This window comes from Variovorax multivorans (genome assembly GCF_051216835.1).
Classification (GTDB): domain Bacteria; phylum Pseudomonadota; class Gammaproteobacteria; order Burkholderiales; family Burkholderiaceae_C; genus Variovorax.
On the sequence record NZ_JBPJZL010000021.1, the window covers coordinates 1 to 82,771 of the forward strand.

Here is an 82,771-nt window from a genome sequence, read left to right on the forward strand (position 1 = left end):
ATCGCCAAGGCTGTGAAGCCAAGCGCGCGTGGCGAGCTGGAGATCACCGCGGTGAACCAGGCCTACCTGGACCGCGATCAGCTGAACGTGCAGATCATGCAGCGTGGCTATGCATGGCTCGACACGGGCACGCACGACAGCCTGCTGGAAGCGGGGCAGTTCATTGCGACGCTGGAGCATCGGCAGGGGTTGAAGATTGCCTGTCCTGAAGAGATCGCTTGGCGCAATGGGTTCATTACAAGTGAACAACTCGAGAAGCTGGCAACGCCGCTGGCCAAGAGCGGGTATGGCAAGTACCTGAAGCATCTGCTGAGCGAAGAGGTCCGCTCTTAATGTCGGGGTACCCGATACGTGCCACTCCCCGGTTCAGCATCGTCGTACCGACGCGCAACCGTCCCGAGACCCTGCGCCATTCACTGGCGACCTGTCTCGATCAGGATTTCGATGACTACGAGATTCTGGTCTGCGACAACAGCGATCCGGCCGCAGCGGCGCAGGTGGCCGAGATCGTCGCCGTGGCAGCGTCTTCGCGCATCCGGTATTTGCCGCCCGAACGTCCTTTGGCGATGAGCGCCAACTGGGAGCGCGGTCTGAGTGAGGTTCGCGGCGAGTACGTCACGGTGCTCGGCGATGACGATGGGCTCATGCCCTACGCGTTGCGCGAACTGGATCGCCTGGCTTCGTACACGGGGGCCAAAGCCATGCGTTGGCAACGTGGAATTTACACGTGGCCGACGATCGGGATCGAAGGCGAAGCGAACCTCCTCGCCATCACGCTGTCCCGAACAATCACCGAGATCGACGGGCGAGCGCAGATTGCCAAAGTGATACGGTTCGAGGACGGCACCGACTCGCTGCCAATGATCTATTGTTCGGCCATTCACCGCGATCTGATTGCGCAGCATCGAGAGGCAACAGGGCGCGTTTTTCTGAACGTCTATCCCGACATCTACTCCGGCTTCGGCTTCGGGTATCTGGTGGGGTCCTATCTGTCGATCAGCACGCCTATGAATATCGCGGGTCTCTCGCATGCCAGCAATGGTGTGGCGACGCTGATGAAGGAAAAGAAGACCGCGATAGCGAGCGATTTCTCGCGACTGAATGAGGCCTTCGGCTATCGGAGGCATCCACTCGTACCGGACAAGATGATCCTCGCCCCCGTTCATGTTGCCGACTCCTTTCTCCATGCGAAGGACGCGCTCTTTCCCAATGACGACACGCTGGTGCTGGATCGAAAGGCAATCACCGAGCGTTATCTGGGAGCGATACTGGAAACAGCTCCCCAGGAGCGTGCCGAGGTGCGGCAGATCATCCGGGCCTCGATTGCCGACTGTGCCGAGTTGCTGCAATGGTTCGACACTCAGGCACCGGACTTGCCGCCCGCGTCTGCCCACACGTTCCGCCCTCGCCGGTTTGGATTTGACGGCGTCACGCTGAGCCTGGATGCAGCGCCGTTTGGCGTCAAGGATGTTTCGGGTGCGGTCAGCTTGACGACGTCGCTGCTCGGTATCGACAGGCAGGCTATTCCGTTCGATCTCCCATCCCTGCCCGACATGCGTGCACAGGTCGAGGCGGAAAGACAGAGCGCGCTGCGTGCGCATCACGAGGCGGCTGAAACCCGCCGTCAGACGCACGTCGACCTCACCGCTGCAGCTGCCAACACAGCCGACCTTGTGTCACAGGCACAAGCTTGGCGAGAAGCATGCGCGCAGTTGGAGCACAGCCTCGGCGAGGCCCAACGTATGGGTTCGTTGCGCTATGTTCCGAAACGGTTGGCGCGCAAAGCGCTCAGTTTGTTCAGAAAGCCTCCCACTGCTGCATAACGCCCCGAGCGAGGACTCGGGGCTTGGGTGCTTTCATCGCGTGCTGACAGCTATAGCGCCGTCAGGACCTTTTCCTTTTTTGAATTACGAAGTCAAAACGATGAAAGCAGTCATTCTTGCCGGCGGGTTGGGCACACGCATCTCGGAAGAGACCCACCTCAAACCCAAGCCGATGGTTGAAATCGGTGCGAAGCCCGTGCTTTGGCACATCATGAAGCTCTACTCGGCCTACGGCATCAATGATTTCATCATCTGCTGCGGCTACAAGGGTTATGTGATCAAGGAGTACTTTGCGAACTACTTCCTCCACATGTCCGACGTGACTTTCGACATGCGCAGCAACGAGATGAATGTGCATCAGCGCAAGGCCGAACCCTGGAAAGTCACGCTGGTCGATACTGGCGACGAAACCCTCACCGGCGGGCGCTTGAAGCGGGTGGGTGCTTACCTGAAGGACGAAGAGGCGTTCTGCTTCACTTACGGAGACGGTGTTGCGGACCTGCGAATCGATCAGCTGATCGACTTCCACCGCGCGCACAGTCGTCTGGCGACGGTGACGGCAGTCCAGCCCGCAGGGCGCTATGGCGCTCTCGAAAGGGATGGCGATGTGGTGCGGGGATTCATCGAGAAGCCCCGCGGCGACGGTGGCTGGATCAATGGCGGCTTCTTCGTCCTCTCTCCGAAATGCCTCGACTACATCGAGGGGGATCAATCCAGTTGGGAGGGACAACCGCTCGCCCAGATCGCGCGAGACGGCCAGTTGATGGCATTCGAGCACGGAGGTTTCTGGCAGCCGATGGACACGCTGCGCGACAGGACGCACCTCGAGCAGTTGTGGGCCAGCAATGCTGCGCCCTGGAAGGTGTGGTCGTGAACCGCGCATTCTGGCAAGGCAAGCGGGTGCTTGTGACGGGGCACACCGGATTCAAGGGCAGTTGGCTGGTACTGTGGCTGCGCAGTCTGGGCGCTGAAGTCCACGGTTATGCGTTGGCGCCGCCGACGCCGACCAACCTGTTCTCGGTGGCACGTGTCTCCGATTTACTGCAGAGTCACGTCGTGGCCGATGTTCGCGATGGCGAGGCCGTGCTGCAAGCCTTGCGAGCGGCTGACCCGGAAATCGTTTTCCACTTGGCAGCGCAGCCTCTGGTTCGCCAGTCTTACCATGCGCCGGTGGAGACATATGCCACCAACGTCATGGGAGCGGTCAACCTGCTGGAGGCTGTGCGCTCGTGCAAGGATGTACGGGCCGTCGTGAATGTCACAACGGACAAGTGCTATGACAACCGGGAGTGGGTCTGGGGTTATCGCGAAGGCGAAGCACTGGGTGGCTCCGACCCCTATGCCAGTAGCAAGGCCTGTGCTGAGCTTGTCACGGCCGCATACCGGGCTTCCTTTCTGGCGCAGGCCGGCATAGCGGTTGCCACCGCTCGGGCGGGAAACGTGATTGGTGGCGGGGATTGGGCCGATGATCGACTGGTGCCTGACTTCTTTCGTGCGGCCCATGCCCGTCGTCCGCTCGAGGTGCGCTATGCGGGCGCGACGCGGCCTTGGCAACACGTGCTGGAGCCTTTGTCGGGCTACCTGTTGCTTGCCGAGCGGCTGACGGAAGAAGATCCGCAGTTCGCAGCTGCGTGGAATTTTGGCCCGGCCGACGAGGATGCCGTGCCCGTGCGACAACTGCTGGATCGGCTGGTGAGCAAAGTCGAAGGAGCGCAGTGGCGGGAAACCCATGAGTCGGCCCTGCATGAAGCAGGCTATCTAAAGCTTGACAGCAGCAAAGCGAAGAGCGTGCTCGGGTGGCAACCGCGCTGGGGGCTCGAAGAGGCACTCGACAAGACTGTGGCATGGGACCGTGCCTGGCGCGGGGACGACGACATGCAGAAGGTCTGCCTTTCGCAAATCGAGACACATGAAGGCGCGGCGGCGCATGGCTAGATTCGTCGTTGACTCCACGGCGCTGGATGGCCTGAAGCTGATCCATCGGCGGAAGCTTGAGGACTCGCGCGGATTCTTCAGCCGCTTCTTCTGTGCCGAGGAACTGGCGCATGCCGGTTTCACGCAGCCAGTTGCACAGATGAACCACACCATGACGCGGCGCTGCGGCTCCGTGCGAGGATTGCATTTCCAGTACCCGCCCCATACCGAAGACAAGTTGGTCAGTTGCCTGCGCGGCGAGATCTTCGACGTTGCGGTCGATATACGCAGAGGCTCACCGACCTTTCTTCACTGGCATGCGGAAAGGCTCAGCGCTGAGAACGGTCGCAGCCTGTTCATTCCCAAGGGATTCGCACATGGATTCCAGACCCTCACTGATGACGCAGAATTGTTGTACCTTCACTCGACGCCCTACGTTCAAAGCGCGGAAGGCGGTTTGAACCCTGCCGATCCGATGCTTGCTATTGCATGGCCGCTGCCTTTTGCAGACGTGTCGCAACGCGATGCCGCGCATGCTCGCCTCACCCCTGAATTCGGCGGTATCTGATATGAAATGTCGCCATTGCCATGCGGAGCTCTCACTGCAATTGATGGACCTGGGGGCCTCGCCTCCTTCGAACGCATACTTGAATGCGGCGCAGCTTGCCGCGCCGGAGAAGTGGTATCCGCTGCGTGTGTTCACGTGCATGCAATGCTGGCTGGTACAGACGGAAGACTATGCGCACTATGCCGAGCTCTTCTCCAGCGACTATGCCTACTTCAGCTCGTTCTCGACGAGCTGGCTGGCCCACAGCAAACGCTATGTAGACGAAGTTGTGCAACGCTTCGGGCTGTCGTCGGCATCGCACGTCGTCGAAGTGGCAGCCAACGACGGCTATCTGCTTCAGTACGTGCAGCAGGCTGGCATCCCGTGCACCGGTATCGAACCGACGGCGAGCACCGCGCGGGCGGCGCGGGCCAAAGGGTTGGAGATCGTCGAATCGTTCTTCGGTGTCGCATTGGCCGAGCAATTCGTTGCCGAGGGAAAAGCGGCCGACCTCGTCGCCGCCAACAACGTGCTTGCGCACGTGCCGGACGTCAACGATTTCGTTTCCGGCTTTGCCAGGCTGCTAAAGTCCCACGGTGTGGCCACCTTCGAGTTTCCGCATCTGATGCAACTGGTGTCCGGCTGCCAGTTCGACACCATCTACCACGAGCATTTTTCCTACCTGTCCCTGGCTGCGGTGCGCCGATTGTTCGAAGCCAATGGGCTGAGAATTTTCGACGTGGAGGAACTTGCCACGCACGGAGGAAGCCTGCGGGTCTACGCACAGCGCAGCGATCGGGGCTTGCGTTCGATCGAGCCTCGTGTGGAAAGACTGCTGAACACCGAAGCCGAAGCAGGCGTCGAAACGGCGGCGTACTACGCGGGCTTTCAGGCACGCGCAGACGACATACGGGACGGTATCGTGACTTTCCTGATCGAAGCACGCAAGACCGGTAAACGCGTGGCTGCCTACGGCGCGGCTGCCAAGGGAAACACTTTGCTGAACTATGCCGGTATACGGCCTGGTCTGCTTCCCTGGGTCGTCGACCGCAATCCCGCCAAGCAGGGCCAATACATGCCGGGCAGCCGGATTCCAATCGTGGACGAAGCCCGCTTGCAGCGTGAGCAACCTGACTACGTGCTTGTCCTGCCTTGGAATCTCAAGGCGGAAGTGATGAATCAGCTTGCCTACATTCGCGAATGGGGCGGCCAATTCGTCTGTGCGGTTCCACGGCTCGAGGTTCTGTGACCATGAAAATCGCAGTTACCGGAGCAAGCGGTTTTGTGGGGCGCCATGTGTTGCGGGTGCTGGCCGATGCCGGCGATGCCGAGGTCGTGGCCGTGTCACGCCAGACACCCGGCTCGTGGATGCAGCCGGGTGTCCGTCATGTGAGCATCGACCTGGCAGCGGCACCCGCTGACGCATTCATCATGCTCGGGCGCCCCGATGTACTGATCCACCTGGCCTGGAGCGGACTGCCGAACTACCAGTCGAGGCATCATTTCGAAACGCACCTGTCTGAGCAATACCGGTTTCTCGAGCGACTCATGACCTCCGGCCTTTCGACGCTGGTGTGCGCGGGCACCTGCTTCGAGTACGGCATGCAATCCGGCGAATTGGTTGAATCGCTGCTGCCCGATCCCCGCAACCCCTATGGCTTCGCCAAGGATGCCTTGAGGCGGGAACTCGAGTTCCTTGCCGCAGATATAGGGGTCAAGTTGACCTGGGCTCGTCTGTTCTATATGTATGGCGAGGGACAGGCGGCAGGGGCGCTGTACAGCCAGTTCATGGCCGCTCAGGCGCGCGGCGATGCTGAATTCCGGATGTCCGGCGGAGAGCAATTGCGTGACTATCTTCCAGCGGAAGATGTCGCGCGCTATTTGTCTCTGCTGGCTCGCACAGCGTCGGGCAACGGCATCGTGAATGTCTGCTCGGGCCGGCCGACGTCGGTGCGATCACTTGTCGAGGGTTGGCGAGAGGCGCTGGGCGTGCCGATGAAGCTTGCCCTGGGGCACTTTCCCTATCCGAGCTATGAGCCGATGGCGTTCTGGGGCAGCAATGCCAAGTTGCTGCAGTTGACGGAGGCGCGCTGATGCAGCACGAACTCTTGCGCATCGAGGGCTTGCCGGTCTTGCAAAACCGGGTGTTTGACAGAGCCTCCTCAGGAATGGCTTCGCCGCAAGGCAACATGGTCCTCGTCCAGGACCTGAGCAGCGGCCTGGTCTTCAACCGGGAGTTCGACCCGGACCTGCTGACCTACGACGCCGACTACCAGAACGAGCAGGCGTGCTCATCGGTTTTTCGGGAGCATCTGGATGCGGTCTTGTCTATCATCCGGCGCCATTTTCAGACTCCATCGCTGATCGAGGTCGGCTGCGGCAAAGGCTATTTCCTGAATCATCTGAGAGCGGCAGGCTACGACGCAACGGGAATCGACCCCGCTTACGAAGGAGACAGCCCGCACGCCATCAAGGCCCCGTTCTCCCCGTCGCTGGGCTTGTCTGCAGATGCACTCGTGCTTCGGCATGTGCTGGAGCACATTCAGGAGCCAGTGCGTTTTCTGCAGGACATTGCGCGAGCCAATGCGGGCCAAGGCAAGATCTACATCGAGGTGCCGTGCTTCGATTGGATCTGCGAGCGGCGCGCGTGGTTCGACATCTTCTATGAGCATGTGAACTACTTCCGGGCTGCCGATTTCCGGCGCATGTTCACGCGCATCGATGAATTGGGCCACGTGTTTGGCGGACAGTATCTTTACGTGGTGGCCGATCTCGCGTCGTTGCGGCAGCCGGCTGGGGAGTTGCAGGACCAGGTCGAGTTGCCGGGGAGCTTCTTCTCGGGCATCGAACAGAGCAAGGCTCTCGCGCGGGCGACCCCGGGCCCGAAGGCCATCTGGGGCGCCTCCTCCAAGGGCGTCATTTTTTCTCACCATCTGCGGGCCGCAGGCATCGAGTTCGATGTGGCGGTGGACATCAACCCCATCAAGCAAAACAGATACATGGCGGGCACTGGGCTGAGGATCGTGTCGCCGGAAGACGCGTTGCAGATGCTGCCGTCGGATTCCCTCGTGTTTGTGATGAACTCCAACTATTTCGACGAGATCGCGAATCAGTCTCGCGGCAGGTTTCGTCTTGTTAAGGTAGACCAGAATGACATTTGAAGCTGAAGTAACGGCGCGCGTAGCAGCCAACGAAACCAACGAGACCTTGCAGGGCGATGCAAAGGCCTTGATGAAGTCTTCCATTCAGGCTGGCTATTCCTACAACTTCTCCTGGTTGGGCCGCCCGATCATCCAGTATCCGCAGGACATCGTGGCAATGCAGGAGATCATCTGGTGCGTACAGCCGGACCTGATCATCGAAACCGGAATTGCACACGGCGGGTCGCTCATCTTCTCCGCGGCCATGCTCGAGCTGAATGCCGCATGCGGAGGCCCTGCCGATGCGCAGGTGCTCGGAATCGATATCGACATCCGTGCGCACAACCGCAAGGCCATCGAGACGCATCCGATGGTCAAGCGCATCTCGATGATCGAGGGTTCCAGCATCGCGACGGACGTGATCGAGAAGGTTCGCACAGTCGCATCCGGAAAGCGCAGCGTGCTGGTGTGCCTCGACAGCAACCACACCCATGCCCACGTTCTCGACGAGTTGCGGGCCTATGCGCCGATGGTGACCGTCGGCAGCTATTGCGTCGTGTTCGACACCGTCGTGGAAGATCTGCCTGAGAGCATGTTCCCGGACCGGCCCTGGGGCCCTGGCGATAACCCCAAGACGGCGGTTCACGAATTCCTCAAGACCCATGCAGCCTCTTTCGAGATCGACCGCGCCATGGACAACAAGTTGCTCGTCAGCGTGGCGCCGGACGGTTACCTCAAGCGCGTGGCTTGATCCATCACTCTCTGATTCCCCAATCATGAAAGCAACATCTACATCCATTCCCGACGTTCTGGTGATCGAACCCAAGGTCTTCGGCGACGCACGCGGCTTCTTCTTCGAGAGCTTCAACCAGAAGGCTTTCGACGAGGCCGTTGGCCGGCATGTCGACTTCGTGCAGGACAACCATTCCCGCTCGGTGAGGAGTGTGCTGCGTGGATTGCACTACCAAGTTCAGCAGCCACAGGGGAAGCTCGTACGCGTGGTCAGCGGCGCGGTGTTCGACGTGGCGGTAGATATTCGCCGCTCATCGCCGACCTTCGGTCAATGGGTTGGTGTCGAGCTCTCGGAAAGCAACCACAAGCAGCTGTGGGTGCCGGCGGGATTTGCCCATGGCTTCCTGGTGCTGAGCGAAACCGCCGATTTTCTCTACAAGACGACTGACTACTACGCGCCGGCGCATGAGCGATGCATTCGCTGGGACGATGCGTCGATCGGCATCGAGTGGCCGGATACTGGGGCTGTCCCTGCGTTGTCCGCGAAGGATGCGGCAGGGCTGAGCTTCGATGCCGCTGAAATATTTCAGTGAATTTTTGGTGGAGCGTCGTGAATCAATTTCGGCATGCCGAGCCTGAATCGATAGGTTGAAGCCTTCATCGTCAGTTCACCGGCGGGCAGGTTCACGCCCTTGTCGGGTGTGAGCACGAATTCCTTGGCACGCACCCGTTTATTGAAGAAGACTCGCACGCCCCATGGCGCGGGCAGCAGCCGGAACTCCTTGACGCGGTTCAGCGGCTTTCCGTCCGCGAGCATATGGTGATCGCCAAGGTAAATTTCATTGAAGCCGCCGGCCATGCCATAGAAATCGATGAAGTCGATACCGTCTCCGTTGGTCGAGAAGACGACCCGGTTGTCTGGCCCGATCTTCTCGAGCGCAATCGGTGACGCTGGCTTGACCTTGTACTGTGGCGACAGCAGAGCAGCAACTGCGATCAGGACCACCAGTGTCCGAACCGTCAGGCCCTTCGGACGAGAGCTTGCCGGACTCTGGAAAATCCATCGCACGACAAGCCATCCAAAGAATGCCAGGTACGGGAACATCCACTTGAAGTAGTGGATGTTGTAGTAGCGGTAGACGCCGTTCGGAAGCAGGTCTCCATAGGGGGCGTACAGGCAGAACTGCAGACAGAGGGCTGCAGCCATCACCCGAAGCATTGCGGATCCGCGCACCAGCGCTGCGGTCACTCCGATGATGCTCAAGACCAACCACGGAAAGTGTGTGATCAGCGCCCCGTTCGGCTCGAGAAAGACGGTATTGGAGTCGAAGACGAGCGAGAAGATTTTTCTGGGCAGTTCCAGCGGGAAGTAGCCGGACGCCGTAGCCGTCGACTGGAAGTAGCCCCCCAGTACATGGCCATGGACTTTCAGGTTGAACAGGAAGAAGAGCCCCATCCCGACGAGCAGGCCAGCACCGAGTGAGACGGCCTGAGCGAGCAAGAGTGCTGTGCGTCTAGGCGCTGCGGTCCCGCTCAGGCTCTTGAACGAGAAATACAGGTAGGCCGGATAGAAGACCGCTGCCGCCCCTGCGTCCACAGGTCGAAGAATGGCCAGCAGGCTGAACGCACTCGAAAAGAGAAAGGCCTTGGCGCTCTGCAGCGCCATGCCGTCACTCGGCTTCTCTTGTTTAGACTTTTGAAGCAGTTGATAGATGGTGACCGCGTAGATCAGCGTCGTACCCGTGGTGGTCCAGGGGATGGCGAAGTTGAGGATGATGATTTCGTTGAAGTACAGCGAAATCGCCAGCAGCGCGAACGCCTCCAACTGCGACATGTAGCGCGTTGCGAACGCTACAAAAACGTACGCAAACGCCAGCAGGCTCAGCAGGTTGAAGAAGAAGAACGGATGCACCGGCAAGACCGGCATGAAGATCGATCCGATCGCCGGGTACAGCGGTGGGTAGGCGTGCTTGGCGTGAGAAAAATCGCCAATCCTGATGGCCGCTGCCGCCTTGATGTACTCGCCTTGATCGAACCAGCCCCACCATCCGCGCGGGTACTCGAGGTTGTTGCCTGGCAGCGCCGGGTGGTTCAGGTAGAAGTAGCAGTAGACCAGCGTGCCCAGACCCAGGACCAACCAGATCGGAATTCTTGTTTCTCTTAGGTACCTCATCGCGTCAGTGCTCGGTGGCATCAGCGCGCGTGGCTGGAATTCCCAGGAAGGCCAGGCACTTCATTTCATGCCGGCCTTGAGTGATATTCTGCAGAATCAACCCGCACGTCAGCGCAAGCATGGCCATGAGCATGAGAGAGGCGGACAGCACTGCTGTCGGCAGGCGCGGGACATTGCCGGCCTCGAGATACTGAACGAGAAGAGGAAAGGCCAGCACCAGCGCCGCAATGCAGAACGCGGCAGCCCAGCCGCCGAAGAATGCGATCGGGCGCTCGCTGGCGTGAAGCCGAATGATCGTCTTGAGAATGCGCCAGCCGTCGCGGTAAGTCGACAACTTGCTGGCCGATCCCTCGGGGCGCGATCCGTACGGAGTCATTAGTTCCCCGTAGGGCATGCGCAGTTCGAGCGCGTGCACTGTCAGTTCGGTTTCGATCTCGAATCCCCGCGACAGTGCGGGAAAAGACTTGGCGTACCGGCGCGAAAACACCCGATACCCTGACAGCATGTCATTGAAGTCGCCGCCGAAAATGCCTTTCACACTCCCGGTGAGCATCTTGTTGCCCCATTGGTGCCCGCGCCGGTAGGCGGCCTGAGCATCTTCGGCACTGGTCTCCCGGCATCCCACGACCATGTCTAGGCCCTCGTCGAGAAGCTTGTCCACCATCCGGCAAACCGAGGATGCATCGTAGGTCCCGTCGCCATCCACCATCACGTAGACGTCCGCCTCGGTGTCCGCGAACATGCGCCGCACGACATTGCCCTTGCCGCGCAGGGTGACTGTTCTCACGTGCGCATTTTCCGCCCTGGCGAAATCCGCGGTCCTGTCGCTCGACATGTTGTCATAGACGTAGGCGTCGATGCATGGCATGGCCGCGCGGAAGTCCCTGACCACACCGGCGATGGTGGGATCTTCGTTGTAGCAGGGAACGATCAGCGCAACGCGCTGCCCTCGATAGAGAGTCGTCGACATGGACTGGCTCATGATGTTGTTATGGTTGATCAAAACGGGAATTGGGAGGTTCGAACGTTATCTCGTTGCGGTCTTGGCGGCCGCATCAGAGCATGCGCGCCAAGGTGTCTTGAAGCGTCGGCGGTGCAAAAGCCACACCACAGTCGCGCAGCAAGGCATTCAGCTTGTCGGGGCTGCCGCAGAGGCGGTGCACCTCGTTCTTGCGAACGAAAGCAGGATTGACCTCGACATCCATGCGATGGCCGGTGACCTTTTCGAAACATGCAATCACCTCTCGCAGCGTATGGGGTTGACCCGAGCACACGTTGTAGGCTTCACCGGGACGGCCGTGCTCCATGAGGCAGAGGTAAGCGTCGCACACCATTTGCACGTCGTTGAACTCGCGTTCCACATCCAGGTTGCCGAGCGAGATGGAACTGGCCCTCTCGGCGAAATGCTTGGCGAGCTTGGGGATTACGAAGTTGATGTCCTGGCCGTGGCCCGTGTAGTTGAACGGGCGAGCAATGACAAGGTTCAGCCGCTCGGCAAACGTTCTGGCCATGTATTCCATCGCCAGCTTGCTCATCGCGTAGTGGTTGACGGGCGCTGGTGGCTGGGTTTCAGTCAGCGGCGATTGTTCGCTGTTGCCGTAGATGTTTGCACTGCTGGCGATTAGCACGCGATGCGGCGCAGATGGCAGTCGTGTCAAGGCTTCGAGCAGGTTCGTCGTGCCGACCACATTCACTGCGTAGAACGCACTGCTGTCCGTATGCCCGACGAAGCTGATGGCCGCCAGATGCACAACGACCTGCGGCTGCACCGACAGCACCTCGCGAGTCAGCGCTTCGCGGTTCGTCAGGTCCGCCTGCATAGGGACGACGTTGTGGCCGGCGGCGGCGGCCCGATCTGCAAAGTAGCGACCGGTGAACCCCTCTGCGCCGGTCAGGAAGATCTTCAAAACGAGAAGCCCTTCTTGTTCCGCTCAAGGTCGGCCTCGACCATCATCTGGCACAGCTGTTCCAGCGTGGTTTGCGGCTTCCAACCGAGCTTTTCGTGCGCCTTGGCCGGGTTGCCGATCAGCAGCTCGACTTCGGCTGGACGGTAGAACTTCGGATTCACGCGCATCACCGCCTTGCCGGTGGCGGTGTCTACGGCAGATTCGCCTTCGCCGGTTCCCTTGAACTCGACGGCAATGCCGGCGCCCTTGAAAGCCATAGTCACGAAATCGCGAACGGTTTCAGTGCGATTGGTCGCAAGCACATAGGTGTCCGGCTCGGCGACCTGCAACATGCGCCACATGCCTTCGACGTACTCTTTGGCAAAGCCCCAATCGCGCTTGGCGTCGAGGTTGCCGAGTTCCAGAACGTCGAGCTTGCCGAGCTTGATCTTGGCGACGCTGTCGGTGATCTTGCGCGTCACGAATTCGCGGCCACGCAGCGGGCTCTCGTGATTGAACAGGATGCCGCTGCAGCCGAAGATGTCGTAGCTCTCGCGGTAGTTGATCGTCATCCAGTGTGCGTAGAGCTTGGCGACGCCGTAGGGGCTTCGCGGATAGAAGGGCGTGTCTTCGACCTGCGGCACGGCCTGGACTTTGCCGAACATTTCCGAAGTCGAGGCCTGGTAGAAGCGGATCTTGGTGTTCGTCAGGCGAATGGCCTCGAGCAGGTTCAGCGCACCCACTCCGGTAATCTGGGCGGTGGCTGCGGGCTGGTTGAAGCTCACGCCCACGAAACTCTGCGCAGCAAGGTTGTACACCTCGTCTGGTACGGTGTCGCGAATCAGGGACAGGGAACTGCCTAGGTCGGTCAGGTCATATTCGACGAGGTGCAGGTTCGGGTCGTTCTGAATGCCGAGTTCCTCGATGCGCCAGAAATTCACCGAACTCGTGCGGCGGTAGGTTCCGTAGACGACATAGCCCTTGGCCAGCAGCAGTTCGGCCAGATAGGCCCCGTCTTGGCCCGTGATTCCAGTAATGACAGCTCTTTTATTCATGACTCAACTCTTCGAGGGGTTTGGATTGGATACAGGGTGTGCCGGCATCGGCACAACGGACCAGCTTCAACAGGTCTTGCGTGGTTTGGCGCCAAGTCAGCCATGGCATGGCGTCCGACTTCGGGTGGGACTGTTCCTTGAACAACGCGAACCATGACTGGATGGCGTCCGCCAGCGCATTAGCCGTGATTCCATGGAAATAGTATGCATTTTGCCCTGCCACCTCCTTGAAGACTGCCAGATCCCTTGCAATGATCGGAATCTTGTGGCGTGCGGCCTCGATCAGGGGTAGCCCGAATCCCTCGCCCTCCGAGGCCGCGACCAGGCAGGTCGAGGCGCCATAGATGCGTTCGAGATATTCGTCACTGATGTTGTCCAGCCAGAAAAGCCGCTTGCCTGCCTCGGGATGGTTGCGCAACCTCTCGGCCAGCCTGTCGATGAGCCAGCCCTGCTTGCCCACGACAACCAGATTCGCATCGACCTCGAGCCCCCAGAGCAGGTCGAAGGCGTCAAGGGTCTGCGTGTGCCCTTTGCGCGGCTCGACGGTTCCCACTGTCAGGAAACTCGGGCGCGCCTGCAGCGACTGCAGGATCTGCTCGGCATTGGACGGGAGGCCCTTGCTCGGGCTCGAACTCTCGATGTCTGCGCCGATATGAAACCAGCCGATGTCGAAATGCCTTGCTCGTGCGGGATGAACCCGTTGCATATAAGCAGAAAGATCGTCTGCCACTGACTTCGAAATACAGAATGCGCCGTCGTAGGCCGCAATGGCGTCCAGCCATTGACCGAAACCCTGGACGGTGCCGTCGACAAAATGCTGCGGCATTTGAACGCACAGCAGGTCGTACACCACGAACAGAACCTTGACCCCGGCGCGGTGCATGGTGTCCAAGGCGCTCTTTTGCGCACACACCACGTGCGGATGGAAGTCCAAGCCCAGGAAGATGTCCTCGGGATAGAAATCGACAGCTTCGTCGGAAACGCCATGCTGAAAGTTTTTTCCGCTGAACTTGTTCAGGAAATTCCTTGCAGCGAAGTAGCCCTTCGTTTCCATCGTGGCATAGACGGGCACGATCTCGAAACCGGTTGGCGGGTTCTCGAGCAACTCCTTGAGAATGCTTCGGGTCACGCGCTGGATGCCGGTCTTGGAATCGCGGTGAACGAGCTCCGAGACATCGACGAAGATGCGGGCACCGGAGTTGGTCGGGCGAATGCTCGACGTGATGCAATGGGCGATTGCGACGACATCATCGTCGCCCTGACTGCGCAGGTAAGGCCCAAGTGCAGCAACCAGTTGGTTGGTGATGGCCTTGTTCGTCAACACCGGCTCGGAGGTCGAGACGCCTGTCGCATTCACCGTCTCCATGACTAGGTCATAAACCTCGTCGACTGTGATGTCAGACAGGCAGTACAGCTCGTACTTGCAGTCCGCGCGGGTCGAAATGTGGCAGGGAGAGCAATCGGCCTCTCGATGGATGACGAAGCTGTTCGGGAACACGGGTGCCCACTCCGCCGCCGTTTCGTGTCCCCCATAGACGCCGACTACCGTCAAGCCAAGATATGAGGCGATGTGGGCGCCGCCCGAATTGTTGGCAATGCAGACGGAGTTCTGCGCGACCGATTCCATCAGCGCGGGAATGCTCAGGCCCGCATGCGCAATCACCTTTGGTGAGGAGTCGAAAGCGTGTCTTTGCACTTCAGACGGCGATGCAAAGAAGATGTTGATCTCCGTCACGCTGTCCGAAGTACAGAGCCTGGAAACCAGCGCCTGAAACTTCGCGACCTCCCATTCCTTGACATCGTTGCCCGCATACGGGAACAGCGCGATGGAGCCCTTTTTTCTTTCCGTCGACGCGAAAAGGCGAGGCAATGAAATGAAATCGCCCGGATCGGCGGGAAGCGCATCGACCAGCGCGAGCATCTGGTTGCTGATGGAAGTGCGGTTCATCGAGGTTTCGAGGAACGGCACGTCCGGGACCGCGTCCAGCGCGATGCCGAGTACAGAGTCGACGGCCGGATCGAAGGTCTGGTAGCCGACCTTCAGCTCGGCCTTGACACCCGTCAGCACAAAGCGCGTGTCGCTTTGCCTGCGCAGATCGATGGCAATGTCGAACGCGCCAAGCTGGGCGAAGAAGGATCGCAGTTCCTCCTGGGCTACCGATGCCTGGCTCGCGGATTGCTTCTTGAAGTAGTCCAGAGTGTGGATCTTGTCGAAGAAAGGAAACATCTTCGCCAGCTCGAGGTTCCAGCTGCCCACCGCGATCTCGAGTGTTGAGTCGGGGTAGCGCGCCTTCAGTTTGGCGATGGCCGGCATCGAGAGGATCAGGTCTCCCAGATGGTCCAGCTTGAGCACCAGGATGCGCTTGTGGCTGGGCTGGAATATGGTCGTCTTTTCGATGCGCGAGAGACGCGTGGTGCCTCTTGTTGCCTGGGCAGCGAAGCGTTCGAGGGCATCGATCGCCTTGCGGGCGCTCTTGTCCCAAGAAAACGCCGATGCCTGTACGGAGGCATTGCGCAACAGCAATGCGCGAAACGCCTCGTCCGTCAGAGCTTGAAGCATCTTGTCCCTGATGGCCTCGATCGACTCGGGGTTGAACATCGCCTCGCTGGAACCGATGACCTCGGGCAGGCTGGTACTGTTCGCGACGATGACCGCGGCGCCGCAGGACATGGCTTCCAGCGGTGGAATCCCGAAACCCTCGTGGGTGGAGGGAAAGACGAAAAGCTTGCACATGTTGTAGAGCGCAAGCAGCTCTTCGTCGGATATGTAGCCGGTGAAGACGAGCTCATCGCTTCCCAGTCCGGCTTCTCTGGCGCGGGTCTGCAAGGCCGTGACTTCGCCGCTGGGCATGCGGCCTGCCATGACGAGCCGGTGAATCTGGCGAACGTTGGCGGGCAACTGTGCATAAGCCGCAACCAGGCGGGCGAGGTTCTTTCGTTCGTCGGCGCCACCTGTATAGAGCACGAACTCCCGCGGAATCGAGAACTTCGCACGAATGGCCTGCTGCTCGGCCTCGGCCACTGCGATTTTCTTGAACGAGACATCGCACGCGCCCGAAATATTCGTCACGTCGTCTGGCGCGAATGAAAGCCCCTGCAACGCTTCGCCACGGGCGCTTTCGGAGATGGCCAGCAAGAGCTTGCTGCGCTTGAGCGATTCGATCTTGCGCGCGTAGTACTCCTGGCGAATTGGACTGGAACGAAAGTGAATATCGGGGTTCAGCAGCGGGATGAGGTCGTACAGGATGACAGCCGTCGGCGTCTTCGTATCGAAATTGCCGACGCTGACAACCGCGTCGTCGCCCAGTCCCTCGAAAAGGCTTGTCACCAGCACCACGTCAGGCTTGAGCGAAAGAATGAAGGCTTCGCGCACGTGCTCCGCAATTTCCCGACGCGTGCTATTGGCGGGGTCGAGTTCGCGCGCGGGCCCCAGCGAATTCCAGACGCGGATGTTCTGGCGCGGAAGAATGTCTGCAAAGGCTTCCCTGATGGCGTCGATCGAATCGGGCAACAGCCCGTTCAGTGCCAGGAAGACTTCGTGCTTTTCCGCAGCTCGTGCAATGGCCAAGGCCAGCGAGAGGCTGTACCGTCCGATTCCGCGGAATCGGCTTTCGGTCTGGGCTCCCTGCATGTCAATGATGATTCGCATCGGATTTACTGGTGATTTGGCGTGACAGATGAGAAGACCGAGAGCTAGACTTTTCCCAGTAGCGGTTGTGCGAATTCAAACAGGTCCCCACCTTTGAACAGATGGCCAGGAACGCCCGCGCGAGTGGCAGCGGTGACATCCGATTCGTTGTCGCCGATCAGCAGCGAGCGGTTGAGGTCGATGTTCAGGTCGAGTGCCGCACGAAGAACCATGCCTGGATTCGGCTTGCGATCGAAGTGATCTTCGTGTCGGTAGGCCGGATTCTTTGCTTCGTCGTGGAAAGGGCAGTGATACCAGGCATCGACATGAGCCCCCTTTTCCTGGAGGCGTGCAGCCATCCACTGATGCAGGGCCAGCACCTGGGCTTCGCTGGCATAGCCGCGGGCAATGCCTGACTGATTCGACACCACCACGACCTTGTAGCCCTGGGACTGGGCGAGCCGGATGGCGTCGCTCGCCCCTTCGATGAAGGTGATGTCTTCGGGTTTGCTCGGGTAGTGCGTGTCGATGTTGATCACGCCGTCCCGGTCAAGAAACAGCGCGGGCGCCTTTGCTGATGTCGAGGCGGGAGGATGCTGCAGGACGCGGCCGAACACACGCTCGCACTCCATGAGTGCAAAGACGAAGTGATAAAGGCTGCTAGCCGGAACATCGGCCGATAGCGTCTTTCCTTGGGCATCGATGCGGTCTCGCCAAAGACCGGAGGGCTCGATCGAAAGAAAGCCGCTATGCAAGGCTGCCAGCGCGCTGGCAGCCTTATCTCGCCACTTGTCCGCTTCCGCGGGTGTTGCTTCCGCTTCGGCGGCGCAAGCCTTCAGATATTCGCAGGTGCCCCAGGAGCGGCGGCTGCCGACCGGAGCGCCGCCAAGAATGCTGACGCGCTCTACGGCGAAGCCCTCGGCATCGATGCCCTCGCGCTCTGCGCGCGATAGCAGGACTCGAACGTCGTCGTCGACATTCACGTCGCTCAACACCGAGAAGCGGCGCAGCAGCCACACCCATTCAAAATGGTGGCCGGGTTCGTACCAGTTGTCCGCGATGCCTTCGGCGTTCCAGGCATCATCGTGTTGTTCGGGCAATGCGGCTTGCGCTCGCCAGAGCATCTGCGTGGAAAAGTTCGCGTGTAGTGCGTGCGCGCGTGTCAGGTCCTGTGGGCGTCCTGCGGATTCATAGAGTGCCAGGCAGGCCTCCAGCAAGTGCATCGTTGGGTTCTGCCGCAGAAAACCATCGGGCCTCGGCAGTGCATCGATGACACCTCCCTTGCTGGCGGCCAAAGGGCCTTCAAGGACCGCGAACACCTCGTCGGCCAGCGCGAGGTAAGAGGGATCGGGCTTCAGCCGGTAGAGCCAGGCGAGGGCGAAGAGGAGGAACGCCAGCGTGTACGAATCGCACTTGCAGTCATGGATCTCCCCGTCGGGACCGATGGAGAATGCCCAGCGATGCGGCAGGTCCTTGCGATAGAAGCGGCGTAACACCTGCTGCCAGGTGCGGTCGATCAAGGCACGGCTGTCGCGCATGCCGCGCAAACTCAAGTGCGCTAGCACGTACAACTGGCGGCACTGCACCATCAGGCGCCGTGGCAACGCTTCCAGCGGGCGGCCCGAGAAATCGAGTCTCTCGTGGAAGAGCCCGAACTTTTCGTCGTACCCGCTATCGACCCATAGTGAAAGTGCGTCGGTGCTCAGCCAGTTGCCGACACGCGCGCGCAGTTCCTCGAAATTTTCCACCTGCGTCACGACTTTCGGGTCTTGTTGATCTCATCGACGATCCGGGTCGTCGAATATCCGTCGTGAAAATCGAGCGCGACTACCTGTCCGCCTCGTGCCGTCACTTCGCTGTAACCGACGATGTCGGCCACGGGGTAGTCCCCGCCCTTCACGAGAATATCCGGCAGCACGTACTGGATGGTTTCCAACGGCGTCGGTGCATCGAACTCGACGATGTAATCAACAGACGCCAAGCCGGCCAGCACCTCTGCGCGGTGGGAAAAGTTGTTGATTGGGCGGCTCGGCCCTTTCAGCTTGCGGACCGATTCGTCGGAGTTCAGCCCGAGTACCAAGACGTCGCCCAGAGCGCGCGCCGCCTTAAGGAGTCGGACATGGCCTGGATGAAGGATGTCGAAACAACCGTTGGTGAAAACGATCCTCTTGCCCTGCAGCCTGGGGTTGATCAGGGCGATCTTGAGCTGGTCTTCGGTCAGCACCTTCGGGTGTTCGTGGCTGAAGTCGTTGGCTTCCGCATCGATCTCTTGCTCGCTGACGACATAGGTACCGGGGTGCGATACGGCAATGCCGGCCGCCACGTTCGCTCGGTGAACGGCATCCGAGATGGAGTGCTTGGCCGACAGTTCCGTGGCTAGCGCGGCCAGCACCGTGTCACCCGCGCCTGACACGTCGAAAACGTCACGTGCCCGAGTGGGAACGAAATCCGTGTGGCCGCCGGCGCTGACGATGACCATGCCTTTGGCACCACGCGTGATGACGAGGTGCTGCAACTGCAGCGCGTCGATCGCGGCGCTGGCCTTGGCCATCAACTCCTGGTCGGAGCCGTATGCGCCGAAGAGGCCGATGAATTCGCTGTTGTTCGGCTTCAGCAGGAAGGCCCCTCGATAGAACTCCGGAGTGACCCGTTTGGGGTCGACCAGTGTCGGTACGCCTTGCCTGGACGCGGCTTCGAGGAACTCAGGCAGCCGGTCCAGCGTGCCCTTGGCATAGTCGGAAAAAACCACCAGGTCGTAGCGGCTCACCTGGCGTTCGAACTCCTCCAGCAACCGTTGCTGTGTCTGGCCCGTGGGCCGCACGTCCCGGTCGACACGGGCTATTTGCTGCGAGCCGACCACCAGACGTGTCTTCTGGGTCGTGCCGGCCTGTGGGTCCTTCACGAACAGTGTGTTGACGTTGTAGCGCTGCAGGCAGGCATCGAGTTCCGCCGAGGCGTTGTCTTCACCGACAACAGCCAGCAGCGTCGCATCGCCGCCCATGGCTGAAATGTTGGCAGCTACGTTGGCGGCGCCACCAGGCCGGTTTTCTTCGTGCTTGGCGGCCAGCACCGGAACTGGCGCTTCCGGCGAGATACGCGACACCTCGCCGATCACGTAGCGATCGAGCATGATGTCGCCGACGACCAGGATGCGCGGCTTGGCGGGGGAGGAAGAAGGCTGCTGCATATCAGGCGAACTTGTCGGGCGTGTTGAGATAGCCTTGGACGTAGTCGGCCACGCCCTCTTCGAGGGAGTAGAAGCCTTCGTCATACCCTGCTGCGCGAAGCTTCTGCATGGCCGCTTGCGTGAAGTACTGGTACTTGCCGCGAAGGTTCTCGGGCATGGGCACGTACTGGATGTCCGGCTTGATGCCGCATGCCGTGCCCACAGCCTCGATGAGGTCGCGGAACGAGCGGGCTGAACCCGTGCCGAGGTTGTAGACGCCGTTCTGGCGCGCACCGGCCATGAACCACGACATGACCTTGCAGCAGTCCTTCACGTAGACGAAGTCGCGCAGTTGCTCGCCGTCCTTGAAGTCGGGGCGATGCGACTTGAAGAGGTGGATAGGCTCCTTGGCCATCACGCGGGAGTGGTTCTTCGCGACGATGCTCATCATGTCGGCCTTGTGATATTCGTTCGGGCCATACACGTTGAAGAACTTGAAGCCGGCCCAGCGGGGAGGGGCGACGCCCTTTTCCGCTTGTCCGAGCGCCCAGCGGTCGAACGCCTGCTTGGACCAGCCGTACAGGTTCAGCGGGCGAAGCGGAGCGATGTCGTGCGTGTCGTCGAACCCCTGATCACCGTCTCCGTAGGTTGCTGCCGACGACGCATAGAAGAAGGGCACTTGCCTGGCGGCGCACCAGTTCCAGAGATTCATCGAGAACTGGATGTTGTTGCTTACGACTTCGTCGCCATCCGTTGCGGTCGTCGACGAGATGGCGCCCAGGTGAAACACTGCCTCCACCGCGCCGCTGCTCTTCTCGAGAAAGGCCGGAAAATCCTGTGGAAAGACGAACTCGACGAAGCGGTGTTTGGCGATGTTCTTCCACTTCTCGCCGGTGCCGAGCCAGTCGACGATGACGATGTCGGTGTGGCCCAGTTGATTCAAATGGGCGACCAGATTCGATCCGATGAAGCCTGTCGCTCCAGTGACGATGATCATTTGCAGTACTCCGAGCGTTGGGCTTTGTGATGTGGGGTCGGGGGCAGCGCGGAAATCCGCGCACGTGGCGCTCTCATTCGCGTCCGTTGGCTGCCTTCAGTGCCAGGTACACGGCACGCGTGGCGGGCGACATCGCAGACAGGGTGTCGCCTGGCAGCAGGCCGCCTTGTGGTGCGATGGGCGGGGGCGCAAGCATGGTGCGCAGCCGCCGATGCAGGGGAGGAACGAACTTGAGGATGGCCAGCAGGCCGCTCTTGAGCGTCGGGTGCCGCATCACAACGAGGGCGCAGACGCGCAGTACCGATTTGATGCGGCGCTTGATACCGCTGGTCAAACGGCCCTCGCGAAACGCGGAAAGCAGCCGTCGGCACAGTGTGCCAACCGAGCGCATGGGCGCGGTGATTTGCCAGGACGAGCTGTGCAGGACGGCATCGAGCCGGAGTTGAGTCGCGCTGCGTTGCAATTCGGCCAGCCGCAGCGCGGCAGACGCGGTCTGCACGTCGCGCTGGGCCTGTGCCTCGATTTCGCGCAGCCTGCGTTGGGCTTGGGCCTGCGCCTCGGCCAGTGCTTCAAGGGCCTCGCTTCGCTGCACCCGAATGGTTTCGCCGAGCTTGTCCGTTTCGGCGCGATGGGCCTCCAGCAATCCTCTGCACAACTCTGAGTTGGCCAGTCCGCTGAGGCGCACGCCGTCGAACACATTGGGCGGCGAGGAAAAGGCCGCCCTCAACTCAGGATGTTCGGCCGCGAGATAGAAGCGATTGAGGCCGTCGAAATAGGCGAATTCGTAGCGTGCGGCCAGCAAGATGTCTTCTGCGCCCTGGTAACGGACTTCGGTCGACATCGGCACGGTTGCTTCGATGACGATGATCCAGGGCCGCAGCACTTCGCTGTCCCAGCCGCGCAGCACCGCCTCTTCGAGGCCCTCGACGTCGATCTTGAGCCAGTGCACCGGCTGCCCCGCGAGCGACGCGAAAGCGGTGCGCATCGGCAGCATCGGCGTCGCAACGGTGCGGTGCGCGAGGCCGTGCTGTGTGCGGTGGCTGTCCGCAAACTCCTTGACGCCGGTGCTCAGGCCGGTGTCCTCAAATACGTTGAGTTCGAGAATGCCTGCCTCGTCCGATAACGCCAGTTGCAACACCGTTTCATCGGGGCGATCGCGGCGCAGCATTTCCGCATAGCGAGGGACCGGCTCGACATGGATGCCGCGCCAGCCGTGTTCGTAGAACGCCTTGCTGACCGAGTCGACGACCGGGTCCTGGGCGCCCACGTCGATGTACTTTCCGGCCGGCACGTGCTTGAGCGCGCGCCAGAGCATGACGTCTTCGAAGTTCTGCGCGTATGAGATAAACGTCATGAAGTTGTTAGTAGGAAGTGCAAAGGGACCAGCCGGCAAAAACCGCGGACGTTCCTGGGAAACATGCACTCAGATAGGCGGATGTTTCGCATTTTACGAGGTGAAAGCGCCCATTCTTGGGCATGATCTCCTCGTCGGATACCCCACGATCCGGAAGAAATTACGTTTGCTAGTGAAAGTAAATAACAAAATGACAGGGTTCGATGCGTTGCGCCGAAACGCGCGAAGGGTTCCGAAGGCCGCGTTCTGGTTGATGACACCATGGCGCATGCCCGAGCGGCTTCGTTTTCTGCGGGAGCGCGCGGCCAGCCAAGAGAAGGCGCGGCTGCTGGACGGCCTGATCGAGAGGGAGCGCTCTCGTCTGGAGGCGCTGGCGCAGGGCAAGGTCGCGGCGGGCATGCCGGCGCTGCTGGACCTGTGCAGCGATGCTGCGCTGTCCGAGGCGGCGGGCACGCCGACGGCGTCGGTCGTCGGGTCCTCCGTCGATCCTGGGGCGGTAACCGACACATGGACGGCCGCGCGCTTCTGCATGTCCTTGTTGCGTGGCCGTAAGGACTTGTATGCGAGGTTTCCCTATGCTTTGTCGGAGACGGCTGACAAGAACGCCTTTCTGGTGTGGCTTCAAAGCGACGATGGCGCGCAAGACACAGGCCTGACGCCCGTTTCGCAGGCGCATGTCGCCGGACTTTTTTCCGGGGACTTCGCAGCGCGGGCGCGACAGGCGTTCATGGCCGAGCCGCGCATCCGGCAAGTACTGCCTCATGGGCTGACTCCGGCGGGCCGGCACAGCCTGCTCGGGTGGTTCATGCAGCATGTGTGGAGCGAGGCCGAGGCTCATTTGCGGCGTGAAGAGATCCTCTGGCTCTTCATGCAGGCGGCCGAGAACCCCCGCGCCGAGTTGGCTCGGGCCTATTTGTTCACGCCTGATTGGCAGCAGCAGTTTCCCGATGCGTTGACCGTTTTTGGCTGGTCCGCATTCGCCTCCTGGTTCGCACGTCATTACGGCGCCGACCCGCAGTGGGTCGGCGTGGACGCCGCCCCCGAGTGGTACGAGCCGGCGCTGCAGATTCGCCTGGGCTATGGCGCGCAGGCGGCGTGGCAGGCCAGGCATCCGCAGGCCCTTTCAGATCCCGGCCAGGCGCTCGCGTTGCTCGAATGGCTGGCCTCCGCAGAGGAGCCCGGCCTGAGCGCCGAGGCCCGTCGATGGTGCCAGGCGCTGGATGCCCGCGCGGTGGCGTCGGCGCTGCTCAAGCCGGGCGTGAACATCATCGGCCATTTCTGCTATCCGTCTGGCCTGCGCGTCTCCGTCGAGTCGATCGCGGAGGCACTTGGGCAGGTCGGCCTGGACACTTCGCTGCGCGACCTGCGAACGGACGCCAAGGACGATCCGCACCATGTCGATTTCGACGGCCTTGAGGTGCACGACGTCACGGTCATTCATACGCAGCCTGAACCCTTTTTCCCGGAGGCCTACGCCAGGGCCGACCTTGCAGAGCGCTCGCCCCGGACCTACAGGATCGCTTATTGGTACTGGGAGTTCGACTCGATCCCCGATGCCTGGGTCGAAAGCGCGAAACAGGTCGATGAGGTCTGGACGGCCACGGAATTCATCGCACGCGGCCTGCGCGAGCGCTTGTCCGTGCCGGTTCGTACCTTGTTTCCTGGGGTGCGGCTGACGCCTTTCGAGGTGCGCAAGCGCAGCGATTTCGGCCTGGACGAGGACCGCTACACCTTTCTGTTCACCTTCCACATGATGAGCGTCATGGAGCGCAAGAACCCGTTAGGGTTGATTCGCGCTTTCAGGGCCGCCTTTCGTGAGGACGAGAAGGTCTCGCTGGTCCTCAAGACCTCGTTCGGCGACCGGCATCCGGCGGAACTGCAGAAGCTGCGCGATGCCGCGGCTGGCGCGAACATCACGGTCATCGACCAGGTGTTCAGTCCTGATGAAGTGCTCTCGCTCATGAATGCTTGTGACGCATACGTGTCGCTCCACCGCAGCGAAGGCCTTGGCCTCACGATGGCGGAAGCCATGCTCATGGGCAAGCCCGTGATCGCCACCAACTTCTCGGGCAACGTCGACTTCATGGACGCTGACAACAGCTTGCTCGTGCCCTACGAACTTGTGAAGCTGGGCAAGCCGATTCCCCCTTACGACGCGAACCTCGAATGGGCCGAGCCGTCGGTCGAGCACGCCGCACGGCTCATGCGTCGCCTCTACGACGATCAGGTATGGGCGCGTGGCCTCGGCGCTCGTGCCAAGGCAAGCGCCGAAGCCAACCTCTCTCTGGAGGCCGCAGGGCGAAGGATCAAGGCACGTCTGGAAGAGATCGAGGTGCTGCGGCGCACAAGGCGCTGAGCTTGCGCGCCGAAAATTACTGCTCGACGATCCGACCGTGTTCGAGGTGGATCACTCGGTTGCATTCCTTGGCAATGAGTTCCGGCGAATGCGATGCGAGCACCAGGATGCCGGACTTCGAGACCACGTCCCGCATCCGCTTCTCGGCTTTTTCGGTGAATTCCGCGTCGCCCACCGAGAGCCATTCGTCCATGAGCAGGATGTCGGCTTCGACACTGGTGGAGATCGAGAACGCCAGGCGCATCATCATGCCGGTCGAGTAGGTGCGCACGGGCATGTTCACATACTCGCCCAGGCCGCTGAATTCGCAGATATCAGGCGTGAGGCGGTCGATTTCCTTCTTGCTCATGCCCATCACCAGGCCGCGCAGCATGATGTTCTCCACGCCCGTCGCGTCCATTTCGATGCCCAGCGAAGGGTCGATCAGGCTGGCTACCGAGCCTTGGCGCGCGAACTCTCCCGAAGACGGCTCATAGACTCCGGCCAGCGTGCGCAGCAATGTCGACTTGCCCGCGCCGTTATGGCCCACGAGGCCGAGCCGGTCACCGCTCTTGAGCTCGAGGTTGATGCCGCTGAGCGCCTGCACCACGGTCACGCCGGTTTCCTTGCCGAAGCGCCCACCGGTCACGGAGGCTGCAAGCGTCTTCTTGAGGGAGTTGGCGCCGGCACCGTAGATCGGAAAGTTGACGGCGACGTTTTTGAGTGAGATGAATGCCATGGATCAGAGCCAGTAGACGACGCGGCGGCGGTACTTCGAGAACAGAAGGATGGCAAGAGTCAGGCACAGCGCCGTCCAGACCAGGATGCCGATCCAGCTGTGGATATGTGCAACGCCACCCATCAGGGGCGTGCGAAGCAGGTCCAGCATCTGCGCGAATGGGTTCCACAGCACGTACTTGGCACGGCCGGGAAGGCTCTCGGGCAGCCAGAACACCGGCGTCAGGAACATCAGCATCTGCATCACACTGGTGACGATCTGCGTGACGTCGCGGTAGCGGGTGCAGATCAGCCCCAGCAATAGGCCCAGTGCATGCGCGTTGACGATCAGGATGGCGAAGGCCGGCAGCACGAGCAGCACCGACCAGGACAGCGAAATGCCGGCCCAGATCGCCACGGGAATGTAGAGCACGATCTGGTGTGCAAACTGGATCAGGTTGCGCGCCAGGCTTCGCCAGACGAACAGGCTGATCGGGAAGTAACCCTGCTTGAGGTAGTTCGACGACCCGACGAAGGCGTTGCAGGCATCGGTCACGATGCTGGAGAAAAAGCCCCAGAAGATGATGCCCAGTGCCAGGTGCGGGAAGAAGCGCGAGAGCTCGGTGCCGAACAGCGAGCTGTACAGCGGCCCCATGCCACCGATCATCACGCCCATGCTCAAGGTGAGCCACATCGGACCGAGCATGGAGCGGCGATAGCGCAGGACGATGTCGAACCAGGCGAGAGTCCACCAGATATCGGTGCGGCGGGTGCCTTGCCACCAGTCGGACAGGGCGCTTCGGTGAAGATTGGAATGGACTTGACTCATGTACGGCCGTAAGTGTCTGCGAGGCGGACGATGTCGTCTTCGCCCAGGTAGCCGCCGCACTGGACTTCGATGAGCACGAGCTCCTCGTCGCCAATATTGGTCAGACGGTGTTTTTCCTTCAGGGGAATGTAGCGATACTGGCCTGGAAGCGTCTCATGCTCGGTCTCTCCGATCTGCACGATGCCGCGGCCCTGCACGACTACCCAATGCTCTGCGCGCTGGTGATGGTATTGCAAGGACAGCGCTTCGCCGGGTCTCACGGTGATGCGCTTGACCTTGTAGCCTTCTTCTTCCTTGAGCGAGGCGTATGTGCCCCAGGGACGGTGGACCACCGGCGGCAGGTGCACCGTGTCGTGCTTGCGGGCCTTGAGCACGTCGACGACCTTCTTCACCTTTTGTGCGCTGTCCTTGTGCAGGACCAGCAGCGCGTCGGGCGTGTCGACGATCACGAGGTCGTGAACGCCGATGGTGGCAACGACCTTCGGGCCATAGCTCTCGACCTGCACGTGGGTGCCTGTCGTGTCGAGGGCCACTACATCGTCCGGAAGTGTGTTGCCGCTGGCATCGGGCGTCAGCGCGTTGGATACTGCGGGCCACGAACCCACGTCGCTCCAGCTGAACTTGGCGGGCACTACATGGACATTCGAGGCGTGCTCCAGCACCGCGTAATCGATGCTGATGTCTGGTTGCAAGCCGAAAGCATGCAGATCGAAGTTGACGGATGCGCCGGAAATCTTGGCGGTTTCGAGCGCACGCCTTGCTGCTCTGATCACGTCCGGGGCGTGCTTCTCGAGCGCCGCGATGATGGTGTCGGCAGTGAACGCGAACATGCCACTGTTCCAGTAGTAGCGGCCGGTGGCCAGGTACTTTTGTGCCGTTTCGAGGTCGGGCTTCTCGACGAAGCGCTTGACGCTCTGGCTCTCGCGCGAAACGTGCTCGACTTCGATGTAGCCGAAGCCGGTGTCGGGGCTCGTTGGGCTCACGCCGAACACAACGAGGTTGCCCTCCTGCGCCAGGCGGAAGGCTTCCGTCGCGCTGGCCACGAAAGCATGCACGTCCGGCACCAGGTGGTCTGCGGAAAGGACGAGCATCACTGTGTCGCCACTGAACTGGCGCGCACATTGAAGCGCTGCAAGCGCGATGGCCGGACCGGTGTTGCGTCCCCTGGGTTCAAGGAGAAACGTCGTGGTCGGCGGGTCGCTCATTTGCCCGAGCACGTCTTTCGTGAGGAACAGATGGTCTTTGTTGGTGACGATCATCAGGTCGCCGGTGCCGCAAGCCTGGCCCCGCTCGATGGCTTGTTGGAGCAGCGTGGAGTCGCCAATCTTCATGAACGGCTTGGGAAAGGCTTGGCGCGAAGCAGGCCAGAGCCTGGAGCCGGCGCCTCCCGAGAGCACCACTGAGAGCAGCCTCATTCTTTTCCTTTTGCTTTGTAACCCGCCAATTTTACGGGCAGCCCTCCGGAGACTGGTTCGGGGTGAAACGGCTGTCGTCGGCCATCGTGATAGATGGTTGCGAAGATAATCCCCTCCCGCGCGGCCGGTGACGCATCGTTTCGGCGCCGCTTTTTCCGGCATTTCTCCCACAAGCTCCGCCTCATCCGCCTCGCGGGTGCGCAATCTATGAAATCTGTCTATCGATTCATCCTCGGCCTGGCCGGACTCTGGCAAGGCCCCGGAATGATGGGGCGCGTGCAGCGGGCATGGCGAATGTTCAAGAGGTCGGGCTGGGCGGGCATTCGCTGGGAACTGGGCAGGCGATTCGGCGGCTACAACGACTATACGAAGTGGGTGCAGCGTTATGACACCCTTACTCCCGAATTGCGCGACAAGATCGCCCAGCGCCTGGCCGCCATGAAAGACCGGCCGCTGATCTCGGTCGTGATGCCCACCTACAACCCCAACCCCGCGTGGCTGCGCGAGGCTATCGAGTCGGTGCGAAGCCAGATCTATCCGAACTGGGAGCTTTGCATCGCCGACGACGCATCGCCTTCGGCCGAGGTGCGCGAGATCCTCAAGTCGTACAGCGTGAGCGACCCGCGCATCAAGGTGGTATTTCGCCCGAAAAACGGTCACATCTCGGCCGCTTCCAACAGTGCGCTGGAACTGGTCTCGGGCTCCTGGGTTGCGCTCATGGACCACGACGATCTGCTGCCGGCCCATGCGCTTTTCTGGGTGGCCGATTGCATCGCGGCCCATCCTGACGTGAAGCTGATCTACTCGGACGAAGACAAGGTCGACGAGGGGGGGCACCGTTTCGGGCCCTACTTCAAGTCCGACTGGAACGTCGATCTCTTCCGCTCGCAGAACATGTTCAGCCATCTGGGCGTGCTTTCGACCGAACTGATGCGTTCAGTCGAAGGCTTCCGCGTCGGCATGGAAGGCTCGCAAGACTGGGACCTGGTGCTGCGCTGCATGGAGCGGATACAGCCCAGCCAGATCCAGCACATTCCGCGCGTGCTGTACCACTGGCGCGTGCACGTGGAGAGCACGGCCCGTTCGATGAGCGCCAAGCCCTATGCGGCCATCGCAGGCGAGCGCGCGCTGAACGAGCATTTCATGCGCACCGGCGTGCGCGCCACCGCCGAACACCTCGACTTCGGGTACCGCGTGCATTACGCCTTGCCCGATGTCTTACCGTTGGTTTCCGTGATCATCCCGACGCGCAATGCCTTGCGGCTGACTCGGCAATGCGTCGAATCGATCCTGGAGAAAACCAGCTATTCGAACTACGAAATCATCATCGTCGACAACGGCTCCGACGATCCGGACACGCTGGCCTGGTTCAAGCGCATTGCCGCGGAGAAGCCGAATGTCCGCGTGCTCCGCGACGACCGCGATTTCAACTACGCGGCGCTGAACAACGGGGCGGTTGCCTCGGCCAACGGTGAACTGGTGGCGCTGGTCAACAACGACATCGAAGTCATCACGCCGGACTGGCTGAGCGAGATGGTGAGCCTTGCGCTGCAGCCGGGTGTCGGCGCCGTGGGGGCGCGGCTGTGGTTCCCCAACAAGACTCTGCAGCATGCCGGCGTGATCCTGGGCGTGGGGGGCATCGCCGCGCATTCGCACCGCCGCATGCCGATGGGTCGAGAAGGCTACGCGGGCCGCGCGGCACTGATCCAGACGCTCTCCGCGGTCACCGCGGCCTGCCTCGTGATCCAGAAGTGCCACTACCTCGTAGCCGGCGGCCTTGACGAAGTGCACCTGAAGGAATCCTTCAACGACATCGACTTCTGCCTCCGGCTGCGCGAAGCGGGCCTGCGCAACGTCTGGACGCCCTACGCGGAACTGTTCCACTACGAGTCCGCCACCCGCGCCAAGGATGTCTCGCCGCAGAAGCAGGCGCAGTTCCAGGAAGAAGCTGCCTACATGCACCAACGCTGGGGCGCCCTCATCCAGAACGACCCCGCCTACAGCCCCAACCTCATGCTGGCCCGCGAAGACTTCAGCTACGCCTGGCCGCCCCGCCTGCCTCCGGTCTGATGGCCCTCGACGTTTCCGTCGCGCTCTGCACTCGCAATGGCGCGCGCTATCTCCCCGAGCAGGTCAGAAGCATCTGCGCGCAGACGCCGTTGCCGCGGGAGATCGTGCTGTCCGACGACGGCTCCACCGACAACACCCTGGCGGTTGTGCGCGACACCCTCGCGCAGTGCGGCGTGGCGGACCAGGTCGCGCTGCGCGTGTTCAGCAACACGCCTCCACTGGGCGTCACGCGCAATTTCGAGCAGGCCGCGCGTGCCTGCAGCCATGACCTCATCGCACTGTGCGACCAGGATGACGTCTGGCACCCGGGTCGGCTCGCGCGCATGGTGGCGCAGTTCGAGGCGCGGCCCGACTTGCTGCTGCTACACACCGACGCGCGCCTTGTCGATGCCGAACTCAAGCCCCTGGGCTCCACGCTCTTCCACGCGCTCGAAGTGCAGCCCGCCGAACTGGCAGCCATCGCTAGCGGTGAGGCCTTCGGAGTCCTGCTGCGACGCAACCTCGTGACGGGTGCCACCACGATGTTCCGCAAGATCTTGCTCGACACGGCGCTGCCGTTCGCGCCGGAGTGGGTGCACGACGAGTGGCTGGCGGCCGTGGCGGCAGCCATCGGCCGCATGGACGTGCTGCCCGAGCCGACCATCGACTACCGCCAGCACGCCAGCAACCAGATCGGCGCACGGCGGCTCTCGCTGTCCGAGAAGATGGCCAAGGCCTTTGCCGAGCGCGGCGACAAGCACGTGGCGCGGCTGTGCAGGGCCGAAGCGCTGCTGCAGCGCCTGCAGCAACTCGGCGCCCAGGTGCCGGTCAGCTACCTGGAGGCACAGCGCGCCAAGGTGGCGCACCAGCGGTTCCGGGCCGAGCTTCCGGCGGCGCGGCCGCTGCGCCTGCTGCCGATCCTCGTCGAGGCGGCGCGTGGCCGCTATGCGCGGTTCGGCCGCGGCGGGCACGCCATCGCGCAGGACTTGCTCGAACGCGGCTGAGTCAGCTGCGAAGCCGCCGGTACCGCCAGAACGACCCCGACAGCCACACCTTCAGCAGGCTGGTCACGTGCCAGTACAGGTATTTCTTGCTCCGGTGGCTTTCTCGTTGCGCGTCGTGCCGGGCGACCAGGTCTTCGCCGACCTGCAGCTTCCAGCCCGCGAGCCGGGTGCGTGCGCAGATATCGAAGTCTTCGCCGTACATGAAGAATTTCTCGTCGAAGCCGCCGAGCTGCCGGTAGACCTCGCTGCGAAACAGCATGAACAGCCCCGGAATCCACGCCGGCACCGTCGGCCGCACATAGTCGGGCTTCTTTCTTCCTACGATTTCAAGTGGCGTGAGCATCGCCCGGTGCGGTTCCGGCTCGGCCTTGCCGGGCTCCAGGATGCGCGGCGTGAGCAGCCCGGCGTCGGCCGCGGCCTGCGCGAGCAGCGGCGTCAGCACGTCGCTGTCGAAGCGGATGTCCGGGTTGAGCACCAGGAACCACGGCGTGCCGCAGCGTTCGAAGGCCTGGTTGTGATTGGCACCGAAGCCCTTGGGGCTCGCGTTCTCGATCCGCTCTACCTCGAAGCCCCAGTTGCGGCCAGCGAGCACATCGGGCTCGGGAATGTTCAATGTGAGCAAAACCTTGTCGATGACTTCGCGGCTGTGCCGGTCCAGTTGCTCGAGCAGCGGCAGCACCAGCGCGAGCTGGCCGTGGCTCACGATTGAAATGGTGATCGGGGGGCGGGGGGAGGGGGGCGTGGGCATGGTCTAATTTCGCTCGGGAATTCTAGGGTTCCCCAACCCCCACACATGATTGCTCTGATCGTCATCAGTTTCTTCGTCGCTGCCTTCTCGGTCCAGCTGTTCATGCGCCGCGCGCGCAGGCATGCCCGCCTCTACGGCGCCGACATGCCCCAGCGCTTTCACAAAGGCCATGTGCCGCGCCTGGGCGGTGCGGGCATCCTGGTGGGCATGGGAGTGGCCTGGCTGGCGGCCGGCATCACCGGCACCGATCCGTTCAATGTGTCGTGGCCGGTCAAGACCTCGATGCTCACGCTGCTGTGCATCTTGCCGGCCGTGGTGGGGGGCATCGTCGAAGACGTCACCCAGAACGTGAAGGTGCGCTACCGGCTGGGGCTCACCATCGGCTCGGCGCTGCTTGTGTGCTGGCTGCTGGGGCTGGGCGTGGCGCGCACCGGCTTCGAGACGGTCGACGGCTGGCTGGCGATGATTCCCTATGCCACCGTGCTGTTCGCAGCCCTGGCCATCGGCGGCCTGCCGCATGCATTCAACATCATCGACGGCTACAACGGGCTCGCGGGCACGGTTGCCGTGCTGGTCTGCCTAGCCATTTCCCACGTGGCGCTGCAGGTGGGCGACCGGCAACTGGCGGCCATGGTGATCTGCCTGGTCGGCGCCACCTTCGGCTTCCTGGTCTGGAACTACCCGCGCGGCAAGATCTTCGCCGGCGACGGCGGGGCCTACGTCTGGGGCATGGTGATCGCCGTGGCCTGCGTGACGCTGGTGCAGCGGCACCGCGTGGTGTCGCCCTGGTTCCCGATGCTGCTGTTGATCTATCCGGTGTGGGAAACGCTGTTCTCCATCTACCGCAAGCTGGCGCGCGGCCAGTCGCCCGGCACGGCCGATGCGCTGCATTTCCACCAGCTGATCTTCCGCCGCATCGTGCGCGTGGCTTTCGCGGACGACGAGGCCCGGCAACTGCTGGCGCGCAACAACCGCACCTCGCCGTACCTCTGGATGTTTGCCGCGCTGTCGGTGGTGCCGGCCGTGCTGTTCTGGAACAACACGATCGTGCTGATGTTCTTCTGCCTGCTGTTCGTCACCACCTATGTGGGGGCGTACCTGATGATCGTGCGCTTCAAGGTGCCCCGCTGGTTGCGCCCCTGACGACATCTTTCTTTGCGAGAATTTCCCCTGTCCTTCGCTTTGGAGCCTGACCGCCCATGACCGACCCCGTCCTCAACATCCCCCCGCGCGACAAGGCCGAGATCCTGGCCCAGGCGTTGCCGTACATCCGCAAGTTCCACGGCAAGACCATCGTCATCAAGTACGGCGGCAATGCCATGACCGATCCGGCGCTGCAGGCCGACTTTGCCGAAGACGTGGTGCTGCTCAAGCTGGTTGGCATGAACCCGGTGGTGGTGCACGGCGGCGGTCCGCAGATCGAGGCGGCGCTCAATCGCCTGGGCAAAAAGGGCAGTTTCATCCAGGGCATGCGCGTTACCGACGCCGAGACCATGGAAGTCGTCGAATGGGTGCTGGCCGGCGAGGTGCAGCAGGACATCGTGGGCCTGATCAACCAGGCCGGTGGCAAGGCGGTGGGCCTCACGGGGCGCGACGGCGGCCTGATCCGCGCGCAGAAGCTCAAGCTGGCCGACCGCGCCGATCCCAACGTGCACCATGACGTGGGCCAGGTCGGCGACATCGTCTCCATCGACCCCAGCGTGGTGAAGGCGCTGCAGGACGACGCCTTCATCCCCGTCGTAAGCCCCATCGGCTTCGGCGAGGACAACGAAAGCTACAACATCAACGCCGACGTCGTGGCTGGCAAGCTGGCCACCGTGCTCAAGGCCGAGAAGCTCATGCTCCTGACCAACACGCCCGGCGTGCTCGACAAGAACGGCAAGCTGCTCACCAACCTGAGCGCGCGAGAAATCGACGACCTGTTCGCCGACGGCACCATCTCAGGCGGCATGCTGCCCAAGATCGAAGGCGCGCTCGACGCGGCCAAGAGCGGCGTGAATGCGGTGCACATCATCGACGGCCGGGTGCCGCACGCGATGCTGCTGGAGATCCTGACCGACCAGGCCTACGGGACGATGATCCGCGCCCGCTGAACGGGTGGGCGCGTGCTCACTGCGCTGTGCGAGAATCAATTGATTACATCTTTGCACGCGCTCCCATGCAGAACGAAGAGACGACCAGTGCTTCCGGCGTAGAGACCCCCGCGGACACGCTCACTCCCCCGGCGCGCAAGCGCCCGAAGCCGGGTGAGCGGCGCGTGCAGATCCTGCAGGCGCTCGCCGCCATGCTCGAGCAGCCCGGTGCCGAGCGGGTTACCACCGCCGCGCTGGCCGCCCGGCTCGAAGTGAGCGAAGCCGCGCTCTATCGCCACTTCGCCAGCAAGGCCCAGATGTTCGAGGGCCTGATCGACTTCATCGAGCAGAGCGTCTTCACGCTGGTCAACCAGATCCTCGAGCGCGAGGGCGCCACCGGTGCCCAGCAGGCCGCCAAGATCCTCACGCTGCTGGTCCAGTTCGCCGAGCGCAACCCAGGCATGACCCGCGTCATGGTGGGCGACGCGCTGGTCTACGAAAACGAACGCCTGCAGCAGCGTATGAACCAGTTCTTCGACAAGATCGAAGCCACGCTGCGCCAGGTGCTGCGTGGGGCCGCCGCGGCCGACGGCTCGGCCACGCCCAGCGTCGACGCCCAGGTGCGCGCAGCGGCGCTCACGGCCTTCGTCGTGGGTCAGCTGCAGCGCTTTGCGCGCTCGGGTTTCCGCCGCGCGCCTTCCGAACACCTCGAAGCCACGATCGCCTTGATCGTTTGATTCGTCCTCGCCCCTTCCGGGGGGGCGTCGACCGGCTCGCCTTGAGTCTTCGAGCGGGGTAGCATCAACTCGCCCCTTGCCGCCGGGCCTCGGTGGCAAGCCAATGTTTGCGCAGTTCCTCGACGGAGGGCGCATGCCCGATGACGCGCGCGACACCCGGCAGCCCACGCTGCAGACGATCCTCCTCACGGCGGTGGCCATGCTCGCGTTCGCGGCCAATTCGCTGCTGTGCCGGCTCGCGCTGCAGCACAAAGGCATTGATGCAGCGAGCTTCGGCAGCGTCAGGCTCGTGGCGGGAGCGCTCATGCTGGGGCTCATCGTGCGCTTCAGGGCGCAGCCGCCGGCCACGTCCGTCCGCGTCGACTGGCTGGCCGCCGTCATGCTGTTCGGCTATGTCGCGTTCTTTTCCTTCGCCTACCTCAGCCTGCCCGCAGGCACGGGCGCGCTGATCCTGTTCAGCGCGGTCCAGCTGACGATGTTCGGCGTGGGCTTGCGCTCCGGCGGCGAGCGCTTCGGGGCTCTCGCGTGGTTCGGCTTCGTCCTGGCGGCGAGCGGACTCGTCTACCTGGTGTCTCCTGGCATCGCCGCGCCGCCGCTTCTCGGCGCCGTGCTGATGGCGATCGCGGGTGTGGCGTGGGGGGTGTATTCCTTGCGCGGCCGTGGCGTGGCCGACCCGCTGGCGGCCACAGCGCGCAACTTCACGCGAGCCGTGCCGCTAGCCTTGGCGTTGAGCCTGGTGTTCGCGGCCAGCGCTCGCGTGGACGCGACCGGCCTTGTGCTTGCCGTGGTTTCCGGCGCGTTGACTTCGGGCCTCGGCTATGTGGTCTGGTATGCGGCGCTGAGCCGCCTTTCGGCCATGCGCGCGGCCACCGTGCAGCTGTCGGTGCCGCTCCTGGCTGCGTTCGGCGGCGTGCTGTTCCTGTCGGAGGCGATCACGCCGCGGCTGGCGGCTGCTTCGGTGGCAATTCTGGGAGGCATCGCGCTGGTGCTGAGCCAGAAGTCGCGAAGTGCCCGCCGATAGCTATCAGCGCCAAAGCCCTACGCGACGGCCACGCCTACCTTGGCTCCCGCCGCGACGATTTCTCCCCACGTCGCGTCGTCCACCCAGATCCCGTCCTTGCGTCGCGCCGCGCGCGCCTTGCGCTCCGGTTCGCCGGCAATCTGCACTTCGTCAAAACCTTGCCCCGGTGGGCTCTGCCGCAGCCAGTCGACGAACTCCCGCGTCTCTTCATCGAAGGACTTCTGCGTGCCCAGCCGCGCCGGGTCGATCAGCACAGTCAGCATGCCGTTCAACACCGTGCGCGCCGTGTCCGCCGGCCGGTGCCACGTGCCGCCGCCAGTGAGCGCACCGCCGAGCAGTTCGCACGCCACCGCCATCCCGTAGCCCTTGTGCTCGCCGAAAGTCATGAGCGCGCCGAAGAGCCCGTTGCCCTGCGGCACCACCACCACGCCCGGGTCGTTGGTCGGCGCGCCGTTCTCGTCGATGAGGTAGCCGTCGGGCACGCGCTCGCCCTTGTTGTGCGCCACGCGCATCTTTCCCTGTGCCACGCGGCTGGTTGCGTAGTCGAGCACGAAGGGTTCGGCGCCAGCCAGTGGAATGCCGATGCAGCACGGGTTGGTGCCAAAGCGCCCGTCGCCGCCGCCCCAGGGCGCGACCACCGGCCGCGACAGCACGTTGACGAAGTGCATGGCCACCAGCCCCTGCGCCGTGGCCATCTCCGCGAAGTGCCCGATGCGCCCCAGGTGGTGCGCGTGCGAGAGCGTGAAGATGCAGCTGCCGTGCTGCTTCGCCCGCGCAATGCCGAGCTCCATCGCCTGCACGCCGACGATCTGCCCATAGCCGTGCTGGCCGTCGAGCCCCATCAGCGTGCCGATGTCGAGGTTGACGCGCACCGCGGCATTCGGCTTCAGCCCGCCCTCGGCCACTGCATCGACGTAGCGCGGCAACATGCCCACGCCGTGCGAATCATGGCCGCTCAGGTTCGCCAGCACGAGGTTGGCAGCCACCTGTTGCGCTTCGGCCGGCGAACTGCCCGCGGCCTCGAGGATGCGGGCAACGGTGGCTTGCAGGCCGTTGGCCTCCAGTGTTCTGGACATGGATCAGACTCCCTTCGCGTTCAGCGTGATGGCATAGAGCGACGTGGTCGCGCAGATGAAAAGGCGGTTGAGCTTGGGCCCGCCGAAGCAGACGTTGGCCACGCGCTCGGGGATCAGGATCTTGCCGAGCAGCGTGCCGTCGGGGTGATAGGCGTGCACACCGTCGAGCGCGCTGGTCCAGATGCGGCCTTCGGTGTCGAGCCGGAAGCCGTCGAACAGCCCGTTGGTGCACTCGGCGAATACCTCGCCGCCGTCAAGTCTCCTGGCATAGGGGCCGACACTGAAGCGGCGGATGTGCCGCGGCCCGTCCGCCGCGTGGCTCGCGCCCGTGTCGGCGATGTACAGCGTCGATTCGTCGGGCGAGAACGCCAGGCCGTTGGGCTTCACGAAATCGTCGGCCATGCGTTCGACCTCGCCGCTCGCCGGGTCGATGCGATAGACGTGGCAGGCACCGATCTCGCTGTCTGCCTTCAGGCCTTCGTAGTCGGAGAGGATGCCGTAGCTCGGGTCGGTGAACCACACGGCCCCGTCCGAATGCACGACCACGTCGTTTGGCGAATTGAGCCGCTTGCCCTGCCATTGCGAGGCCAGCACGGTGATCGTGCCGTCATGCTCGGTGCGCGTCACGCGCCGCGTGAGGTGCTCGCAGCTCACGAGCCGGCCCTGGCGGTCGACCGTGTTGCCGTTCGTGTTGTTCGACGGCTCGCGGAACACGCCGACCGTGCTGTTGACCTCGTCGTAGCGCAGCATGCGGTTGTTCGGAATGTCCGACCACACCAGCGTACGGTGCGCCGCAAACCAGGCGGGGCCTTCGCACCAGCGCGCGCCGGTCCACAGCCGCTGCACGCGTTCGGGGCCGGGAATGCAAGACTTGAAGCGAGGGTCTCGGTGCTCGAAGCCGGTGCCCTCGAGAAAGCCGAAGGGGAGGTTGGCCATCCTGTTCCTTGTCGATGGATTCACATCACCGCGCCGACCTGCCACGGCACGAACTCGTTCTGGCCGTAGCCGTGCTGTTCGCTCTTCGACTGCGCGCCCGAGGCGGTGGCCAGCACCAGTTCGAAGATGCGCTGGCCCATCTCCTGGATCGACGCCGTGCCGTCCACGATCTCGCCGCAGTTGATGTCCATGTCTTCTTCCTGCCGCTGCCACAGCGCGGAGTTGGTCGCGAGCTTGAGCGAGGGCGATGGCGCGCAGCCGTACGCCGAGCCGCGCCCGGTCGTGAAGCAGATCAGGTTGGCGCCGCCGGCCACTTGGCCCGTGGCGCTCACCGGGTCGTAGCCCGGCGTGTCCATGTAGACGAAGCCATGCGCGGTGACGGGCTCTGCGTATTCATACACCGCCTCGAGGTTGCTGGTGCCGCCCTTGGCCACCGCGCCCAGTGACTTTTCGAGAATAGTGGTGAGTCCGCCCGCCTTGTTGCCCGGCGAGGGGTTGTTGTTCATCTCGCCCTCGTTGATTTCGGTGTAGTGCTCCCACCACTTGATGCGGTCCACCAGCTTCTGGCCCACTTCGCGCTTCACCGCGCGGCGCGTGAGCAGGTGCTCGGCGCCGTACACCTCGGGCGTTTCGCTGAGGATGGCCGTGCCGCCATGCGCCACCAGCAGGTCGACCGCTGCGCCAAGCGCCGGGTTGGCGCTGATGCCCGAGTAGCCGTCGGAGCCGCCGCACTGCAGCCCGATGGTGATGTGCGCCGCGCTGCACGGCTCGCGCTTCGCCGCGTTGGCGCGCGGCAGCATCTCGTTGATGAGTGCCACGCCCTTCTCGACCGTCTTGCGGGTGCCGCCCGTGTCCTGGATGTTGAAGGTGCGAAAGTTCTCGCCCTCGGCCAGGTGGCCGGTCGCGAGCCAGGCGTTGATCTGGTTGGCCTCGCAGCCGAGCCCGACCACCAGCACGCCCGCAAAGTTGGGGTGCGTGGCGTAACCTGTGAGCGTGCGCTCCAGAATCTGCATGCCCATGCCCTGCGTGTCCATGCCGCAGCCGGTGCCGTGCGTGAGCGCGACGATGCCGTCCACGTTCGGAAATGCCGCAAGTGCTTGCGGATTGGTCTTGCGCGAGAAGTGGTCCGCAATGGCGCGCGCGGCCGTGGCTGAGCAGTTCACGCTGGTCAGCACGCCGATGTAGTTGCGCGTGGCCACGCGGCCGTCGGCGCGCTTGATGCCCATGAAGGTGGCTTCGCGCTTCGCGGGGGCGGGCTTCACGTCGGCGCCGAAGGCGTAGTCGCGTTCGAAGTCTCCCTTGTCCGGGCCCATGTTCAGGTTCTGCGTATGCACGTGTTCGCCGGCGGCGATGGGCTTGCTCGCGAAACCGATGATCTGGTTGTAGCGCCGCACCGGCTCGCCCTGGGCGATGTCGCGCATCGCGATCTTGTGGCCCGGCGGAATCAGGCCGCGCACGGCCACGCCTTCGACGACGGTGCCGCCGAGCAGTTGCGAGCGCGCGATGACGACGTCATCGGCGGGGTGGAGTCGGATGTAGGGAGTCATCGTGAGTGCCTGTCGGCGCTTGTTGTTTGTCAGGAGGTCTTCGCGCGGCGCCAGCTCGCGCTGAATCTCTGGTGGAACTTGTCCATGTGCTGGTGCATTGCCTCGCGCGCCGCGGCCGGGTCGCGCGCTGCGATGGCGTCGAGGATGGCTTCGTGCTCGCCGATGGCGGCCTGCCACGAGTCCATGGTCTCGAAGTAATCGATCATCCGAGCGAAGATCGGCCCGTGCCGCGACTCCAGGAAGCCCTGCACCGTCTCGGTCAGCACCACGTTGCCGCAGGCATTGACGATGGCCAGGTGGAAGGCGCGATCGCCCTCGTGCGGTACTTCGCTGCGCGCGGCCAGCTCTCGCATCATCTGGATGGCGCGGCGTATGGCGTCCACGTCCTTGCGCTTGCCGTACTGGGCCGCCATGGCGGCGGTCTCGCCTTCGACCAGGCGGCGCGCGCGGATGATTTCGAGCGGCCCCCACTCGGCGCCAGCCGCTCCGTTGACGGGCGGGGCCGTGCGGTGCGAGCGGTCGAGCACGTACACGCCCGAGCCGGTGCGGATCTCGACCCAGCCTTCCACCTCCAGCGCAATCAGAGCCTCGCGCACCGAGGGTCGGCTCACGCCCAACTGCTTGGCCAGGTCGCGCTCGGCCGGAATGCGCGCGCCCACCGCGAACTCGCCCTTGCCGATGAGCTCGCGCAACTGTTCGGCAATCTGGCGGTAGAGGCGCTGGGGTTCGAGGGTCTGGATCGGCACGGGAGCGAAAAAGGGAGGTCGAGGGGCTTAAGGGTTGTCCTGAATTGGACAAGTGGTAAGGCCAATTCAGAATACGATACACCGCCCGCGCCATCATCGGGCCTAACCCGAAGACACGACCCGAGGAGACACCGATGAGATTGCAGGGAAAGACCGCGCTGGTCACCGCCGCCGGCCAGGGCATCGGCTACGCCAGCGTGCTGGCCATGGCCGCCGAGGGCGCGCAGGTCTGGGCCACCGACGTCAACGAGAAGCTGCTCGAACGCTACGCGGGCGTGCCCAACGTCACCGCGCTCAGGCTCGACGTGCTCGACAAGGCCGCCATCGGCGCGCTGGTGGCAAAGCTGCCCGCGCTCGACATCCTCTTCAACTGCGCGGGCGTGGTGCACAACGGCACCATCGAGCAAGCCACCGACGACGAGCTGCTCTTTGCCTTCAGCCTCAACGTGCGCGCCCAGATGTGGACCATCCAGGCCGTGCTGCCCGGCATGCTGGCGGCGGGGCGCGGCAGCATCATCAACATGGCGAGCGTGTGCTCCAGCATGAAGGGCCTGCCCAACCGCTTTGTCTACGGCACCACCAAGGCCGCGGTGCTGGGCCTCACCAAGAGCGTGGCGGCCGACTACGTGGCCCGGGGCATCCGCTGCAATGCCGTGTGCCCGGGCACGGTCGACACGCCCTCGCTCGGCGACCGCATCAACGCCAATGCCGACCCCGAAGCCGCGCGCAAGGCCTTCATCGCGCGCCAGCCCATGGGCCGGCTCGCGCAGGCCGAGGAAATCGCGCCGGTGGTGGTGTTCCTGGCCAGTGACGAATCGGTCTTCGCCACCGGCCAGGCCTTCACCGTCGACGGCGGCATCACCATATGAACCAGCTCGACTTCAAGGGCCGCCACGCGGTCGTCACCGGCGGCGCCACGGGGCTTGGCTTCGGCATCGCGCAGCGGCTGGTGGCCTCGGGCGGCAGCGTCACGCTGTGGGACCGCGATGAAGACGCCGCCGCGAAGGCGGCCGAGTCGCTCGGCGACAAGGCCTTTGCGCTGAAGGTCGACGTGTCGCAGCAGCCCTCCGTCGCCAAGGCCGTGGCCGCCACGCTGGTGCACGCTCCACGTATCGACGCGCTGGTCAACAGCGCCGGCATCACAGGCCCCAACGTCAAGCTGTGGAACTACCCCGTGGACGACTGGCGCCAGGTGATGGACGTCAACATCAACGGCGTGTTCCTGTGCTGCCGCGAGGTGGTCGCGCAGATGCGCAAGCAGGGCACCGGCGGTAGCGGTGGCTACGGCCGCATCGTCAACATCGCCTCGGTGGCCGGCAAGGACGGCAACCCCAACGCCAGCGCCTACAGCGCGAGCAAGGCGGCCGTCATCGGCCTGACCAAGTCGCTCGGCAAGGAACTGGCCGACACCGGCATCCGCGTGAACTGCGTGACGCCCGCGGCGGTGAAGACGGCCATCTTCGACCAGATGACGCCCGAGCACATCGCCTTCATGCTCTCGAAGATTCCCATGGGCCGCTTCGGCACGGTGGAAGAGGTGGCCGCGATGGTCGGCTGGCTCTGCACCGAAGATTGTTCGTTCTCCACCGGCGCGGTCTTCGACCTGTCCGGTGGCCGCTCCACGTACTGATCAACTCAATTCAATGCACTGAAAGGAAAGCATGAAACTCGTCCGCTATGGCAACCCCGGCAAGGAAAAGCCCGGCCTCATCGACGACAAGGGCCAGCTGCGCGACCTGAGCGCCGTCGTCAAGGACATCGGCCCCGATCAACTGGGCGATGCCGCCATTGCCAAGCTGCGCAAGCAGAAGATCGACAAGCTGCCGCTGGTCAAGGGCAAGCCGCGCTTCGGCAGCCCCGTGGCCAACGTCGGCAAGTTCATCGCCATCGGCCTGAACTATGCGGACCACGCGGCCGAATCCGGCCTGCCGGTGCCCAAGGAGCCCGTGGTGTTCACCAAGGCCAACAGCTGCATCCAGGGCCCGAACGATCCGGTGATGCTGCCCAAGGGCTCGGTCAAGACCGACTGGGAAGTCGAGCTCGGCGTGGTCATCGGCACGCGCGCGCGCTACGTGTCGCAAAAGAGCGCGCTCGACTACGTGGCCGGCTACTGCACCATCAACGACATCAGCGAGCGCGAATACCAGATCGAGCGCGGCGGCACCTGGGACAAGGGCAAGGGCTGCGACACCTTCGGCCCCCTCGGCCCCTGGCTGGTGACGCGCGACGAAATCGAGAACCCGCAGAAGCTTTCGATGTGGCTCGACCTGAACGGCCAGCGCGTGCAGACCGGCAGCACCAAGACCATGATCTTCAGCGTGGCAAAAATCGTGAGCTACGTGAGCCAGTTCATGACGCTGATGCCCGGCGACGTCATCACCACCGGCACGCCGCCCGGCGTGGGCATGGGCATGAAGCCGCCGCTGTTCCTGAAGAAGGGCGACGTGATGACGCTGGGCATCGAAGGCCTGGGCGAGCAGCGCCAGGAAGTGATTCCGTTCAAGCTCTGAACGCGGTTCTCTGAGATCATCCGGCGGATGCAGACGCCGCCGGACCATCGCTCGCAGGTTTTTGGAACGCCCTGGGAGGGCGTCCATGGCACCGCGATGGACAGTGCCCGCCACTACGGCCGGCACTGGCATTCGACCTACGGCGTCGGCCTGCTCGACCATGGCGCGCAAAGCTCGGCCAGCGGTCGCGGCAAGGTCGATGCCTATGCCGGCGACCTGATCACCACCAACCCTGGCGAAGTGCATGACGGCCGACCGCTCGGCGGCCCGTCGCGGCGTTGGCGCATGGTGTATTTCGATGTGGCAGTGATGGCGGGCATGCTGGGCGGCGCTGCGATGGACGGCAGCGTTGAATTCACACGGCCCGTGCTCAAGGACTTGCGGCTGGTCCAAACACTGCGCCGTCTGTTCACCCATCTCGACGATTGGCGTAACCGCGCCGCGAGCACCTCTGCAAGCGCCGAAGCCTTAGCCTGCGAAGAGTCGCTGGTCGAAGTCTGCGGCCTGCTGCTTGGAGGCCATTCCACCGCCGTGCCGCAGCCCGAGATCGACGGCGACGTGCGGCTGGTGCGCGAGCGCATCGCCGACGACCTGCTCGCTGCGCCCACGCTCGACGAACTCGCCGCGATGGCCGGCCTCGGCAAGTTCCAGCTGCTGCGTCGTTTCCAGAAGGCCTACGGCGTGCCGCCCCACGCATGGCTGTTGCTGCAGCGTGCCGAACGCGCACGCGCCTTGATCCGCCGCGGCACGAGCCTCGCGGACACCGCCGCTGCAAGCGGCTTCGCGGACCAGAGCCACATGACGCGCATCTTCACGCGCCACTTCGGTTTCACGCCCGGCGCCTGGCAGCGGGCGTAGCGTTCAGCGCAACACGCGGATCAGCTCGTCGTACACCAGCCGCACGCGCGCCGGCACAGGCGCTCGTTGCGAGCGGTACACGTAGATCGGCCACGGCTCGGGCGCCTCGGCCTCCAGCACCGACACCAGCGCGCCGCGCTCGATCCAGGGCTCGGCCAGCGAGCCGATCAACTGGGCGAAGCCCAGGCCTGCGAGCACCGCGGCGCACTCGGTGTCGAAGTCGTCGGTGACGAAGGCCGGCGAGGTCACGGCCAGCTGGCGCTCCTTGCGGAACATCATCGGCCAGGGACGGCCCGACTTGCGGTCGATCAATGCGGTGAGCGGCAGCGAGGCCAGCGCCTCGATCTTCTTCGGCACGCCGGTGCGCGCGATCAGCGAGGGCGCGGCCACCACGTGCAGCGCCATCCGGCCGACCGGCCGCGCGACGAAGCGGGCATCGCGCAGCGGGCCCACGCGCACGCCGATGTCGATCTGCTCGCCGACCACGTCGGCATGCGACTCCGAAACGCGCAGGTCGAGCACCAGGCCCGGATGCGCGGCGAGCATCGGCGCCAGTGCCCGCGGGATGAGCTGGCGCCCGAAGATACCCGGCGCCGTGACCCGCACCGTGCCCTCGTGCTGCGACAGTGCGCGGCGGTCGGTGCGATGGAAGAGTTCGTCGACTCCGCTCAGGGCGGTGCGCGCCCGCTCCGAGAGCTGCCGGCCGAAGTCGGTGAGCTGCACGCCGCGCGTGCTGCGGTGGAAGAGGGGCTCGCCCAGCTCGTCTTCCAGCTCGCGCACCGCGCGCGTCACCACCTGCGGTGACACCGAAAGCCGCGCCGCCGCGTCGCGGAAGTTGGCGGCATCGGCGGCGGCGCAGAACACGCGCAGGGCTTCGAGACGGTTGGACATGGTGTTGAGGGTTCCTCTTTCAGGAATTCTGAAGTCGCCAGAGTTTCATTTACGGGAACACAAGGATTTTCCACACTGGAGGCACTTCTTCCACACACCCGAAAGGAATTTCCCATGACATCCGTTCAAGACAACATCAAGGGCAAGGTCGCCATCGTCACCGGCGCGAGCAGCGGGCTCGGCGAATCTACGGCGCGCCACCTGGCCGCGCGCGGCGCCAAAGTGGTGTTGGCCGCCCGCCGCACCGACCGGCTCGACAAGGTCGTTGCCGAGATCCGCGAAGCCGGCGGCGAGGCCATCGCCGTGGCCACCGACGTGGCCAAGCGCGCCGACCTCGACAAGCTCGCCGCCGCAACCGTCGAGGCCTTCGGCCGCATCGATGTGCTGGTCAACAACGCGGGCGTGATGCCGCTGTCGCCCCTCGACAAGCTCAAGGTCGACGAGTGGGACCGCACCATCGACGTCAACATCAAGGGCGTGCTCTACGGCATTGCCGCCGTGCTGCCGCGCATGCAGGCGCAGGGCAGCGGGCACATCGTCAACGTCGCATCCATTGCCGGGCTGAAGGTGTTCACGCCCATCGGCACCGTCTACAGCGCGACCAAGCACGCGGTGCGCGCCATCTCCGAGGGCCTGCGCGTGGAAGTGGGCAACAGCGGCGTGCGCGTGACCATCGTGTCGCCCGGCGCAGTCGAGTCGGAGCTGAAGTTCGGCAGCAGCGATGCCGAGTCCGCTGCGGGCGTGAAAGCGTTCTACGACGCCAACCAGATCCCGTCCGATTCGGTGGCGCGCGCCATCGTCTACGCGGTGGAGCAGCCGGCCAACGTGGACATCAACGAAGTCGTGCTGCGGCCGGTGTCGCAGGAGTTCTGAAGAGAGCTTCCGGAGGGGTAGGGATGGGGCCGATTGCGCCCCGTCCCGCATCAATTAACCTTCAATACCTGAAGGTTTCTTGCGGGCGAAAGTGGTAAAGCCCTGCAAAATAGAACGACCGTTCGTTTTTGCATGGAAATTCCACGATGACCGCAGCAGCCGTTCCCGCCAAGCCCGCTCGTGCCGCCCAGAAGGGCCAGCAGACCAAGGCCGTCATCGTCGACGCCGCGCTGGCGCTGGCCGCGCAGATCGGGCTCGAGGGCCTGTCGATCGGCGCGGTGGCTGAAATCACCAAGATGAGCAAGTCGGGCGTGTTCGCCCACTTCGGCTCGCGCGAAGAACTTCAGATCTCGGTGGTGCGCGAGTATCACGCACGCTTCGAGCAAGAGGTGTTCTTTCCCGCCCTGAAGGCGCCGCGCGGCCTGCCGCGCCTGCGCGCCATGTTCGCCAACTGGATGAAGCGCACCTCGACCGAAATCGACTCGGGCTGCATCTACATCAGCGGCGCTTCCGAATTCGACGACCGCCCGGGCCCGGTGCGCGACGCGCTGGTCGAGTCGGTCAGCATCTGGCAGGCGGCAGTGCTGCGCGCCATCGTGCAGTCGCAGAGCGAAGGCCATCTGCGCGCCGACGCCGACGAGCGCCAGGTGGCGTTCGAGATTCACGGCCTGATCCTCGCGCTGCACTACGAAGCGCGCTTCCTGCAGGTGCCCGGCTCCATCGGCCGCGCCAACGTCGGCTTCGACAACATCCTCGCGCGCAGCGCCACGCCCGATGCGCCCAAGGCCGACACGGCTGCGCCGGCCGGCCGCCGCCTCAAGACCGTGCGCTGAAGAAGCGCGCGGCCAGCCCCGTTTTCGTTTTCCCCTTTTTCTTTTTCTATCTAGCTTCGACCAGGAGAGTTCCGGATGCCTACCTACAACCCACCCGTGCGCGACATGCAGTTCGTGCTGCACGAAGTGCTCAACGTCGCCGAAGAACTCAAGGCGCTTCCGGCCCATGCCGAGACCGATGCCGACACCATCAACGCGGTGATCGAAGAGGCCGGCAAGTTCGCCGCCGAAGTGACCTTCCCGCTGAACATCAGCGGCGACGAAGAGGGCTGCACGCTCGACAAGACCACGCACGAAGTCAAGACGCCCAAGGGCTTCAAGGACGCCTACGCCAAGTACATCGAAGGCGGCTGGCCCGCGCTGTCGTGCGACCCGGCCTTCGGCGGCCAGGGCCTGCCGTTCGTGGTGAACCAGTGCCTGTTCGAAATGCTCAACAGCGCCAACCAGGCCTGGACCATGTACCCCGGCCTCTCGCACGGCGCCTACGAGGCGCTGGCGGCCCACGGCACCGACGAGCAGAAGAAGACCTACCTGCCCAAGCTCACGAGCGGCGAATGGACCGGCACCATGTGCCTGACCGAACCCCATTGCGGCACCGACCTCGGCCTGTTGCGCACCAAGGCCGAGCCGCAGGCGGACGGCACCTACCGCATCACTGGCAGCAAGATCTTCATCTCGGCCGGCGAGCACGACATGACGAGCAACATCATTCACCTGGTGCTGGCCCGCCTGCCTGACGCGCCCAAGGGCAGCAAGGGCATCAGCCTGTTCGTCGTGCCCAAGTTCCATGTGAAGGCCGACGGCTCGCTCGGCGGGCGCAACCCGATCTTCTGCGCTGGTCTGGAGCACAAGATGGGCATCCACGGCAACGCCACCGCGCAGATCGTGATCGAAGGCGCCACCGGCACGCTGGTGGGCGAGCCCAACAAGGGCCTGGCTGCGATGTTCGTGATGATGAACGCCGCACGCCTGGGCGTGGGCAACCAGTCGCTGGGCCTGACCGAAGTGGCCTACCAGAACGCGCTGGCCTACGCCAAGGACCGCATCCAGATGCGCTCGCTCTCCGGCGTGAAGGCCAAGGACAAGGAAGCCGACCCCATCATCGTGCACCCCGACGTGCGCAAGATGCTGCTCACCGCCAAGGCCTATGCCGAAGGCGGCCGCGCGCTGCAGATCTTCTGCACGCTGCTGCTCGACAAGGAGCACAACCATCCCGACGAAAAGGTGCGCAAGGACTCGGGCGAACTGGTCGCGCTGCTGACCCCCATCGTCAAGGCCTTCATCACCGACAACGGCCACATTGCGACCAACTCGTGCATGCAGGTGTTCGGCGGCCACGGCTTCATCAAGGAATGGGGCATGGAGCAGTTCGTGCGCGACAACCGCATCAACATGATCTATGAAGGCACCAACACCATCCAGTCGCTGGACCTGCTGGGCCGCAAGGTGCTGGGCAACAACGGCGCTTCGCTGAAGAAGTTCGGCAAGCTGGTTGCGAAGCTGGTGGAAGAAGAGGGCGTCAACGAGAAGATGGCCGAGTTCATCAACCCGATCGCGATGCTGGGCGACCAGCTCACCAAGTTCACGACCGAGATCGGTTTCAAGGGCTTCCAGAACCCCGACGAAGTGGGCGCCGCTGCTGTCGACTACCTGCGCGTGGCCGGCCACTTCGTGTTCGGCTACCTGTTCGCCCGCATGGCGCAAGTGGCCCTGCGCGAAATCGCCGCCGGCAACACCGACCCGTTCTACGTCGCCAAGCTGCAGACCGCGCGCTTCTACTTCGCCAAGCTGTTCCCCGAGACTGCAACGCTGATGCGTACCGCGCGCGCCGGCAGCAAGGTGCTGATGGACACCGACGCGGCACTGGCCTGAAGCAAGCCCTTCGCCTTTTCCTTCACTTCGCCGGGAGACACGCATGAAGAAAACATTCGCCGCCGTTCTGTTCGCAGTCACCGCAGCCTCGGCCATGGCCCAGGTCACGCCGGTGGGCCTGTGGCGCAACGTTGACGACAAGACCGGTGAGGTCAAGGCCGAGATCCGCATCGATGAAACCAACGGTGCACTGCTCGGCCGCATCGAAAAGGCACTGGGCAAGGACGCCAAGCCCGGCGCCACCTGCGACGAATGCAGCGACGACCGCAAGGGCAAGCCCATGGTGGGCCTGGACATCATCCGCGGCGGCAAGAAGGCCGAAGGCAAGGAAGTCTGGGAAGGCGGCAAGATCCTCGACCCCGAGAACGGCAAGGAATACCGCGCGAGCTACACGCCCGTCGACGGCGGCAAGAAGCTCGAAGTGCGTGGCTATCTGGGCCCCTTCTGGCGCACTCAAACCTGGAACCGCGTGCAGTAAGCCTGCGCGCAACCAATCCAAGAAATACCAAGCAACATGTCCCGATTTCAAGTGAAGAAGGTCGCCGTGCTCGGCGCCGGCGTGATGGGCGCGCAAATTGCCGCCCACCTCGTCAACGTGCGCGTGCCTGTCGTGCTGTTCGATCTGGCCGCAAAAGAAGGCCCGAAGAACGGCATCGTCACGCGCGCCATCGACAACCTCAAGAAGCTCAAGCCCGCGCCGCTCGGCGACGTGGCCGACGCGGGCCTGATCGAACAGGCCAACTACGAAGACGACCTCGCCAAGCTCGGTGAGTGCGACCTCATCATCGAAGCCATTGCCGAGCGCATGGACTGGAAGCTCGATCTGTACAAGAAGATCGCTCCCCACGTTGCCAAGCATTCGATCCTGGCCTCGAACACCTCGGGCCTGTCGATCACCAAGCTCAGCGAGGCGTTGCCTGAAGCACTGAAGCCGCGCTTTTGCGGCATTCACTTCTTCAACCCGCCGCGCTACATGTTCCTGGTGGAGCTGATCAACACGCCCACCACGCAGCCGCAGGTGCTCGACGACCTCGAAGCCTTCGTCACCAGCACGCTGGGCAAGGGAGTGGTGCGCGCGCATGACACGCCCAACTTCATTGCCAACCGCGTCGGCATCGCCGGCATGCTGGCCACGCTGAAGGAAGTCGAGAAGTTCGGTCTCACGCCCGACGTGGTGGACGACCTCACCGGCAAGAAGCTGGGCCGCGCAAGCTCGGGCACCTTCCGCACCGCCGACGTGGTGGGCCTCGACACAATGGCCCACGTCGTGAAGACGCTGCAGGACAACCTCAATGCCGAGACCGATCCGTTCTACGCCAACTTCGCGACGCCGCCGGTGCTCGTCAAGCTGCTCGAACTGGGCAACCTGGGGCAGAAGACCAAGGCCGGCTTCTTCAAGAAGGTTGGCCGCGACATCCTGCGCTTCGACCTGAAGAGTGGCGAGTACGTGCCCGCCGGCGCCAAGGCCGACGAGGTGTACGGCCGCATGCTGAAGAAGCCCGCGGGCGAACGCCTGAAGCTGCTGCGCGAGAGCGAAGGGCCGCAGGGCCAGTTCCTCTGGGCCATCCTGCGCGACGGCTTCCACTACGCCGCCGTGCACCTGGGCGACATCGCCGAGAGCGCACGCGACATCGACTTCGCCATGCGCTGGGGCTTCGGCATGAAGCAGGGCCCGTTCGAGCTGTGGCAGGAAGCCGGCTGGGCGCAGGTCGCCAAGTGGGTGCAGGAAGACATCGACGCAGGCAAGGCGCTGAGCAGCGCACCGCTGCCCAAGTGGGTGTTCGAAGGCCCGGTGGCCGAAGCGGGCGGCGTGCATACGCCCGAAGGCTCGTGGAGCGCATCGCAGAACAAATTCGTGCCGCAGCGCAGGCTGCCGGTGCATGACCGCCAGCTGTTCCCCGAGAGCGTGCTTGGCGCGAACGCGGCCGACGCCAACACGGCCGGCACCACCATCAGCGACGAAGGCGACGTGCGCGTGTGGACGCTCGACGGCGAAGTGCTCATCGCCAGCATCCATTCGAAGATGCACGCCATCAGCCCCGACGTGGCCGAGGCGCTCGGCGCCGCGGTCGACTTGGCCGAGGCCGAATACAAGGGCCTGGTGATCTGGTCGCCCGACGAGGTGTTCTCGGTCGGCGCCGATTTGCAGGCGATGCTGCCGGCCTTCGTGGTCGCGGGCATCGGCGCGGTCGAAGGCGCCGAAGAAGAACTGCAGAACGTGATGCTCAAGATCCGCTACGCCAGCGTGCCGGTGATCTCGGCCGTGCGCGGCATGGCATTGGGCGGCGGCTGCGAGCTGGCCGTGCATTCGGCCAAGCGCGTGGCGGCGATGGAAAGCTACATCGGCCTGGTCGAAGTCGGCGTGGGCCTGATCCCCGGCGCGGGCGGCCTGACCTACATTGCGCGTCGCGCCGCGGAGAACGCCTCGGCCTCGACGGGCACCGACCTGCTGCCGTTCCTGACCGAAGGCTTCACCGCCGCTGCGATGGCGAAGGTCGGCACTGGCGCGCTCGATTCGAAGAAGCTGGGCTACCTGCTCGACAGCGACGTGATCGTGCCGAACAAGGACGAGCTCCTGTACGTGGCGCTGCAGCAGGCCAAGGCCATGGCCGACGCAGGCTACCGCGCGCCGCTGCGCCGCACCTTCCGCGTGGCGGGCCGCAGCGGCGCCGCGACCATCAAGGGCCAACTCGTGAACATGCGCGACGGCGGCTTCATCAGCGCGCACGACTTCCACATTGCCAGCCTGATCGCGAATGTGGTCACCGGCGGCGACGTGGACGCGGGCTCGCTCGTGACCGAGGAATACCTGATGACGCTGGAACGCAAGGCGTTCTGCTCGCTCATCGTGCACCCCAAGACGCAGGAGCGGATCATGGGGATGCTCAGCACGGGGAAGCCGGTGCGGAACTGACCCGGCAGAGACCATGAGCGAAGACCTCGACACGTCCGGTCCCCTCTCCCGCTTGCGGGAGAGGGCTAGGGTGAGGGCACGCAGCCTTCGCACAACCCCGACCCACGCCGAGGCCCTGCTCTGGAACCACCTGCGCGATCGCCGCATGGCGGATCACAAATTTCGTCGCCAACGCCCGATCGGCCCGTACTTCGCAGACTTCGCATGCCTCGAAGCGAAGCTGGTCGTGGAGTTGGACGGCGGACAGCATGTGGAAGCCGCCGCATACGACGAGAACCGCACACGCTTCATCGAAGCCCAGGGCTATCGCGTACTTCGCTTCTGGAACCACGAAGTGCTGACGCAGACAGACGCGGTGCGGGAGCGGATCCTGCAGGCGCTGCAGGAAGACAACCCTCACCCCAGCCCTCTCCCGCAAGCGGGAGAGGGAGCAAGACAAGACATCAGGAATCTCAAGCCATGAAACAAGTCCAAGACGCCTACATCGTCTCCGCCACCCGCACCCCCATCGGCAAGTCGCATCGCGGCTACTTCCGCAACTACCGCCCCGACGACTTGCTGGCCACCACACTGCGTGCCGCGCTCGCCGCCGTGCCCAGCCTCGACCCAAAGGCCATCGAAGACATCATCTGCGGCTGCGCGATTCCCGAATCGCAGCAGGGCCTGAACGTCGCGCGCATTGGCGCCGTGCTCGCGGGCCTGCCGACCAGCGTCGGCGGCATCACCGTCAACCGCTTCTGCGCATCGGGCCTGTCGGCCGTGCAGATGGCGGCCGACCGCATCCGCGTCGGCGAGGCCGACGTGATGATCGCAGCCGGTGTCGAGAGCATGAGCATGGTGCCGATGATGGGCAACTCGCCCTCGCTGTCGCCCTCGATCTTCGAGCGCGAAGGCGACGTGGGCATTGCCTACGGCATGGGCCTCACGGCCGAGAAGGTCGCGCAGCAGTGGAAGGTGAGCCGCGAGGCGCAGGACGAGTTCGCGCTCGCCTCGCACCAGAAGGCGCTGGCCGCGCAGAAGGCTGGCAAGTTCGCCGACGAGATCACGCCCATCGAAGTGACCGACCGCACGCCGAACCTGGAGACAGGCGAGTCGATTGCCAAGACGCGCACCGTCAACCTCGACGAAGGCGCGCGCCCTGACACCAGCATCGAAGGCCTCGCCAAGCTGCGCACCGTGTTCGCCGCGCGCGGCACGGTCACGGCCGGCAACAGCTCGCAGACCTCGGACGGCGCGGGCGCGCTGATCCTGGCCAGCGAAAAGGCCGTGAAGCAGTACGGCCTCACGCCGCTCGCGCGCTTCGTGAGCTTCGCCAGCAAGGGCGTGCCGCCGCACATCATGGGCATTGGCCCGATCGAGGCGATTCCGGCCGCGCTGCGCTATGCCGGCCTGAAGCACGAGGACATCGACTGGTTCGAGCTCAACGAAGCCTTTGCCGCGCAATCGCTCGCAGTCATCAACACGCTGGGGCTCGATCCGTCGAAGGTCAACCCGATGGGCGGCGCGATTGCGCTGGGTCATCCGCTCGGCGCTACGGGCGCCATCCGCTCGGCGACCGTGGTGCATGCGCTGCGCCGCGAGAACCTGAAGTACGGCATGGTCACGATGTGCGTGGGCATGGGCCAGGGCGCCGCAGGGATTTTTGAACGCGTCTGAACTGCGTAACTCCATGCAGACGCAGCAGCTCCCAGTCGACGGTGGCACGCAACTGGCGGTGCGTTGCTACGAACCCGCCGACGCACCGCGCGCCAGCATCGTGATCGGCGGCGCGATGGGCGTGCGCCAGTCGTTCTACGAACCCTTCGCGCAGTGGCTTGCAGACCAGCAGGGCCTGCGCGTCTGGACCTTCGACTACCGGGGCTCGGGCGATTCGCGCGGCGATGCGTCGCTGCGCGGCTTCAAGGCCGACCTGTTCGACTGGGCGCGCGACTATGAAGCGGTGATCGATGTCGCCAAGGCCGAACTCCCGGACGCTCCGCTCTACCTGCTGGGCCACAGCCTCGGTGCACAGCTACCGGGCTTCCTGCAGCGTCCCGAACAAGTCGACGGCCTCGTCAGCATCGCAGCCGGCAGCGGCTACTGGCGTGAGAACGCGCCGAAACTCAGGCGCAGCATCCTCTACTTCTGGTTCGTGCTCGTACCTTTGGTCACGCGGCTGTTCGGCTATTTCCCCGGCCGCAAGCTGAAGAAGGTCGGCGACCTGCCGCGCGGCGTGATCCTGCAATGGCGGCGCTGGTGCCTCAACCCGCGCTACAGCGTGGGCGCCGAGGGCGAGCTTGCATCGCAGAGCTACAACCGCGTGCGCTTCCCGGTGCTCGCGCTGTCGATCACCGACGACGAACTCATGACGCTCGCAGGCACCGAAAGCCTGGTGAGCTTCTATGCAGGCGCACCGAGCGCGGTGGAGCGCATCGCGCCGGCGGACGTGCAGGCCCGGCGCATCGGCCACTTCGGATTCTTCCGCGAGCAGTTCAGCCAGAGCCTGTGGCCGAGCACGGTCGACAAGCTCCACCGGCTGGCTGCGTTGACCGAACGTACTGCGGTGCAGCACGCCAACGTCCCGCACACGACTGCGTGACGCCAGCCTCCGGATGCACACTGCCGATCATGAGCACGCAGCAGCACCCCTTCGACAAAGCCCTGACGATCCACCACAGCGACATCCGCGTGGGGCATTTCACGGGCATGACCAGCCCCGACTACTGGAACATGGTCGGGCCCTTCGGCGGCACCACTGCGGCCCTGGTGCTGCAGTCGGTGATGCAGCACCCCGACGTGCTGGGCACGCCCATCGCGCTCACCGTCAACTACGCGGCGGCGATCGAAGCCAGCGCGTTCGACATCCAGGCCACTGCCGTGCGCACCAACCGCTCGACGCAGCACTGGACTGTGCAGATCACGCAGGCTGGCCCCAGCGGCGCGCCCAACATGACGACCACCGCCACAGTGGTAACGGCCGCGCGCCGCGACACCTGGGGCGAGAGCGACATGCCGATGCCCGAGGCGCCAAGGCCTGAGACGGTCGACCGCATGAGCATCGGCCCCTCCGGCGTGGCGTGGATCAACCAGTACGAGATGCGCCCCTTCAGCGGCGGCATTCCCGCGAAGTGGGACGAGAGCCTGCACCACAGCGAGACCCGCATCTGGCTGCGAGATGCACAGCCACGGCCGCTCGACTTTGCATCGCTCGCCGCGATGAGCGACATGTTCTATCCGCGCGTCTGGCTGCGCCGCGCGAAGCACGTGCCCGCGGGCACGGTGTCGATCACCACTTACTTCCACGTCGGGCCGGCGCAGTTGGCCGAGGTCGGCACGGGCTATCTGCTGGGTCGTGCGGCGGGGCAGCAGTTCTTCAACGGCTTCTTCGACCAGACGGCGCATCTGTGGAGCGAGAAGGGCGTGCTGCTCGCCACCTCGAACCAGATCGTCTACTACAAGGAATAAAGAGACATGACCACTCCGCAGAAAGCCGCACTCATCGTCGGCGCTGGTGACGCCACTGGCGGCGCCATTGCTCGCCGCTTCGCGCGCGAAGGTTTCGCCACCTGCGTCACGCGCCGCAGTCTCGACAAGCTGCAGCCGCTGGTCGCGCAGATCGAGGCCGACGGCGGTCGTGCGCACGCCTTCGCCTGCGATGCGCGCAAGGAAGAAGAAGTGGTCGCGCTCGTCGAGCAGATCGAGTCGACCATCGGGCCGATCGAGGTGATGGTGTTCAACATCGGCGCCAACGTGCCCGAGAGCATCCTGAGCGAGACCGCGCGCAAGTACTTCAAGGTGTGGGAGATGGCCTGCTTCTCTGGCTTTCTCAACGGGCGCGAAGTGGCGAAGCGAATGGTGGCGCGTGAGATCCCGAAGGGTGGGCATCGCGGCACGATCATCTTCACGGGCGCGACGGCCTCGCTGCGCGGTGCGGCCAACTTCGGCGCTTTCTCGGGCGCGAAGATGGCGTTGCGTGCGCTGGCGCAGTCGATGGCGCGCGAACTCGGGCCGCAAGGCATTCACGTCGCGCACGTGGTGGTCGACGGTGCCATCGATACCGAGTTCATCCGCAGCAATTTCCCGGAGCGTTACGCGCTGAAGGAAAGCGACGGCATCCTGAACCCCGAGCACATTGCCGACAGCTACTGGATGCTGCATTCGCAGCCGCGTGATGCGTGGACGCACGAGCTCGATCTGCGGCCGTGGTCAGAGAAGTTCTGAGATGAAGCCTTGCTGTTCAGGGAGCGCTCACGCCGACGGCGTGCTCTGCTCCGCGAATGTCCCCCGGCCTGCGGCCTCCTCCTTTATTTCGCTGCGCAGAGCACACCATCGACGTGATCGTTCAGCGCAGCAGTTGATCGGCCGGCATAAGCGCAGCGTCCATGTGCGAATGGCATCGGGTGCTCCCCGCAGCGAAATAAAGGAGGAGCCGAAGGCGGGGGACATTCGCGGAGGGGAGTACCCGGTGTCATTCGCACACCCCCCGAACAACAAGCGCCCCGAAGCACCAACAAGGAGACACCAATGACAAAACAAGTCAACTTCTATTTCGACTTCGGCAGCCCAGCCGCCTACCTGGCCGCGACGCAACTGCCGCACATCTGCGCCGACACAGGCGCCGAGCTGGTGTGGAAGCCCATGCTGCTGGGCGGCGTGTTCCAGGCCACCGGCAATCATTCGCCCGCCGAGATCAAGCCCAAGGGCCCGTACATGACGACCGACCTGAAGCGCTTTGCCAAGCGCTACAGCGTGCCCTTCGTGCACAACCCCCACTTCCCGATCAACACGCTGCTGCTGATGCGCGGCGCCACCGGTGTCCAGATGAAAGAGCCGACGCGCTTTGGTGCGTACGTCGATGCGGTTTTCCACGCGATGTGGGTCGATCCGAAGAACCTCAACGACCCGGCAACCGTTGGTGCCGTCTTGCAAAATGCGGGCTTCGACGCCGCGGGTCTGCTTGCGCTGGCCGGCGCGCAGGAAACCAAGGACCGCCTCAAGGCCGTCACGCAGGAAGCCGTGGAGCGCGGCGTGTTCGGCGCTCCCACCATGTTCGTCGGCAGCGAGATGTTCTGGGGGCAAGACCGCCTCGATTTCGTCCGCGAAGCCCTTTGCGCCTGACCACGGTGCCAATCTTTTTCATCCAAGGACACTACCCATGAGCGACATCCTCGTCCACACCGAAGCCGGTGTGATGACCATCACCTTCAACCGCGTCGACAAGAAGAATTCGATCACCAGCGCGATGTATGCCGAGCTGGCTGACGCGCTGGCTACGGCCGAGAGCGAAGCGGCCGTGCGCTGCGTGCTGATCCAGGGCGACCCGACGATCTTCAGCGCGGGCAACGACATCGGCGACTTCCTCAACGGCCCGCCGTCGACGGAAGAGTCGCCGGTGTTCCGCTTCCTGCGCGGCATCGCGACCTTCCCCAAGCCCATCGTTGCGGCCGTGTGCGGCCCGGCCGTGGGCATCGGCACCACGATGCTGTTCCATTGCGACCTGGTTTATGCGGGTGACAACGCTGCCTTCTCGATGCCCTTCGTGAACCTGGGCCTGTGCCCCGAAGCAGCGTCGAGCCTGCTGGTGCCGCAGATGCTGGGCTACCACCGCGCGGCCGAGGCGCTGCTGCTGGGCGAGCCCTTCATGGCCGAGGCTGCGCTTGAAGTGGGCCTGGTCAACCGCGTGGTGCCGCCGACCGAAGCGAACGCTATCGCGCAGACGCAGGCTCGCAAGCTGGCCGCCAAGCCGCTGAGTGCGCTGGTGGAAACCAAGCGTCTGCTGAAGAAGGCGCAGATGCCCGCCGTGCTCGAGCGTATGGGCGAGGAGGGCGCGAGCTTCGGCCGCATGCTGCGCGAGCCGGCGGCACGCGAAGCTTTCGGCGCTTTCATGGAGAAACGCAAGCCGGACTTCTCCAAGGTCTGAGGCCCATTCGAGGCTTGCGCGCGTACACTGCCCGGCGTGCAAGTTTCAGAGACAAGAACGCTCGTAACGCCCGACCAGTGGGCGAATGATGCTACTGAAAAAGTAGCAATCGACCTCACGCGTCGGCGTACTTTCGGCTTGCTGGCAGGCGCCTTGGCAGCGCCTTCGCTGGCCTTGGCACGCGTGCGCCCGCTGCGCATCGGCGTCATCGGTTCATGGTCCGGCCCCTACGCGGGCGGCGGTCGGCAGTTCGATGCCGGCATGGCCGTCTGGCTGGCAGCGCACAACCAGAACATCGCGGGCCGGCCGGTCGAGCTGCTGCGGCGCGACGTGCCCGGCAGCGCGCCCGAGCAGGCACGCCGCCATGCGCAAGACCTCGTCGAAAGCGAGCGCGTCGATCTGCTGGCGGGCCTGGACTTCAGCTCCAACGCCTACGCTGTGGGCACAGTCGCCACGCAGGCGAAGCTGCCTCTGGTGGTGATGAACGCGGCCTCTTCGGGCATCACGGCGCGCTGCCCGTTCGCGGTGCGGGTGTCCTTCACCATCGGCCAGGTCACGCTGCCGCTGGCGCGATGGGCGCTGCAGCAGGGGTTGCGCGACGTCTGCACCGTGGTGGCCGACTACGCCTCGGGCGTCGATGCCGAAAGCGCTTTTGTCTCGGGCATCACCGCGGGCGGCGGCCGGGTCGGCGCGATGCTGCGGGTGCCGCTGAACACGCTCGACTACTCGGCCTACATGCTGCGGCTGCGCGAACTCAAGCCGCAGGCGGTGTTCTTCTTCCTGCCCTCGGGGCAGATGCCGGCCACTTTCCTCAAGTTCTGGCGCGACCGCGGCATGGCCGACACCGGCATCCGACTGCTGGCAACCGGCGACGCCACCGACGACCATTACCTCGAAGGCATCGGCGAACTGGCCGACGGCCTCGTCACCAGCCACCACTATTCGTTTGCGCACGAGTCGCCGGCCAACCGCCGCTTCACTGGCATCTTCGAGAAGGAGTACGGCAGCCACCTGCGCCCGGGCTACTTTGCGGTCGCGGCCCACGATGCGCTCGCCGCCATCGATGCGGCGATGAGCTCGCCCGTGGCGCGCGGCGGCGTGGTCGGGGAGCGGCTGGTGGATGCGTTCCGGGGTGTGAAGCTCGACAGCCCGCGCGGCCCGGTAGAGATCGACGCCCACACCCGCGACATCGTGCAGACCGTGTACATCCGCCGCGTCGAGCGGCGCGACGGGCGCTGGGTCAACCGCGAATTCGAGCGCTTCGAGCGGGTGCGCGACCCGGGCGTCTGAGCCCAGGGGCGTGGCTCAGGGCTGCTGTTCGATCGGCCGCGGGCGGCCGTTGTCGTCGATGGCCACGTAGGTGAAGGTCGCCTGCGTCACCTTGATGTACTCGCCCTGCGCCCGGAAGCGCTCGGCGAACACCTCGACCGTGACCGTGACCGAGGTGCGCCCGATGCGCACCAGCTTCGAATAGAACGACAGGATGTCGCCCAGCCGCACCGGTTGCTTGAAGATGAATTCGTTCACGGCAACCGTGGCCTGGCGGCCCTTGGCGTAGCGCGCCGGGATCACCGAGCCGGCCAGGTCGCACTGCGCCATGACCCAGCCGCCGAAGATGTCGCCGTTGGCGTTGCAGTCCGCCGGCATCGGGATGACCTTGAGCACCAGCTCCATGTCGGTGGGCAGGCTTTTGAGGGTGGCAGCAGCGGCGGCACTGGAAGTATCTGACATGGGCACAATCTGGAACAAACAAGCAACCACGATTGTCCTCCATGCGCCGAAGCGGCGAAGCCCTTCCTTCCCCCCACACAGCCGGCGGCCACCCGCCGGCGCGCAGCGACCGTTCCGACTGGGCGACGCTGCGCCGCCTGTTTCCCTATCTCTGGCAGTACAAGTGGCGGGTGGCCGCGGCGCTGGCCTTCATGGTGGGCGCCAAGGTGGCCAACGTCGGCGTGCCGGTGCTGCTGAAGAACCTGGTCGACACGATGACGCCGAAGCCGGGTGCTCCCGACTTGGCCCAGGCACTGCTCATCGTGCCCATCGGCCTGCTGCTTGCCTATGGGCTGCTGCGCTTCTCGACCTCTCTGTTCGGCGAACTGCGCGAGCTGATCTTCGCCAAGGCCACCGAGGGCACGGCCCGGCAGATTGCGCTGGAGGTGTTCCGCCACCTGCACGCACTGAGCCTGCGCTTCCACCTGGAGCGCCAGACCGGCGGCATGACGCGCGACATCGAGCGCGGCACGCGCGGCGTGCACTCGCTCATCTCGATGTCGCTCTACAGCATCGTGCCGACCATCATCGAGCTGGTGCTGGTGCTCACCATCCTGGGCGTGAAGTTCGATTCGCTGTTCGTCTGGATCACGGCGGCGGCGCTGGTGCTGTACATCACCTACACCGTGACGGTGACCGAATGGCGCACGCAGTTCCGCAAGACCATGAACGAGCTCGACTCGGTGGCGCAAAGCCGCGCGGTCGATTCGCTGCTGAACTACGAAACCGTCAAGTACTTCAACAACGAAGACTTCGAGGCCGGCCGCTACGACGCCAGCCTCGACCGCTACCGCAAGGCCGCCATCAAGAGCCAGCGCACGCTGAGCATGCTGAACACCGGGCAGCAACTGCTGATTGCCGTGAGCCTGGTGCTGATGCTGTGGCGCGCCACCTCGGGCGTGGTCGAAGGGCGCATGACGCTGGGCGACCTGGTGATGGTCAACGCCTTCATGATCCAGCTCTACATTCCGCTGAACTTCCTGGGCGTGATCTACCGCGAGATCAAGCAGAGCCTGACCGACCTCGACAAGATGTTCGTGCTGATGGAAAAAGAGCGCGAGGTGCGCGATGCGCCCGGCGCGCAGCCGCTGGCAGGTACCGACGCCACCGTGCGCTTCGAGGATGTGAGCTTTGCCTACGAGGCCGCGCGGCCCATCCTCAAGCACGTGAGCTTCGAGATTCCCGCCGGCAAGACGGTGGCGGTGGTCGGGCCTTCGGGCTCGGGCAAGTCCACGCTGGCGCGGCTGCTGTACCGCTTCTACGACGTGCAGCACGGCCGCATCACCATCGGCGGGGAAGACATTCGCGAGGTCACTCAGTCAAGCGTGCGCCGCGCCATCGGCATCGTCCCGCAGGACACGGTGCTGTTCAACGACACAGTCGAATACAACATCGCCTACGGCCGCCCGGGGGCGAGCCGCGAAGAGGTGGAGGCCGCGGCACGCGCCGCGCGCATCCACGACTTCATCGTGGCCACGCCCAAGGGCTACGACACGACCGTGGGCGAGCGCGGCCTGAAGCTCTCGGGCGGCGAGAAGCAGCGCGTGGCCATTGCGCGCACGCTGCTGAAGAACCCGCCGATCGTGATCTTCGACGAGGCCACCTCGGCGCTCGACTCGGCCAACGAGCGCGCCATCCAGTCCGAGCTGAAGAGCGCCGCGCAGGACAAGACCACGCTGGTCATTGCGCACCGCCTGTCGACGGTGGTCGACGCGCACGAGATCCTGGTGTTGGAGTCGGGCGTGATCGTCGAGCGCGGCACGCATGCCGAGCTGCTCGCGAAGCAGGGCCGCTACGCCCAGATGTGGGCTTTGCAGAAGAGCGAAGCAACTCCATTGATGTAGCGCGATCATCCATTCCTTTTTATCGATCTCAGGAGTTCAGACGTGTCGACCAAGATTCCCCTGCTGGTGCTCAGCGGCCTCTCGAGTGCCCACCAGGCCCAGATTGCCGAGGTCTATGACATGACCTACGCCTTCGACCCCGCCCTGCGCGCGGCCGCCATCGCCGAGCACGGCAAGAAGTTTCGCGCGGTGCTGACCATCGGCGTCATCGGCATCACGCCCGAGGAAATCGCGGCGATGCCGGCGGTGGAGCTGATCTGCTGCATGGGCGCGGGCTACGAAGGCGTGCCGCTCGAAGTGACGCGTGCGCGGGGCATCGCGACGGCCAACGGCGCGGGCACGAACGACGACTGCGTGGCCGACCACGCCTTCGGCCTGCTGATCAGCATCGTGCGCGAGTTCCGCAAGCTCGACCGGCTGTGCCGCGAGGGCGTGTGGCGCGAAGCCATTCCGCAGCCGCCGAACGTGTCGGGCAAGAAGCTGGGCATCCTGGGGCTGGGCACCATCGGCCAGAAGATCGCGAAGCGGGCGGCGGCCTTCGACATGGAGGTCGGCTATCACAACCGCAAGCCGCGCGAAGGCGCAACGCAGCGCTACTTCGACGACCTGAAGTCGCTGGCCGCGTGGGCCGACTTCCTGGTGCTGGCCGCGCCGGGCGGGCCGGCGACGAAGCATCTGGTCAACGCCGAAGTGCTCGACGCGCTGGGGCCGCAGGGCTACCTGGTGAGCATCGGGCGAGGCAGCGTTGTCGACACAGAAGCGCTGGCGGCTGCATTGCGCGAGAACCGCATCGCCGGGGCCGGCGTCGACGTGTACGAGAGCGAGCCGAAGCGGCCCGAGCCGCTGGTTGGCCTCGACAACGTGCTGCTGACGCCGCACATGGCCGGCTGGTCGCCCGAGGCGACGCAGAAGTCGCTGGACCATTTCCTCGCGAATGCAGAAGGTCACTTCGCGGGGCGAGGCGTGTTGACGCCGATCTGAGTCCTCAGATCAATGCGCTGGGGCGGTGCGCGCCCCAGCCGCAGGCCTGGTCATATGCATGGCCGAGCCGCAGCACGTCGAGGTCCGCATGGATCGGTCCCGCCAGCTGCAGCCCCATCGGCAGCCCGCCTTCGCCGAAGCCGGCGCGCACATTCAGCGTCGGTAGCCCCGCCAGCGTGAATGGCGTGACGATCTCCATCCAGCGGTGGTACGTGTCGCTCTTCACGCCATTCACCTCGGCAGGCCAGTGCAACTCGGCATCGAACGGAAACACCTGAGCCGTCGGTGCCAGCACGAAGTCGAAGCGCTCGAACAGCTTGAGGAACGCGCGGTACACGTTCGAGCGGTACACCGAGGCCTGGTACAGCGAGGCCGCATCGAGGTGCCGGCTTTGCTCGATTTCCCATTGCGCCTCGGGCTTGAGCTGCGCGAACAGCTTCGGATCGCTGAGATAGGCGCCGAGCTTGCCGCCCACCAGCAGTTGCCTCAACCGTAGCCACGCGCTCCAGTTGTGCTCGCGCGGCACGTCGAGCGTGCAGGGCTCGACCTCGCAGCCGATGGTGCGGAAGGTGTCGAGCGCCTTCTCGCCCAGTTCGCGGATACCGGGGGCCAGCGGCAGGTCGGGCCAGATGCTGCCCAACCAGCCGATGCGCAGGCCCTTGCCGTCGCCATCGAGCTGCAGCGCATCGGGCGAGGGCAGGGCGTGCGGTGACGACAGCGGCACGCGCGTGTCGAAGCCCGCCTGCACGGCCAGCAGCCGCGCCGCGTCTTCCACCGTGCGCGCCATCGGGCCTTCGCAGCCCAGCTGCTGGAAGAACAGTTCCTCCTCCGGGTTGCCCGGCACGCGCCCGCGCGAGGGACGCATGCCGATCACGTTGTTGAAGGCGGCCGGGTTTCGCAGCGATCCCATCATGTCGCTGCCGTCCGCCACGGGCAGCATGCCCAGGGCCAGCGCCACTGCCGCACCGCCGCTGCTGCCGCCCGCGCTGCGTTCGGGCGCATAGGCGTTGCGCGTGATGCCGAACACCGTGTTGTAGGTGTGCGAGCCGAGCCCGAATTCGGGTGTGTTGGTCTTGCCGATGACGACGGCGCCGGCCGCCTTGGCGCGGGCCACGTGCAGGCTGTCGGCCCGTGCAGGCGAGCGCGGCGACAGCGGCGATCCCATCGAGGTCGGCAGGCCGGCGGCATGGCTCAGGTCTTTCACTGCCAGCGGAAAGCCGTGCATCCAGCCGCGCCGTTCGCCTCGTGCCAGCTCGGCATCGCGCTCATCGGCCTCGGCCAGCAACTGCGCCGGATCGCGCAGCGACACGATGGCGTTGAAGCGCGGGTTCAGCGCCTCGATGCGGGCCAGCGAGGCCTGCATCACCTCGCGGCAAGACACGTCGCGCGCGGCGATGCGGCGTGAGAGTTCGGTGGCGCTGAGTTCGAGCAGGTCGGCTGAAGGCATGGCGAGTGCGGGAAAAGGAGGGGGCGCCCAGTATGGCGCGGCGCTCGCATAATCGCCGCGTATGGAAACCAAGTGGCTCGAAGACTTCATCAGTTTGGCGGAAACCCGCAGCTTCAGCCGCTCGGCTCAATTGAGGCATGTGACCCAGCCGGCGTTCTCGCGCCGCATCCAGGCGCTCGAAGGCTGGGCCGGCACAGACCTGGTAGACCGCAGCTCGTACCCCACGCGGCTCACGCCCGCAGGCCAGACGCTCTATAGCCAGGCCATCGAAATGCTGCAGTCGCTGCAGAGCACCCGGGCCATGCTGCGCGGGCACTCGGCCGCCGGGCAGGACGTGATCGAGATCGCCGTGCCGCACACGCTGGCCTTTACCTTCTTCCCTTCGTGGGTGACCAGCCTGCGCGAGCATTTCGGGCCGATCAAGAGCCGGCTCATCGCGCTCAACGTGCACGACGCGGTGCTGCGGCTGGTCGAAGGCAGCTGCGACCTGCTGATTGCCTACCACCACCCCTCGCAGCCGCTTCAGCTCGACGCCAACAAGTACGAGATGGTCAGCCTCGGCGAGGAAACCGTGGCCCCCTGGGTCAAGGCCGATGCCGAAGGTGCGCCGCGCTACCGGCTGCCAGGGCGTCCTGGCCAGCCGTTGCCCTACCTGGGCTATGCGCCCGGCGCGTATCTGGGCCGCGTGGTCGACCAGCTGCTGAAGGAGTCGGGCACTGCCATCCACCTCGACCGCGTCTATGAGACCGACATGGCCGAGGGCCTGAAGGTCATGGCGCTCGAAGGCCACGGCATCGCCTTCCTGCCGCAGAGCGCGGTGCGCAAGGAGATCAAGGCGCGCAAGCTCGTGAGCGCGCTGCCGCCCGAAATCGACAGCCTGGAGGCGACGATGGAAATCCGCGCGTACCGCGAACGGCCCGGTGCGCCGGTGCCGGTCAAGGCCGGCGGCGGCCGGGCCGCCAGCAAGGCAGCAGCAGCGGCTGCCGACAGCCTGCAACCCAAACGCACGGCCGATGCGCTATGGTCTTACCTGGTCGGCACCCAGCCGCACCGCTGACAACGGAGATTTGTGCACCGCACAATCTATAAATGCCGCGCATAGGACTCCCCGCAAACGGCATTGGCGCCCCGAACCCGGCGCCTCTACAGTCGCGGCTGCTTTTAGTCGCTGTCACAGCAACATCTCCGGCACGCGCCCTACGCGTGCTTTTTTTTAAGCCGAGGAACCTGTATGAGCCCCAATTTCAGGACTGAACACGACTTCCTCGGCGACAAGCAGATCCCTGCCGTCGCCTACTGGGGCGTGCACACGGCGCGTGCGGTCGAGAACTTCCCCATCTCCGGCACGCGCATCTCGGCCATGCCCGACCTGGTGCGAGCGCTGGCCTACGTGAAGAAGGCCGCCACGCGCGCCAATGCCGACCTCGGCGCCATCGACCGCGACCGCGCGGCGGCCATCATCCTGGCCTGCGAAGACATCATCGACGGCAAGCTGCTCGACGAGTTCGTGGTCGACGTCATCCAGGGCGGCGCGGGCACCTCGACCAACATGAATGCCAACGAGGTCATCTGCAACCTCGCGCTCGAAAAGCTGGGCCACGAGAAGGCGCGCTACGACGTGCTGCACCCCAACGACCACGTCAACGCCTCGCAGAGCACCAACGACGTGTACCCCACGGCGGTGCGGCTGGCGCTGTGGTTCGCCATCGGGCGGCTGCTCGAATCGATGGCCACCCTGCGCCGCAGCTTCGAGGCCAAGGCGCTCGAGTTCAAGGACATCCTCAAGATCGGCCGCACCCAGCTGCAAGACGCGGTGCCGATGACGCTGGGCCAGGAGTTCCTGACCTACGCGATCATGATCGGGGAAGACGAGGCCCGCCTTGGCGAGGCCCGCGCGCTCATCGAGGAAATCAACCTCGGCGCCATCGGCACCGGCATCAACGCGCCGCACGGCTACGCGAACCTGGCCTGCCAGTACCTCGCCGAACAGACCGGCGTGCCGCTCAAGCAGGCCGCCAACCTCATCGAGGCCACGCAGGACACGGGCGCCTTCGTGCAGCTGTCGGGCGTGCTCAAGCGCGTGGCAACCAAGCTCAGCAAGACCTGCAACGACCTGCGCCTGCTGTCCAGCGGCCCGCAGGCCGGCTTCGGCGAAATCCGGCTGCCGGCGCGGCAGGCGGGCTCGTCGATCATGCCGGGCAAGGTCAATCCGGTGATTCCGGAAGTCATGAACCAGGTGGCCTTCGAGGTCATCGGCAACGACGTCACCGTGACGATGGCGTCCGAAGCCGGCCAGCTGCAGCTCAACGCCTTCGAGCCGATCATGGGCTGGAGCCTGTTCAAGAGCATCCAGCACCTGAGCCGGGCCTGCATCACGCTGCAGGTGAACTGTGTCGACGGCATCGAGGCCAACCGCGAGTTTCTTGCGAAGAGGGTGCGCGAGTCGGTCACGCTGGTCACGGCGCTCAACCCGCTCATCGGCTACGAAAAGGCCGCGCTCATCGCCAAGACCGCGCTCGCCACCGGCGGGCCGATCGACCTGGTGGCCGAATCGCTGGGCATCATGACGCGCGCCGAGATGGAGGCGCTGCTCGTGCCCGAGAACCTGACGCAGCCGGTGCGCCTGTCGGCCGCGCCGGTTCCGCCGGCTGCCGAGCCTTCGGGCCAGGCTTCGGGCATAAAGGCTGCTTAGTGAAAGTCAGACAATGCCAGGAGGCAGGATCGCACCAGGCTGGCGCTGCCATGCGCATGCCCGGTGCAGTGTGTGTGTGTATGCACCGGGTTGGTCCGGGTATCACGCAAAATGTAAATGTCTAGAATTTAGTTGTATCTGTTTCAGTCACCCTCAGGAGTTTTCCGTATGAAAAAACAAGTATTGGCATTGGCAGTCGCGGCACTGGCCGCTGGCGGCGCGATGGCGCAAGCCAATGACACGCTGGCCAAGATCAAGGCTTCCGGCGTCATCACCGAAGGCGTGCGTGAATCGTCGGGCCTGTCGTACACACTGGGCAATGGCCAATACACGGGCTTTCACTACGACGTCTGCGCCAACATCATCAAGGACCTCGAGAAGGCCGCCGGCAAGAAGCTCGAAGTCAAGTTCCAGCCCGTGACCTCGCAGAACCGCATTCCGCTCGTGCAGAACGGCACCGTGGACATCGAGTGCGGCTCGACCACCAACAACGCCACCCGCCAGAAGGACGTGGCTTTCGGCGTGACCACCTACGTCGAAGAAACCAAGATCGTCGTCAAGGCCAACTCGGGCATCAACTCGCTGGCCGACCTGAAGGACAAGACGGTTGCAACCACCACCGGCACCACGCCGCTGCAGACCGTGCGCAAGCAGAAGCGCGCCGAGAACCTGACCTTCAAGGAGGTCTACGGCAAGGACCACTCCGACAGCTTCCTGCTGCTCGAAACCGGCCGTGCCGACGCCTTCGTGATGGACGGCTCGATCCTGGCTGCCCTGGCCGCCAAGTCGAAGTCGCCCAAGGACTACAAGATCCTGTCCGACGTGCTGGCCGTCGAGCCCATCGCCATCATGATCCGCAAGGACGACGCCGCCTTCAAGAAGGCCGTGGACGACAGCATCAAGGCACAGGCCAAGTCGGGCGAACTCGCCAAGCTGTACGACAAGTGGTTCCTCAAGCCGATTCCGCCCGCAGGCGTGACCATCGGCCTGCCGCTGGGCGAAGCCACCAAGAACGCTTGGGCCAACCCGAACGACAAGCCTGCTGAAGACTACGTCACCAAGGAATAAGCGCCGCGTCGCTGCGTGATGACGCCCACCTTTCGCGGTGGGCGTTTCTTTTCAAGGGACTGGTTTTCGAAGAGACGGTGAAGAAGGAGTAAACACAAATGGGCAACTGGGATTGGCAGGTATTCCTGCAAGACCCCGGGGGGGACTATCCGACCTACCTGCAATGGATGCTGTCGGCCTGGGGCTGGACCGTGTCGGTCGCGCTGCTGGCGTTGATCGTGGCGCTGGTGCTGGGTTCGCTCATCGGCATCATCCGCACGCTGCCCGACAGTCCGTGGCTGGTGCGGCTGGGCAATGCCTGGGTCGAACTGTTCCGCAACATTCCGCTGCTGGTGCAGATCTTCCTCTGGTACCACGTGATCCCGGCGCTCATCCCCGTCATGAAGGGCGTGCCGAGCTTCATCCTCGTGGTGCTGGCGCTGGGCTTCTTCACCTCGGCGCGTATCGCCGAGCAGGTGCGCTCGGGCATCCAGGCGCTGCCCAAGGGCCAGCGCTATGCGGGCATGGCGGTGGGCTTCACCACCGTGCAGTACTACCGCTACGTGATCCTGCCGATGGCCTACCGCATCATCATCCCGCCGCTCACGAGCGAGACGATGAACATCTTCAAGAACTCGTCCGTCGCGTTCGCCGTGTCGGTCACCGAACTCACCATGTTCGCCATGCAGGCGCAGGAAGAAACCTCGCGCGGCATCGAGGTCTACCTGGCGGTGACGGGGTGCTACGTGATCTCGGCCCTCATCATCAACCGCCTCATGGCATTCATCGAGAAGAAGACCCGCGTGCCGGGCTTCATCGTGTCTGCAAGCGCGGGCGGCGGAGGACACTGACATGATGAATCTCGACCTGTCCTTCTACAACTGGGACGTCATCAGCAACTTCGTCGTCAAGGGCTTCTACTTCAGCATCATGCTGACGATAGTGGCCACTATCGGCGGCGTGATCTTCGGCACCATCCTGGCGCTCATGCGCCTGTCGGGCAAGAAGTGGCTCGATACGCCTGCGGCCATCTACGTCAACGGCATGCGAAGCATCCCGCTGGTGATGGTGATCCTGTGGTTCTTCCTGCTCGTGCCGGCGTCGTTCTATTCGCTGTTCGGCTCGGTCGGCTCCAACTACCGCTCCGAAATCTCGGCCGTGATCACCTTCGTGGCGTTCGAGGCTGCGTACTTCAGCGAGATCATGCGTGCCGGTATCCAGTCGATTCCGCGCGGCCAGGTGAATGCCGGCCAGGCGGTCGGCATGACCTACGGCCAGAACATGCGCCTGGTGGTGCTGCCGCAGGCCTTCCGCAACATGCTGCCGGTGCTGCTCACGCAGACCATCATCCTGTTCCAGGATACGTCGCTGGTCTACGCCATCGGTGCCTACGACATGCTCAAGGGCTTCGAGACCGCGGGCAAGAACTTCGGCCGCCCGATCGAGGCCTACCTGCTCGCAGCCGTCGTGTACTTCGTCATGTGCTACGCCCTTTCTTGGCTGGTCAAGCGCCTGCACAAGAAGATCGCCATCATTCGCTGATTGTTTGAGTGGCTGAACCGGAGAGAAAGAAATGTCCGAAAAAATGATTGAAATCAAGAACGTATCCAAGTGGTATGGCCCGGTGCAGGTGCTCAACGATTGTTCGGTGAGCATTTCCAAGGGCGACGTGGTGGTGGTGTGCGGGCCCTCGGGCTCGGGCAAGTCCACCCTCATCAAGACCGTGAATGCGCTGGAGCCCTTCCAGAAGGGCGAGATCACCGTCAACGGCATTCCGCTGCACGACCCCAAGACCAACCTGCCCAAGCTGCGCTCCAAGGTCGGCATGGTGTTCCAGCACTTCGAGCTGTTCCCGCACCTGTCGGTGACCGAGAACCTCACGATCGCGCAGATCAAGGTGCTGGGCCGCTCGCCCGACGAAGCCAAGACCCGCGGCCTGAAGATGCTCGACCGCGTGGGCCTGATGGCGCACAAGGACAAGTTCCCGGGTCAGCTGTCGGGCGGCCAGCAGCAGCGCGTGGCCATTGCCCGTGCGCTGTCGATGGACCCGATCGTGATGCTGTTCGACGAACCCACCTCGGCGCTCGACCCCGAGATGGTCGGCGAAGTGCTCGACGTGATGGTGAGCCTGGCCAAGGAAGGCATGACCATGATGGTGGTCACGCACGAAATGGCTTTCGCCCGCAAGGTCGCGAGCCGCGTGATCTTCATCGACGTAGGCGGCAAGATCCTGGAAGACTGCCCGAAGGACGAGTTCTTCAGCCACCCGGAAAACCGCCAGCCGCGCACCAAGGACTTCCTGAACAAGATCCTGCAGCACTGATCCGCTGCTGCTGCGCAAGAAAGACAAAAGCCACGCTGTTCTGCAGCGTGGCTTTTTTCATTCGCGTTCGGGCAATGCCTTGTCGAAGAAGGCCGGAATCTCGCGGCCCAGTCGCGCCAGGAAGGCCTTTCGATCGAAGCCCGGCGGGTCGTTCCTGATGTCTCCGTCGTCGCTGGGAATGGCGCTGGCCGGGGTGTCCATGAATGCGAAATGCCAGGCGTTGGGAACCCGGTGGATTTCGGCGCGGGGCATGTTCCGCGCAATCCATTCGGCGTGAAAACGCGGGACGAGGAACCGGTCCAGCTCCGCCTCATAGATCTGCGTGGGGATCTTGATCTCCGCCAGCGAAGACGCCGTGAAGACAACACCCGCCGGTGCCAGCAGCACGACCGCACGCACCCGCGGGTCGCGCAGCGAAGGCAGCACCGATGCTGATGCAGCAGGCGAGCCGGCCGTCGCTGGCGCGTTCCGGCCAACGCCGCAAAAAACCGGATCGGCCTCGCGCTCGCTCTCGCAGTGCCTGCGAATGCGCGACAGGTCGACTTGCCCACCCGCCAGCGCCAGCACGGTATAGCCGCCGGCCGAATGCCCCACCGCACCGATGCGAAAGCCCTGGGCGTCGCTGGCGATGCGATCCTTCCACTGCGGGTCTTGCAGCAAGGCGTCGATCACGCGCGATACCTGCCGCGGCCGTTCGGTGAAGTACACGCTGCCGCCTTTCTGCAGCAGTGACCCGTCCTGCCAGTTGTCGCCGGGATGGCGAAGGGCCGCGACCATGTAGCCATCCCGCGCGAGCGCCTCGGCGAGGCTGCTGTGGCCCAGTTCGGTGCCGCCGATGCCGTGGCTCAGCACGATCAGTCCCTTGAACTTGTCCTCGGGCGGTGCCTGGATGGCCGCCTGTACCGTGAACGGGCCCATGGCCGTCGTGCGCTCCGTCGCCTTCGTCGGGTAGTAGAGCGCGACCACCGTGGGTGCGGCGTCGGGCGTGTCGCCCGGAATGCGCAGTTGCCGCCAGCCGGCCTGGGCGGCCAGGAGCTGGAAGGACATCAGCAGGCCCGAGGCAAGCAGCAGGGTCTGGCGAAAGAAGAAGGCAGTGCGCATCGCGGATCTCCATCACATGGTTATGGAATGCGCATGGTTGCCGCGCCGCGGCGCAACTTCCATGCGAATGCGATGAAGTGCGCCAAAGGCGGCGCGAGATGACCGGATGAAGCGCGCGCCGGGACTCCGCTATCCCGCTGCCACGATCACATGTGCCTGAATCTTGCCGGTCACCGGGCCCTCTTTGCCATGGCGGCTGGCGATCGCCTCCGTTGCGCGCTCCGTAGCGAGCTGAAGCAGGCTGGCGTCGCGCGCCTCGATTTCGTTGCGCAGCGGCGTTCCCTGGCAATAGGCGGTGGCAACGTCGTGTGCCGAGGGCGCGCGGCTCAGCTTCTCGCGCGTCTCGATCCCGATGTTGGTGAACCCTGCGCGGCTCAAATCATCGCGGATCAGTGCGGTGTCGTGATAGCCGTGCGGCGTGCGAGCGAGAAATCGCGGAGGGTCATGCGGAAACACCGTGGCAACGGCGTTGGTGACGTCGTCGGCAAAGGCGTTCTCTTCGATGCGGTCCCAGACGCTGAAGACAAAGCGCCCGCCTGGCTTCAGCACGCGACGCGCCTCGGCATAGCCGGTAACCCGGTTGGGGAAAAACATCGCGCCGAACTGGCAGCAAACGACGTCGAACGATGCATTTTCGAACGGCAGGGCGAGCGCGTCCGCCTGCTGCCACTCGATACGGCTATCGGCGCCTTGCCGGGTGGCCGCATAGTCGAGCATTGGCTGGTTGAGGTCGGTTACCACGTAGCGCGCGCCGGCGCCGAGTTTTGGCGCAAGCGCCCGCGTAACCACGCCGCTGCCGGCCGCCGTTTCAAGCACCGAGCCGGGCGAGGAAGCCGCAACAAGCTCTGCCATGTCGGTGGCGTAGGCCTCGAAGATGAGGGGGACCATCAGCGTGTCGTAGAACTTCGGGATCGAGCCTGCGAACACCTTGTCGCTTTCAGCCATGAGACCTCCTCGAAAGCCCTGAAATGGCGCGTTTGATCACCTATTCCAGAGCGGGCAGGCCTCCCCGACGAGTCCGCCGCCTAGCTGGGCATTGGCGACGGTGCACCATGGTGGCCCCGCATGCCACCGCCGTCAATGCCGTTCCGGGGCGCTACTGCTCAAGGCAGGCGGGAAATGCGCTGCGTCAGCAGATCGAAGAACCCCTGCGCATCCCCCTCGGCAATCCAGTTCACGTTGGCGGGCTTCTTCAAACCGCCGTACCAGTCGACCACCGTCTGGCCGAAGCCCAGGCCTTCGCGGCTGTCGACTTCCACATTCACCTTCCGGCCCCTGAACAGCGAGGGCTGCAGCAGGTAGGCGATCACGGTGGCGTCGTGCACCGGGCCGCCGGGCAGGCCGTAGTACTGCATGTCGTGCTGCACATAGGCATCGAGGATGTCGGCCACCGTCTTGCCGGCCTGGTTGCCGATGCCGCGCAGCCTGGCAATGCGCTCGGGGCTGGTCAGCACCTTGTGCGTGAGGTCGAGCGGCAGCATGGTGATCGGTACGCCGCTCTTGAGCACGATCTCGGCCGCATGCGGATCGGCGAACACGTTGAACTCCGCCGTCGGCGTGATGTTGCCGCCATTGAAATGCGCGCCGCCCATGAGCACCAGCTCGCGCAGGCCGCGCGTGATGTCGGGAGCCTGCGTCAGTGCCAACGCGAGGTTGGTCTCGGGCCCGAGCATGGCGAGCGTCACGCTTTTTTCGGGCGCCGCGCGCAGCGTGCGGATCAGGTAGTCGACCGCATTGCCATCAGCCAGCGGCTGGCTCGGCTCGTGCACCTTGACGCCGGTGATGCCCTCGCTGCCGTGGATGTCGGCTGCATAGATGGGCGTGCGCAACAGGGGCCGCGGCGCACCGGCATAGACCGGAATGTCGGGCCGCTTCGCCCACTCGCGCGCAAGGCGCGCATTGCGCGAGGTCTTGGCGAGCTGCACGTTGCCGGCCACGGTGGTCAGCGCCTGGATCTTCAACTGCTCGGGCGAGGCCATGGCAAACAGCAGCGCGATCACGTCGTCGGCGCCAGGGTCGGTGTCGATGATCAGCGTGTGCACGGTGGCGTCGGCCGCGTGGGCCTTCGGGGTGATGAAGCTGGTGGTCAAGAAAACAAGTGCTGCGAGAAGAACCGAAAAGATCGCGAAGCGCGATGGCCGTGTTGTTGCGACGGTCGATGCGGTGGACCTGAGATGCATGGTGAAGGAGGCTCCTTGCTGCGCGAAGAAGTGCGCTGTGCAAGTCAGTCTGCCAGAGCATCTCGCGGCGCGGCATCGGATCGCGGGTGCATTGTCGGTGGCGACGCACGGGCTCGCAACGGTGCGCATACCAAGGGGTTAGCGAGTGCGGGCGGCCGAAGTGGAAAGTGCGCAAACACGCGCAGGAAGAGGTCGGCCGCCTGTTGTGAAAACGCCGCTGCTCAGCGCTGGCCAGCCAGCAGCCGCCGCGCGAAGAACGCGAGGATCTCGTCCCGCGCCGCCAGCGTTGGCTGCCCCGCCTCATCGATCAGGTGTGCCGTCACCACGCTGTGCGGGCTGGCCACCACCTGCGCGAAGAAGGGCGGCGTGTTCGGGTTGGCTGCGTTGTCGGGCAAAACGCGTGCGACAAAACGCTCGCCCAGTGCCTGAGAGAACGCAGCGAAGCGCTCGGCCTTGCAGAACCTGTCGCCGTCGAAGCGATAGGCCATCACGCTCAGGTCCTCGCGCTCCAGGCGTTGCCGCACGGCCGCGAGTTCGTCTGCCGCCACGTTCATGCCCGCCGGATCGTCGAGCGGCAGCGATGGCTGGCACACCACCGGCGCGAGCATGGTCGGCTCCATCATCATCGAGAGCGCGAAGTTGCCGGTGAAGCACATGCCGATCGCGCCCACGCCCGGGCCGCCGCATTCCTCATGCGCCAGCCGGGCGAGCGCGCGCAGCCATTGCGTCACCGGGCTTGATGCGTTCGATGCGAAGGCGCGAAACTCCGCGCTCACGCAGGCGCGCTTGAACACAGCGGTGCCTTCCTCGGCCTGCGGCACCGCGCCGTCGCGACCGAACAGCGAAGGCATGTAGACAGTGAAGCCTGCGTCGCGCACCCAGCGCGCAAAGCGTGCCACGTGCGGGCTGATGCCGGGCATCTCGGTCATCACGATCACAGCGGGGCCTTGGCCCATCAGGTAGACCTTCTTCTCGATGCCGTCGAGCGTGATCTGGCGCGGGGTGAAGTCGTCGAGCGGATCGTCTTCGTTCAGGGAGCGGGTCGGTGTCATTTGAGTGCGGCCGTGGACGGCACGGGGAAAGCGGATGAGCTTGTATTGGGCCGCTCGCGTCGCCAGAATGGCAGTGTCAAATTTGACCGTTTCAGGGCTGAATCAGACATGCACGATTTCACCGTCCTGGTGTTGCCCGGCGCCTTCAACTCCAGCGTCGCTGTCACGCTCGACATCCTGGGCGCTGCCCAGGCCGTGGCCGCTCGTGCCGGCGTGGCGCCGCCGCGCTGGAGGCTGTGCTCGGTGCAGGGTGGCCCGGTGCGGTTGCAGGCCGGCATGAGCCTGGAGACTGCGCGCCTGCCCGTGCGACCCCGTGACGACCGCTCGACATGGGTGGTGCCGGGGCTGGGGCTCAACACGCCGGGCGAGATCCGGCGGTGCCTCGACAGCGATGACGCGGCCAAGGCCATCGCGGGCCTCGTGCGACATGCGAAGGCCGGAGGGCAGGTCGCGGCCTCGTGCTCGGCGGTGTTCCTGCTGAATGCCGCGGGCCTGCTTCAGGGGCGGCGCGCGACAACCTCCTGGTGGTACGCGGCGCTGCTCAAGCAGATGGCGCCTGGCTGCACCGTCGACGTCGACCGCATGGTGTGCTCCGACGGCCCTGTGGTCACCGCTGGCGCCGCGTTCGCGCAGACCGACCTGATGCTGCACCTGCTGCGCGAGCGCTGCGGTAGTGCGCTCACCGATCTTGTCTCGCGCATGCTGCTGATCGACGGGCGTCAGGCGCAGGCACCATTCATCGTGCCGGAGGTGCTGGCCAACGGCAACGACCTTGTGGCGCGGCTGGCCGCACGCGTCGAATCGGCATTGCCCGATCCGCCCGCGGTCAGCGTGCTGGCGCGCGAGTTCTGCATGTCGGAGCGCACGCTGTCGCGCCACATCCAGAAGGCCACCGGCAAGAGCACGCAGGCGCTGGTGCAGAGCGTGCGTTTGCGGCGCGCCCGTGCGCTGCTCGAGTCGAGCCGAATGACTGTCGAGCAGGTGGCAGGCGCCGTGGGTTACCAGGACGCCACGGCGCTGCGGCGCCTGATGAAGAAGATGGCGGGCGCGAACCCGAGCCGCTACCGAGGCTGATGCGCCCGCACGGCGCCGTGCCTGCTCTTACTTCTTGCGCGCAGCAATCGCCTGCTCGGCCTTCGCCACCAGGTCTGCGCCCACGGTCGACTTCCACTTGTCGTACACCGGCCGCGTCGCCTTCACGAAGGCATCGCGTTCGGCTGGTGTGAGGCTGGTCACCGTCACGCCCATGCCCGCGATCTCCTTCAGCAGAGGCTTGTCGGCTTCGATCAGGCCCTTGCGCGCGATGACGATTTCTTCCTTGCCAGCGTCGATGGCGGCCTGGCGCACGATGGCCTGGTCAGCCGGCGTCCACGATGCCCAGATTTCCTTGTTCACCACGAACACCAACGGGTCAGCCACATAGCCCCAGGCGGTCAAAAATTTCTGGCCCACGTTCTGCATCTTGAGCACCGTGAACAGGAACAGTGGATTCTCCTGGCCGTCGACCGCGCCGCTCGCGAGCGCGGGCTGTGCGTCGGCCCAGCTCATCTGCGTGGGGTTGGCGCCGAGCGCGGTGAACATGTCGGAGTAGATGGGCGAACCGACCACGCGGATCTTCATGCCCTTGACGTCGGCCGGCGACTTGATCGCCCGCTTCGAATTGGTGATCTCGCGGTAGCCGTTCTCGCCCCAGGCGAGCGGCACTACGCCGGCCTTGTCGAGCGTCTTGAACATCTCTTTGCCGACTTCGCCCTGCGTGAGCGCGTCGATGGCCGCGTAGTCAGGCATCAGGAAGGGCATGGAGAACAGGTTGAGCTGCTTGACCTGCGGCGACCAGTTGATGGTCGAGCCCACGGCCATGTCGATCACGCCCTGGCGCAGCGCGCTGAATTCGCGCGTCTGGTCGCCCTGAATGAGCGACACGCCGGGGTACAGCTTGATGTTGATGCGGCCCTGGGTGCGCTCCTTCACCATGTCGGCCCAGATCTTTCCGGCCTGGCCCCACGGCGTGGGCGGGCCCAGCACCAGCGACATCTTGTACTCGGGCTTGTAGGCGGCCTGCGCCATGGCGCCGGTCGAGAACATGCCCAGGGCGGTTGCTGCTGCGGCAAGGCCGAGAAGGGTGCGGCGGAATTTCATGATGAGGGCTCTCCTTATGGTTCTGAGACGGGAAAAAAATCAGTAGCCGAGCTTGCGCGGCAGCCAGAGTGCGAGTTCGGGAAAGATGATGACCAGCACCATCACCACGAACATCGAGAACAGCATCCAGCCCACCCAGCGCACGGTCTCTTCCATGCGCACCTTGGCAATGCGGCACGAGACCATCAGGTTCACTGCGAGCGGCGGCGTGAACTGGCCCAGCGCCACCTTCAGCGTGAGGATCACGCCGAACCACACCGGGTCCCACTTGTAGTACTGCACGATGGGCAGCAGCAGCGGCACGAAGATCAAAAAGATCGACACGCCGTCGAGGAACATGCCGACCGTGATGAGCAGCAGTATCAGCAGCGCCAGGATGCCGTATTCGCCAAGGCCCGAATTCACGATCGCGCGTGTCACCGGATCGATCACGCCCAGCGTCGACAGCGAATACGCGAAGATGCCCGCCAGCGACACCACCAGCAGGATCACGGCCGAGAGCTCGCCCGACTCGCGCAAGATCACGAACAGGTCGCGCACCTTGATGGTCCGGTGAATGCACATGCCCACGAAGAGGCCGTAGAACACCGCCACCACCGCGGCCTCGGTCGGCGTGAACCAGCCCGCGCGCATGCCGCCGAGGATGAGCACTGGCGCGGCCAGCCCCCAGGTCGCTTCACGAAAGCTCTTCCAGAACGGCGGGCGCGGCAGCGTGGCTTCGAGCGCGCCCATCTTGTGTTTGCGCGCCAGCATCACGGCCGGAATCATCAGCGCCAGGCCGGCCATCACGCCGGGGATCATGCCGGCCGCGAACAGCGCCGGCACCGAAGCACCGGGCACCAGCACCGAATACACGATGAACGCGACTGAAGGCGGAATCAGGATGTCTGTGGCTGCCGCCGCGCCCACCACGCTGGCCGAGAAGGCGGCAGGGTAGCCGGCGCGCGACATGGCCGCGATCATCACCGCGCCCACTGCGGCCGCGTTGGCCGGGCCTGAGCCCGAGATGCCGCCGAGAAACATCGCCACCGCAATCGCCACCAGCGGCAGCATGCCGGGGCCGCGCCCCACGATGGCGACGGCAAAGTTGACGAGGCGCAATGCCACGCCCGAGCGGTCGAAGATGGAGCCGACCAGCACGAACATCGGAATGGCCAGCAGCGGATATTTGCCGAGGCCGGCGTAGAAGTTCTGCGGCACGGCCAGCAGGCCGAACCATTGGGCGTCGCTGTTGGCCAGTGCGATGCACGCGGCACCTGCCAGGCCCAGCGCGGCGCCGATGGGCACGCCCACCAGCATCATCACGACGAAGGCGACGAAGAGCAGGGTGGCGATCACTTGGCGTCGTCCTTGCTCTCTTTGGTGTCTGAGCCGTAGTTCGTCTTGCGACCGCGCCGGATCATCAGGCCCACCGCGCGCAATGCGATGGCGAACGACACGATGGGCAGCCAGATCGAATACCACCACGCGGGCAGCCCGATGCCCGGCGTTGTCTCCTCGAAGCGGAAGTCGTCCCACACCATGCGGATGCTGAGCGCGCCGATGAGCGTGAACAGAATGGCGATGGTCAGCGCGCCGAACTGCGCGAGCCGCTTGCGCCGCGCCATCGAGCCGCTTTCGGAAAAATACTCGATGCGTATGTGCCGGTCGCGCGCCACCGCGGCCGAGCCGGCCACCAGCGCCAGCATGATCATCAGGAACACCGAGAACTCTTCGGTCCACGCAAAGGACGAGTCGGTGAAGTAGCGGACGATGACGTTGGCAAAGGTGATGAGCGCCAGCGCACCCATGATGATGACTGTGAGCCAGTCTTCGATGGCAAGGGGAACCTTGGTCGGTTCGTCGGCGGCTTCGATGTCGGGGGGGAGGGGGCTGGCGGCGTCCAGCGTGGGGCCGGACTCGGGTGGAGTTGTCATCGCGGGATGGTCAGTGAGGCACGAACGGCGGGACGCGTCCGGTACACCTCGACAGGGAACAGCCTTCGATGCTAGGTGGTCGATGACCACTCATGTATCGGGGGTTTCCTTAGCTGCGGGGCTTGGGAAAGGTACTTTCGGGGTGTGTGCACAGGCCGCCGGGTACTCCCCTCCGCGAATGTCCCCCGCCCTTCGGGCTCCTCCTTTATTTCGCTGCGGGGAGCACCCGGCGCCCTGCGCACGATGAGCGCGGCTGTGACGTTGGCGGTTCGACCGCTGCGGCGGATTGCAGATGGACGTGTGGGGGCGTACCGCTGAGCTTTCGTGAGAGGCGGGCGGTGGTCAAGCGGAAGTCCAAAGGGCTGGCGTCGGCTGCGGTCGACATTGGTATGACTGCGTTCGATGTTCGCGTCAGACTGATCTGCGACATAGAGTCGCCCGCCGGTGAACGAGGACCGCTGGCGCGTTAGCTAGGTGGTCTGGGTATGGCTCAGCGCTATTTCTGGCGTCTAGTAGCAACGGTCCAGGCAATATTGGGGGGCGCGATACGTGGCTTGCTAAACTTAGCCCAAAGCAGCCTTAGAGTGCGCCAATGATTCAAGAAAGAACACGGACGGGGGGCCATTTCGAGTTCGCGACCGAAGCGGATTTTGTGGATAGGTTCGTCGGTAAGCTGGCCAAGGGCCGAACCGCGTTCGGACGTGTGCAGATCACCACCGAGTGGGACCATCGCGCAGGCTTTGTCGATGTCTTAGCCAGGAATCGACGCAAGGGCCTTGTCGCGTTCGAGGCGAAGCTCGACAACTGGAAGCGTGCGTTTCACCAGGCGTACCGCAGCACCGCGTACGCGAACAAGTCTTACGTCATCGTTCCGGAGCATGTAGCCAGCAGAGCCATGCGGGATCGAGAAGAGTTTGAGTTGAGAGGAGTGGGGCTATGTTCTTTCGACGGCTCAGCCGTGCAGGTGCTTATCGAGGCTGCCGAGCAGGATGCATTGCTCCGATGGCTGCGCGAGCAAGCTCACGAGCACTTCAATACGCTGTCAGATGAGCGCCGCGCTGGACCTAACAGCAGCCGCGGTAGACATCTGCAAGAAGCGCGGGTTTGAGTTCCACGGCGAGCTTGGGAAGGGGGCGTTCAAGAGCGCCTACCTTGCCAAGAATGCGCAGACTTCCTTCGCGCTCAAGCTGGCCGCCATAACGGGAAGCCCGGAGCGTCTGATCCGTGAGACTGCGGCTCTTCAAGACTGTTCACATCCCGCGATTGCAAGGCTCTTCGAGGCGTTTCCCTATGCCTACGACGGCCTGCAGCTTTGGGTGGTCTGCGAGGAGTATCTCGCGGACGGCACGCTTGAGAGCAGACTGAAGAGAGGCACGCCTCCACCAGCAGTCCTGCGCGGAATAGCCGTGACGCTGGCCGAGGTGCTGGAGCATCTGAACGACAAGAAGCTCGTGCACCGTGACATCAAACCGGCCAACATCATGTTCCGGACGGATGGGGCGCCCGTGCTCACCGACTTCGGTATCGTGCGGATGCTGGACCAACCTACGCTCACCCAGGCGTTCCTCAACATGGGCCCCGGGACGCCTGCATACGCATCACCCGAGCAACTCACCAACGACAAGGCCCTGATTGACTGGCGCACAGACCAGTTCGACTTGGCTATCGTTCTGGCCGAGTGCCTGCTCAGTCATCACCCATTCTTGGAGCAAGGCAAGACCATCCACGACGCCATTGTTAGTGTGGCGGCGAGGCAAGAGATGCCTGCGGCAAATGCCCAGCGGCTGCAGGTACTTGGCTTCGGCTGCCTCATCAGGGCGCTCAAGCCGTGGCCCATCGCCCGCTACCGCCGGCCCTCCGAGTTCATCGAGTCACTAAAGCAACCCTAAGAGGAACCTATGGCCTCCTACCTGCAGCTCGGTCACGATTCGTGGAACCTCCTTGAAGAAGAGGGCATTGGCGCGTACTCGGGGCTCGTTCTCAGCCCAGTCAACGATGGTCCCACGGACGTGCAGACGCGGCTTGCACGCCTTGGTGAGCTTCGCGATGAGCTTGAAGTGATCCTCGATTCGCAGATGTACAACCCGGCGGTCGACAAGGGAAAAATGGACCAGTGGGCCTACTTCTCTGCCGACTATGCGACGGCCGATCATGCGGACGCTGGTTGGTGGAGTCAGCGAGGGCGCGAGATTGTTGAGCAGGGTGCCCAATTGGGCGTGGATGCTGTCTGCTCACCGGCGTTGTGCCCAAGGACGTTCACGGACGACTATTACTCGCTGATGGTGGAGGTAGCCGATGCCACCAAACGCCATGCGGATGGGCATGGCATCCAGACGATGCTAACCGCCATTGTGAGCCTTCGGGATCTAGCGAACCCAGCTCGGGCGATGGCAATCGCCTCGATCCTCTCGCGCTGTTCTTGCGAGCGCGTTTACCTGACGTTTCTCAATGAGGACGTGCCCCCTCGAGAGCCACTAAGGGACGACGCCGGCCTACCGACTGCGGTCCATCTGATTCGGCTTCTCTCGGCGGAAATGCGCGTCCACGTAGCCTTCGCGTGTCATGACCTCGTACTGTGGAAGTTTGCGGGCGCTACGGACATTTCTACTGGTAAGTTCATGAACCTGCGGCGCTTCTCCCCAGGGCGGTGGCAGGAAGAAGAACCGGGAGGCCGACAGGTTGCATACTGGAATGAGGGGCCGCTGTTGGCTCGACTGCGCGAAGCCGACGTCGCGCTGCTTCTTCGGCACGGATGGTTTGATGGCAGGGATATGGCCGATAACCCATCCGAAGCACGCATCTTGGAAATCATCCGCAGCGGTACCGGCAAGCCTTGGCTGAAGCTGTCTTGGATGCAATACCTGCGATGGGCGAGCAACGTGGAAGCTATTTGGCATGGCCGCCCCGGCGCTGCTGAAGCGTCGTTGGACGTCGCGGACCGCAGTTGGGGCGAAGTCGTCGACCGGAAGCGCATCCTGTTCCAGGACAGGTTCAACAACGGCGATCACGTCCGCGCATGGTTGAACGCGCTGCGTGAAGGAGGCGCTAGGTGAGGGGCTTGATGGTTGATCGCCTTGGCAAAGCCTGGGCATCGCCAAGAGCGGCCATGCGCCAATGACGAGCTTCTTCTCTGAGCGGACGGCGGAATACTCGATTTTGCCAACCGTCGTCACGTACCTTCGGCAACGTTTCGGCGCCGCAGTGCCGATGTACTTCTGGTCCACAAGGGAAGGCAACACCGTCGCGGCAAAAGTTCATGCAGGGAGGCGCATGAGAGTGCTGGTGGTGTTTGCTCGCAGACCAAAGGTCCGGAGAGGAGCATTGCTACTCGGGAAAATCAACGCCGAACTCTTCGAATTCGCGCAAAGGGCTGAACAGCACGGGCTGCCCTGTTTTGCGGGGTTCCCTGCGGTGAGAAACGTGTTGGAACTCGGTGGCGACTTCCGCACACATTGGTTCCCTCTCATCGGCGACGAGCAGGACGATCTCCATTTCCAGGTCGATCTATCGCAGCCCCACCTTGCACCGACAGCGATGGATGGCCACGCGCTACAGACCGTGGAGCTGAGTAACCTCGGAGACGCGGTCGAGAACGGGCGTGTCCTTCCGTGGTCTGATGTCATCAAGGCGATTCGCAGCGTACGGCACCCGCATCGGCGGACGAGCTACGGCGACTTCTTTGGGGGAGGCAGTCTCTACGCACCTGCGTACGTTCTCGTGCCTGAATGACGCTCCATGTGCGCGTGATGCGGGTGGCCCGTGCGGTGCGGCGGGCAGATCAATGCTCACCTTGAGTGCCTTGAAAAGGTGCCGCATGAGGTTGGAGAGATTTGGTACCTAGTGGCTCCCTTCAAAGAAGACCCAGAGTTCGACTCCAGCCACCCGAGCAAGTAACCTGGGTGAGGCCGTCTTTCATGGGAGGGGATCGAGCGCCGTCTTCAGTGCGAATCCCGCTTCTACACAGTGAACGACCGGAAAGCGAGGAATAGCGATTATTGGAACGCGATGGCTGCAGGATGGTTGTCGCTGCAAAGCGGATGCTCGCATTGTCTGTCGGCGATCAGCATGGAACACATAGCTGCCACCGAGGCCTACCCCACAAACCTCAATCGAACCGAACTCCCTTCACCACAAAGGCTTCAGGCGGGCCGCGAACCCGCAGCCCGCAGACCAGCCACTACCCGCTAGTCTCAGACGCCCCACGCCGCGCCTTCTCGCTCATCTGAAACAACTCCCCAGCCTTGCGAGCCAGTTCAGCCGCAAGCCAAAGCAGGTTGTCCAGTTGTCGAGGCCCGTCACCGCTGCACCAGTCAATGTTTTCCCCGTGGCAGACCCACAGAAGAGCTTCGAGTTGAGAGAGGGTGTTTTCGAGAAGATCTGCCGGGTCTTGGGCGTTGTCTTCGGAAGCTACCGGCGTGCGAGGCCGGGCTATAGTCTTGGTAGCCATTTTTGTGCGGTTCCTGATAGGTTGTTGCACGAACTTGGTTAGACGGCTGGGGTGCTAGTAACACCCTGGCCGTCGCCTTTTGATACCTCGCATCTGCATCGCTGCTTTCGCACCGACAACCTGCCGCGAGGCAAGCAGCCTTCAAACATTTCGGTGGTGGCTTGGTGTGTTGCGCCTTTCTTCTTCCCTTGTTGGGGTATCGAGTGACAGGGGCATTCACTCTAGAGAAGAACCCGGCAAAGTAGCCGTTCCATGCGGCATGAAGTCTCGGCGACTGCCAACAAATGCAGCTTCCGCAGCGGCTCTGAACGATCACGCCGATGGGGTGCCTTGCGCAGCGAAATAAAGGAGGAGGCCGAAGGCCGGGGGACATTCGCGGAGCAAGGTACCCCGTCGGCGTGAGCGCCCCCCGGATGCGAGCAGAAAGACTCAGTCCATCCAGGACCGCGCCCGGTCCAGATGCTCCCGGCACTCGCGCACCATGCGTTCCAGCAGTTCCGCACAAGTCGGAATGTCGTCGATCAGCCCGATGCACTGCCCGGCCGAGACCACGCCGTTGTGCACCTCGCCAGACTCCAGCGCCGCACGGCCCCGCGCGCCGGCCACCAGCGGTCGCACGTCCTCGAACTCGCAGCCGCCCGGTCGGTTCTCCGTAGCCACCACCTCTTCGGAGATGGCGTTGCGGAACACACGCGCCGTGTTGTGCAGGGTGCGGAACATCAGCTTCGTGTCGCGCTCGGTCGCGTCGACCAGCGCCTGCTTGATGTTGTCGTGGATCGGCGCTTCCTTCGTCACGCAGAAGCGCGTGCCCATGTTCACGCCCTCGGCACCCAGTGCCAGCGCAGCAGCCATGCCGCGCCCGTCGGCAATGCCGCCCGACGCGATGATCGGAATGCGCAGCTTGCGCGCGGCGACGGGCAGCAGCACGAGGCCGGGCACGTCGTCCTCGCCCGGATGGCCCGCGCATTCGAAGCCGTCCACCGATACGGCATCGACGCCATTGCGTTCCGCCGACAGCGCATGGCGCACCGAGGTGCACTTGTGCACGATCTTCACGTCGTGGCGCTTCAGCGCCTCGATGAAGTCCTTCGGGCTGTTGCCCGCGGTCTCCACGATCTTCACGCCGCTGTCGATGATGGCCTGCACGTACTCCGCATAGGGCGGCGGCTTCACCGCCGGCAGGATCGTGAGGTTCACGCCGAAGGGCTTGTCGGTCATCGTGCGGGTGCGCGCGATCTCGTTGCGCAGGTCGTCGGGCGTGGGCTGCGTCAGCGCGGTAACGATGCCGAGGCCTCCGGCGTTCGACACGGCCGCGGCCAGCTCGGCGCGGCCCACCCATTGCATGCCGCCCTGGATGATCGGGTAGCGGATGCCTAGCAGTTCGGTGATGCGGGTCTTCATCGTCGAAGACCCCTTACAGCGCCTTCACCAGTTCCGGCACAGCCGTGAACAGGTCGGCCACGAGGCCATAGTCGGCTACCGAGAAGATCGGGGCCTCTTCGTCCTTGTTGATCGCCACGATCACCTTGGAGTCC

At 64.1% G+C, this 82,771-nt stretch carries 75 protein-coding genes and 1 pseudogene; 47 read left to right on the forward strand and 29 right to left on the reverse strand.

Annotated features, from left to right (window positions below; all coding sequences use genetic code 11):
- The 10 genes from ACSFCA_RS33220 to rfbC (ACSFCA_RS33265) all read left to right on the forward strand — a co-directional run.
- On the forward strand, positions 1–333 hold a 333-nt coding region (locus tag ACSFCA_RS33220), incomplete at its 5' end, for a sugar phosphate nucleotidyltransferase (RefSeq protein WP_435477469.1).
- The gene (locus ACSFCA_RS33225) at positions 333–1,823 is read left to right on the forward strand and encodes a glycosyltransferase family 2 protein (RefSeq protein WP_435462480.1); all 1,491 of its coding nucleotides are present in this window, start codon (positions 333–335) and stop codon (positions 1,821–1,823) included. The genes ACSFCA_RS33220 and ACSFCA_RS33225, both read left to right, overlap by 1 nt.
- Before the next feature lie 100 nt (positions 1,824–1,923).
- The gene (rfbF, locus tag ACSFCA_RS33230; protein ID WP_435462481.1) at positions 1,924–2,697 is read left to right on the forward strand and encodes a glucose-1-phosphate cytidylyltransferase; all 774 of its coding nucleotides are present in this window, start codon (positions 1,924–1,926) and stop codon (positions 2,695–2,697) included.
- Positions 2,694–3,758 (forward strand): CDP-glucose 4,6-dehydratase, encoded by a 1,065-nt coding sequence (gene rfbG / locus ACSFCA_RS33235; protein ID WP_435462482.1) that lies wholly within the window; start codon positions 2,694–2,696, stop codon positions 3,756–3,758. Before rfbF ends, rfbG begins: the two co-directional genes overlap by 4 nt.
- Entirely contained in the window at positions 3,751–4,305 is a 555-nt protein-coding gene (gene rfbC, locus ACSFCA_RS33240) for a dTDP-4-dehydrorhamnose 3,5-epimerase (protein WP_435462483.1), read from the forward strand. The genes rfbG and rfbC (ACSFCA_RS33240) overlap by 8 nt, the downstream gene beginning before the upstream one ends.
- Position 4,306: 1 nt before the next feature.
- Positions 4,307–5,533: a methyltransferase domain-containing protein gene (locus tag ACSFCA_RS33245; protein WP_435462530.1), complete on the forward strand. Its 1,227-nt coding sequence runs from the start codon at positions 4,307–4,309 to the stop codon at positions 5,531–5,533.
- Between the two features lie 2 nt (positions 5,534–5,535).
- Positions 5,536–6,378, forward strand: a complete 843-nt coding sequence (locus tag ACSFCA_RS33250) for an NAD-dependent epimerase/dehydratase family protein (RefSeq protein WP_435462484.1) — start codon at positions 5,536–5,538, stop codon at positions 6,376–6,378.
- A complete protein-coding gene (locus tag ACSFCA_RS33255) occupies positions 6,378–7,445 on the forward strand; it encodes a class I SAM-dependent methyltransferase (protein WP_435462485.1) in 1,068 nt (355 codons plus the stop codon). Before ACSFCA_RS33250 ends, ACSFCA_RS33255 begins: the two co-directional genes overlap by 1 nt.
- Positions 7,435–8,175: a cephalosporin hydroxylase family protein gene (locus ACSFCA_RS33260; RefSeq protein ID WP_435462486.1), complete on the forward strand. Its 741-nt coding sequence runs from the start codon at positions 7,435–7,437 to the stop codon at positions 8,173–8,175. The genes ACSFCA_RS33255 and ACSFCA_RS33260 overlap by 11 nt, the downstream gene beginning before the upstream one ends.
- Positions 8,176–8,200: 25 nt before the next feature.
- Positions 8,201–8,749 (forward strand): dTDP-4-dehydrorhamnose 3,5-epimerase, encoded by a 549-nt coding sequence (gene rfbC, locus ACSFCA_RS33265; RefSeq protein WP_093178321.1) that lies wholly within the window; start codon positions 8,201–8,203, stop codon positions 8,747–8,749.
- Here the strand turns inward: rfbC (ACSFCA_RS33265) and ACSFCA_RS33270 are convergent.
- The 9 genes from ACSFCA_RS33270 to ACSFCA_RS33310 all read right to left on the reverse strand — a co-directional run bounded on the left by ACSFCA_RS33270 (position 8,743) and on the right by ACSFCA_RS33310 (position 22,376).
- Positions 8,743–10,293, reverse strand: coding sequence for a hypothetical protein (locus tag ACSFCA_RS33270; RefSeq protein ID WP_435462487.1), 1,551 nt, complete (start codon positions 10,291–10,293; stop codon positions 8,743–8,745). The genes rfbC (ACSFCA_RS33265) and ACSFCA_RS33270 overlap by 7 nt on opposite strands.
- Positions 10,294–10,333: 40 nt before the next feature.
- Positions 10,334–11,311, reverse strand: a complete 978-nt coding sequence (locus tag ACSFCA_RS33275; protein ID WP_256330926.1) for a glycosyltransferase — start codon at positions 11,309–11,311, stop codon at positions 10,334–10,336.
- A 73-nt stretch (positions 11,312–11,384) separates the two neighbouring features.
- Positions 11,385–12,236: a GDP-mannose 4,6-dehydratase gene (locus ACSFCA_RS33280; protein WP_093178324.1), complete on the reverse strand. Its 852-nt coding sequence runs from the start codon at positions 12,234–12,236 to the stop codon at positions 11,385–11,387.
- Positions 12,233–13,270 carry a GDP-mannose 4,6-dehydratase gene (gene gmd / locus ACSFCA_RS33285; RefSeq protein ID WP_435462488.1) on the reverse strand — a complete coding sequence of 346 codons (1,038 nt, stop codon included), beginning with the start codon at positions 13,268–13,270 and terminating at the stop codon, positions 12,233–12,235. Before gmd ends, ACSFCA_RS33280 begins: the two co-directional genes overlap by 4 nt.
- Complete coding sequence (locus tag ACSFCA_RS33290; RefSeq protein ID WP_435462489.1) at positions 13,263–16,919, reverse strand: glycosyltransferase; 3,657 nt, start codon at positions 16,917–16,919, stop codon at positions 13,263–13,265. The genes gmd and ACSFCA_RS33290 overlap by 8 nt, the downstream gene beginning before the upstream one ends.
- A 44-nt stretch (positions 16,920–16,963) precedes the next feature.
- Positions 16,964–18,655 (reverse strand): HAD-IIIA family hydrolase, encoded by a 1,692-nt coding sequence (locus ACSFCA_RS33295; protein WP_435462490.1) that lies wholly within the window; start codon positions 18,653–18,655, stop codon positions 16,964–16,966.
- Positions 18,652–20,085 carry a bifunctional D-glycero-beta-D-manno-heptose-7-phosphate kinase/D-glycero-beta-D-manno-heptose 1-phosphate adenylyltransferase HldE gene (hldE, locus tag ACSFCA_RS33300; protein ID WP_435462491.1) on the reverse strand — a complete coding sequence of 478 codons (1,434 nt, stop codon included), beginning with the start codon at positions 20,083–20,085 and terminating at the stop codon, positions 18,652–18,654. Before hldE ends, ACSFCA_RS33295 begins: the two co-directional genes overlap by 4 nt.
- Before the next feature lies 1 nt (position 20,086).
- Positions 20,087–21,061 (reverse strand): ADP-glyceromanno-heptose 6-epimerase, encoded by a 975-nt coding sequence (rfaD, locus tag ACSFCA_RS33305; RefSeq protein ID WP_435462492.1) that lies wholly within the window; start codon positions 21,059–21,061, stop codon positions 20,087–20,089.
- A gap of 73 nt (positions 21,062–21,134) precedes the next feature.
- On the reverse strand, positions 21,135–22,376 hold the full coding sequence (locus ACSFCA_RS33310; RefSeq protein ID WP_435462493.1) for an FkbM family methyltransferase: 1,242 nt from the start codon (positions 22,374–22,376) through the stop codon (positions 21,135–21,137).
- Between the two features lie 139 nt (positions 22,377–22,515).
- Here ACSFCA_RS33310 and ACSFCA_RS33315 point away from each other — a divergent pair, with 139 nt between their 5' ends.
- Positions 22,516–24,771 (forward strand): glycosyltransferase family 4 protein, encoded by a 2,256-nt coding sequence (locus tag ACSFCA_RS33315; protein WP_435462494.1) that lies wholly within the window; start codon positions 22,516–22,518, stop codon positions 24,769–24,771.
- Between the two features lie 16 nt (positions 24,772–24,787).
- On the opposite strand, the gene ACSFCA_RS33320 is transcribed toward ACSFCA_RS33315, so the two are convergent.
- Genes ACSFCA_RS33320 through ACSFCA_RS33330 form a run of 3 tightly spaced genes read right to left on the reverse strand, consistent with a single transcriptional unit; the run spans position 24,788 to position 27,711 of the window.
- Positions 24,788–25,489 (reverse strand): ABC transporter ATP-binding protein, encoded by a 702-nt coding sequence (locus ACSFCA_RS33320; RefSeq protein ID WP_093178336.1) that lies wholly within the window; start codon positions 25,487–25,489, stop codon positions 24,788–24,790.
- A 3-nt stretch (positions 25,490–25,492) separates the two neighbouring features.
- The gene (locus ACSFCA_RS33325; RefSeq protein ID WP_435462495.1) at positions 25,493–26,296 is read right to left on the reverse strand and encodes an ABC transporter permease; all 804 of its coding nucleotides are present in this window, start codon (positions 26,294–26,296) and stop codon (positions 25,493–25,495) included.
- Positions 26,293–27,711 carry a mannose-1-phosphate guanylyltransferase/mannose-6-phosphate isomerase gene (locus ACSFCA_RS33330; protein ID WP_435462496.1) on the reverse strand — a complete coding sequence of 473 codons (1,419 nt, stop codon included), beginning with the start codon at positions 27,709–27,711 and terminating at the stop codon, positions 26,293–26,295. Before ACSFCA_RS33330 ends, ACSFCA_RS33325 begins: the two co-directional genes overlap by 4 nt.
- A 207-nt stretch (positions 27,712–27,918) precedes the next feature.
- Between ACSFCA_RS33330 and ACSFCA_RS33335 the strand changes: the two genes are divergently transcribed.
- Together ACSFCA_RS33335 and ACSFCA_RS33340 are read left to right on the forward strand one after the other, a co-directional pair.
- Positions 27,919–29,781: a glycosyltransferase family 2 protein gene (locus ACSFCA_RS33335; protein ID WP_435462497.1), complete on the forward strand. Its 1,863-nt coding sequence runs from the start codon at positions 27,919–27,921 to the stop codon at positions 29,779–29,781.
- A complete protein-coding gene (locus tag ACSFCA_RS33340) occupies positions 29,781–30,764 on the forward strand; it encodes a glycosyltransferase family 2 protein (RefSeq protein ID WP_435462498.1) in 984 nt (327 codons plus the stop codon). The genes ACSFCA_RS33335 and ACSFCA_RS33340 overlap by 1 nt, the downstream gene beginning before the upstream one ends.
- Before the next feature lies 1 nt (position 30,765).
- On the opposite strand, the gene ACSFCA_RS33345 is transcribed toward ACSFCA_RS33340, so the two are convergent.
- Positions 30,766–31,512 carry a glycosyltransferase gene (locus tag ACSFCA_RS33345; RefSeq protein WP_435462499.1) on the reverse strand — a complete coding sequence of 249 codons (747 nt, stop codon included), beginning with the start codon at positions 31,510–31,512 and terminating at the stop codon, positions 30,766–30,768.
- 45 nt (positions 31,513–31,557) lie between these two features.
- On the opposite strand from ACSFCA_RS33345, the gene ACSFCA_RS33350 reads away from it, so the two are divergent.
- The 4 genes from ACSFCA_RS33350 to ACSFCA_RS33365 all read left to right on the forward strand — a co-directional run bounded on the left by ACSFCA_RS33350 (position 31,558) and on the right by ACSFCA_RS33365 (position 35,342).
- The gene (locus tag ACSFCA_RS33350; protein WP_435462500.1) at positions 31,558–32,655 is read left to right on the forward strand and encodes a glycosyltransferase family 4 protein; all 1,098 of its coding nucleotides are present in this window, start codon (positions 31,558–31,560) and stop codon (positions 32,653–32,655) included.
- A 56-nt stretch (positions 32,656–32,711) separates the two neighbouring features.
- On the forward strand, positions 32,712–33,605 hold the full coding sequence (gene argB, locus ACSFCA_RS33355; RefSeq protein ID WP_258351341.1) for an acetylglutamate kinase: 894 nt from the start codon (positions 32,712–32,714) through the stop codon (positions 33,603–33,605).
- A 65-nt stretch (positions 33,606–33,670) separates the two neighbouring features.
- Positions 33,671–34,321, forward strand: coding sequence for a nucleoid occlusion factor SlmA (slmA, locus tag ACSFCA_RS33360; RefSeq protein ID WP_093057280.1), 651 nt, complete (start codon positions 33,671–33,673; stop codon positions 34,319–34,321).
- Positions 34,322–34,454: 133 nt separating this feature from the next.
- Positions 34,455–35,342 (forward strand): DMT family transporter, encoded by an 888-nt coding sequence (locus ACSFCA_RS33365; RefSeq protein ID WP_435462501.1) that lies wholly within the window; start codon positions 34,455–34,457, stop codon positions 35,340–35,342.
- A 17-nt stretch (positions 35,343–35,359) separates the two neighbouring features.
- Here ACSFCA_RS33365 and ACSFCA_RS33370 read toward each other — a convergent pair whose 3' ends face one another.
- The 4 genes from ACSFCA_RS33370 to ACSFCA_RS33385 are packed head-to-tail and all read right to left on the reverse strand — an operon-like array spanning position 35,360 to position 39,647.
- Positions 35,360–36,418: a malate/lactate/ureidoglycolate dehydrogenase gene (locus ACSFCA_RS33370; RefSeq protein ID WP_435462502.1), complete on the reverse strand. Its 1,059-nt coding sequence runs from the start codon at positions 36,416–36,418 to the stop codon at positions 35,360–35,362.
- Positions 36,419–36,421: 3 nt separating this feature from the next.
- The gene (locus ACSFCA_RS33375) at positions 36,422–37,354 is read right to left on the reverse strand and encodes an SMP-30/gluconolactonase/LRE family protein (protein WP_258351338.1); all 933 of its coding nucleotides are present in this window, start codon (positions 37,352–37,354) and stop codon (positions 36,422–36,424) included.
- 20 nt (positions 37,355–37,374) lie between these two features.
- Positions 37,375–38,901, reverse strand: a complete 1,527-nt coding sequence (locus tag ACSFCA_RS33380) for a UxaA family hydrolase (RefSeq protein WP_093079157.1) — start codon at positions 38,899–38,901, stop codon at positions 37,375–37,377.
- Positions 38,902–38,930: 29 nt separating this feature from the next.
- Positions 38,931–39,647 carry a FadR/GntR family transcriptional regulator gene (locus tag ACSFCA_RS33385; protein WP_435462503.1) on the reverse strand — a complete coding sequence of 239 codons (717 nt, stop codon included), beginning with the start codon at positions 39,645–39,647 and terminating at the stop codon, positions 38,931–38,933.
- A gap of 134 nt (positions 39,648–39,781) precedes the next feature.
- Here ACSFCA_RS33385 and ACSFCA_RS33390 point away from each other — a divergent pair, with 134 nt between their 5' ends.
- The 4 genes from ACSFCA_RS33390 to ACSFCA_RS33405 are packed head-to-tail and all read left to right on the forward strand — an operon-like array spanning position 39,782 to position 43,015.
- A complete protein-coding gene (locus ACSFCA_RS33390; protein WP_435462504.1) occupies positions 39,782–40,516 on the forward strand; it encodes an SDR family oxidoreductase in 735 nt (244 codons plus the stop codon).
- A complete protein-coding gene (locus tag ACSFCA_RS33395) occupies positions 40,513–41,277 on the forward strand; it encodes an SDR family NAD(P)-dependent oxidoreductase (RefSeq protein WP_435462505.1) in 765 nt (254 codons plus the stop codon). Before ACSFCA_RS33390 ends, ACSFCA_RS33395 begins: the two co-directional genes overlap by 4 nt.
- A 31-nt stretch (positions 41,278–41,308) precedes the next feature.
- Positions 41,309–42,157 carry a fumarylacetoacetate hydrolase family protein gene (locus ACSFCA_RS33400; RefSeq protein ID WP_435462506.1) on the forward strand — a complete coding sequence of 283 codons (849 nt, stop codon included), beginning with the start codon at positions 41,309–41,311 and terminating at the stop codon, positions 42,155–42,157.
- Between the two features lie 27 nt (positions 42,158–42,184).
- Positions 42,185–43,015 (forward strand): AraC family ligand binding domain-containing protein, encoded by an 831-nt coding sequence (locus ACSFCA_RS33405; protein ID WP_435462507.1) that lies wholly within the window; start codon positions 42,185–42,187, stop codon positions 43,013–43,015.
- A 3-nt stretch (positions 43,016–43,018) separates the two neighbouring features.
- On the opposite strand, the gene ACSFCA_RS33410 is transcribed toward ACSFCA_RS33405, so the two are convergent.
- Complete coding sequence (locus ACSFCA_RS33410) at positions 43,019–43,906, reverse strand: LysR family transcriptional regulator (protein ID WP_258351332.1); 888 nt, start codon at positions 43,904–43,906, stop codon at positions 43,019–43,021.
- A 114-nt stretch (positions 43,907–44,020) separates the two neighbouring features.
- Here ACSFCA_RS33410 and ACSFCA_RS33415 point away from each other — a divergent pair, with 114 nt between their 5' ends.
- From ACSFCA_RS33415 to ACSFCA_RS33475, 13 genes are all read left to right on the forward strand, one after another.
- Positions 44,021–44,779: an SDR family oxidoreductase gene (locus ACSFCA_RS33415; RefSeq protein WP_093057291.1), complete on the forward strand. Its 759-nt coding sequence runs from the start codon at positions 44,021–44,023 to the stop codon at positions 44,777–44,779.
- Between the two features lie 146 nt (positions 44,780–44,925).
- Positions 44,926–45,612 (forward strand): TetR/AcrR family transcriptional regulator, encoded by a 687-nt coding sequence (locus tag ACSFCA_RS33420; RefSeq protein ID WP_258351331.1) that lies wholly within the window; start codon positions 44,926–44,928, stop codon positions 45,610–45,612.
- Positions 45,613–45,687: 75 nt separating this feature from the next.
- Positions 45,688–47,484, forward strand: a complete 1,797-nt coding sequence (locus ACSFCA_RS33425; protein ID WP_435462508.1) for an acyl-CoA dehydrogenase C-terminal domain-containing protein — start codon at positions 45,688–45,690, stop codon at positions 47,482–47,484.
- 43 nt (positions 47,485–47,527) lie between these two features.
- Complete coding sequence (locus ACSFCA_RS33430) at positions 47,528–47,962, forward strand: DUF2147 domain-containing protein (protein WP_093057294.1); 435 nt, start codon at positions 47,528–47,530, stop codon at positions 47,960–47,962.
- Between the two features lie 36 nt (positions 47,963–47,998).
- Positions 47,999–50,398 (forward strand): 3-hydroxyacyl-CoA dehydrogenase/enoyl-CoA hydratase family protein, encoded by a 2,400-nt coding sequence (locus ACSFCA_RS33435; protein ID WP_435462509.1) that lies wholly within the window; start codon positions 47,999–48,001, stop codon positions 50,396–50,398.
- 13 nt (positions 50,399–50,411) lie between these two features.
- Positions 50,412–50,861: an endonuclease domain-containing protein gene (locus ACSFCA_RS33440; protein WP_435462510.1), complete on the forward strand. Its 450-nt coding sequence runs from the start codon at positions 50,412–50,414 to the stop codon at positions 50,859–50,861.
- Positions 50,858–52,054, forward strand: a complete 1,197-nt coding sequence (locus tag ACSFCA_RS33445; RefSeq protein WP_339089041.1) for an acetyl-CoA C-acyltransferase — start codon at positions 50,858–50,860, stop codon at positions 52,052–52,054. The genes ACSFCA_RS33440 and ACSFCA_RS33445 overlap by 4 nt, the downstream gene beginning before the upstream one ends.
- Before the next feature lie 13 nt (positions 52,055–52,067).
- Positions 52,068–52,976, forward strand: a complete 909-nt coding sequence (locus tag ACSFCA_RS33450) for an alpha/beta hydrolase family protein (protein ID WP_435462511.1) — start codon at positions 52,068–52,070, stop codon at positions 52,974–52,976.
- A 29-nt stretch (positions 52,977–53,005) separates the two neighbouring features.
- Entirely contained in the window at positions 53,006–53,842 is an 837-nt protein-coding gene (locus ACSFCA_RS33455) for an acyl-CoA thioesterase (RefSeq protein ID WP_435462512.1), read from the forward strand.
- Positions 53,843–53,848: 6 nt separating this feature from the next.
- The gene (locus ACSFCA_RS33460; protein WP_435462513.1) at positions 53,849–54,598 is read left to right on the forward strand and encodes an SDR family oxidoreductase; all 750 of its coding nucleotides are present in this window, start codon (positions 53,849–53,851) and stop codon (positions 54,596–54,598) included.
- Between the two features lie 303 nt (positions 54,599–54,901).
- Positions 54,902–55,495 carry a 2-hydroxychromene-2-carboxylate isomerase gene (locus ACSFCA_RS33465; RefSeq protein WP_435462514.1) on the forward strand — a complete coding sequence of 198 codons (594 nt, stop codon included), beginning with the start codon at positions 54,902–54,904 and terminating at the stop codon, positions 55,493–55,495.
- A gap of 37 nt (positions 55,496–55,532) precedes the next feature.
- Complete coding sequence (locus ACSFCA_RS33470; RefSeq protein ID WP_093057301.1) at positions 55,533–56,297, forward strand: enoyl-CoA hydratase; 765 nt, start codon at positions 55,533–55,535, stop codon at positions 56,295–56,297.
- 183 nt (positions 56,298–56,480) lie between these two features.
- A complete protein-coding gene (locus ACSFCA_RS33475; protein WP_309148888.1) occupies positions 56,481–57,587 on the forward strand; it encodes an ABC transporter substrate-binding protein in 1,107 nt (368 codons plus the stop codon).
- 15 nt (positions 57,588–57,602) lie between these two features.
- On the opposite strand, the gene ACSFCA_RS33480 is transcribed toward ACSFCA_RS33475, so the two are convergent.
- On the reverse strand, positions 57,603–58,028 hold the full coding sequence (locus ACSFCA_RS33480) for an acyl-CoA thioesterase (RefSeq protein ID WP_081268377.1): 426 nt from the start codon (positions 58,026–58,028) through the stop codon (positions 57,603–57,605).
- A gap of 41 nt (positions 58,029–58,069) precedes the next feature.
- On the opposite strand from ACSFCA_RS33480, the gene ACSFCA_RS33485 reads away from it, so the two are divergent.
- The gene (locus ACSFCA_RS33485; protein WP_435462515.1) at positions 58,070–59,911 is read left to right on the forward strand and encodes an ABCB family ABC transporter ATP-binding protein/permease; all 1,842 of its coding nucleotides are present in this window, start codon (positions 58,070–58,072) and stop codon (positions 59,909–59,911) included.
- A gap of 42 nt (positions 59,912–59,953) precedes the next feature.
- Positions 59,954–60,892: a 2-hydroxyacid dehydrogenase gene (locus ACSFCA_RS33490; protein WP_435462516.1), complete on the forward strand. Its 939-nt coding sequence runs from the start codon at positions 59,954–59,956 to the stop codon at positions 60,890–60,892.
- Positions 60,893–60,896: 4 nt separating this feature from the next.
- Here ACSFCA_RS33490 and ACSFCA_RS33495 read toward each other — a convergent pair whose 3' ends face one another.
- Positions 60,897–62,339: an amidase gene (locus ACSFCA_RS33495; protein ID WP_435462517.1), complete on the reverse strand. Its 1,443-nt coding sequence runs from the start codon at positions 62,337–62,339 to the stop codon at positions 60,897–60,899.
- Positions 62,340–62,400: 61 nt separating this feature from the next.
- Between ACSFCA_RS33495 and ACSFCA_RS33500 the strand changes: the two genes are divergently transcribed.
- The 6 genes from ACSFCA_RS33500 to ACSFCA_RS33525 all read left to right on the forward strand — a co-directional run bounded on the left by ACSFCA_RS33500 (position 62,401) and on the right by ACSFCA_RS33525 (position 68,401).
- Complete coding sequence (locus tag ACSFCA_RS33500; protein WP_435462518.1) at positions 62,401–63,396, forward strand: LysR substrate-binding domain-containing protein; 996 nt, start codon at positions 62,401–62,403, stop codon at positions 63,394–63,396.
- Between the two features lie 174 nt (positions 63,397–63,570).
- Complete coding sequence (locus ACSFCA_RS33505) at positions 63,571–65,031, forward strand: aspartate ammonia-lyase (protein ID WP_435462519.1); 1,461 nt, start codon at positions 63,571–63,573, stop codon at positions 65,029–65,031.
- 168 nt (positions 65,032–65,199) lie between these two features.
- Complete coding sequence (locus ACSFCA_RS33510) at positions 65,200–66,099, forward strand: amino acid ABC transporter substrate-binding protein (protein WP_258351321.1); 900 nt, start codon at positions 65,200–65,202, stop codon at positions 66,097–66,099.
- A 98-nt stretch (positions 66,100–66,197) separates the two neighbouring features.
- Positions 66,198–66,929: an amino acid ABC transporter permease gene (locus ACSFCA_RS33515; RefSeq protein WP_258351320.1), complete on the forward strand. Its 732-nt coding sequence runs from the start codon at positions 66,198–66,200 to the stop codon at positions 66,927–66,929.
- A 1-nt stretch (position 66,930) separates the two neighbouring features.
- Entirely contained in the window at positions 66,931–67,620 is a 690-nt protein-coding gene (locus tag ACSFCA_RS33520) for an amino acid ABC transporter permease (RefSeq protein WP_258351319.1), read from the forward strand.
- A 43-nt stretch (positions 67,621–67,663) separates the two neighbouring features.
- Complete coding sequence (locus ACSFCA_RS33525) at positions 67,664–68,401, forward strand: amino acid ABC transporter ATP-binding protein (RefSeq protein WP_435462531.1); 738 nt, start codon at positions 67,664–67,666, stop codon at positions 68,399–68,401.
- A 57-nt stretch (positions 68,402–68,458) separates the two neighbouring features.
- Here ACSFCA_RS33525 and ACSFCA_RS33530 read toward each other — a convergent pair whose 3' ends face one another.
- From ACSFCA_RS33530 to ACSFCA_RS33545, 4 genes are all read right to left on the reverse strand, one after another.
- On the reverse strand, positions 68,459–69,502 hold the full coding sequence (locus ACSFCA_RS33530) for an alpha/beta hydrolase family protein (protein ID WP_435462520.1): 1,044 nt from the start codon (positions 69,500–69,502) through the stop codon (positions 68,459–68,461).
- Between the two features lie 129 nt (positions 69,503–69,631).
- Entirely contained in the window at positions 69,632–70,447 is an 816-nt protein-coding gene (locus ACSFCA_RS33535; protein WP_435462521.1) for a class I SAM-dependent methyltransferase, read from the reverse strand.
- A gap of 158 nt (positions 70,448–70,605) precedes the next feature.
- Positions 70,606–71,592 carry a nucleoside hydrolase gene (locus tag ACSFCA_RS33540; protein ID WP_371127393.1) on the reverse strand — a complete coding sequence of 329 codons (987 nt, stop codon included), beginning with the start codon at positions 71,590–71,592 and terminating at the stop codon, positions 70,606–70,608.
- 311 nt (positions 71,593–71,903) lie between these two features.
- Entirely contained in the window at positions 71,904–72,734 is an 831-nt protein-coding gene (locus ACSFCA_RS33545) for a dienelactone hydrolase family protein (RefSeq protein WP_435462522.1), read from the reverse strand.
- Positions 72,735–72,842: 108 nt separating this feature from the next.
- Between ACSFCA_RS33545 and ACSFCA_RS33550 the strand changes: the two genes are divergently transcribed.
- Complete coding sequence (locus tag ACSFCA_RS33550) at positions 72,843–73,808, forward strand: GlxA family transcriptional regulator (protein ID WP_435462523.1); 966 nt, start codon at positions 72,843–72,845, stop codon at positions 73,806–73,808.
- A gap of 27 nt (positions 73,809–73,835) precedes the next feature.
- Here the strand turns inward: ACSFCA_RS33550 and ACSFCA_RS33555 are convergent, their stop codons facing one another.
- From ACSFCA_RS33555 to ACSFCA_RS33565, 3 genes are read right to left on the reverse strand one after another with little or no spacing between them, the layout of a single operon-like run.
- Positions 73,836–74,873, reverse strand: coding sequence for a DctP family TRAP transporter solute-binding subunit (locus ACSFCA_RS33555; protein ID WP_093079117.1), 1,038 nt, complete (start codon positions 74,871–74,873; stop codon positions 73,836–73,838).
- Between the two features lie 39 nt (positions 74,874–74,912).
- Positions 74,913–76,211, reverse strand: coding sequence for a TRAP transporter large permease (locus ACSFCA_RS33560; protein WP_093079115.1), 1,299 nt, complete (start codon positions 76,209–76,211; stop codon positions 74,913–74,915).
- Positions 76,208–76,789: a TRAP transporter small permease gene (locus ACSFCA_RS33565; RefSeq protein ID WP_435462524.1), complete on the reverse strand. Its 582-nt coding sequence runs from the start codon at positions 76,787–76,789 to the stop codon at positions 76,208–76,210. The genes ACSFCA_RS33560 and ACSFCA_RS33565 overlap by 4 nt, the downstream gene beginning before the upstream one ends.
- Positions 76,790–77,381: 592 nt before the next feature.
- On the opposite strand from ACSFCA_RS33565, the gene ACSFCA_RS33570 reads away from it, so the two are divergent.
- The 4 genes from ACSFCA_RS33570 (at position 77,382) to ACSFCA_RS33585 (ending at position 80,518) form a co-directional block, all read left to right on the forward strand.
- A complete protein-coding gene (locus tag ACSFCA_RS33570; RefSeq protein ID WP_435462525.1) occupies positions 77,382–77,897 on the forward strand; it encodes a hypothetical protein in 516 nt (171 codons plus the stop codon).
- Positions 77,836–78,678: a serine/threonine-protein kinase gene (locus ACSFCA_RS33575; protein ID WP_435462526.1), complete on the forward strand. Its 843-nt coding sequence runs from the start codon at positions 77,836–77,838 to the stop codon at positions 78,676–78,678. The genes ACSFCA_RS33570 and ACSFCA_RS33575 overlap by 62 nt, the downstream gene beginning before the upstream one ends.
- Before the next feature lie 9 nt (positions 78,679–78,687).
- Positions 78,688–79,842: a hypothetical protein gene (locus ACSFCA_RS33580; RefSeq protein ID WP_435462527.1), complete on the forward strand. Its 1,155-nt coding sequence runs from the start codon at positions 78,688–78,690 to the stop codon at positions 79,840–79,842.
- 61 nt (positions 79,843–79,903) lie between these two features.
- Entirely contained in the window at positions 79,904–80,518 is a 615-nt protein-coding gene (locus tag ACSFCA_RS33585) for a hypothetical protein (RefSeq protein WP_435462528.1), read from the forward strand.
- A 1,147-nt stretch (positions 80,519–81,665) separates the two neighbouring features.
- Here ACSFCA_RS33585 and ACSFCA_RS33590 read toward each other — a convergent pair.
- On the reverse strand, positions 81,666–82,637 hold the full coding sequence (locus ACSFCA_RS33590) for an NAD(P)H-dependent flavin oxidoreductase (RefSeq protein ID WP_435462529.1): 972 nt from the start codon (positions 82,635–82,637) through the stop codon (positions 81,666–81,668).
- 13 nt (positions 82,638–82,650) lie between these two features.
- Positions 82,651–82,771, reverse strand: a pseudogene (locus ACSFCA_RS33595) (electron transfer flavoprotein subunit alpha/FixB family protein); the annotation flags it as partial.

Bases quoted from the DNA above. Each gene is read 5' to 3' on its own strand.
- ACSFCA_RS33575 (WP_435462526.1), top strand. From the start codon at position 77,836: ATGAGCGCCGCGCTGGACCTAACAGCAGCCGCGGTAGACATCTGCAAG.
- ACSFCA_RS33380 (WP_093079157.1), bottom strand. From the start codon at position 38,901: ATGACTCCCTACATCCGACTCCACCCCGCCGATGACGTCGTCATCGCG.
- rfbC (WP_435462483.1), top strand. From the start codon at position 3,751: ATGGCTAGATTCGTCGTTGACTCCACGGCGCTGGATGGCCTGAAGCTG.
- ACSFCA_RS33480 (WP_081268377.1), bottom strand. From the start codon at position 58,028: ATGTCAGATACTTCCAGTGCCGCCGCTGCTGCCACCCTCAAAAGCCTG.
- ACSFCA_RS33455 (WP_435462512.1), top strand. From the start codon at position 53,006: ATGAGCACGCAGCAGCACCCCTTCGACAAAGCCCTGACGATCCACCAC.
- ACSFCA_RS33275 (WP_256330926.1), bottom strand. From the start codon at position 11,311: ATGAGCCAGTCCATGTCGACGACTCTCTATCGAGGGCAGCGCGTTGCG.
- ACSFCA_RS33450 (WP_435462511.1), top strand. From the start codon at position 52,068: ATGCAGACGCAGCAGCTCCCAGTCGACGGTGGCACGCAACTGGCGGTG.
- ACSFCA_RS33395 (WP_435462505.1), top strand. From the start codon at position 40,513: ATGAACCAGCTCGACTTCAAGGGCCGCCACGCGGTCGTCACCGGCGGC.
- ACSFCA_RS33570 (WP_435462525.1), top strand. From the start codon at position 77,382: ATGATTCAAGAAAGAACACGGACGGGGGGCCATTTCGAGTTCGCGACC.
- ACSFCA_RS33250 (WP_435462484.1), top strand. From the start codon at position 5,536: ATGAAAATCGCAGTTACCGGAGCAAGCGGTTTTGTGGGGCGCCATGTG.
- ACSFCA_RS33585 (WP_435462528.1), top strand. From the start codon at position 79,904: ATGACGAGCTTCTTCTCTGAGCGGACGGCGGAATACTCGATTTTGCCA.
- ACSFCA_RS33325 (WP_435462495.1), bottom strand. From the start codon at position 26,296: ATGAGTCAAGTCCATTCCAATCTTCACCGAAGCGCCCTGTCCGACTGG.
- ACSFCA_RS33420 (WP_258351331.1), top strand. From the start codon at position 44,926: ATGACCGCAGCAGCCGTTCCCGCCAAGCCCGCTCGTGCCGCCCAGAAG.
- ACSFCA_RS33505 (WP_435462519.1), top strand. From the start codon at position 63,571: ATGAGCCCCAATTTCAGGACTGAACACGACTTCCTCGGCGACAAGCAG.
- ACSFCA_RS33530 (WP_435462520.1), bottom strand. From the start codon at position 69,502: ATGCGCACTGCCTTCTTCTTTCGCCAGACCCTGCTGCTTGCCTCGGGC.
- ACSFCA_RS33345 (WP_435462499.1), bottom strand. From the start codon at position 31,512: ATGCCCACGCCCCCCTCCCCCCGCCCCCCGATCACCATTTCAATCGTG.
- ACSFCA_RS33405 (WP_435462507.1), top strand. From the start codon at position 42,185: ATGCAGACGCCGCCGGACCATCGCTCGCAGGTTTTTGGAACGCCCTGG.
- ACSFCA_RS33485 (WP_435462515.1), top strand. From the start codon at position 58,070: ATGCGCCGAAGCGGCGAAGCCCTTCCTTCCCCCCACACAGCCGGCGGC.
- gmd (WP_435462488.1), bottom strand. From the start codon at position 13,270: ATGAATAAAAGAGCTGTCATTACTGGAATCACGGGCCAAGACGGGGCC.
- hldE (WP_435462491.1), bottom strand. From the start codon at position 20,085: ATGCAGCAGCCTTCTTCCTCCCCCGCCAAGCCGCGCATCCTGGTCGTC.
- ACSFCA_RS33550 (WP_435462523.1), top strand. From the start codon at position 72,843: ATGCACGATTTCACCGTCCTGGTGTTGCCCGGCGCCTTCAACTCCAGC.
- ACSFCA_RS33525 (WP_435462531.1), top strand. From the start codon at position 67,664: ATGATTGAAATCAAGAACGTATCCAAGTGGTATGGCCCGGTGCAGGTG.
- ACSFCA_RS33370 (WP_435462502.1), bottom strand. From the start codon at position 36,418: ATGTCCAGAACACTGGAGGCCAACGGCCTGCAAGCCACCGTTGCCCGC.
- ACSFCA_RS33290 (WP_435462489.1), bottom strand. From the start codon at position 16,919: ATGCGAATCATCATTGACATGCAGGGAGCCCAGACCGAAAGCCGATTC.
- ACSFCA_RS33465 (WP_435462514.1), top strand. From the start codon at position 54,902: ATGACAAAACAAGTCAACTTCTATTTCGACTTCGGCAGCCCAGCCGCC.
- ACSFCA_RS33565 (WP_435462524.1), bottom strand. From the start codon at position 76,789: ATGACAACTCCACCCGAGTCCGGCCCCACGCTGGACGCCGCCAGCCCC.
- ACSFCA_RS33470 (WP_093057301.1), top strand. From the start codon at position 55,533: ATGAGCGACATCCTCGTCCACACCGAAGCCGGTGTGATGACCATCACC.
- rfaD (WP_435462492.1), bottom strand. From the start codon at position 21,061: ATGATCATCGTCACTGGAGCGACAGGCTTCATCGGATCGAATCTGGTC.
- ACSFCA_RS33445 (WP_339089041.1), top strand. From the start codon at position 50,858: ATGAAACAAGTCCAAGACGCCTACATCGTCTCCGCCACCCGCACCCCC.
- ACSFCA_RS33335 (WP_435462497.1), top strand. From the start codon at position 27,919: ATGAAATCTGTCTATCGATTCATCCTCGGCCTGGCCGGACTCTGGCAA.
- ACSFCA_RS33580 (WP_435462527.1), top strand. From the start codon at position 78,688: ATGGCCTCCTACCTGCAGCTCGGTCACGATTCGTGGAACCTCCTTGAA.
- ACSFCA_RS33520 (WP_258351319.1), top strand. From the start codon at position 66,931: ATGATGAATCTCGACCTGTCCTTCTACAACTGGGACGTCATCAGCAAC.
- ACSFCA_RS33255 (WP_435462485.1), top strand. From the start codon at position 6,378: ATGCAGCACGAACTCTTGCGCATCGAGGGCTTGCCGGTCTTGCAAAAC.
- ACSFCA_RS33415 (WP_093057291.1), top strand. From the start codon at position 44,021: ATGACATCCGTTCAAGACAACATCAAGGGCAAGGTCGCCATCGTCACC.
- ACSFCA_RS33590 (WP_435462529.1), bottom strand. From the start codon at position 82,637: ATGAAGACCCGCATCACCGAACTGCTAGGCATCCGCTACCCGATCATC.
- ACSFCA_RS33330 (WP_435462496.1), bottom strand. From the start codon at position 27,711: ATGAGGCTGCTCTCAGTGGTGCTCTCGGGAGGCGCCGGCTCCAGGCTC.
- ACSFCA_RS33225 (WP_435462480.1), top strand. From the start codon at position 333: ATGTCGGGGTACCCGATACGTGCCACTCCCCGGTTCAGCATCGTCGTA.
- ACSFCA_RS33375 (WP_258351338.1), bottom strand. From the start codon at position 37,354: ATGGCCAACCTCCCCTTCGGCTTTCTCGAGGGCACCGGCTTCGAGCAC.
- ACSFCA_RS33495 (WP_435462517.1), bottom strand. From the start codon at position 62,339: ATGCCTTCAGCCGACCTGCTCGAACTCAGCGCCACCGAACTCTCACGC.
- ACSFCA_RS33365 (WP_435462501.1), top strand. From the start codon at position 34,455: ATGCCCGATGACGCGCGCGACACCCGGCAGCCCACGCTGCAGACGATC.
- ACSFCA_RS33555 (WP_093079117.1), bottom strand. From the start codon at position 74,873: ATGAAATTCCGCCGCACCCTTCTCGGCCTTGCCGCAGCAGCAACCGCC.
- ACSFCA_RS33460 (WP_435462513.1), top strand. From the start codon at position 53,849: ATGACCACTCCGCAGAAAGCCGCACTCATCGTCGGCGCTGGTGACGCC.
- ACSFCA_RS33320 (WP_093178336.1), bottom strand. From the start codon at position 25,489: ATGGCATTCATCTCACTCAAAAACGTCGCCGTCAACTTTCCGATCTAC.
- ACSFCA_RS33545 (WP_435462522.1), bottom strand. From the start codon at position 72,734: ATGACACCGACCCGCTCCCTGAACGAAGACGATCCGCTCGACGACTTC.
- ACSFCA_RS33510 (WP_258351321.1), top strand. From the start codon at position 65,200: ATGAAAAAACAAGTATTGGCATTGGCAGTCGCGGCACTGGCCGCTGGC.
- slmA (WP_093057280.1), top strand. From the start codon at position 33,671: ATGCAGAACGAAGAGACGACCAGTGCTTCCGGCGTAGAGACCCCCGCG.
- argB (WP_258351341.1), top strand. From the start codon at position 32,712: ATGACCGACCCCGTCCTCAACATCCCCCCGCGCGACAAGGCCGAGATC.
- ACSFCA_RS33340 (WP_435462498.1), top strand. From the start codon at position 29,781: ATGGCCCTCGACGTTTCCGTCGCGCTCTGCACTCGCAATGGCGCGCGC.
- ACSFCA_RS33440 (WP_435462510.1), top strand. From the start codon at position 50,412: ATGAGCGAAGACCTCGACACGTCCGGTCCCCTCTCCCGCTTGCGGGAG.
- ACSFCA_RS33515 (WP_258351320.1), top strand. From the start codon at position 66,198: ATGGGCAACTGGGATTGGCAGGTATTCCTGCAAGACCCCGGGGGGGAC.
- rfbC (WP_093178321.1), top strand. From the start codon at position 8,201: ATGAAAGCAACATCTACATCCATTCCCGACGTTCTGGTGATCGAACCC.
- ACSFCA_RS33535 (WP_435462521.1), bottom strand. From the start codon at position 70,447: ATGGCTGAAAGCGACAAGGTGTTCGCAGGCTCGATCCCGAAGTTCTAC.
- ACSFCA_RS33425 (WP_435462508.1), top strand. From the start codon at position 45,688: ATGCCTACCTACAACCCACCCGTGCGCGACATGCAGTTCGTGCTGCAC.
- ACSFCA_RS33390 (WP_435462504.1), top strand. From the start codon at position 39,782: ATGAGATTGCAGGGAAAGACCGCGCTGGTCACCGCCGCCGGCCAGGGC.
- ACSFCA_RS33410 (WP_258351332.1), bottom strand. From the start codon at position 43,906: ATGTCCAACCGTCTCGAAGCCCTGCGCGTGTTCTGCGCCGCCGCCGAT.
- ACSFCA_RS33350 (WP_435462500.1), top strand. From the start codon at position 31,558: ATGATTGCTCTGATCGTCATCAGTTTCTTCGTCGCTGCCTTCTCGGTC.
- ACSFCA_RS33245 (WP_435462530.1), top strand. From the start codon at position 4,307: ATGAAATGTCGCCATTGCCATGCGGAGCTCTCACTGCAATTGATGGAC.
- rfbF (WP_435462481.1), top strand. From the start codon at position 1,924: ATGAAAGCAGTCATTCTTGCCGGCGGGTTGGGCACACGCATCTCGGAA.
- ACSFCA_RS33500 (WP_435462518.1), top strand. From the start codon at position 62,401: ATGGAAACCAAGTGGCTCGAAGACTTCATCAGTTTGGCGGAAACCCGC.
- ACSFCA_RS33435 (WP_435462509.1), top strand. From the start codon at position 47,999: ATGTCCCGATTTCAAGTGAAGAAGGTCGCCGTGCTCGGCGCCGGCGTG.
- ACSFCA_RS33260 (WP_435462486.1), top strand. From the start codon at position 7,435: ATGACATTTGAAGCTGAAGTAACGGCGCGCGTAGCAGCCAACGAAACC.
- ACSFCA_RS33430 (WP_093057294.1), top strand. From the start codon at position 47,528: ATGAAGAAAACATTCGCCGCCGTTCTGTTCGCAGTCACCGCAGCCTCG.
- ACSFCA_RS33310 (WP_435462493.1), bottom strand. From the start codon at position 22,376: ATGCTCTGGCGCGCGCTCAAGCACGTGCCGGCCGGAAAGTACATCGAC.
- ACSFCA_RS33400 (WP_435462506.1), top strand. From the start codon at position 41,309: ATGAAACTCGTCCGCTATGGCAACCCCGGCAAGGAAAAGCCCGGCCTC.